The sequence below is a fragment of the Tahibacter sp. genome, from assembly GCF_032229445.1.
Taxonomy (GTDB): domain Bacteria; phylum Pseudomonadota; class Gammaproteobacteria; order Xanthomonadales; family Rhodanobacteraceae; genus Tahibacter.
Genome location: NZ_JAVTWC010000127.1, coordinates 1 through 115,343 on the forward strand (window position 1 = coordinate 1; position 115,343 = coordinate 115,343).

The 115,343-nt window shown below is 66.0% G+C and carries 94 protein-coding genes and 1 tRNA gene (1 of these 95 running past the window's edge); 49 read left to right on the forward strand and 46 right to left on the reverse strand.

From position 1 onward, the window contains the following. Positions 1-1,413: sigma-70 family RNA polymerase sigma factor (locus RUU78_RS24165; RefSeq protein WP_313920332.1), on the reverse strand; the 1,413-nt coding region annotated here is incomplete at its 3' end. Positions 1,414-1,518: 105 nt separating this feature from the next. Further along, positions 1,519-1,959: a D-aminoacyl-tRNA deacylase gene (gene dtd, locus RUU78_RS24170; RefSeq protein ID WP_313920333.1), complete on the reverse strand. Its 441-nt coding sequence runs from the start codon at positions 1,957-1,959 to the stop codon at positions 1,519-1,521. 83 nt (positions 1,960-2,042) lie between these two features. On the opposite strand from dtd, the gene RUU78_RS24175 reads away from it, so the two are divergent. The 3 genes from RUU78_RS24175 (at position 2,043) to RUU78_RS24185 (ending at position 4,402) form a co-directional block, all read left to right on the forward strand. Next, positions 2,043-2,939, forward strand: coding sequence for a lipid A biosynthesis acyltransferase (locus RUU78_RS24175; protein ID WP_313920334.1), 897 nt, complete (start codon positions 2,043-2,045; stop codon positions 2,937-2,939). 114 nt (positions 2,940-3,053) lie between these two features. Continuing rightward, a complete protein-coding gene (locus RUU78_RS24180) occupies positions 3,054-3,509 on the forward strand; it encodes a hypothetical protein (protein WP_313920335.1) in 456 nt (151 codons plus the stop codon). 80 nt (positions 3,510-3,589) lie between these two features. Next, the gene (locus RUU78_RS24185; RefSeq protein ID WP_313920336.1) at positions 3,590-4,402 is read left to right on the forward strand and encodes an IPTL-CTERM sorting domain-containing protein; all 813 of its coding nucleotides are present in this window, start codon (positions 3,590-3,592) and stop codon (positions 4,400-4,402) included. A gap of 4 nt (positions 4,403-4,406) precedes the next feature. On the opposite strand, the gene RUU78_RS24190 is transcribed toward RUU78_RS24185, so the two are convergent. From RUU78_RS24190 to RUU78_RS24210, 5 genes are all read right to left on the reverse strand, one after another. Beyond that, a complete protein-coding gene (locus tag RUU78_RS24190; protein ID WP_313920337.1) occupies positions 4,407-5,051 on the reverse strand; it encodes a response regulator transcription factor in 645 nt (214 codons plus the stop codon). A 4-nt stretch (positions 5,052-5,055) separates the two neighbouring features. Continuing rightward, positions 5,056-5,763 carry an ATP-binding protein gene (locus RUU78_RS24195; protein ID WP_313920338.1) on the reverse strand — a complete coding sequence of 236 codons (708 nt, stop codon included), beginning with the start codon at positions 5,761-5,763 and terminating at the stop codon, positions 5,056-5,058. Then, on the reverse strand, positions 5,760-8,189 hold the full coding sequence (locus RUU78_RS24200; protein ID WP_313920339.1) for a protein kinase: 2,430 nt from the start codon (positions 8,187-8,189) through the stop codon (positions 5,760-5,762). The genes RUU78_RS24195 and RUU78_RS24200 overlap by 4 nt, the downstream gene beginning before the upstream one ends. A gap of 169 nt (positions 8,190-8,358) precedes the next feature. Further along, positions 8,359-9,741 carry a sigma-54 dependent transcriptional regulator gene (locus RUU78_RS24205; protein ID WP_313920340.1) on the reverse strand — a complete coding sequence of 461 codons (1,383 nt, stop codon included), beginning with the start codon at positions 9,739-9,741 and terminating at the stop codon, positions 8,359-8,361. Beyond that, positions 9,738-9,902, reverse strand: a complete 165-nt coding sequence (locus RUU78_RS24210; protein ID WP_313920341.1) for a hypothetical protein — start codon at positions 9,900-9,902, stop codon at positions 9,738-9,740. The genes RUU78_RS24205 and RUU78_RS24210 overlap by 4 nt, the downstream gene beginning before the upstream one ends. A gap of 105 nt (positions 9,903-10,007) precedes the next feature. On the opposite strand from RUU78_RS24210, the gene RUU78_RS24215 reads away from it, so the two are divergent. Beyond that, positions 10,008-11,399: a hypothetical protein gene (locus RUU78_RS24215; RefSeq protein ID WP_313920342.1), complete on the forward strand. Its 1,392-nt coding sequence runs from the start codon at positions 10,008-10,010 to the stop codon at positions 11,397-11,399. 84 nt (positions 11,400-11,483) lie between these two features. Here the strand turns inward: RUU78_RS24215 and RUU78_RS24220 are convergent, their stop codons facing one another. Then, positions 11,484-13,175 carry a glycosyltransferase family 39 protein gene (locus RUU78_RS24220; protein WP_313920343.1) on the reverse strand — a complete coding sequence of 564 codons (1,692 nt, stop codon included), beginning with the start codon at positions 13,173-13,175 and terminating at the stop codon, positions 11,484-11,486. A gap of 117 nt (positions 13,176-13,292) precedes the next feature. On the opposite strand from RUU78_RS24220, the gene RUU78_RS24225 reads away from it, so the two are divergent. Beyond that, a complete protein-coding gene (locus RUU78_RS24225) occupies positions 13,293-14,072 on the forward strand; it encodes a glycosyltransferase family 2 protein (protein ID WP_313920344.1) in 780 nt (259 codons plus the stop codon). A 134-nt stretch (positions 14,073-14,206) separates the two neighbouring features. On the opposite strand, the gene RUU78_RS24230 is transcribed toward RUU78_RS24225, so the two are convergent. From RUU78_RS24230 to def, 7 genes are all read right to left on the reverse strand, one after another. Beyond that, positions 14,207-14,677, reverse strand: a complete 471-nt coding sequence (locus RUU78_RS24230; protein WP_313920345.1) for a hypothetical protein — start codon at positions 14,675-14,677, stop codon at positions 14,207-14,209. 90 nt (positions 14,678-14,767) lie between these two features. Continuing rightward, positions 14,768-16,504, reverse strand: coding sequence for a glycosyltransferase family 39 protein (locus RUU78_RS24235; RefSeq protein WP_313920346.1), 1,737 nt, complete (start codon positions 16,502-16,504; stop codon positions 14,768-14,770). Between the two features lie 94 nt (positions 16,505-16,598). Then, the gene (locus RUU78_RS24240; protein WP_313920347.1) at positions 16,599-18,761 is read right to left on the reverse strand and encodes an ATP-binding protein; all 2,163 of its coding nucleotides are present in this window, start codon (positions 18,759-18,761) and stop codon (positions 16,599-16,601) included. Further along, positions 18,737-19,327 carry a DUF4390 domain-containing protein gene (locus RUU78_RS24245; protein ID WP_313920348.1) on the reverse strand — a complete coding sequence of 197 codons (591 nt, stop codon included), beginning with the start codon at positions 19,325-19,327 and terminating at the stop codon, positions 18,737-18,739. The genes RUU78_RS24240 and RUU78_RS24245 overlap by 25 nt, the downstream gene beginning before the upstream one ends. Continuing rightward, positions 19,302-20,606 carry a 16S rRNA (cytosine(967)-C(5))-methyltransferase RsmB gene (gene rsmB / locus RUU78_RS24250; protein WP_313920349.1) on the reverse strand — a complete coding sequence of 435 codons (1,305 nt, stop codon included), beginning with the start codon at positions 20,604-20,606 and terminating at the stop codon, positions 19,302-19,304. The genes RUU78_RS24245 and rsmB overlap by 26 nt, the downstream gene beginning before the upstream one ends. After that, entirely contained in the window at positions 20,603-21,547 is a 945-nt protein-coding gene (gene fmt / locus RUU78_RS24255; protein ID WP_313920350.1) for a methionyl-tRNA formyltransferase, read from the reverse strand. The genes rsmB and fmt overlap by 4 nt, the downstream gene beginning before the upstream one ends. A gap of 6 nt (positions 21,548-21,553) precedes the next feature. Further along, positions 21,554-22,054: a peptide deformylase gene (def, locus tag RUU78_RS24260; RefSeq protein WP_313920351.1), complete on the reverse strand. Its 501-nt coding sequence runs from the start codon at positions 22,052-22,054 to the stop codon at positions 21,554-21,556. Positions 22,055-22,267: 213 nt separating this feature from the next. Between def and RUU78_RS24265 the strand changes: the two genes are divergently transcribed. The 5 genes from RUU78_RS24265 to RUU78_RS24285 all read left to right on the forward strand — a co-directional run bounded on the left by RUU78_RS24265 (position 22,268) and on the right by RUU78_RS24285 (position 29,403). After that, positions 22,268-23,425: a LysM domain-containing protein gene (locus RUU78_RS24265; RefSeq protein WP_313920352.1), complete on the forward strand. Its 1,158-nt coding sequence runs from the start codon at positions 22,268-22,270 to the stop codon at positions 23,423-23,425. 116 nt (positions 23,426-23,541) lie between these two features. Beyond that, a complete protein-coding gene (gene dprA / locus RUU78_RS24270; protein ID WP_313920480.1) occupies positions 23,542-24,681 on the forward strand; it encodes a DNA-processing protein DprA in 1,140 nt (379 codons plus the stop codon). Positions 24,682-24,860: 179 nt separating this feature from the next. Next, positions 24,861-27,434, forward strand: coding sequence for a DNA topoisomerase I (locus RUU78_RS24275; RefSeq protein ID WP_313920353.1), 2,574 nt, complete (start codon positions 24,861-24,863; stop codon positions 27,432-27,434). Between the two features lie 15 nt (positions 27,435-27,449). Then, complete coding sequence (locus RUU78_RS24280; protein ID WP_313920481.1) at positions 27,450-28,007, forward strand: Sua5/YciO/YrdC/YwlC family protein; 558 nt, start codon at positions 27,450-27,452, stop codon at positions 28,005-28,007. 13 nt (positions 28,008-28,020) lie between these two features. Then, complete coding sequence (locus tag RUU78_RS24285; RefSeq protein WP_313920354.1) at positions 28,021-29,403, forward strand: AMP-binding protein; 1,383 nt, start codon at positions 28,021-28,023, stop codon at positions 29,401-29,403. Positions 29,404-29,538: 135 nt separating this feature from the next. On the opposite strand, the gene RUU78_RS24290 is transcribed toward RUU78_RS24285, so the two are convergent. Further along, positions 29,539-31,323, reverse strand: coding sequence for a glucan ABC transporter ATP-binding protein/ permease (locus RUU78_RS24290; RefSeq protein ID WP_313920355.1), 1,785 nt, complete (start codon positions 31,321-31,323; stop codon positions 29,539-29,541). Between the two features lie 245 nt (positions 31,324-31,568). On the opposite strand from RUU78_RS24290, the gene purD reads away from it, so the two are divergent. Then, positions 31,569-32,849 (forward strand): phosphoribosylamine--glycine ligase, encoded by a 1,281-nt coding sequence (gene purD / locus RUU78_RS24295; protein WP_313920356.1) that lies wholly within the window; start codon positions 31,569-31,571, stop codon positions 32,847-32,849. Positions 32,850-32,929: 80 nt separating this feature from the next. Next, positions 32,930-33,433, forward strand: coding sequence for a DUF4124 domain-containing protein (locus tag RUU78_RS24300; RefSeq protein WP_313920357.1), 504 nt, complete (start codon positions 32,930-32,932; stop codon positions 33,431-33,433). A 145-nt stretch (positions 33,434-33,578) separates the two neighbouring features. Here the strand turns inward: RUU78_RS24300 and RUU78_RS24305 are convergent, their stop codons facing one another. Then, positions 33,579-35,279, reverse strand: a complete 1,701-nt coding sequence (locus tag RUU78_RS24305; protein ID WP_313920358.1) for a tetratricopeptide repeat protein — start codon at positions 35,277-35,279, stop codon at positions 33,579-33,581. Positions 35,280-35,483: 204 nt separating this feature from the next. Here RUU78_RS24305 and RUU78_RS24310 point away from each other — a divergent pair, with 204 nt between their 5' ends. The 3 genes from RUU78_RS24310 (at position 35,484) to RUU78_RS24320 (ending at position 41,036) form a co-directional block, all read left to right on the forward strand. Next, the gene (locus RUU78_RS24310) at positions 35,484-37,373 is read left to right on the forward strand and encodes an MFS transporter (protein ID WP_313920359.1); all 1,890 of its coding nucleotides are present in this window, start codon (positions 35,484-35,486) and stop codon (positions 37,371-37,373) included. Continuing rightward, positions 37,366-38,514 (forward strand): glycosyltransferase, encoded by a 1,149-nt coding sequence (locus RUU78_RS24315; protein ID WP_313920360.1) that lies wholly within the window; start codon positions 37,366-37,368, stop codon positions 38,512-38,514. The genes RUU78_RS24310 and RUU78_RS24315 overlap by 8 nt, the downstream gene beginning before the upstream one ends. A gap of 326 nt (positions 38,515-38,840) precedes the next feature. Next, positions 38,841-41,036 (forward strand): hypothetical protein, encoded by a 2,196-nt coding sequence (locus RUU78_RS24320; RefSeq protein WP_313920361.1) that lies wholly within the window; start codon positions 38,841-38,843, stop codon positions 41,034-41,036. 148 nt (positions 41,037-41,184) lie between these two features. Here RUU78_RS24320 and RUU78_RS24325 read toward each other — a convergent pair whose 3' ends face one another. The 5 genes from RUU78_RS24325 to RUU78_RS24345 all read right to left on the reverse strand — a co-directional run bounded on the left by RUU78_RS24325 (position 41,185) and on the right by RUU78_RS24345 (position 44,690). Then, positions 41,185-42,057: a cobalamin biosynthesis protein gene (locus tag RUU78_RS24325; protein ID WP_313920362.1), complete on the reverse strand. Its 873-nt coding sequence runs from the start codon at positions 42,055-42,057 to the stop codon at positions 41,185-41,187. A 73-nt stretch (positions 42,058-42,130) separates the two neighbouring features. After that, a complete protein-coding gene (gene nudC / locus RUU78_RS24330; protein WP_313920363.1) occupies positions 42,131-43,108 on the reverse strand; it encodes an NAD(+) diphosphatase in 978 nt (325 codons plus the stop codon). A gap of 20 nt (positions 43,109-43,128) precedes the next feature. Then, complete coding sequence (erpA, locus tag RUU78_RS24335; RefSeq protein WP_313920364.1) at positions 43,129-43,491, reverse strand: iron-sulfur cluster insertion protein ErpA; 363 nt, start codon at positions 43,489-43,491, stop codon at positions 43,129-43,131. 52 nt (positions 43,492-43,543) lie between these two features. Next, on the reverse strand, positions 43,544-43,969 hold the full coding sequence (locus RUU78_RS24340; protein WP_313920365.1) for a polymer-forming cytoskeletal protein: 426 nt from the start codon (positions 43,967-43,969) through the stop codon (positions 43,544-43,546). Next, positions 43,956-44,690, reverse strand: coding sequence for a DUF6776 family protein (locus tag RUU78_RS24345; protein ID WP_313920366.1), 735 nt, complete (start codon positions 44,688-44,690; stop codon positions 43,956-43,958). The genes RUU78_RS24340 and RUU78_RS24345 overlap by 14 nt, the downstream gene beginning before the upstream one ends. A gap of 150 nt (positions 44,691-44,840) precedes the next feature. On the opposite strand from RUU78_RS24345, the gene RUU78_RS24350 reads away from it, so the two are divergent. The 4 genes from RUU78_RS24350 (at position 44,841) to RUU78_RS24365 (ending at position 50,617) form a co-directional block, all read left to right on the forward strand. Beyond that, complete coding sequence (locus RUU78_RS24350; protein WP_313920367.1) at positions 44,841-45,284, forward strand: CopD family protein; 444 nt, start codon at positions 44,841-44,843, stop codon at positions 45,282-45,284. Positions 45,285-45,469: 185 nt separating this feature from the next. Further along, positions 45,470-46,201: an Hpt domain-containing protein gene (locus RUU78_RS24355; protein WP_313920368.1), complete on the forward strand. Its 732-nt coding sequence runs from the start codon at positions 45,470-45,472 to the stop codon at positions 46,199-46,201. Beyond that, positions 46,141-48,126: an EAL domain-containing protein gene (locus RUU78_RS24360; protein WP_313920369.1), complete on the forward strand. Its 1,986-nt coding sequence runs from the start codon at positions 46,141-46,143 to the stop codon at positions 48,124-48,126. The genes RUU78_RS24355 and RUU78_RS24360 overlap by 61 nt, the downstream gene beginning before the upstream one ends. Positions 48,127-48,196: 70 nt before the next feature. Then, positions 48,197-50,617 (forward strand): ATP-binding protein, encoded by a 2,421-nt coding sequence (locus RUU78_RS24365; protein WP_313920370.1) that lies wholly within the window; start codon positions 48,197-48,199, stop codon positions 50,615-50,617. Positions 50,618-50,654: 37 nt separating this feature from the next. On the opposite strand, the gene bfr is transcribed toward RUU78_RS24365, so the two are convergent. From bfr to RUU78_RS24380, 3 genes are all read right to left on the reverse strand, one after another. Beyond that, positions 50,655-51,125, reverse strand: coding sequence for a bacterioferritin (gene bfr / locus RUU78_RS24370; protein WP_313920372.1), 471 nt, complete (start codon positions 51,123-51,125; stop codon positions 50,655-50,657). A 266-nt stretch (positions 51,126-51,391) separates the two neighbouring features. Beyond that, positions 51,392-51,598, reverse strand: coding sequence for a (2Fe-2S)-binding protein (locus RUU78_RS24375; protein ID WP_313920373.1), 207 nt, complete (start codon positions 51,596-51,598; stop codon positions 51,392-51,394). Between the two features lie 94 nt (positions 51,599-51,692). Beyond that, positions 51,693-52,238: an RNA pyrophosphohydrolase gene (locus RUU78_RS24380; RefSeq protein WP_313920375.1), complete on the reverse strand. Its 546-nt coding sequence runs from the start codon at positions 52,236-52,238 to the stop codon at positions 51,693-51,695. Positions 52,239-52,381: 143 nt separating this feature from the next. Between RUU78_RS24380 and RUU78_RS24385 the strand changes: the two genes are divergently transcribed. The 4 genes from RUU78_RS24385 (at position 52,382) to RUU78_RS24400 (ending at position 54,065) form a co-directional block, all read left to right on the forward strand. Then, positions 52,382-52,458, forward strand: a tRNA-Met gene (locus tag RUU78_RS24385). Between the two features lie 52 nt (positions 52,459-52,510). Further along, positions 52,511-52,867, forward strand: coding sequence for a 6-carboxytetrahydropterin synthase QueD (queD, locus tag RUU78_RS24390; RefSeq protein WP_313920376.1), 357 nt, complete (start codon positions 52,511-52,513; stop codon positions 52,865-52,867). A gap of 79 nt (positions 52,868-52,946) precedes the next feature. Then, the gene (locus RUU78_RS24395) at positions 52,947-53,495 is read left to right on the forward strand and encodes a chalcone isomerase family protein (protein ID WP_313920377.1); all 549 of its coding nucleotides are present in this window, start codon (positions 52,947-52,949) and stop codon (positions 53,493-53,495) included. Between the two features lie 168 nt (positions 53,496-53,663). Then, complete coding sequence (locus tag RUU78_RS24400) at positions 53,664-54,065, forward strand: phasin family protein (RefSeq protein ID WP_313920378.1); 402 nt, start codon at positions 53,664-53,666, stop codon at positions 54,063-54,065. Positions 54,066-54,178: 113 nt separating this feature from the next. Here the strand turns inward: RUU78_RS24400 and RUU78_RS24405 are convergent, their stop codons facing one another. The 4 genes from RUU78_RS24405 to RUU78_RS24420 all read right to left on the reverse strand — a co-directional run bounded on the left by RUU78_RS24405 (position 54,179) and on the right by RUU78_RS24420 (position 57,498). Beyond that, a complete protein-coding gene (locus RUU78_RS24405) occupies positions 54,179-54,631 on the reverse strand; it encodes an MAPEG family protein (protein ID WP_313920379.1) in 453 nt (150 codons plus the stop codon). Between the two features lie 158 nt (positions 54,632-54,789). Next, positions 54,790-55,365 carry an STAS domain-containing protein gene (locus tag RUU78_RS24410; protein WP_313920380.1) on the reverse strand — a complete coding sequence of 192 codons (576 nt, stop codon included), beginning with the start codon at positions 55,363-55,365 and terminating at the stop codon, positions 54,790-54,792. A gap of 40 nt (positions 55,366-55,405) precedes the next feature. Then, a complete protein-coding gene (locus tag RUU78_RS24415) occupies positions 55,406-56,506 on the reverse strand; it encodes an FHA domain-containing protein (protein ID WP_313920382.1) in 1,101 nt (366 codons plus the stop codon). Positions 56,507-56,526: 20 nt separating this feature from the next. Further along, on the reverse strand, positions 56,527-57,498 hold the full coding sequence (locus RUU78_RS24420; RefSeq protein WP_313920383.1) for a cyclic nucleotide-binding domain-containing protein: 972 nt from the start codon (positions 57,496-57,498) through the stop codon (positions 56,527-56,529). A 186-nt stretch (positions 57,499-57,684) separates the two neighbouring features. Between RUU78_RS24420 and RUU78_RS24425 the strand changes: the two genes are divergently transcribed. The 10 genes from RUU78_RS24425 (at position 57,685) to RUU78_RS24470 (ending at position 66,166) form a co-directional block, all read left to right on the forward strand. Beyond that, entirely contained in the window at positions 57,685-58,608 is a 924-nt protein-coding gene (locus tag RUU78_RS24425) for a hypothetical protein (RefSeq protein WP_313920385.1), read from the forward strand. 137 nt (positions 58,609-58,745) lie between these two features. Then, complete coding sequence (locus RUU78_RS24430) at positions 58,746-59,114, forward strand: ATP synthase subunit I (RefSeq protein WP_313920386.1); 369 nt, start codon at positions 58,746-58,748, stop codon at positions 59,112-59,114. 10 nt (positions 59,115-59,124) lie between these two features. Further along, positions 59,125-59,946 carry a F0F1 ATP synthase subunit A gene (atpB, locus tag RUU78_RS24435; RefSeq protein WP_313920388.1) on the forward strand — a complete coding sequence of 274 codons (822 nt, stop codon included), beginning with the start codon at positions 59,125-59,127 and terminating at the stop codon, positions 59,944-59,946. Between the two features lie 65 nt (positions 59,947-60,011). Further along, positions 60,012-60,281 carry a F0F1 ATP synthase subunit C gene (atpE, locus tag RUU78_RS24440; RefSeq protein WP_313920390.1) on the forward strand — a complete coding sequence of 90 codons (270 nt, stop codon included), beginning with the start codon at positions 60,012-60,014 and terminating at the stop codon, positions 60,279-60,281. Positions 60,282-60,383: 102 nt separating this feature from the next. Next, a complete protein-coding gene (locus tag RUU78_RS24445) occupies positions 60,384-60,854 on the forward strand; it encodes a F0F1 ATP synthase subunit B (protein ID WP_313920392.1) in 471 nt (156 codons plus the stop codon). A 3-nt stretch (positions 60,855-60,857) separates the two neighbouring features. Continuing rightward, positions 60,858-61,391, forward strand: a complete 534-nt coding sequence (locus tag RUU78_RS24450; RefSeq protein WP_313920394.1) for a F0F1 ATP synthase subunit delta — start codon at positions 60,858-60,860, stop codon at positions 61,389-61,391. Positions 61,392-61,605: 214 nt separating this feature from the next. Then, entirely contained in the window at positions 61,606-63,153 is a 1,548-nt protein-coding gene (gene atpA, locus RUU78_RS24455; RefSeq protein WP_313920395.1) for a F0F1 ATP synthase subunit alpha, read from the forward strand. An 82-nt stretch (positions 63,154-63,235) separates the two neighbouring features. Then, the gene (gene atpG / locus RUU78_RS24460) at positions 63,236-64,099 is read left to right on the forward strand and encodes a F0F1 ATP synthase subunit gamma (RefSeq protein WP_313920396.1); all 864 of its coding nucleotides are present in this window, start codon (positions 63,236-63,238) and stop codon (positions 64,097-64,099) included. Positions 64,100-64,247: 148 nt separating this feature from the next. Then, positions 64,248-65,654, forward strand: a complete 1,407-nt coding sequence (gene atpD / locus RUU78_RS24465; protein WP_313920398.1) for a F0F1 ATP synthase subunit beta — start codon at positions 64,248-64,250, stop codon at positions 65,652-65,654. A gap of 86 nt (positions 65,655-65,740) precedes the next feature. Further along, a complete protein-coding gene (locus RUU78_RS24470; protein WP_313920400.1) occupies positions 65,741-66,166 on the forward strand; it encodes a F0F1 ATP synthase subunit epsilon in 426 nt (141 codons plus the stop codon). Positions 66,167-66,482: 316 nt separating this feature from the next. Here the strand turns inward: RUU78_RS24470 and RUU78_RS24475 are convergent, their stop codons facing one another. Then, positions 66,483-66,878: a hypothetical protein gene (locus tag RUU78_RS24475; protein WP_313920402.1), complete on the reverse strand. Its 396-nt coding sequence runs from the start codon at positions 66,876-66,878 to the stop codon at positions 66,483-66,485. A 253-nt stretch (positions 66,879-67,131) separates the two neighbouring features. Between RUU78_RS24475 and RUU78_RS24480 the strand changes: the two genes are divergently transcribed. After that, on the forward strand, positions 67,132-67,935 hold the full coding sequence (locus RUU78_RS24480) for a hypothetical protein (RefSeq protein WP_313920403.1): 804 nt from the start codon (positions 67,132-67,134) through the stop codon (positions 67,933-67,935). Here the strand turns inward: RUU78_RS24480 and RUU78_RS24485 are convergent. Further along, on the reverse strand, positions 67,932-68,621 hold the full coding sequence (locus tag RUU78_RS24485; RefSeq protein ID WP_313920404.1) for an ABC transporter ATP-binding protein: 690 nt from the start codon (positions 68,619-68,621) through the stop codon (positions 67,932-67,934). The two genes, RUU78_RS24480 and RUU78_RS24485, sit on opposite strands and share 4 nt — an antisense overlap. Continuing rightward, a complete protein-coding gene (locus RUU78_RS24490; protein WP_313920405.1) occupies positions 68,621-69,382 on the reverse strand; it encodes an ABC transporter permease in 762 nt (253 codons plus the stop codon). The genes RUU78_RS24485 and RUU78_RS24490 overlap by 1 nt, the downstream gene beginning before the upstream one ends. 88 nt (positions 69,383-69,470) lie before the next feature. On the opposite strand from RUU78_RS24490, the gene RUU78_RS24495 reads away from it, so the two are divergent. From RUU78_RS24495 to RUU78_RS24520, 6 genes are all read left to right on the forward strand, one after another. Continuing rightward, positions 69,471-72,050, forward strand: coding sequence for a glycosyltransferase (locus tag RUU78_RS24495; protein ID WP_313920406.1), 2,580 nt, complete (start codon positions 69,471-69,473; stop codon positions 72,048-72,050). A 40-nt stretch (positions 72,051-72,090) separates the two neighbouring features. Continuing rightward, positions 72,091-73,458, forward strand: coding sequence for a bifunctional UDP-N-acetylglucosamine diphosphorylase/glucosamine-1-phosphate N-acetyltransferase GlmU (glmU, locus tag RUU78_RS24500; RefSeq protein ID WP_313920408.1), 1,368 nt, complete (start codon positions 72,091-72,093; stop codon positions 73,456-73,458). Between the two features lie 31 nt (positions 73,459-73,489). Beyond that, complete coding sequence (locus tag RUU78_RS24505) at positions 73,490-73,867, forward strand: thioredoxin family protein (RefSeq protein ID WP_313920409.1); 378 nt, start codon at positions 73,490-73,492, stop codon at positions 73,865-73,867. Between the two features lie 368 nt (positions 73,868-74,235). Then, on the forward strand, positions 74,236-75,912 hold the full coding sequence (locus RUU78_RS24510) for a choice-of-anchor J domain-containing protein (protein WP_313920411.1): 1,677 nt from the start codon (positions 74,236-74,238) through the stop codon (positions 75,910-75,912). A 21-nt stretch (positions 75,913-75,933) separates the two neighbouring features. Then, positions 75,934-77,505 (forward strand): sulfotransferase, encoded by a 1,572-nt coding sequence (locus RUU78_RS24515; protein WP_313920412.1) that lies wholly within the window; start codon positions 75,934-75,936, stop codon positions 77,503-77,505. A 407-nt stretch (positions 77,506-77,912) separates the two neighbouring features. Next, a complete protein-coding gene (locus RUU78_RS24520) occupies positions 77,913-80,900 on the forward strand; it encodes an ExeM/NucH family extracellular endonuclease (RefSeq protein ID WP_313920413.1) in 2,988 nt (995 codons plus the stop codon). A 234-nt stretch (positions 80,901-81,134) separates the two neighbouring features. On the opposite strand, the gene RUU78_RS24525 is transcribed toward RUU78_RS24520, so the two are convergent. The 3 genes from RUU78_RS24525 to RUU78_RS24535 form a co-directional block, all read right to left on the reverse strand. After that, the gene (locus tag RUU78_RS24525) at positions 81,135-81,449 is read right to left on the reverse strand and encodes a type II toxin-antitoxin system RelE/ParE family toxin (protein WP_313920414.1); all 315 of its coding nucleotides are present in this window, start codon (positions 81,447-81,449) and stop codon (positions 81,135-81,137) included. After that, the gene (locus RUU78_RS24530) at positions 81,446-81,715 is read right to left on the reverse strand and encodes a type II toxin-antitoxin system ParD family antitoxin (RefSeq protein ID WP_313920416.1); all 270 of its coding nucleotides are present in this window, start codon (positions 81,713-81,715) and stop codon (positions 81,446-81,448) included. The genes RUU78_RS24525 and RUU78_RS24530 overlap by 4 nt, the downstream gene beginning before the upstream one ends. Positions 81,716-81,826: 111 nt before the next feature. Continuing rightward, positions 81,827-81,964: a hypothetical protein gene (locus RUU78_RS24535; protein WP_313920418.1), complete on the reverse strand. Its 138-nt coding sequence runs from the start codon at positions 81,962-81,964 to the stop codon at positions 81,827-81,829. On the opposite strand from RUU78_RS24535, the gene RUU78_RS24540 reads away from it, so the two are divergent. Both RUU78_RS24540 and RUU78_RS24545 read left to right on the forward strand, forming a co-directional pair. Beyond that, positions 81,957-82,532, forward strand: a complete 576-nt coding sequence (locus tag RUU78_RS24540) for a hypothetical protein (protein ID WP_313920419.1) — start codon at positions 81,957-81,959, stop codon at positions 82,530-82,532. The two genes, RUU78_RS24535 and RUU78_RS24540, sit on opposite strands and share 8 nt — an antisense overlap. Before the next feature lie 218 nt (positions 82,533-82,750). Further along, on the forward strand, positions 82,751-83,224 hold the full coding sequence (locus RUU78_RS24545) for a DUF488 domain-containing protein (RefSeq protein ID WP_313920421.1): 474 nt from the start codon (positions 82,751-82,753) through the stop codon (positions 83,222-83,224). Here RUU78_RS24545 and RUU78_RS24550 read toward each other — a convergent pair. Both RUU78_RS24550 and RUU78_RS24555 read right to left on the reverse strand, forming a co-directional pair. Continuing rightward, positions 83,181-84,014, reverse strand: coding sequence for a hypothetical protein (locus RUU78_RS24550; RefSeq protein ID WP_313920423.1), 834 nt, complete (start codon positions 84,012-84,014; stop codon positions 83,181-83,183). The genes RUU78_RS24545 and RUU78_RS24550 overlap by 44 nt on opposite strands. A 113-nt stretch (positions 84,015-84,127) precedes the next feature. Next, on the reverse strand, positions 84,128-84,733 hold the full coding sequence (locus RUU78_RS24555) for a JAB domain-containing protein (protein ID WP_313920425.1): 606 nt from the start codon (positions 84,731-84,733) through the stop codon (positions 84,128-84,130). Between the two features lie 755 nt (positions 84,734-85,488). On the opposite strand from RUU78_RS24555, the gene RUU78_RS24560 reads away from it, so the two are divergent. Further along, positions 85,489-86,394, forward strand: a complete 906-nt coding sequence (locus tag RUU78_RS24560; protein ID WP_313920426.1) for a DUF3883 domain-containing protein — start codon at positions 85,489-85,491, stop codon at positions 86,392-86,394. A gap of 109 nt (positions 86,395-86,503) precedes the next feature. Here the strand turns inward: RUU78_RS24560 and RUU78_RS24565 are convergent, their stop codons facing one another. The 4 genes from RUU78_RS24565 to lepB all read right to left on the reverse strand — a co-directional run bounded on the left by RUU78_RS24565 (position 86,504) and on the right by lepB (position 91,734). Continuing rightward, positions 86,504-88,414 carry a hypothetical protein gene (locus tag RUU78_RS24565; protein ID WP_313920428.1) on the reverse strand — a complete coding sequence of 637 codons (1,911 nt, stop codon included), beginning with the start codon at positions 88,412-88,414 and terminating at the stop codon, positions 86,504-86,506. Further along, positions 88,411-88,905, reverse strand: a complete 495-nt coding sequence (locus RUU78_RS24570; RefSeq protein WP_313920430.1) for an ABC-three component system middle component 2 — start codon at positions 88,903-88,905, stop codon at positions 88,411-88,413. Before RUU78_RS24570 ends, RUU78_RS24565 begins: the two co-directional genes overlap by 4 nt. Beyond that, on the reverse strand, positions 88,902-89,990 hold the full coding sequence (locus RUU78_RS24575; protein WP_313920432.1) for an ABC-three component system protein: 1,089 nt from the start codon (positions 89,988-89,990) through the stop codon (positions 88,902-88,904). The genes RUU78_RS24570 and RUU78_RS24575 overlap by 4 nt, the downstream gene beginning before the upstream one ends. A 1,087-nt stretch (positions 89,991-91,077) precedes the next feature. Further along, positions 91,078-91,734 carry a signal peptidase I gene (lepB, locus tag RUU78_RS24580; protein WP_313920433.1) on the reverse strand — a complete coding sequence of 219 codons (657 nt, stop codon included), beginning with the start codon at positions 91,732-91,734 and terminating at the stop codon, positions 91,078-91,080. Between the two features lie 632 nt (positions 91,735-92,366). On the opposite strand from lepB, the gene RUU78_RS24585 reads away from it, so the two are divergent. Both RUU78_RS24585 and RUU78_RS24590 read left to right on the forward strand, forming a co-directional pair. Further along, positions 92,367-94,133: a di-heme oxidoredictase family protein gene (locus RUU78_RS24585; protein ID WP_313920435.1), complete on the forward strand. Its 1,767-nt coding sequence runs from the start codon at positions 92,367-92,369 to the stop codon at positions 94,131-94,133. 120 nt (positions 94,134-94,253) lie between these two features. Further along, positions 94,254-95,915: an FAD-dependent oxidoreductase gene (locus RUU78_RS24590; protein ID WP_313920437.1), complete on the forward strand. Its 1,662-nt coding sequence runs from the start codon at positions 94,254-94,256 to the stop codon at positions 95,913-95,915. A 160-nt stretch (positions 95,916-96,075) separates the two neighbouring features. Here the strand turns inward: RUU78_RS24590 and RUU78_RS24595 are convergent, their stop codons facing one another. The 4 genes from RUU78_RS24595 to RUU78_RS24610 all read right to left on the reverse strand — a co-directional run bounded on the left by RUU78_RS24595 (position 96,076) and on the right by RUU78_RS24610 (position 103,878). Further along, entirely contained in the window at positions 96,076-96,744 is a 669-nt protein-coding gene (locus tag RUU78_RS24595; RefSeq protein ID WP_313920438.1) for a DUF4276 family protein, read from the reverse strand. Beyond that, complete coding sequence (locus RUU78_RS24600) at positions 96,741-97,871, reverse strand: AAA family ATPase (RefSeq protein WP_313920440.1); 1,131 nt, start codon at positions 97,869-97,871, stop codon at positions 96,741-96,743. Before RUU78_RS24600 ends, RUU78_RS24595 begins: the two co-directional genes overlap by 4 nt. Positions 97,872-98,186: 315 nt before the next feature. Beyond that, positions 98,187-101,042, reverse strand: a complete 2,856-nt coding sequence (gene glnE / locus RUU78_RS24605; RefSeq protein ID WP_313920441.1) for a bifunctional [glutamate--ammonia ligase]-adenylyl-L-tyrosine phosphorylase/[glutamate--ammonia-ligase] adenylyltransferase — start codon at positions 101,040-101,042, stop codon at positions 98,187-98,189. Between the two features lie 142 nt (positions 101,043-101,184). Beyond that, positions 101,185-103,878 (reverse strand): immune inhibitor A domain-containing protein, encoded by a 2,694-nt coding sequence (locus tag RUU78_RS24610; RefSeq protein ID WP_313920444.1) that lies wholly within the window; start codon positions 103,876-103,878, stop codon positions 101,185-101,187. Positions 103,879-104,404: 526 nt separating this feature from the next. Here RUU78_RS24610 and RUU78_RS24615 point away from each other — a divergent pair. From RUU78_RS24615 to RUU78_RS24630, 4 genes are all read left to right on the forward strand, one after another. Beyond that, complete coding sequence (locus RUU78_RS24615; RefSeq protein WP_313920445.1) at positions 104,405-106,213, forward strand: assimilatory sulfite reductase (NADPH) flavoprotein subunit; 1,809 nt, start codon at positions 104,405-104,407, stop codon at positions 106,211-106,213. A 1-nt stretch (position 106,214) separates the two neighbouring features. Beyond that, positions 106,215-107,903 carry an assimilatory sulfite reductase (NADPH) hemoprotein subunit gene (cysI, locus tag RUU78_RS24620; protein WP_313920447.1) on the forward strand — a complete coding sequence of 563 codons (1,689 nt, stop codon included), beginning with the start codon at positions 106,215-106,217 and terminating at the stop codon, positions 107,901-107,903. After that, entirely contained in the window at positions 107,900-108,622 is a 723-nt protein-coding gene (locus tag RUU78_RS24625) for a phosphoadenylyl-sulfate reductase (protein WP_313920449.1), read from the forward strand. Before cysI ends, RUU78_RS24625 begins: the two co-directional genes overlap by 4 nt. Before the next feature lie 333 nt (positions 108,623-108,955). After that, complete coding sequence (locus RUU78_RS24630) at positions 108,956-110,707, forward strand: bifunctional sulfate adenylyltransferase/adenylylsulfate kinase (protein ID WP_313920451.1); 1,752 nt, start codon at positions 108,956-108,958, stop codon at positions 110,705-110,707. A gap of 92 nt (positions 110,708-110,799) precedes the next feature. On the opposite strand, the gene RUU78_RS24635 is transcribed toward RUU78_RS24630, so the two are convergent. Continuing rightward, positions 110,800-115,343, reverse strand: partial view of a S8 family serine peptidase gene (locus RUU78_RS24635; RefSeq protein WP_313920452.1) — the 3' portion only. Its footprint extends 835 nt past the window's final position; only the last 4,544 of its 5,379 coding nucleotides appear in the window; the start codon falls outside the window, past its right edge; it ends in the stop codon at positions 110,800-110,802.

Here is a 115,343-nt window from a genome sequence, read left to right on the forward strand (position 1 = left end):
CTTGTTGATCGTCTCGATCATGTGCACCGGGATACGGATGGTGCGTGCCTGGTCGGCGATCGAACGCGTGATGGCCTGGCGGATCCACCACGTCGCATACGTGGAGAACTTGTAGCCGCGGCGGTATTCGAACTTGTCGACCGCCTTCATGAGACCGATGTTGCCTTCCTGGATCAGATCCAGGAACTGCAGGCCGCGATTCGTATACTTTTTCGCAATCGAGATGACCAGGCGCAGGTTGGCCTCGACCATTTCCTTCTTCGCGCGGCGGGCCTTGGCCTCGCCGATCGACATGGCGCGGTTGATTTCCTTGATGTCCGGCAGCGACAGGAACAGGCCCTTCTCGATCGCGACGAGCTTTTCCTGCTCGCCGACGATCTCGTCCTTGTGCGCCCGCACGCCCGAGGACCACTTCTGCTTCTTGCGGATCAGTTCCTCGGTCCAGTCCAGATCGATCTCGTGGCCCGGGAACGCGCGCAGGAAGTCCTTGCGCGGCATCTTTGCGTACTTGACGCACAGATCCATGATGATGCGTTCATGGTTGCGGATGTTGCCGACGACATCGCGCAGCTTCTTGACGAAGCTGTCGATCATGATCGCCGGCAGCTTGAGCTTGAGGAAGCCTTCGGCCATCTGCTCGCGCAGCTTCTGGGCTTTCTTGTCGACGAGGCCGTATTTCTCCGCGGTCTTCTGGAACTTGGCGTAGAACTGGCGCAGTTCGTCGAGGCGGCGGGCCACTTCGACCGGGTCGGGACCGGTTTCGCCGGGACCGGCTTCCTCGCCGTCGCCGGATTCGTCCTCGTCGTCCTTGACCACGGCGGCCGCCGGCGCGGCGGTGTCGTCGGCCTCGAGCATTTCCTCGCTGATGGCCGGCGGCGGCTCTTCCACGTCGGCGAAGCCGGCGATGACTTCGGACAGGCGGCGCTTGCCTTCGATGTGCTGGTCGTATTCCTCGATCAGCAGCTGGATCGACCAGGGGAAGCTGGCCAGCGCGGTCTGCACCGCGTTGAGGCCTTCCTCGATGCGCTTGGCGATCGCGATTTCGCCTTCGCGGGTCAGCAGTTCGACCGTGCCCATCTCGCGCATGTACATGCGCACGGGATCGGTGGTGCGGCCGACCTCGGCATCGACGGCGGCCAGGATGGCGACCGCTTCCTCGGTCGCGGTCTCGTCGTCGGAGACGGCGGAGGGCGCATCCTGCGGCAGCATTTCGCCTTCGGGTGCAGTTTCGTGCACCTCGATGCCCATGCCGTTGATCATGCCGATGATGTCTTCGATCTGTTCCGGATCGACGATATCGTCAGGCAGGTGGTCGTTGACTTCGGCGTAGGTCAGGTAGCCCTGCTCACGCCCCTTCACGATGAGGAGCTTGAGGTCGGACTGCTGGTCCTGGGTGGTGTTCTCGATGGCCATGGGGGCTCGGCTGGAGGGCAAGACTGTGGATTATAGGAAGCCTGTCAAGGTCGCCACGGTGGGACGGACTTCGTCAGGCATAGCGTGGTCTGGTGTATCTGCCTTTCAACGCACTTCGAGACGAAAGGTGACAGGACCGTCGTTGACCAGATGGACCTGCATATGGGCGCCGAAACGCCCGGTTTCCACCCCTGGCCGGGTATTGCGCGCCAGTTCGACCAGGCGGTTGAACCACTGTTCGGCCAGCGCGGGGGCAGCGGCCGTGGTGAAGCTCGGCCGCATTCCCGAATCCGTATCGGCGGCCAGGGTGAACTGGGAGACCAGCAGCAGGCCGCCCGCCGTGTCGGTCAGCGACCGGTTCATGCGTCCGGCCTCGTCGGCGAATACGCGGTAGCCCAGCAGACGCTGCAGCATGCGGGCGACCTGGGCTTCGCCGTCGCCAGGCTGCACCGCGACCAGCGCCAGCAGGCCCGGACCGATGGCACCGACCGTGAGGCCGTCCACTTCGACACGCGCCGCGGTGACGCGCTGGATCAGGGCGATCATCGCCTTCCTCGGATTTCGGGGGGCCGCGATGGTGCGCAAGCATGGCCAGCGGGTCAATCTGGCCGTTACCATCCGCGGTTCGCATGCGCCTTTCTCTCGCCATCCTGTATTTCCTGCTGCGTCTGGCCGGCCTGCTGCCGCTGCGCCTGCTGCATGGGCTAGGCGCGCTGCTCGGGCACGTCATGTGGTGGTCCGGCGGCAAGGTGCGCCACCACACCGAGGTCAACCTTGCCTTGGTACATACGCAATACGATGCACAGGAGCGTCAGCGGACAGCGCGCCGCACCTTGCTCGAAACCGGCAAGTCGATCACCGAGATCGCCCGGATCTGGGGCGCCGGGCCGGAAAAGGCGCTGGCGCTGGTCCGCGAAGTCCACGGTGAAGCACTGTTCCGTGAGGCGCTGGCCTCCCAGCGCGGGCTCATCGTCGCCGCTCCGCACCTGGGCTGCTGGGAGCTGCTGAACTTCTGGCTGTGCAGCCGCACCGACCTGGCCATCGTCTACCGCCCGCCGCGCCATGTGGCGCTGGAACCGCTGCTGCTCAAGGCCCGCGGCGCACTCAAGCCCGAACAGGTGCGTGCCGAGGGCGCGGGCGTGCGCACCCTCTACAAGCGCCTGCAGGCGGGCGGCGTGGTCGGCATCCTGCCCGACCAGCAGCCCAAGCAGGGCGACGGCGAATTCGCGCCGTTCTTCGGCGTGCCGGCGCTGACCATGGTGCTGGTTTCGCGCCTGGCCCAGCGCACCGGCGCGACAGTGCTGTTCGCGTTCGCCGAACGGCTGCCGCAGGGGCGTGGCTTCCGCCTGCATTTTCGCGCCGCGCCCGCGGGCATCGCGTCCGAAGACCTGCACACCGCGGTGACGGCGCTCAACCGCGGTGTCGAGGACTGCGTGAACCTGGCCTTCGAGCAGTACCAGTGGCATTACAAACGTTTCCAGTTCCGGCCCGACCCGGACAGCCCCAACCCGTACTGGCGCGGCTGAGGCAAACGCCATACCCCCTGAACGCGGGGTACGGAATTCCGTCACCGATTTTTACTATCCCCTCCATACGGTCACGTCGCTCTGTCCGACGCGACCCGCTACAGGGGAAATCCGATGGACCTGCAACCTGCTCTGGCGCCGAGGCGGCCGGCGCGCGGCGTTTCGCGCCGGATCTGGCGCGGACTGGCCCTGCTGCTGGTGCTGGCCGCACTGATCGTCGTCGTGCAGGTGATGCGCGTGCCAGATGCGGCGAGCGGCAACGCGATCGGCGCGACGACCCGCTTCGACTACGTCGCCATATTCCCGCCGGGCACGAGCGCCGCGCAGGTCGAGGACTGGCGTAGCCGCGTGCTGCGCGTGCACGAGACGGGCTGCTTCCGCGGCAATCCCTGCATCGCGCGCAGCCTGCGCGGTGCCGAACTCGGCAGCGCGCGGCAGTTCGCTTTCGGTTTCGACCTGATGCGCGATGCGCCGCCGAACGAGCGCGCCGCGGTGCTCGCGTCCGCGCAGCAGGCGCTGCCCGGCATGCGTATCGCCGTCGGCAGCAGCCTGCAGCAAGCGATCGAGTGAATCCCTTCCGTCATCACGCCGCGACAGCGGTGCCATCCCCTCGAGCCGCGATAGCGGCTTTAGCGAAACCTGGAGAAGTCATGCGCCACCGTATCCGCCTGATCGCCGCCGTTTCCCTGCTCGCCTGTGCCGGCGCCAGCCACGCCGTTTTCGTCAACGGCGGCTTCGAGCAGAACAACCTGACCGGCTGGACCGTTGGCGGCGGCAGCAATCCCGGCCTGACCGGCACACCGCCGTTCACCGGCGCCAGCGTGCAGATCACGCCGGGTGCGCCCGGCCCGGCCAGCGTCGTCGGCGCAGGCGCCGATCCGCGCGCGCCCGGCATCACACTGCCGCGCGTCGGCCAGTACACGGCCAAGATCAACGACGAAAACACCGGCGCCCGACTGACCACGCTGGCCCAGACCGACACCGTGACCGCAGCGGACGTGGATCCGGCCGACGGCCTGCCGCACCTGCGCTTCTCGTTCGCGCCGGTGCTGGACGACCCGGCCCATTCGCCGGACGAACAGCCTTACTTCTACGTGGTCGTGCGCAACGTTGCCGACAACAGCGTGCTGTTCGAACAGTTTGCCTATTCCGGCCAGCCCGGCGTGACCTTCCAGCCGGGCACGGGCAGTTGGAAGTACCTGCCGTTCCAGAACGTCGACGCGGTGCTGCCGGCCAGCGCGGTCGGCCAGCAGATCTCGCTGACCGTGATCGGTGCGGACTGCTCGCTGAGCGGGCATGCGGGCTATGTCTATGTCGACGGCTTCGGTTCCGCGCCGGTCGGCGGCGGCGGTGGCACGCCGGTGGCGCGCGTGCCGGTACCGGCGCTGGGCAACATCGGCATGCTGCTGATGGCGTTGCTGCTGGCCGGCAGCGGCATGCTCGCGTGGCGCCGCGGCGCCTGAGGGATCAATAGCGACCGACGAGGCCGCGCCGGGTCGCTTCCAGCGCGGCCTCGGCGCGTGAGTTCACGCTGAGCTTGCGGTAGATGGCCTTGAGATAGCCCGCGACGGTATGTCGCGACAGGTCGAGCATGGTCGCGGCTTCGCCGACGGTCAGGCCTTTCGCGATCAGGCGCAGCACATCGGTTTCGCGCGCGGTCAGCGCTTCCTGCGCCGTCGTCGCTACCGGCTCGGGCTGGAAGTGGCGCAGCAGGCGCCGCGCAATGGACGGCGACAACGGCGGCTGGCCCGCGGCGATGCCGCTGAGGATGTCGGCCAGCGCCTCGGGTGTCTGGTCCTTGAGGACATAGCCGTCGGCACCGGCGCGCAGGGCCGGGAACAGGTGCGCGTCGTCGTCGAAGACCGTGGCGACGATACACAGGGTGTGGCCGGGCTGTGCGCGCAGTGCTTCGATCAGGCGCACACCACTGCCGTCGGGCAGGCCCAGGTCGATCAGGGCCAGCGGCGGTGGCGGATCGATCAGCGCGAACGCCTCGGCCAGTGTCGACGCCGGCTGCACGACCACGCCGGGAAACGCGAGCGCGAGCGCACGGGCCAGCCAGTCCCGGCTGCCGGCGAGGTCATCCACGACCAGGGCGCGCTGTATATCCATGCGCCTATCCTGCCGCGGACGGCAGTGGGAACACCAGCACCACCTTGGTGCCGCCGGCGGTGCCTTCGGTCCAGCGGATATCACCGGCGAGCTCATGCGCGCGCTGGCGCATGCCGCGCGTGCCGCTGCCGTCGCGGATCTCGCGGTGGCCGTCATCGGTGAGTTCGAGCAGCAGTTCGTTGCCGCGACAGGCGACCCGCACGCGCAGCGACGCGGCGTGGGCGTGGCGGATGGTGTTGCTGATCGCCTCGCGCACGATGCGGTGCAGATGCAGCGACTGCTCGCTGCGCAGCGCCGGATCCGGCAGCTCGCCGGCTTCGTTCCAGTTGAGTTCGATCTGTGCCGCGGCGAGGCGCTGCCGTGCTTCGTTGCGGATATCGGCGAGCACGTCGCCGAGCGTGCCCGGTGTGCCGCGCGAACGGCTGACGGTATCGCGCAGATCCTGCAGCGCAGCGCGCGCCTGGTCGGCCTGCTGCGGCGTGGTCGCGCCGTGGATCAGGCTGAGCAGCTTGGCGCCCAGATCGTCGTGCAGGTCGTGGTAGATGCGTTCGCGTTCCTGCGCGGCGGCCTGTTCGCCGATCTCGCGTTCGCGCGAACCACGTTCGCGTTCCAGCGCCGCGAGCGTCGCCGCATGCGCACGCCGCTCGCGGCCCCAGCTGACCGCGAGAAACATCAGCAGCGCGCCGAACAGCGCCAGCAGCGCCGGGATCATGGTTTGCCCGCGCTTTCCAACGACGTCGCCGCAGCGACGTCGCCGAAATGACGATGCACGGTCGCGAGACGGGCGGCCGCAGTGCGCGTGCGCTCATGGCCGGCGCCGAATTTCGCTGTGAGATCACGATGCGCGCCCTGCAGCACGCCGCGCGCCTCGTCCCAGCGCCCGAGCTGGAGCAGGCATTCGCCGCGGTTGCTCGCGAAGATCGCGAAATACGGATGGCCGGCCGGCAGGTTCGCGTGCATCCATTTGTCCAGTGCGTCGAATTCCACCAGCGCATCGGCGGCGCGCTTCTGCTTGAGCAGCAGCATGGCCAGGTTGTTGCGCGGGCCGATCGCCTCGGCATTGGCCGGACCGCCGTCGCGGCTTTGCGCAGCGACGACGCGACGCAGCTCGGCCTCGGCCTCGGCGAGACGGCCCAGGTCTTCCAGACCGTAAGCCAACACGTTGCGCGCGAGCAAGTTGTTGGGTGTGTTGTCCTCGCCGCGCAGGCGGCGCGCCTCGATCACGTCGTGGATCAGCGTGATGCCCTTCTCCGACTCGCCGCGACGCACGAGGAACGAGGCCAGCGCCTGCTGCGCGTTGACGGTCGCGGGATGCCCCGCACCGAGTACGCGGGTGCGCGCGGCGATGACTTCGCGGAATTCGGTTTCGGCGGCGGCGTCGTCGTTCTTCAGTTCGTACAGCGCACCGAGCAGGCTGCGCATGTTCAGCGTCTGCGGATGATCCGGCCCGACCTTGGCCAGATGCACGGCCAGCGAGGCGCGCGACAGTTCGATGGCCTCGTCGTAGCGACCGGCCAGGCGCAGGGTCGAGCCGAGGTTCTGGCTGATGGCCAGGCTCAGCGCATGGCTGTCGCCCAGATCGCGCTGCGCGTCGCGCAGCAGCGGGCGCAGCAGCGCTTCACTGGCTTCGGACTTGCCTTTCGCGAGCACGCCTTCGGCCTGGGCCAGGCGCGCGTCGATGCGGATCGCCGTCTGCACCGAGGGTTCGGTGCGCACCAGCAGCGGTTCCAGCAACGCGTCCGCCGCGGCGTATTTCTGCTGCGCATACAGGGCGCGCGCCTGTCCGACCTGCAGCGCGTCGCGCAGATCGACCGGCGCGCCCGCGTCGAGCGAAGCCCACGCCTGCGCGAACAGGGCCTCGGCGCGCGCGGTCTCGCCGAGCTTGAGCAGGCTGGTCGCCAGCGTCAGGTTCACGCGCGCGGCGGCCAGCGGCGCGAGACCGGCCTGCTGCAGTTCCGCCTGCGCCGCATCGAGCACGCTGCGCACGGTGAGATCGCCGCCCTGGCTGCGCTCGGGATCGGCCGAGACGAGCATGCGTTCGAGAAAGCCGCTGACCGCGCCGGCCTCGGCCGCGCGCGATTCGGCCTCGCGCCGCGCGGCGGCCTCGGACCAGGCCAGGCGCAGCGACACGATGCTGGCCACGATCAGCGCGAGTACGCTGAAGGCCGCCGCGGCACTGGCCAGCCGGTGCCGGCGCACGAAGCGCGCGAGCAGATAGCCCAGCGTCGGGGGCCGCGCATCGACCGGGCGGTGCTCGCGCACGCGCTGCAGGTCGGCGGCAAATTCCGCGGCCGAGCTGTAGCGCCGGTCGGGCTCCTGCGCGAGCGCCTTCATGACCACGGTGTCGAGATCGCCGCGCGCCGCCGCGCTGACGCGGCCCAGCGGATCGGGCGCCTGGTGGCGCACGATGTCGATCGCCTCGAACAAGGTCGAGGTCGACAGCTGCGGATGCGGCAGGCGCCCGCCAATCAACTCATAGGCGATGCAACCCAGCGCGTAGACATCGCTGCGCGCGTCGACCTGAGCGCTGTTGCCGGACAGTTGTTCCGGACTCATGTACGGCACGGTGCCCAGCACCTGGCCGAACTGCGTGACCTCGCGCGGCAGGCCGTCGGCGAGTCGCGCGATGCCGAAATCGAGCACCTTGGGCTGCCCGTTCGCGTCGACGAGGATGTTGCCGGGCTTGAGGTCGCGATGGATCACGCCGCGCCCGTGGGCGTAGTGCACGGCGCGGCAGATCTCGACCAGCAGCTGCAGGCGCGCATCAACGCCGAGTTCGCGTCCGCTGGCGTGCGCCAGCAGGTCGTGGCCGCGGACGTATTCCAGCGCGAGCCACGGCGGCGACTGTCCTTCCAACGCCGCATCGCTGGCTGCATACAGCCGCGCAATGCCGGGATGTTCTAGCTGGGCGAGCAGTTCCACCTCGCGCCGGAAACGGGTCAGCGCGTTGCGGCCGAGCGCATGCATGACCTTGAGCGCGACTTCGCGTGGCGGCTGGCTTTCGCGCGCCCGGTAGACGCGGCCCATCGCGCCTTCGCCCAGCAGGCCCAGCACCTGGTACGGACCGATCTGCGCGGGCAGCACTTCGCCCGGCTCGGCGGCCACGCAATCGGCAATGGTTTCGTCCTCGTCGCGCATGCCTTCCCCCGGCCCCTAGCAGGTTGTTGAGAAAGGGGCGGAAGCCCCTTTCTCAATCGAACGGTGCAAGCGGAGCTTGCCCACGTTCTCCGAGAATCAATCGCTTACGCGATCGACTCTCGCGCGATCCATTCTGGATCGCGCTAGCAGGCTGTTTCTCAACAGCCTGCTAGTCCTCGCGCGAACCGGCCTTCACATCGACTCCCAGATCGCGCAGCTTGCGGTACAGGTGCGTACGCTCCATACCGACGAGCTTGGCGAGCTTGCCGACGCTGCCGCCGGTTTCCTGCAGCTGGCGCAACAGGTACGCCCGCTCGAACTGCTCGCGCGCGTCGCGCAGGGACAGGCCGAAGTCGATGTCAAATCCGTCGCTGCGCGCACTCGTGCGGGCCGGCGTGCTGCCGCTGAGCGCCTGCTCGACCTCGGCCAGTTCCACTTCCGGCGCGGCGCCCAGGATGAGCAGGCGCTGCACGAGATTGCGCAGCTCGCGCTGGTTGCCCGGCCAGGTGTAGTTGCGCAGGCGGTTCTGCACCGCGACCGGGAAGATGCGATAAGGCAACTTGTCGCGATTGGAAAAAAAGTCGGCGTAGTACTGCAGCAACTCCGGCACGTCCTCGACACGCTCGCGCAGCGCGGGCACCGCGAGCGGCACGACCTTGAGCTGGTAGTAGAGCTCCTCGCGGAAGCGCCCGGCTGCAACCAGGCTGTCGAGATCCTGCGCGGTCGCCGCGATCACGCGCAGGTCGAGATTGACCGGCTCGCGTCCGCCGCAGCGGATCAGCGCGCGGCGCTCCAGCGTCGAGGACAGGCGCAGCTGCAGCTCCGGATCGAGCTCGGCGACCTCGTCGAGGTACAAGGTGCCGGCGTTGGCCTGTTCGAGCAGTCCGAGCTGCACGCTGCCGTTCTCCTCGGCACCGAACAGCGTCTGCGCGGCGTGGTCGCGCGCGATCGAGCCGGACGCGACGGTGACGAACGGTCCGTTGCGACGGCTGCTTTTCTCGTGCAGCCAGCGCGCCAGCGATTCCTTGCCGCTGCCGGCCTCGCCGCTGAGCAGCAGCCAGGTATCGTGGCCGGCCATGCGCTCGAGCTGGCCGCGCAAGGCATTCATCACGCGCGAGGAACCAACCGGTTCCAGCGGCACCGGCACCTGCCGCTTGAGGCCTTCGTTCTCGCGCTTGAGGCGGCTGGCCTCGAGCGCACGCTCGACGGTCAGCAGCAGCTTGGCCAGCGACAGCGGCTTCTCGACGAAGTCGTAGGCGCCCAGGCGGGTCGCCTCGACCGCCGTCTCGACCGTGCCATGGCCGGAAATCATGATGACGGGACAGCTCAGGCTGCCACGCTCGGACCATTCGCGGAGCAGACTGATGCCGTCGGTGTCGGGCATCCAGATGTCGAGCAGGATCGCGTCGGGGCGCACCTGGCGGCGCATCTCGCGCGCGGTGGCGGCGTTCTCGGCCACGCTGACCTGGTAGCCCTCGTCCTGCAGGATGTCCTGCACCAGGCTGCGGATATCGGGTTCGTCGTCGACGACGAGAATGTGGCCGGAAGTCATGCCCGCCCCTGTGGCGAAAAAGCGACCGGCAGCATAGCGTCTTTCTCTGGCGGCGCGGGCACGCGCACACGATCGTTCGCCGTGCCGACGGACTCATCCGGCAACGGCCGAAGCCCGGCAAATTGCGGCTTTGCAGCATTGACCGGCTCAATCGCGGCCATCGGATTCGTTGACTGGTATACAAGCGCGCACTGGCCCATGCTCGCCATGCCGCGGTGACGCGGCTTCAGGGGGAAATCCGCCTCAGTCCCAACCCCGGAGGCTCCATGAACAGGTCCACGCAATTCCCCGCGATAGCCAGCCTGACCTTGCTCTGCGCCCTCAGCACCGGCGCGCACGCTGCCGACCCACCCAGACCTACCAGCTATGCCAACGTCATCGAGGAGGACTTCGGCGCCGTGATGGCGCGCATGAAGGGACAGAAGGCACAGATCCAGCAGCGTCATGAGGCCTTGCTGGAGGAACGCTATGACCTGGCCGACCGCGCCGCGAGCGGCGTGACCATGTCGCGCGGCAAACCGGTGCAGGAGGGCGTGCGCGTCAAGCTCAAGCCCGGATCGAGCTGGGAGGCGCTGGGCGGCATGACGCCCGAGCAAATCAGGAACAAGGACGCCTGGCCGGCCGGCTTCTACCCGCTGCCGCATCCCAACCACGGCGAAGGCGGCATGCTGTTCCCGCAGTTCCAGATCGACGAAGTCAACAGGCAGGCGCGCCGGGACCTGACCCGCTTCGATCTCGACTTCGACTTCCCGGATCACCTGCTGCCCGAGTTCCCGGCACCGATCTATCTGACCACGCGGCCCGACCTCGGCGATGTCGCCAAGGGCCAGCTGGTCACCTCGGACAACTACTACGCGCTGTTCAACGGGGTGCTCAATCCCAAGCAGCTCGAAGGACTGCGCCTGCTCGTCGTGCCGTTCCCGCAGCAGCAGTTCAACCTGACTGCCGACCGGCGTTCGGAACGGCCGAGCCTCGGCGTCGCCTGCTTCGACTGCCATGCCAACGGCCACACCAATGCGGCGACGCACCTGGTCGGCGACATCCGGCCGCAGGAACACCGCCATCGCATCGACACGCCGAGCCTGCGCGGCAACAACATCCAGCGCCTGTTCGGTTCGCAGCGCGCGCTCAAGACGGTCGAGGACTTCACCGAATTCGAGCAGCGCGCCGCTTATTTCGACGGCGATCCGGTGATGGCGACGAAGAAGGGCGTGAACATTCTCGAACGCAGCAGCCAGGTGCATTTCATGGCCGAGTTCCAAGCGCTGCTCGACTTCCCGCCCGCGCCGAAACTCGCTTGGGACGGCAGGCTCGATCCGAAGAACGCTAACGAGGCCGAACGGCGCGGCCAGGATGTCTTTTTCGGCAAAGGCAAATGCTCCACCTGTCACACGCCGCCGTACTACACCGACAACCTGATGCACAACCTGCAGGTCGAGCGCTTCTTCAAGCAGAAGAACATCAACGGCCGCCTGGCGAGCGCGGACGGGCCGATCAAGACCTTCCCGCTGCGCGGCATCAAGGACTCGCCGCCCTACCTGCACGACGACCGCCTGCTCACCCTCGACGATACGGTCGAGTTCTTCAATCTCGTGCTGGAGACGAAGCTCGACGCTGGCGAGAAGAAGGATCTGGTCGCGTTCCTGCGCCAGCTCTGAGAAGCGCTCTAGGAGCGAGGGACGTGGGCGACAGTGAACGTAGGCTGGGGCAAGCGCGAGCGCACCCCAGCCTACGGTTTCCGATCATTCGCCTTCGCGCTCGACCGGCTCGCCGTAGCGCCAATAGTCCGGCGGATACAGCGCGGTGCGCTGGGCCGGTTCGGCCGGGGTCTGGCCCGCTTCGATCGCAGCCAGCGTCGGCGCAGACCAGATCTCGAGCCAGCGCGAGCGGAACGGCTGGATCAGCAGCGCATAGCGGCGCGCGCGCGGATCGAGCTTGGCCGGATAGCGCACGATCAGGCCGCGCGGATTCGCCGCCGCCCATTCGCCGATCCCGCCGATGTCGATTTCGGCAATGCTGCCGCGCAGACGCGCGAGATAGTGGAACTGGCCTTCGTACTGGCCAACGTTGGCGATAGGCCGCTGCTCGGCCTGGGCTCGGCCGAGCACGCCCGCCGCCGGTTCGAGATTGAAATTGTGGAACAGCGCGTGCGCGAACAGCGCATGCGCCAGCGCGACGCCGAGCAGCGACGTGCCGGCGATGCGATGCAGTTCGCGCTCGCCTTCGCCGGGCAACAGCAGCAGCAGGCCGAGCGCGGCGAAGCCGACCGCGAACCATGGACTGAAGCGCGCCGCATCGTGCAGCCAGTGCGAGCGCAGCTCGCCCGCCGCCAGCCAGACCGGCAGGATGGCGAGCAGGAACGCGAAACCGAATGCCGCGAGCGCCAGGGGCCAGGCGCCCCAGACACGTCCCGTGCCGCTGCCGCGCACCTCCTGCCGGGACAGGGCGCAGGACAGCGCCATCGCTACGCCGGGCAGCAGCGGCAGCAGGTAGTAGACCTGCTTGCCCGACACCAGGCAGAACCCGGCGAAGACCGGCAGCAACCAGCTGATGAGGAAACGCTCGCCGTCGCCGATAGGTCGCGCGAACGTGGCCACCGCGCGCCACAGCCGCGGCCAGCCGATCCACGGGAACAGCAGCACACCAAGCATCGGCAGGTACCACCACAACGGCCGCGCGTGATCGAAACTGTCGACGACGCGACCCGCCGTCTGCATGAAGAACAGCTCGTTGCGATAGGCCTCGCCGCCGGCGAAGCCGGCCGGCAGCGCCCAGGCCAGCAACATGGCCGAACCGCCGGCCAGGGCGAGGCCACCGCGCAGATACCAGCCCTTGCGATCGGCGCGCGCGTGCTCGCTCCACCAGGGGCCGAGCAGGACCGGGAAGGCCACATGCAGCAGCATCACCGGCCCCTTGGTCATGAGACCGGCGCCGAGCGCCAGCGCGAACCAGATCCAGCGCGGCTTGCCGCTGAGCGCGAGCAGCGCCAGCGCCACGGTCAGCGCCAGCAGCACTTCGTACATGATCTGCAGGCCGAACAGGAACGGATAAGCCAGCGCGATCAGAAACCAGGGCATGAGACGTGCGATCGACGGCCGCAACGAAAACACCCGACGCGCCAGCGCGGCCGCGGCCAGCAGCCAGCCGCCGCCGATGAGTACCTGCATCAGCCGCGGCCAGACGTCGTTGACGCCACTCACGGCCCAACCCGCATGGATCAGCCAGAACAGCAAAGGCACCTTGTGGCTGTAGGGGTGGCCATTGACGTGCGGCACGAGGAACTGGTTCTCGCTCCACATTTCCCACGCCACGGCCAGGGTCCGCGTCGAATACAGCGGCATGGGGCCGTGCTGGAAGATCGCGAACAGCGCGACGGCGAACCAGAGCACCAGCCAGCGGGGTGGAGCCGGAGGAAAACGCAACGATGGCGGCATGGGCTGTTGCAGGCTTGGAACCGGGGCGAAGTGTAGTGCCTTGCCGGTACACAGTGTGCTGTGGCGTCAACCCAGCCAGACGCTTGTGCGCTCACGTCCGGCTGGTACGCTCTGCGCATGTCCGCCCCTGCCCGTCCCGGCCTTTCGGCCTGCATCATCACGTTCAACGAAGCCGATCGCATCGAGGCCTGCCTGGCCTCCCTCGCGTTCTGCGACGACATCGTCGTCGTGGATTCGGGCTCTACCGATGGCACGGCCGAACGCGCGACGGCGCTCGGTGCGCGCGTGCTGACGCGCGCCTTCGACGGCTACCGGCGGCAGAAGGATTTCGCCGTGCGCAGCGCGCGGCATGAGTGGGTGCTGTGCCTGGACGCCGACGAGCGCGTGACGCCGGCACTACGCGCCGCGATCGAGGCCGCGCGCGACGCGGGGTTCACCACCGCGGCCGGCTTCCGTTTCGCGCGGGCGACCGAATACTTCGGTGAGTTCCTGCGCCACGGCAATGCCTATCCGGACCGCGTGCTGCGCCTGTTCGACCGCCGCCGTGGCGGCTGGCGCGGCGACCGCGAGATCCACGAACACGTCAGCGTCGACGGCCCGGTGCAGCGTCTGGCGGGTGACCTGGAGCACCGCGCCTATCGCTCGCTCGCCGACCAGCTGGCGCGGCTGGAGCGCTACGCCCGGCTCATGGCCGAGCACGATCACGCACGCGGCCGGCGCGCCCGCCTGGCCAATCTCGTGTTCAACCCGTTCTGGCGATTCCTGCGCGGCTATGTGCTGCGCGCCGGTTTCCGCGACGGCTGGCGCGGGCTGATCTACGCCTGGGTCGAGGCCAACTATGTGCGGCAGAAATTCATCAAGCTGTGGCTGCTCGAGCGCGGCCAGCGCATCGCCTGAGGGCGTGGATCGCGCGAGCGCTCGACGGCTGGCACGATGATATCGATCGCGCGAGCAATGGGGCCATAGCGCGGGACAGTTCCGCTTGCACCGCCCGAGGGAGAAGGGGCTGCAGCCCCTTCTCCACACGTGTGTCATGCGCCGGCTAGAATCTGCTCGACTCGGCCTACCATGCTCGCGGCGAACTCCTCGCTCTTGGCCTTGGCCAGCACCCGGCGGTATTCGGGCAGCAGCTCGCTGAGTTCAGCCTTGGTGTAGCAGCGCTCGAGTTTCAGCGTGAACAGGAAGGCGCGCAGGCCGAGCGCGGCGACTGCGGTTTCGTTGATGAAGGCGCGGGCCAGCTGCAGCGGCGGCAGTTCGGACTCGGCCGCCGGCGCGACCGCACCGGCCTGGACGTCGGCCGTGATGAGTCCCAGCGAGCTGAGCTCTTCGAGGATGCCGCCGACGTCGCCGAGTGCGGCGAACTGGCGTCGCAGTTCGGCGACCGAATGCTGGCCGTGTACGGCGATCAGCAGCGAACGCGACCGCGCATGCATCTTCTGGCGGCGATCGACCAGCTCGCGCTGACCGAGCTGCGTCTTGCGTGGTATGACGGTATCGAGCATGACGTGTCCCCCTGGCTACGTGGCTCCCAGAATAGTCGCCCGTCGAGTCGAGGTGAACACTCGAACGTGTTCGTGATAGCGAAATCGGCGCTATTCCCCGTTGATGTCAGCTTCACCGGTGGCATTCTGCACGGTCGGGTCGCAGCCCGGACGGAATGCGTCGGCGCCGAGCAGGTACCACTCACGCCGGTTGGCGTGGCCGACGTACTGCGCCTTGTCCGCATCGACGCAAGCACCGAACGCGGTGCGCAGCACGAACAGGCGGCGCTGCTGCGGCACCTCGGACTGCCAGCGCTGCGCCTGCGCGAGTTGCAGGTGCCAAGGCTTGACGAAGCCGAAGTCGCGCACGGGCTGGTCCGCGTGCAACAGATTCTGTTCCTTCCAGGCAACCAGGCCGAGCTCCACGTCCTTGCCCGCGAGTTCGCGCGCGCGCCGCATGACCGCAGCGGCCGAGGTTGAATCGTTGAGCACGGGATAGGCCCAGAAACTCCAGCCCAGCCACAGCGTGGCCAGGGTCAAGGCCAGCGCGAGAAGGCTGCGACGGGCGCGCAGCAGCACGACCGACAGCAGTGCGACGGCACCGACGACGATCACGAACAACCACAGCATCTGGCCGCCGGCTTCCAGGCCGCGCTGCTCGACAAGACGGTTGGCGCGCTCCAGATGGCCGCTCCAGGCCAGCGCGCCGACGAGCAGGAATACCGTCCCCAGCACGGCGACGAAGCCGAGCACGACGCGGCGGAACCACGGCCGCGCCGCTATCGCCTCGAGCTGCGCTCCGGTCAGCAGGGCGAGCAGCGGCAGCGCTGGCATGATGTAGACGTCGCGCTTTCCTTTGGGAAAAGTAAAGAAAATAACAACGAGCACTATCCAGGCGAGCGGCAGCAGCACGCGGGCATCGCGCTGTTTCAGCGCCTGCCACCAGCGCGGCGCCGCCCACGGCAGGGCCAGTGCGAGCGGCAGCCAGGCGAACGCGATCACGCCGAGGTAGTACCAGGGCGGCTGGTGATGGTCCCAGGACTCGGTATAGCGCCCGGCTGTCTGGCGGAACAGGATGTCGTTCATGTAGGCGCTGTATTCCGGCCCCGCTTCGGACGCCACCGCGTACAGCATCGGAGCCAGCCACAGCGCCGTGGCCGCGACAAAGAACACGATGCCGAGCAGCCAGCGTCCGGCGCTGCCCTGGATACGCGCCACGCCGGGCCAGTCCTGCCAGCGCGCGAACAGGTACGGCACGAACATCAGCAGCGCGAGAACGCCGACGCCTTTGGTGATCACGCCCAGCCCCGCGGCGAAGCAGCCCAGCCAGTACGCACGCCAGTCCGGTCCGAGCAGGAAGTGGCGCAGCAACCCGTAGTTCGCGAGGGTCAGGAAGAAACAGACCGTCGGATCGATCTGTGCCCGCTTGGCCTGATAGACGAACTGGAACGTGCACAGCAGCGCCGCGGCCGCATACACGCCGACGCGGTGATCCCACAGCCGCCGGCCGAGGTCGTAGACCAGGGCGATCATGCCCAGCCCGGCCAGCAGCGACGGCAGCAGGAAGGCGACACGCCAGTTGCCGGTCACGGTGTAGAAGAAAGCCTGTGCCGCCATGAACAGCGGCGGCTTGTCCGAATACAGCTCGCTGCCGCGGTGCGGGATCAGCCAGTTGCCGGATTCGACCATCTGCTTGGCGACCAGGGCGAAGCGCGGTTCGTCTGCGGGCCAGGGATCGCGCAGGCCGAGCCCGGCACCGAGCACGACGAGCGCGATGCCTAGCAACAGCCACAGTTCCTGGCGCTGGGTGAAGCGCCAGTCGAAGGCGGTTATGGGATTTTGCGACATGTCTACTCTTCCATTTCCGATCAGGCAACGGACCGGCAGGCCGGCCTCGATAGAACAGGCATTCTCCGCACGACGTCAAGCACTCGCATCGTCTTCAGTCAAGCGGAAGCCGCAGGCGGAAGCTCGCCCCGCCTTCGGGCCGGTTATCCGCGCGGATGCTGCCGCCGTGTTCTTCCATGATCTTCTTCACCACCGCCAGACCCAGGCCGGTGCCGCGCGACTTGCTGCTTGTATACGGTTCGTACCAGCGCTCGCCGAAGCCCTCGGGCAGGCCCGGACCGTTGTCGGCGATGACGAGTTCAGCCCAGTTGCGCGTGCCGTCCTCGATCCGCGCGGTCGCCACCTCGATGCGCGGCTTGGCCTGGTCGCCGATCGCCTCGAGCGCGTTCTTGAGCAGGTTGTGGAGCAGCTGGCGCAGGCGGCCGGTATCGGCGCGCACGAGCAGTTCCTCGTCGGCGAAGCGGCGGCTGATCTGCAGGCGCTGGTCATTCTCGTAGAGATCCAGCACTTCGCCGATCAGCGCATGCAGCGCCAGCGGCCGCGGCGACAGCTGCGGCGGGCGCGCGTAGTCGCCGAACGCGTTGACCAGCGCCTTGAGCGCCTCGACCTGATTGACGATGGTGCGCGTGGCGCGATCGAGCACTTCGGTATCGTCGGCGGCGAGACGTCCGATGAAGCGGCGGCGCAGGCGCTCCGCGGCGAGCTGGATCGGCGTCAGCGGATTCTTCACCTCGTGGGCGAGGCGCCGCGCGACCTCGGCCCAGGCCGCATCGCGCTGGGCCCGGTTGAGCAGGGTCAGGTCGTCGAACACGGCGACATAGCCCGCGTGTTCGGTACCGCCGCCGACGAGTTCGGTGCCGTGCAGCAGCAGCACGCGCCGTTCGCCACCGTCGTCGATGACGACTTCCTCGCGCCATTCGCGCGCGTTCTCGCGCAGGTGACGCAGCAGCGGATCGATCAGCGCGGACAGGCCCGGATTGGCGCGGCGCACGCTCGCGAGGGGCTGGCCGAGCTGGCGCGACACCGCGACGCCGAGAATCGTGTCGGCGGCGCGATTCGCGGTGCGCAGCACGCCGTCGCGATCGACGCCGAGCACGCCGGTCGACAGGTGTTCGAGCACCGCGCGCAGGTAGGCGCGCTGTGCTTCGGACTCTTCGGTGCTGCGTTGCGCGCGCGCGCCGGCGCGTTCGAGTTCGCGCTGCATCTGGTTGAAGGAGTTCAGCAGGAAGCCCAGCTCGTCGCGGCTGGCGACCGGCAGTGGCGTGTCGTAGCGGCCCGCACCGACCGCGCGGGTCGCGGCGGCGAGCCGGCCGATCGGCGCGACCAGGCGCCGCGCCACGCCGAATGCGGTCAGCAGCGCGAACAGCACCGACAGCAGCAGCACGAAGGTCAGCACCAGGCTGAAGGTGAGCTTGAGCGAACTGCGCAGGAACTTGAGGCGGCGGAAATCGAAGCTGGCCGCTTCGACGCGCTGGGTCAGCGGACGCAGTCGCGGCGGCAACGGGAACAGGGTCTGCAGCAGTCGTGGCGATCCGCTGGCGAGATTGCTGCGCACGAGCACACGCAGCATGAGCTGCTCGCCGACCGGCTCGGCCGCCGCATAACTGCCGCCGCCCGACAGGCGCATCAGTGTCGCCGCATCCGGATAGACCGGATCGAGGAAGCGCGGGTCGGAGCTCGCCGTCGCAATCACCGTCGCGTTGTCGCCGAACACCGTGAGCTGGGTCGCGCCGATGTCGTCGATGGCGTCGTCGAGTCCAGCTTGCACGTCGGCGTCATCGCGCGGCTCCAGCGAAGCGGCGAGGCGGCTGCTGGCATCCTGGCTGATGCGCAGGCGCTCGTCGACGTAGAGACGGCCGATTTCCAGCGCGTCGTCCAGCGACTGCTCCAGGCGCACGCTGAACCACGCGTCGATCGTGGCGTTGAGGAAGTTCAGCGCAAAACCGTAGACCACGAGCACCGGCGGCACAGCCAGCAGCATCAGCATGAACAGCAGGCGCCGGGTCAGGCGCGCGCCCGGTACCTCGCGCCGCGCATCGGCGACAAGGCGCAGCAGGCGCAGCACGATCACGACGATGAGCACGAGCAGCGCCGCGCTCGCGAAGATCACCATCCACGGATGCAGGCGGCCGAAACGGTTGCTGCCGCTGGCCGCGTCGCCGGCCAGCAGCAGCGCGCAGCCGAGCAGCGCCAGCACGGCCAGCGCCGGCAGCAGCCGCCGCGTGAACCAGGTCAGGCCGCCGGAATACCGGGCCATGTCCGCTCCACGGCGGCCTGGCGCCAGGCCGCATCGACGAGGGCCGGCAGGCGCACCGCGCCCGCCAGCGCGGCGCGGTCCAGCGCGATCCGCAGGCGCGGCCGGTCGGGGGCGACCGCGCGCAGCGCGGGGGCGGCGATCGGCAGTTCGATGCGGCTCAGCGCAGCGAGTGCCGCGGCGCGCACCCCGAAGCTGCGCACGGTCGCACGATCGAGGTCACGTAGCTGGTAATTGCGCGACAGCGGGAAATAGCGCAACTCCAGGCGATGCTGCTCGCGCTGCTGCGCCTGCCAGCCGAACAGGCCGTGACGCTCGCGCGACAGTTCCAGCTGCAGGGTCAGCGGAATGCCGTGGTCGAGCGCATCAAGCATTTCGCTGCTCGGTTTCCAGTCGCATTCGAGCACCAGCACATGGACGCCGGCATGCTGGTCGATATGCGCGCCGCTCAGCTTGAGACTGGACGCGCCCGGCGCGCAGGCCTGCAGGCTCATCGCGAGCAGCGGCGCCAGCAGCCACCATCGCGGCGCGCGGCCGCGCCGCTCAGTTGGCTTTTTCCACAACGGCATAAAAGAACCCATCCATGCCGTCGACGCCCGGCAAGTTCTGCCGCCCCGTGCCGACGGCGCGGCCGAAGCGCGCCGGCACGGCGTCGTGGTTGAGCTGCGCATCCGGGGTGCGCGCGAGAAACGCAGCGATCTGCCCGGCGTTCTCGCGCGGCAGCACCGAGCAGGTTGCATAGACCAGGCGCCCGCCCGGGCGCAGCAGCGGCCAGAGCGCATCGAGCAGTTGCGACTGCTCCGCCGCGGAACGTTCGATATCGCCGGAGCGCCGGTGCAGTCGGATGTCGGGCTGGCGCCGGATCACGCCGGTCGCGCTGCAGGGCGCGTCGAGCAGGATGCGGTCGAAGGGACGCCGGTCCCACCAGGCCGACGGCTGGGCGGCGTCGCCGGTCTTCATCTCCGCGCGCAATCCCAGACGGGTGAGGTTGTCGCGCGCCTGCGTGAGCCGCTGCGAATCGCGATCCAGCGCGAGCAGGTCCAGCGTATTCCGCTCCAGGCAATGGGCGGTCTTGCCGCCCGGAGCCGCGCAGGCGTCGAGCACGCGCAGACCGTCGCGCAGATCCAGCAGATCCGGCATCAGCTGGGCGGCGCCATCCTGGACCGAGAACTCGCCCTGGGCATAGCCCGGCAGATGGGTCACGTCGGTGCTGTCCTCCAGCACCACGGCATCGGCGAGCCAGCCGTGCACAGTGGCTGCATGTCCGGCGGCGAGCAGGCGCTCGGCCAGAACAGCCGGCGTGGTGCGGCGGCGGTTGGCGCGCAGCACCAGTGCAGCGGGCGCGTTGTTCGCCGCAAGGATCGCCTCCACGTCGTCGGGCCAGTCGCGCGCGAGCTGCTGCACCAGCCAGGCCGGATGCGAACTGAACAGCAGGCGGTCGCTGCCGATGACAGCCTCGAGCGCCACGCGCTCGCGCAGGAAACGGCGCAGCAGCGCGTTGACGAGGCCGGCTAGCTGCGGTCGCTTGAGAGCACGGGTAGCCTCGACGGTTCCGGCCACGGCGGCGTATTCGGGCAGGGCCAGTACGGCCAGCTGCACGAGGCCAAGCACGAGGAGCGCATGGACGACCGGTTCGCGCCGGTGCAGCGGCTTCTGCAGCAGGCGTCCGATCAGCGCGTCGTAGCGCAGCCACCAGCGCGCGCCCTCATGCAGCAGCGCCGACAGGAACGCGCGATCGCGACTGTCGGCCAGCCGCGGCGCGACCTGGGCGAACGCGATGCGCAGCGACACGCCGCCGCGGACGACCTGGTCGAGTGCCTGCGCGGCCAGTGCGCGTACGTCGCTCATGCGGCCGGCCGCTTGAGGTCGGGCCGCGCGTTGAGGTAGTCACGGACCGTCATGCGGCGACCGCCGGCGCGCTGGATTTCGCGAACCCGCACAATGCCGTCGGCGGTGGCGATGTCGATGCCGTCGCGACCGGCGGCCAGCAGCGTCCCGGGCGCGGCCTCGGCCACGCCAGGTAGCGCCAAGGCAGACCAGATGCGCAGGCGCTCGCCGGCGACGTCCGCTTCCGCGACGGGCCACGGATCGAACGCACGCACCTGGCGCTCGATGGCCTGGGCACTGCGGTTCCAGTCGATCGCAGCCTCCGCCTTGTCGAGCTTGTGGGCGTATTCGACGCCGTCCTCGGACTGGGCTTCGCTGTCCGGTTTCCTGCGCGTCTCCGCCAGGACCGAAAGCTGTTGCCTCAGCAGATCGGCCCCCAGCGCCGACAGGCGGTCATGCAGCGATCCGCCGGTCTCCTGCGCCGCGAGCGGCGTTGCGCTGCGCGCGATGACGGGACCGGTATCCAGGCCCTTCTCCATCTGCATGAGGCAGATCCCGCTGTGCGTGTCGCCAGCAAGCACGGCGCGCTGGATCGGCGCAGCACCGCGCCAGCGCGGCAGCAGCGAGGCATGGACGTTCCAGCAGCCGAAGCGCGGCGTGTCGAGCACTTTCTGCGACAGGATCAGGCCATAGGCGACCACGACCATCAGGTCCGGCGCGAGGTCGGCGAGGATCCGGCGCGTGTCGGCGCTGCGGAAATTCTCGGGCTGCTCCACGCGATTGCCGCGCTCCAGCGCCGCCAGCTTGACCGGACCCGGCGTGAGCTTGCGCCCGCGCCCGGCCGGACGGTCCGGCTGAGTGTAGACGGCGACCACCTCGATGCCCGGCTGGACACAGGCGGACAGGCAGGGCACGGCGAATTCAGGCGTTCCGGCGAACACCACGCGAAGAGGTGGGGTCATTGGATATCAGGCGCTGCGGCGCTGCTTTTCGAGCTTCTTGCGCACCATCTCGCGCTTGAGCGGCGAGAGATAGTCGACGAACAGGCGACCGGCCAGGTGGTCCATCTCGTGCTGGATGCAGACCGCGAGCAGGCCGTCGGCCTGCAGGCTGAAGGTCTTGCCGTGGATGTCCTCGGCCTCGACCGTGATCTGGTTGGCGCGCTCCACGTCGGCAAAGATCCCGGGCACCGAGAGGCAGCCTTCCTGATAGGTCTGGATGCCGTCCTTGGCCAGGACGCGCGGGTTGCACAGTACATGCGGCTGGTTCTTGTCTTCCGACACGTCCAGCACCAGCAGCTGGCGGTGCACGTTGACCTGGGTCGCGGCCAGGCCGATGCCCGGCGCCTCATACATGGTTTCAAACATGTCCGCGACCAGCCGGGCCAGGTCGGCGCCGAAATCGGTCACGGGCTGCGCCTTGGTCCGCAGGCGCGGGTCGGGAAACTCGAGAATAGTGAGCTTGGCCATAGGGCACCTCGAAGGAATCTGCGCGGAAGTTGGCGGAAGCGGGTTCCGTTACGCGCGTAACATGCGGAAATTCTACGCGGATTTGTCCGCGTCGGGGGGAGCAGCAAGCGGTCTGCACAGGGGCGCGTACAGCGCGCCGGGGACGACAGCTTGCGTGCATATTTTCTTCGGCTACACTCACGATGCCCTTGGGGAATCAGGTAATTGGCGGCCATGCTTAAAAAACTACCTGCACTTTTTGCCGGATTGCTCGTCGCGCTCACGGCTTTTGCCGTCAACGAGTCCGAGCTGCGCAACGGACACCCCGACACCTATACGGTGAAGCGTGGAGACACCCTCTGGGACATTTCCGCCCGCTTCCTCAAGAAACCCTGGCTGTGGCCGGAAATCTGGCAGGCCAACCCGCAGGTGGAAAATCCACACCTGATCTATCCGGGTGACGTGCTCAACCTGTCCTACCTGAACGGCGGTGGCGGCGCCCGCCTCAGCAGCACGGGGCCGCGTGTGCGGCGCGAGCCGCTTGATGAAGCGATCCTGCCGATCGATCTCAAGGACATCGAGCAGTTCCTCAAGAACATGCGCGTCGTCGACGACAAGACGTTCCGCGGACTCCCGCACGTCGTCGCGATCGAGGAAAACAAGCTGCGCGGCATCAACGGCAGCCTTGTCTACGTGCGTGGCCTCGACGCCAAGCCCGGCGACGCCTTCGTCGTCGTTCGGCCGACCAACCTCTACTACTCGATCGAAGGCCGCAAGAACGAGCCGCCGACTACCCATGTGCGCCAGCTGGACGCGCAGCACGGCCAGAACAAGATGATCTGGCACAACAACCCGGTGAAGAACATGTTCGGCCGCAATTCGAGCGTGCTGGGCTATGAAGTGCAGGTCATCGCCAACGCGCAGGTCACGCGCACCGGCGATCCGAGTTCGCTGCTGATCACCTATTCGGACTTCGAGATACGCGCCGGCGACCTGATCATGCCGATCGAGGCCAAGCCCTACGATTCGCAGTACCTGCCGCATCCGCCGACGTCGGTTCCGGCCAGCTTCGAAGTGCTGGCATTCACCGATGCGCTCAATGCGGTCGGCCCCAAGCAGGTCGTCGCGCTGTCACGTGGCGCGGCCGACGGTATCGAGAACGGCCACGTATTCACCATCTATCACCCAGGTGACCGGATCACGGACAAGTACAAGTATCCCGACGACGGTGCGCGCCAGTTCTTCAATCCGAAGGACTCCAAGGTCACGCTGCCGGAGGAATACGTGGGCCACGTCATGATCTTCCGCACCTTCGATCGCGTCAGCTACGGTCTCGTCATGGACGGCCTGCGGCCGGTACACCTGAACGACGTGCTGCGTGCCCCGGAATAGTCAGGAAAGTTGAAGGCAGGAGCACAGCTGCGCAACGCTGGTGATGCCCTCGTTGACTGCATGAAAGGCGCCGGCATGACCGGCGCCTTTTTTCCGTGGGCGCCTATACTCGGCGCATGAATCCCGAGTTGCGCAGTCCTGAGGAAACGGAAGCCTGGCTGGTCCTGCTGCGCGCGCCGGGCCTCGGCGCGACCCGCCTGCGCAGCCTCGTGACGCGTGCCGGCAGCGCCGCGGCAGTCCTGTCCGGCCTGGAACCGCTGCGCCGCGAGTTCTCGTTTGCCGAGGAAACCCTGGCCTGGCTGCGCACGCCCGACCACGCACGCATCGCTGCCGACTGCGACTGGCTCGCCGCCGACGGCCGGCACCTGCTGACCTGGCTCGACGAGGATTACCCCGCCCTGCTGCGAGAGGCCGGCGCAGCCCCGGCGGCACTGTTCGTGGCCGGCGACGCGAGCAAGCTCTGGCTGCCGCAGATCGCGATCGTCGGCGCGCGCAACGCGACCGCCGGCGGCCTGACCAACGCGCGCAGTTTTGCCCAGCACCTGGCGGCCGCCGGTTTTGCAGTGACCAGCGGCCTGGCCGACGGCGTCGATGCGGCCGCCCACTCGGCGACCCTCGATGCCGGGGCGTCGACCATCGCGGTCATGGGCACCGGACCGGACCGGGTCTATCCGCGCAAGCACGCCTCCCTGGCCGCACGGATCCGCGCAAACGGCGCTCTGGTCAGCGAATTCCCGCCGGGCGTCGAAGCTCGCCCGGCGCACTTCCCCCGCCGCAACCGCATCATCGCGGGACTCTCCCTGGGCGTGCTCGTGGTCGAGGCCAGTACGCAGTCCGGCTCGCTGATCACGGCGCGCCTTGCCGGCGAACAGGGCCGCGAGGTGTTTGCCTTGCCAGGCTCCATCCACAATCCGCTGGCCCGCGGCTGTCACCAGCTGATCCGCCAGGGTGCCCGCCTCGTCGAGACTGCAGCCGAGATCATCGAGGATCTGGCGCCGCTGGCGCAGGCGCTCGGCGAACGCCTGCGTCAGCACCTGCTTCCTCCGGCATCCATCGACGCCGCGACGGCCGCCGCGCCGGCCCGCGACGCCGACTACGGCCGCGTCCTCACGGCCCTCGGCCACGACCCGACCGGGCTGGACGAGTTGTCTGCGCGCACCGGGTTGGGCGTCGCGGCGCTATCCTCGATGCTGCTTCTGCTGGAGCTCGATGGCGAGGTCAGCAGTTGCGGCGGCGGGCGCTATCAGCGCCGCTGAGCGCATCGCCGGACGCCTGATCCGGACCATCCCGTCATTCAGATCGGCTTGACAGCACCGCGCAGCCTGTGTGCACGATGAAAAAAGAGGATGCCGCGGACCGGCGTCCCAATCCCCACGCAATCGACCCAGCAGTTGCCGGTTCGCCGGCAGCCCGCGCAGAGGACGCGCCACCCGCAATGGCCAAGAACCTACTCATCGTCGAATCGCCCGCCAAGGCCAAGACGATCAACAAATACCTGGGCAAGGACTTCACTGTCCTCGCGTCCTACGGCCATGTGCGCGACCTCGTGCCCAAGGAGGGCGCCGTCAACCCCGACCAGCAGTTCGCCATGAACTACGCGGTCATCGACAAGAACGAAAAGCACGTCGACGCAATCGCCAAGGCCGCCGCCAAGGCCGACTCGCTCTATCTCGCGACCGACTTGGATCGCGAAGGCGAGGCGATTAGCTGGCACATCAGCGAGATCCTGCGCGAACGCGGCCTGCTTGAGGGCAAGCAGGTACACCGCGTCGTGTTCTCGGAAATCACCCCCAAGGCGATCCGTGAAGCAGTAGACCATCCGCGCGAATTGTCGCTGGATCTGGTCAACGCCCAGCAGGCGCGCCGCGCGCTGGACTATCTGGTCGGCTTCAACCTGTCGCCGGTGCTCTGGCGCAAGGTGCAGCGCGGCCTGTCCGCCGGACGCGTGCAGTCGCCGGCGCTGCGCATGATCGTCGAGCGCGAGGAAGAGATCGAGGCGTTCAAGGCGCGCGAATACTGGAGCATGGACGCGGAGCTGGCCCATTCCGCCACCCCGTTCCGCGCCCGCCTGCTGCGCCTCGACGGCAAGAAATTCGAACAGTTCGACCTGACCGAGGCCGGTGCCGCCTACGCGGCGCGCGACGCGCTGTATGCCGCCGCCGGCGCCCACCGCATCGCCGGCAGCGACACGCCGTTCGATACCGGCGAGCCTACCTGGAGCGGTGGCCAGCTCAAGGTCGCCGACGTGCAGTCCAAGGAACGCAAGCGCCGCCCGGCCGCGCCGTTCACGACCTCGACGCTGCAGCAGGAAGCCGCGCGCAAGCTCGGCTTCACCACCAGCCGCACGATGCGTCTGGCGCAGCAGCTGTACGAGGGTATCGCGATCGGCGACGAGGGCGTGGTCGGCCTGATCACCTACATGCGTACCGACTCGACCAGCCTGTCCAACGACGCGATCGAAGAGCTGCGCGACGTGATCGGCCGCGACTACGGCAAGAAGGCGCTGCCGGAGACGCCCAACGTCTACAAGACCAAGTCCAAGAACGCGCAGGAAGCGCATGAGGCGATCCGGCCGACCGCGGCGATGCGCCGCCCGGCCAGCGTCGCCAGCGCGCTCAGCGAGGAGCAGCGCAAGCTCTACGACCTTATCTGGAAGCGCACGGTCGCCAGCCAGATGCAGCATGCGACGCTGAACACCGTCTCGGTCGACCTCGCCTGCGGCGCGGATTCGGCATTCCGCGCCAGCGGCACCACGGTTGTCGACGCGGGCTTCCTCGCCGTCTACGAGGAAGGCAAGGACCAGAAGGCCGCTGAAGACGAGGACGAAGGCCGCAAGCTGCCGCGCATGGCCGTCGGCGACGTCGTGCCGTTGTCGGCGATCCTGGCCGAACAGCATTTCACCGAGCCACCGCCGCGCTTCTCCGAAGCCAGCCTGGTAAAGACGCTGGAAGAATTCGGCATCGGCCGGCCGTCGACCTACGCCAGCATCATCCAGACCCTGCTCTCGCGCGAGTACGTCACCCTCGACGCACGCCGCTTTCGCCCGACCGACGTCGGCCGCGCGGTCAGCAAGTTCCTGAGCGGCCACTTCACCCGCTACGTCGACTACGACTTCACCGCCAAGCTCGAGGACGAGCTTGATGCGGTCAGTCGCGGCGAGGAGGACTGGGTGCCGCTGATGCAGCGCTTCTGGTCACCATTCAAGTCGCTGGTCGAGGAAAAGAACGAATCGGTGGACCGTTCCGAAGCCAGCGGTTCGCGCGTGCTCGGCGACGATCCGGCCAGCGGCAAGCCGGTCACGGTGCGGCTGGGCCGCTTCGGTCCATTCGCCCAGATCGGCACCAAGGAAGACGAGGACAAGCCGCGCTTTGCCAGCCTGCGCGCGAACCAGAGCATCCACACCATCTCGCTGCCCGATGCGCTTGAGCTGTTCAAGCTGCCGCGCAACCTCGGCGCGCATCCCGACGGCACCGACATCACCGTCGGCGTCGGCCGCTTCGGTCCGTTCGTGAAGCACGGGTCGGTCTATGCCTCGCTCAAGGCGGAGGACGACCCGTATACGGTCGAACTGCCGCGCGCCGTGCAGTTGCTGCACGAGAAGGCCGAGGCCGCCGCCAACCGGCTGATCAAGAGCTTCCAGGACGGCGCGATCCAGGTGCTGCGCGGCCGCTACGGCCCGTACATCACCGACGGTGCCAAGAACGGCCGCATTCCGAAAGACCGCGAGCCCGAGTCGCTGACCGAAGCCGAGTGTCTGGAATTCCTCGCCGCCGCGCCGGACAAGCCGGCACGCGGCGGCGGACGCTTCGGCAAGGGCAAGGGCAAAGCAGAACCCAAGACCTCGGCGAAGAAGAGCGCTGATGCCGGGTCTGCTGCCAAGAAGGCCACCGCCAGCAAGACGGCCGCCAAGAAAACGACAGCCAAGAAAGCGACAGCCAAGAAGTCCGCCGGCAAGTCCACCGCCAAGAAAGCCGCAGCGAAGAAAGCGCCGGCCAGATCGAAAGCCTGAGGCGGCATCGCCGTGATCGCGCATGATCTGGACGCCGCTGCCGCCGCGCTGCGTCGCGGCGGCGTCGTCGCCTATCCGACGGAATCGGTCTATGGACTCGGCTGCGATCCGCACAACGAAGCGGCCCTGAGCCGCCTGTTCGCGCTCAAGCAACGTCCACCTCAGCAGGGTGTGCTGCTGATTGCGGCCGATTTTGCGCAGATCGAGCGCTATATCGCGCTCGACGAAGTGCCCGTGGACGTGCTGGACCGGGTCCGCGCCACGTGGCCCGGACCGCATACCTGGATCCTGCCGCGTTCGCTACGGGTGCCCGCCTGGATCGCCGGCGGCCATGCCGGCATCGCGTTGCGCGTGACCGCGCACGCGCCCGCCGCAGCGCTGTGTCGGGCCTTCGGCGGCGCACTGGTTTCGACCAGCGCCAACCGCCACGGCGAACCGCCTGCACGAACCGCGGCCGAAATACGTACGGTGTTTGGCGGCGATCTCGATGCGATTGTCGATGCCCCGGTCGGGGGGCTTGAGCGGCCGACCGCGATACGCGACGCTATCAGCGGGAAATTGGTACGACATTGAGGGCCGGGGGGCTATGTCCGCAGTCATTCAGGGAGCGCGCGGCACAGCGGCAGTGCTGCCGCTGGTCGCCGGAAAGGAAGAGCGCATCGTCGCCTGGCTCAGCGGCCGACCCGTGCGTCAGAAGGAATTCCTGCGCCATGTCGCCGCTGTTGCCGCTGTTGCCGCACAGTTGCCCAGGGCCGCGGCCGCGGTCAATCTGTGCGAAGACCGCTATCACTTCCTCGTCACGTTTGCCGCCGTCGCCGTCGCCGGCCAGACCAATCTGCTGCCGCCCTCGCGTGCGCGCCAGGATGTCGACGAAGTCATGGGCGCGCACCCGGGCTGCTATGCGATCAGTGATCGCGTGCTCGATGCTTCGCCGCCGCGCTTGTGGCAGTTGCCCGCGCTGGATGCGTTGAACCTCGCCGCAGACGCGCCGATTCCGCTGATGCCCGGCCGCCAGATCGTCGCGATCGGGTATACCTCGGGTTCCACCGGCACACCGAAACCCAACGCCAAGACCTGGGCCGGCTTTTACGCCAGCAGCGCGTTGAACGCGACGCTGCTGCGCGAGCACTGTGCCGATGCGCCGCTGAACCTCGTAGCGACTGTGCCGCCGCAGCACATGTACGGCATGGAGATGTCGGTGCTGCTGCCGTTGCTGGCGGATGTCGCTGTCGATACCGGTAAGCCGCTGATGCCCGCCGATATCGCCGCGACGCTCGCCGCGCTGCCGGCGCCGCGCGTGCTCGTCACCACACCGGTGCATCTGCGCGCGCTGGTGCAGTCGGACATCGCGCTGCCGCAACTCGCCGGTGTGGTCTGCGCGACCGCGCCACTGTGCCGCGAACTGGCCGCCGCGGCCGAGGCGCGTTTCGCGACGCGAGTCATCGAGGTGTTCGGCTCCACCGAAACCTGCGTGATTGCACACCGACGCAGCGCCGAGCAGGAAAGCTGGCAGCACTATCCCGGAATACACCTGCGGCCGCAGCCGGACGGCACGCTGGTCGCCGCCGACTGGTTCGACGCGCCGGTCGCATTGCAGGACATTGTGGAACTGTTGCCCGGACGCCTGTTTCGCCTGCGCGGTCGCAACTCCGATCTGCTCGAGATCGCCGGCAAACGCGCCTCACTGGCCGACCTCACGCGCCGCCTGCTCGCGATAGACGGCGTTGTCGATGGCGTGATCTTCCAGCGCGACGGCGACCACTGTGGCGTGCAACGCCTGGCCGCGCTCGTCGTCGCACCGGATCTGAGTGAGGCGGCGATACTTTCTGCGCTGCGCGGCGCGATGGACCCAGCCTTCCTGCCGCGACCTTTGCGCAAAGTGGATAAATTACCGCGCAACGAAACCGGCAAGCTGCCGCGCGCCGGACTGCTCGCGGCGCTCAACACGGACAAGAGTGTGGAGGAGTGAGAAACGAGTAGCGGCGCCCGCCGCTTCCCGTTCCACTGAGCAATTCCTCTGACGCACGCAGAGGAGAAGTAAAGTCAAGAAGCGCAAGATCCGCCTTTACTCGTTTCCCGCTCATCTTCCCTCTCTACTGACTCATCAGGCGGCCCGCGCCAGGCTATCTTCCGGCTCCTCCACCGCATCCGGCGCGAATTTTCCCTGGTCGGCCAGCTCGGCGAACAAGCCGCCGCGGGCGATGAGTTCGTCGAAGCGCCCGCTCTCGACGAGCCGCCCCTGATCCAGCACGAGGATCAGGTCCGCCTTGCGCACGGTGGACAGGCGATGTGCGATGACGAACGTCGTGCGGTCCTGCGACAGGCCCGTGAGCGCCTTCTGGATGCGCGCCTCTGTACCGTTGTCGAGCGCGCTGGTGGCTTCGTCGAGAATCAGGATCGGCGCGTCCTTGAGCATGGCGCGCGCAATGGCGAGTCGCTGGCGCTCTCCGCCGGACAGCGAACGGCCACGCTCGGCCACGAGCGTGTCGTAGCCCTCGGGCTTGGCGCTGATGAAGCCGTGCGCTTCCGCCGCGCGCGCTGCCGCCTCGATCTGCGCGGACGTCGCCTGCGGATTGGCCAGCTTGAGGTTCTCCGCGATCGAGCGATAGAACAGGCCCGGCTCCTGGAACACGACGCCGATGTTGCGGCGCAGGGAATCCAGCTCGAGTGTGCGCAGATCCTTGCCGTCGATGCGGATGGCGCCGGACTGCGGGTCGTAGGCGCGATAGAGCAGGCTCAGCGCCGTGGTCTTGCCGGCACCGGTAGGTCCGACCAGCGCGATGGTGCTGCCCGCGGCGGCGCGAAAGCTGAGGTTCCTGACCGCCTGTACCGGCATGCCGTCGGCGGGCGCGTAGCTGAAGCTCACGTCGTCGAACACCACGTCACCCCGCGCGCGGCCGAGGTCGACCGCATCGGCCCGACTCCCGATGGCCGCTGGCGTGTCGAGCACATCGAAGAAGTTGCGCAGCGAATGGGTCTGGAAGAACAGGCCAGAGATGAAGCCGGCGAACTGCTCCAGACGCCCGATCAGCATCATCGAGAAGCCGACGAAGCTGACGATATTGCCGACGCTGACTTCGCCCTTGGCATGCAGGTTCGCACCGAGCGCGAAGATCGCCACGATGGTCAGCGTACTTGCCGCGCGGTTGAGCACCGACAGCACGGCCCAGCCGCGTAGCACCGGATACTGTGCGCTGAGCACGCGCGTCATCATCTGCCTGAGCGCACCGATTTCCTCGCCGAGGCGCGTAAAGCTCTGCACCACGCCGACGTGGCCGAACACGTCGCTCGCGCGCGTGGAGATCTCATGGTGCAGTTCTTCGACTTCCGCCTGCGCCTGGTGCGTGCGCCGGATCGCGATTGCGTTAAACACGGCGAAGCTGGTCATGAGCCCGACCATGAGCAGGGCAAGCTTCCAGTTCATGTACAGCGCCACGGGCACCATCACGAGGATGGCCAGCAAGGTGGCCAGATGCTCGCGGAAGAAACCGAGCCACAGGCCGAACAGATTGCCGACACCACCATGCATGATGCGCGAGAGGCGGCCGGTGTGGTTCTCGCCATGGAACGACAACGGCAACGACGCGCCGTGGGCAAAGAACTGCTCGATCGCGGCGAGCCGGCGCCGGTGGGCGAGACGGTCGGCGTGCAGCGAGATCCACACGCTCGCCGCTACGCCGCCGAAACCGGCCAGCGCCCACAGCGCGATCAGGCGTGGCGCATCGGCGGCGCCGCTCACGCCGAGCGCATCGACCACCTGGCCGAACAGCAAGGGTTCGACGAAATAGATGCCAGCCAGCGCAAGGTTGGCCAGGGTCAGGGTGATAGCGAGCTTGCGTTCGGGCGCAAGCAATCCGATGACGCGCAGATAGAGGCGCAGGACGTTCACCGACGTTGATATTCCCCGGATGCGCGGGAGTGCGCGGCGCGCATTGATGCATCGCTTCGCCGTCGCGCGGCTGAACAAATGCCTCCGCGGGAGCGCCCGGGCGCCGGGTATACAAAACGTAACGATTTCGTGGCTTCTTCTCGCGCCCTTTCTTCGTGTAGCCGGCGATGCGCATCGGGAATTTCCGGCCGGCCATGGCCGCACGTTACAATCGCGACCCGTTTTGCCTTTTCCTCAGGGTTGCCATGAAAGTCCTCGTCATCGGGTCGGGCGGGCGCGAGCACGCGCTGGCCTGGAAGATCAAGCAGTCGCCGCGCGTGGTCGAGGTGATTGTTGCGCCTGGCAACGCCGGCACGGCGCTCGAACCCGGCGTGCGCAATGCCGCGGTGGCCATGACCGATATCGAGGGACTGCTCGCCCTGGCCAGGCGCGAGGGGGTCGAGCTGACCATCGTCGGTCCCGAGGCGCCACTGGTCGCCGGCGTCGTCGACAAGTTTCGTACCGCCGGGCTGCGCTGCTTCGGTCCGCGCCGCGTCGCCGCCCAGTTGGAGGGATCCAAGGCCTTCGCCAAGGATTTTCTCGCCCGCCGCAACATCCCCACGGCCCGCTATGCGGTGTTCACCGAACTTGCCGCGTCCCTCGCCTATGTACGCCGTCACGGCGCGCCGATCGTGATCAAGGCCGACGGCCTTGCCGCAGGCAAGGGCGTGGTCGTCGCACTGACCCTGGCCGATGCGGAGCTGGCGCTGCACGACATGCTCGGCGCGCATTCGCTCGGCGACGCGTCCGCCCGCGTCGTGATCGAAGAATTCCTCGATGGCGAGGAAGCCAGCTACATCGTCATCAGCGACGGCCAGCGCGCCCTGCCGATGGCCACGAGCCAGGACCACAAGCGTCGCGACGAAGGCGACCTCGGCCCCAACACCGGCGGGATGGGCGCTTACTCGCCAGCACCCGTGGTCACGCCCGAGGTCGAGCAGCGCATCCTGCGCGAAGTCATCGAACCGACCCTCGCGGGCATGGCGGCCGAAGGCGCGCCCTTCATCGGTTTTCTCTACGCCGGCCTCATGATCGACAAGAGCGGCGCGCCCAAGGTCATCGAGTTCAATGTGCGCTTCGGCGATCCGGAAACCCAGCCGATCCTGATGCGCCTCAAGTCCGATCTCGTCGAACTCGTCGAAGCGGCGCTGGACGGCCGGCTCGACCGCATGACGGCCGAGTGGGATCCGCGGCCGGCGCTCGGCGTGGTGCTGGCCGCGCAGGGCTATCCGGGCACGGTACGCCTGAACGATACGATCGAGGGGCTCGGCGCGAACCTCGATCCCGATGCCAAGGTGTTCCAGGCCGGCACGAAGCTCGACGAGCAGGGCCGCGCGGTCAGCGCCGGCGGACGCGTGCTCACGGCCTGCGCGCTGGGCAAGGACATCGCCCAGGCGCGCGAGCGCGCCTATGCAGCCGCGCGCAGCGTGCGCTTCGACGGCATGTTCTATCGCCGCGACATCGGCTACCGCGCGCTCAACCGTTGAGCGCTGCGCCGGACAAAACGTCAGGGACGTCGCTTCCCGGACGACGCATCATCGCGCCATTCCCTCGTCGAGCACCCGCCATGCGCCTTCTCGTTGCCATCGCCGCCACGCTGCTTTCGTTCAACGCGACGGCTGCCGTATACAAGTGCAAGAACGCCAGCGGCGCGATCGAATTCAAGGACAAGCCCTGCGCGCCCGGCACCGGTGGCGAGATCGCGGTCAAGGGCGTCGCACCCTCCGAAACGGTCAGCCCTGGTTCTGCCCGCGGCAAGGGCGGCAGCAGCGCCACGCTCAGCGGCGCATGGTGCGAATACGCCGTATCGATGGATGCGCAGGGTGAGAAGGACGACTCCATGCCGGCGGACTGGGTCTTCGACGGCGACACAGTCGAATACCGCATGAAGCGCGGCGGCGGCACGATCAGGAGCCGCATCGTGCGCAAGGAATCGGGCTTCGCGATCGAGAACGACATGCTCGGCGGCGGCGATAGGGACTGGGAGATCGTGTCGCAGCGCGACGGCGAACTGGTCGTGCACGGCCCGATCGGCGGCTATTTCCACTTCCGGCGCGGTGCCTGCCGCTGAGGCGCCGACGCGTCCACTGCGCAGGAGCCGCGCGCAGGCTTCCGGCCTGCGCGCGGCCAGGTGGGAAGCGAGCGCGCCGGCCGAGACCTGGCGTCACTCGCTTCTCACTCTTCTGCCCTATTTTCCGGCCCGGGCAGCGTCCGGGTCAGTTCTGCCGGGGCGCAGGAGCGGTCGCCGTCGGTGCGGGACGCGAGGGCTGCGGCTGCAGCCTTGCCGGCTTGAAGAAGCTGTTGTCAGCCGGCCAAGGGCGGTCGGGCATCTGGCCCGTTTCGAACTTCTTGAAAAACTCGCGAAACGGTTCCGCCGCTTCGGTGCCGCCATCGCGCACTGCGGCGAAGATCGCCGAGCCCTGCATTTCCTTGGCCACCGTGAAGTTGCCACGCGCCGCATGCGCGAGCGCGATGGCTTCGACCACCGGTGGCGCAGGCCGCCGGCGATAGAGTTCGTCCGCATAGCCCGAGGCGACCTTGTGCTGCGCGTCGGCGGCGCCGCGGCAGGTGCTGACCACGCGCACGTAGATCTGCTTGACGTAGGGTCGCGGTTCGGTGGCATCGGGTTTCGGCAGAGCCGGCTCCAGGTCTCGCAGGGCCTCGGTACAGCGGCCGTCAGCGACCTGCGCTGCGGCCAGACGGCCGAGGTGCTCGGCAACCTTCGGCTCCAGCTTGATGAGCTGGCGGTACTGCTCGGCGGCGGCGGCATAGCGGTTAAGGCGCATGTAGCGGTTGCCCAGCAGCAGGCGCGCTTCGGTCAGGCTCGGACTCAGGCCGATCGCCTTTTCGTAGTCGGCCTGGGCCGCGGCTTCGTCGCCGCCCGTCTCGGCCACCACGCCACGCGTGACCAGCGCGGCCGCATCGTTGGGCGACAGCCGCACCGCTTCGTTCGCTCGCGTCGTGGCCAGGCTGCGATTGCCGAGCAACGCCTCGATGCGGGCCGAGAGACCGAGCAGGCCCGAATCGTTGGGCTTGCTCCTGAGGGCCTGGTCCAACGGAACGCGCGCGTCTTCGAACTGCTGCACGCCAATCAGGAAGCGCGCTTTCGACAGCGCATCATCGCTGCCCGAACCGCCGGCAGCCGGCGCAGCCTGGCCGGCAACCGGCATGGTGATCGCGCGTGCGCCGAGAAACCCGGCGAGCAGCGTGTCGAGTTGCCGGACGGCGGTGGTGCCCGCCTTGGCGCGTGCGGTGTTCGCGTTGGCGGTGTTGCCCTGCGCCGCAAAGATGTCGGCCTGCACCGCGTAGAGCTGGTCTGCGGCCGGGTCCAGCCGCAGCGCTTCGTTGATCGCGCTCAGCGCGTCGGCATGGCGACGCTGGCGCAGCGCGATGCGACCGCGCAGTGCAGCGAGCGACGCATTGTTCTTGCCCTCGGCACCCGCCTGTTCGGCGATCTGGCGCGCGCCTTCGACGTCGCCGGCCGTCAGTCGGCCTTCGATCACGGCGATGCGAATGGGCAGGTACTTGCGGTCGAGGCGTAGCGCCTGCTCCAGCAGTTCATTTGCCTGCGCCGTCTGGTTGCGCATGCGGGCGAGCATGCCGCGCAGGTAGATCCAGCGCGCGTCCTCCGGCGTCACGACAATGGCGTTGGCCAGCGCCACGTCGGCGGCGTCGTACAACCCGGCCTGCGCATAGCTCGAGGCGAGCAGCGAATACGCCTTGGCGAGCGGTTCGCCCACCATCGTCATCTTGCTACGGTCAAATTCGGCGCGCATTTCGACGAGTTGCGCGGCTTCTGCCTTGCTGAGGTTGCTGAGATCGGGAGACGGCACGGGCCGGATGACGTTCTGGGCGAAGGCCGCGGCGGATAGCAGCAGCGCGATGGCGCCGGCGAGGGCTAGGCGGGTCAGTTTCATGGAACTCCGGGCGCCCGAGGGGCGTTCGTTGCGGGGAAAGGCGGAAGTTTACGGGACCGTGTCGGGGAAGCGGGATCGTGGGACCGGGATTCCTTAACGTCCGGTCAGGTCGGCCGCCGGACGGGGCATGCCGCGCGCCGCGCGGCGCAGGCCGTCGCAACGTCGGGTCTGCTAGATTGCGAAGGACTTTCCAAGGTTCCCGCCATGTCGAGCAGCAACCAGTTCGCCCTGCTGAAATCACGCCGCTTCGCGCCGTTCTTCTGGACCCAGGCCCTGGGTGCGTTCAACGACAACGTGTTCAAGAACGCGCTCGTGATCATGGCCGTGTACCAGATCGCCGCCCACGATCCCGTGCGCGCGGCCACTTACACCAATCTCGCCGCCGCGCTGTTCATAGCGCCATTCCTGCTGTTCTCGGCCACGAGCGGGCAGCTGTCGGACAAATACGACAAGGCCCGGCTCGCGCAGCTGGTCAAGCTGCTGGAGGTCGCGATCATGGTCATCGCGCTGTTCGGCTTCCTCGCCAAGAGCCTGCCGCTGCTGATGACCATGCTGTTCATGATGGGCCTGCACTCGACACTGTTCGGGCCGCTCAAGTACGGCCTGCTGCCGCAGGTACTCGATTCGAGCGAACTGGTCGGCGGCAACGGCCTGATCGAGATGGCGACCTTCCTCGCGATCCTGCTCGGCCAGAACCTCGGCGCGACCCTGATCAACATTCCCGACCACGGCGCCTGGCTGGTCGGTGCCGCGACCATCACGACGGCGTTGATCGGCCTTGCCTGTTCAATGCGCATGCCGACCGTCCCGGCACCCGATCCGAACCTCACGATCAACTGGAACCCGTTCAGCGAAACCTGGCGCAACGTTGGCTACATCCGCGGCAACCGCGCCGTACTGTTGTCCTGCCTCGGCATTTCCTGGTTCTGGTTCTTCGGCTCGGTGTTCATCACCCAGCTACCGACCTATGCCCAGCTCGTGATCGGCGGCAACGCGAATGTCTATACCTTCCTGCTGACCGTGTTCTCGCTCGGCATCGGCATCGGCTCGCTGCTGTGCGAACGGCTGTCCGGTCACAAGGTCGAGATCGGCCTGGTGCCGTTTGGTTCCATCGGCATGACCCTGTTCGGCGCCGACCTGTATTTTGCCAAGCCCGACCTCGCCGTGGTGCACGATCTGGGCGTCGCCGCGCTGCTCGCGCAGCCGTGGATCTGGCGCGTGCTGTTCGATCTGCTGCTCATGGCGGTGTTTTCGGGCTTTTTCATCGTGCCGCTGTTCGCGCTGATCCAGACGCGTTCGGATCCGTCACGGCGTTCGCGCGTAATCGCGGCCAACAACATCCTCAACGCGCTGTTCATGGTGGTCGCGGCCGGCCTGTCGACGGTGCTGCTCAATATCGCCGGGCTGTCGATCCCGCAGCTGCTGCTGGCCACGGCCGTGCTCAATGCCGTGGTGGCGATCTACATCTACACGCTCGTGCCCGAGTTCCTGATGCGGTTCCTGAGCTGGATCCTCGTCAACACGCTCTATCGCATCAGGCTCGACGGGCTGGATCACATTCCCGAGGAGGGTCCGGCGCTGCTGGTCAGCAACCATGTGAGCTTCATGGACGCGCTGATCATCGGCGGCAGCGTGCGCCGACCGGTACGCTTTGTGATGTATTACAAGATTTTCAATATTCCCGTGCTGAGCTTCATCTTCCGCACCGCCAAGGCAATCCCGATCGCGGGCTACAAGGAAAACCCGGAACTGCTGGCGAAAGCCTTCGAAGAGGTCGACAAGGAACTGGCCGAGGGAAATGTCGTGTGCATTTTCCCCGAAGGCGGCCTGACCAAGGACGGAGAGATCGCCGAGTTCAAGTCCGGCGTGGAGAAGATCCTCGAACGACGTCCGGTACCAGTGGTGCCGCTGGCGCTGCGCGGCCTGTGGGGCTCGATATTCAGTCGCCGCGACAGCGCGCTGGGCCGCTCGCGCCTGCCACGCCGCTTCTGGTCGCGCATCGGCCTGGCCGCGGGCGTGCCGGTGGCGGCGGAAAACGCCAGCGCGGAAACCCTCGAAGCTCAGGTACGCGCGTTGCGCGGCGCCGATGCCTGAGTCAACCGCATCCTCGGCGCGGCCGCGGCGCCTCCTGCTGCTCAGTGTTTCCGCCGGCGCCGGCCACGGCCGTGCCGCGGATGCGCTGTGCGCCGCGGCACAGGCCGATTTCGGCGCGCAGACACTGCATCTGGACGTGATGGACTACGTCCCCGGTGCTTTCCGAAAACTGTATACGGATTTCTATTTGCGCCTGGTGGACAAATTCCCGGCACTGTGGGCGCAGCTCTACCGCATCACCGACAAAACCCCTCCGGACGCCATGCCGGCGCGCCTGCGCCGCGCAATCGAGCGGCTCAACGCGCGCAGCCTGCTTGGCGCCATCGCCGATTTCGCGCCGGACGTGATCATCTGCACGCACTTCCTGCCCGCCGAACTGCTGGCGCGCGAACAGACGCTGGCACGGCTGACGTGCCCGGTGCATGTGCAGGTCACCGACTTCGACCTGCACGCGCTGTGGGTGATACCGCGGCTGGCCGGCTATTTCGCCGCCAGCGACGAAGTCGCCGCGCGCATGCGCGCTCGCGGCCTGCCGGCGGAACGCATCCACGTCAGCGGCATTCCGATCATGCCGGCGTTTGCGCAGGTGCCGGACCGGCAGACCTGCGCGGCCGCGGCAGGCCTCGATGCGAGCCGGCCGATCGTGTTGCTGATGGGCGGCGGCGCCGGTGTAGGCGCGCTGGACGAGGCCGCCGAAGGGCTGCTGCGGCTGGATCTCGATTTCCAGCTCGTCGCCCTGGCCGGTCGCAACGAGGCCATGCTCGAGCGCCTGCAGCGCATCGCCGCACAGCACCCGCAGCGACTGTTCCCGCAGGGCTTCACCCGTACCATCGAGCGACTCATGGGTTGTGCCGACTTCGCGATCGGCAAGCCGGGCGGACTGACCACCTCCGAGTGCCTGGCCCTGGGCCTGCCATTGATCGTGTTCGCACCGATCCCCGGCCAGGAGGAGCGCAACTGCGACTACTTGCTCGAACACGGCGCCGGACTCAAGGCGGTCGATGCGGTCGCGCTGGAATACCGCGTGCGTGCCCTGCTCGCCGAGCCGCAGCGGCTCGCACGCATGCGCGACAACGCGCGCCGCCTGGGCCGGCCACACGCGGCGCATCAGGTGTTGCAGCAGGTCTTTGCGCCGACCTGAAAGTCGGCCGCACGCGCCGCGTTCGGTTTCCCCGGCTTTGGGCGTTGTCCCCTGGTCGGATGTTCCTACGTGTTTGGCGGAAACACGTCAACGCACGTGCGCTGCGCCAAGCACGTCACAACAGGCCTCACCGGCTTGAGCGAGGCTCCGCGCCGTCCGGCAGGCTATTGCAAATAGTCTGCTGGGGCGATCCGGGGATGGATCGCCCGATTGTTGATCGCGCCGGCGGTCGACGGTCGGAGAACGTGGGCGAACCCCGCTTGCACCGTTCGATTGAGAAAGCGGCATGAGCCGCTTTTTCGACAAATTGACTGGGGAGGACATTCATGCGTTTGCATCACGTTCGTTGCGCAGCCACTGCGGCCGCGTTGTTCCTGGCCACGGCCGCGGCCGCTCAACAGCTGCCCAATCCCATCCTGTTCGTCACCCAGTACCCGGTTCCGGAGGACTTCGCGACCATCGGTGCGGTGTTCGCCAACCATCGCGGCGGCGTGGACGTGGCCGGCCGCGGCGGCGATCTGTACATCCGCTACCCCAACGGCAGCCTGCGCAACCTGACCCTGGAGGCTGGCCGCGGCAACAGCGGCCCGCAGCGCGAGAACTCGATCGCAGTGCGCGACCCGGCAGTGTCCTGGGACGGCACCAAGGCCATCTTCAGCATGGTCACGGGCGCGCCGCCGCAGCAGTACCAGTATGTGGATTCGTATTGGCAGCTCTACGAAGTCACCGGCCTCGCCCAGGGCCAGACAGCGACCATCACCAAGGTTGCCAACCAGCCGGCGAACCGCAACAACATCAGCCCGATCTACCTCAGCGACAGCAGCATCGTCTTCGTCAGCGACCGCACGCGTAATGGCGCAAACCATCTGTATCCGCAGCTCGACGAGTACGAATCGACACCGACGCCAACCGGGCTGTGGCGCCTGCGGCCGGCAACCGGACAGCTGGACCTGCTGCAGTATTCGGTCTCCGGCGCGTTCAATCCGCTCGTCGACAGTTTCGGCCGCGTGCTGTTCACGCGCTGGGACCATCTGCAGCGCGATCAGCAGAACGATTCGGCGAACAACGACTACGGCACCTTCAACTGGAGCAGCGAGGCGCCGAATGCGCCGGCGACGGCCGACCGCAGCGAGGTGTTCCCGGAACCGCGTGTGAGCGTGAACGGCTCGGGCGTGAACGGCCACACCATCAACCATTTCTTTCCGTGGATGGTGAACCAGGACGGGACCGAAGAAGAGACGCTGAACCATGTGGGCCGGCACGAGCTGCACAGCTACTTCAACCGCAGCTCGAATGATCCGGCGCTCAGTGAATTCATTGCTCCGGGCAACAGCAACCGCATTCTCAATGTCTTGCAGATGCGCGAGGACCCGACCACGCCGGGCCGCTACTACGGCATCGACGCGCCGGAGTTCTATACGCATGCCTCGGGCCAGCTGCTGCGCATCGACGCCGGTCCGAACGTGAATCCGGCCCTGGTCAGCGCGACCTGGCTCAACCCGCGCGTCAACATCAATTTCAGCCCGGACTACGCGCCGGTCCCTCAGCCGCAGGATTTCACCGGCCGCTTCCGCAACCCGCTGCCGCTCAGCGACGGCCAGCTCGTTGCCGCACACGCGACGCAATGGCGCGAGGCCGGCAACGACGGTACGCGCACGGCGCCGCAACCTCGGTACCAGTTCCGCCTCAAGCGTCTGGTCGCGGGTCCCGGCGGCTACTACGTCGCAGCCGAAAACCTCACGGCCGGCATCAGCAAGAACGTGAGCTTCTGGGATCCGGACTACGAGGTCAGCTACAACGGACCGATGTGGGAACTCTCGCCAGTCGAGGTGCGCGCACGCACGGTACCGCCAAGCACGGCCCTGCAGCTGCGTGCGCCGGAGCAGGCCGCCTTCAGCGCCGAGAACGTCGACGTAAGCGCCTTCCGCAACTACCTGCGTTCGAACGGGCTCGCCCTGCTCGTGGTGCGCAACACGACGACGCGCGACCGCGTGGACAAGCAGCAGCCGTACAACCTGCGTGTCCCCGGTGGCGTGCAGACCACCGCCAGCGGCGGCGGCCAGCTCTACGACATCGCCCACATGCAGTTCTTCCAGGGCGACCAGATCCGCGGCCTCGGCGGCATGGCGACGCCGAATGCCGGTCGGCGCGTGCTGGCGCAGACGCTGCACGACAAGCCGGCGATGCATGCGAATCCCGCCAACCCGGGCGGGCCGGCGGGCAGCACGCTGATCGCGAGTGACGGGTCGGTCGCGGCCTTCGTGCCGGCCCAGCGCGCACTGGCCTGGCACGCGACCGCGCCAGACGGCACGCCCGTCGTGCGCGAGCGCTACTGGATCAGCTTCCAGCCCGGCGAAATCCGGGCCTGCGATGGTTGCCACGGCGTAAACCAGCAGAATCAGGCAACGCCCTCGGCGCCGGCCGCAACCAACACGCCACTGGCCCTTCGCCAGTTGCTGGCGCGCTGGCGCGACAAGCAGGTCGATCTGATCTTCACGAACGGCGTCGAAGAGCGGCGCTGAAGGGGAAAGAGCACGCGCGCCGGTTCGTTCCCGCGCGCTCCGCCGTTTCGCACCGCGCGCAGGGACGCGCGCAACACACACGGACGCCACGAGCGACGACCGCGGCGGCACGGGCCACGGTCACGCGGTACGCAGACCTCGTCCGACGCTAGGCAAATCCGCCAAGCACGAGCAGTCCGGTCACGGCCAGCCAGACGATAAGCACGCGCACCAGAAGCTGGCGCGCATCGGCCAGCTCGATCAGCGGATCGTTGACATCTTCCGCATAACCATCGCCGGCGATCACGTCGGCATCGACGCTGGCGCGCGCGATAGCGGAAAGAAAGCCGAGGTCGAGGCTGAAATAACCCTTGCCCATGCGCTCGTGCCAGTTCTTCCAGGTATGGAAAACCGCGTCGAAATCCGAGGCTATGGCAAGCGCGAACGCCATCAGGTGGGCCGGTGCCCAGTCCAGCAGCAGACTCAGGCGCCGCGCCAGCTGGCGGCCTTCGCCGGTCTGCAACTCGGCCAGTCCCGGCGACCAGGCCAGCAGCTGTGCCAGGCGGTACAGCAGCGCGCCGCAGGGTCCCAGCAGCAGGAACCAGAACAGCACGCCGAACCAGCGCTTGAGCGCGGACTGGAAGGTCGCATCGACCAGCGCCGGCGCCTCGAATGCGAGGGCGCCCTCGTCACCGTCCGGCCGCAGCCACTGCGCCGCGGCCACGCGGCGCTCGCTGTCGGGCGCCTTGACCACCGCATCGATGTCCTCGGACAGATCGCGCGGCCCCCAGCTGTACCACAGAACGCAGACCGCGAACGCGAAGGACAGCAGACCGAACATCCAGCCGCCGAGCAGGCGCTGGAAAAGTAAACAAAGCAAGACCGGGACAACTATTGCCAGCACACTGCGTGCGCCGCCACCGATTCTGGCCAGCACCCCGAGCCAGACGCGCAGGCGGCTGAAGTCGCGCCAACGGGACAGGTCCGGCAGCCCCTGGGCCAGAGCGAAGACGACGAGGACGGCAAGCAGATGAATGGCCATGGCTCAGGCGCTTGGAAGGTTGCGCCGATTGTAGCGGGCTGGCGTCACCCGCAGGCCGCTGGGAAACAACTTGCTACGGGCCTTTCGGCTTGATCCAGGGCTCGTCGTTCATGAGCGCGGACAGCTCGAGGCCGCCGGTTTCGCGCAGCCAGTGCTCGATCAGTCGATTCGATACCGACAGCGGCGGCGGCAGCACGAGACTACGGTCAGCCAGACCACGCACGATGTCGTCGACCTCGAACCAGCGCGCCTCGGCCAGCTCGGCACCGACGTTGATGGCCGGATCGCTGGCGCGCGCGCTGAAACCCAGCATCAGCGAGGCCGGGAACGGCCACGGCTGCGAGGAGTGGTAGTCGCTCTCGTCGACGCGCACGCCGGCCTCCTCGAACACCTCGCGGCGCACTGCGTCTTCCAGCGATTCTCCGGGCTCGACGAAACCCGCAAGGGTGGACCAGCGCCCGTCGGGCCATCCCGGCTGGCGGCCGAGCAGACAGGCATCGCGCCATCCTACGATGACGATGATGGCCGGATCGGTGCGCGGAAAATGCTCCAGCCCGCAGGCCGGATTGGTGCACAGCGCCTTGTGACCGGCCGAAACCAGAGTGGTCGCATGACCACAGGCGCCGCAGAAGCGCACACGCGTCTGCCAGAACAGCAGCGCGCGCGCATAGGCGAACAGACCGGCGTCGAAGGCCGGCAGGCTCAGGCCCGCGGCGCGCAGATCCATCCAGCGCCCTTGCAATGCGCTCGCCGATTCGGCACCGCCGGCTTGCGACGCCGCAGCGACGAAGTAGCTGGCCTCGTCGGTCGCGCCGAGGAACGCAATGGCCGCGTCGGGCCAGTGCGCAGAACGCTCCGATTCGCCGAGGAATCTCAGGCCGCCGCGATCGGCACGGGCCAGGCCGCGGCCATCCGGGTCGACCACGACGTAACGCGCGCGCCCGTCGCCACGCCGCGCCGAAATCCACTCCACATCGTCGCGGCGCTCGGCGGCGCGTTCCAGCGCGAGCGCCGCGAACACGTTGCCGCGGCTGCGTAGACTGGCACTCACGCCGGACCCGACACGTCGACTCAGACCGTAAACGACGACCCGCAGCCGCAGGTCGTCTTCGCGTTCGGATTGCGGATGACGAACTGCGCGCCGGTCAGTGATTCGGTGTAGTCGATCTCCGCACCCATGAGGTATTGCAGCGACAGCGGGTCGACGACCAGGGTGACGCCGCCGTTCTCGATCGCGAGGTCGTCCTCGGAGCGCTCCTCGTCGAAACTGAAGCCGTACTGGAAGCCCGAGCAGCCGCCGCCACTGATCGCGACGCGCAGCTTGAGCTGCGGGTTGCCTTCCTCGGAAATGAGTTCGCGCACCTTGTGTGCCGCCGCGTTGCTGAAGATCAGCGGCTGGTCGAGCGCGGTCTGATAACTCGGTGTTTCACTCATGGGAACGGCCAGCAGGAAATCGGGTGGCTACATCGGGGCGCCGCGCGCGCTATCAAGCCGGCTTCGCACCAGCGGCGGCCGGTCCTTCTGGCGCCGGCAGGCGCTTGGGCGCCTCGGCCTGGTGAATCATCTTGCCATTGATCTGGGCGCCGGCGGCCATCTCCAGCACCTTGTAGAAGATATTGCCTTCGATGCGCGCCGCTTCGGCCAGTTCCAGGCGCTCGGCCGCATGCACGTCGCCCTTAACTTCACCGTTGAGCACGACACGCGGCGCATGGATCTCGCCGATCACGGTTCCCTGGTCGCTGAGCGTGAGGCAGGCGTCGTCGCCTTCCGCGCGCAGCGTGCCTTCGATGCGGCCCTCGAGATAGATCGCGCCGCTGAAGGTCAGGTCGCCACGGATGGTCGTGCCTCTGGCGATCAACGTCGTGGCGCCATAGGACGACGACTTGCCGTTGCTTTTCTTACTGCTGAACATTGCTGCTCTCCTCGGCGGCCTGAGCTTCGCTCCAGGCAAATCCTTGTTCGACCCGGCCACCGCCCCCCGTAGCCTCGGCAACCACCTTGATGCGATTCGGGGAAAAACCCGCGGGCAGCATCACCGTGCCCGACACGCGCTGGAAATATTTGAACGCAAACGGCAGCCCGGCACTGTCGCCAGCCGCAAGATCGATCCAGGTCAGATTCCTGAGCTGGCCGTTGGCAACGCCTTCGATCGAAATCTGCACGCGGCCTTCGCTGTTCTGCGAGCGCTTCATGTTCTGGGTGAGCGTGACCACGACATTCCAGGCGCTGGAATCCCTGACCGACTCGACATGCACCGAATGCACCGACAAGCCTTCACGGCGCGCGCCACCGCCGACGAGACGGCTGTAGAAGCCCAGGTCGGTGCGCAGGCCGGCGATTTCTTCCTCGCGCTCACGCAGAGTCTGCTGCAGATCGGAACTGGCGACGCGATCGACCTGATCGGCGCGCTCGAGCACAGCCACGCGCAGCTTCAGTGCCTCGTTCTCGGTGCGAGCCTGTTCGAACTCGACCGGGTCGGGGCCGGTGTCGGGCCTCTGCGCCAGCAACCAGGTCGCCAGCGCGGCAAGGGCGAGGCTGCCCAGCCACAGCACGACCACCAGCAGCAGACGACGCCGCGCCGCGCGGGGATCATGCTGCTGGACGATGAATCGCGGAGAGGCACTGCGTGACATGGGAAAGGGCCGGAACGCTTGCCTGCAGCGGAAAGCGGACTCATCGAGAGGAAAGCAGGGTGCCGGGCCTTATAGCCCCCCACCCCAGCGCGGTCAAGCCGGTCATCGGGGCCGCTATACTGCCCGCCCCGCCGATAAGACGCATCCGCCATGCTCTGGCTCAAGGCCTTTCACATCGTCGCCGTGGTGACCTGGTTCGCCGGCCTTCTCTACCTGCCGCGCCTGTTCGTGTATCACGCCGAGGCGACCGAGCCGGTCGTGCGCGAACGCTTCAAGGTCATGGAACGGCGCCTGCTGGTGATGACGAATATCGGCGCGACGCTGACCTTCATCTTCGGCGTGGCGACACTGACATGGTGGCTCATGCATGTGCCAGGCTACATGAAACTCAACTACTGGCTGCACGCCAAGCTCGTGCTGGTGTTTTTCCTCTACGGCTATCACGGCCATCTCGCCCGGCTCACGCGGGAGTTCGCCGAGGACCGCTGCACACGCTCCTCGCGCTGGCTGCGCATCTACAACGAGGTGCCGGCACTGTTGCTGATCGGCATCGTGATCCTCGTGGTGGTGCAGCCGTTCAAGGGCGTGGGCTGAGCCTTCGCAAGCGGACGCCACCGGCCGCGCGGGCACACGCCCACCGGTAATCCGGACTTCTTCGGCGCAGCGGTGTCGTATACATTGCAGCACCGCCGCGCGTCATCGGCTCGCGCAGCAGTGATCCGGCCATCACGGCACGCATGCTATATTGCCGCGAACTGGATGGAGTGCGGGTCTCGCGAATGCATAAGCAGGACGACTCCCAGCAGAGCGCGGAACTGCGACAGGCCTTCCTGCGGCATCTGCCCAAGCGGCTGGACACGCTGACCCGCCGCGGCCTTCGTCAGGCACGCGACGGCTGGGACATCAATAGCCTGAGCTTGATCTTCCGCGAAGTGCAGACCCTGGCCGGCGCCTGCGGACGCTATGGACTGCTCGACTTGGCGGAAAAGCTCTTTGCGATCGAATCGGCGCTCGCCGACGACCTCGAGCAAGTACGCATCCCGGACGCGCAGATATCGGCGGCGGTTGCTGCTCTGTTTGACGACGTACGCGAGATTGCCAGCGCGCGAGCTGCGGCTCCCGTAGCGGACGGACGGCTCAGCGTTTCACCCGCCGAGCTCGACCGAAGCGAGAACGGCTATCCGTTACAACTTGTGCCTCCGGCCGACTATTGGATGCGCTTCCCGGACGTGCCGGCTGCGACCAGCAACGTGGTGCCACTGCCGACTCCCGTCGCCGTCGAGCCCGCGATACAGCAACCGGCGGCGCCAGTTGCTCCGCCCGCCGTTGAAAGACCCGCCGAACCGCCACCCGCCGATGCTGCGCCGCGCAGCCCCGCCAGTACGAGCCACGCCCGCAAGGTCTACCACCTGACCGACGGCAGCCCTCTGGCCTGCGAGATCGATCAGAAGTGGAGCTGTCGGGGTACGAACTGTCGCTGCTCGACCACGTCGACGAAGTCGTCGAGATGATAGGAACGTTTCCACCGCACCTCCTCGTCGTCGACGCGCACTTTCTGGGCGAACTCGACCGGCTCGGCGAAGCGCTCAAATCGGCACGCGCACGCACCAGCCATCGCGTCGCGATGCTGGCCATGTCCGATCAGGCCGATCTCGATGTCCGCCTACGTGCCATGCGCGCGGGAGCCGACGCATTCATACCGTTGCCGACGCAAACCGGCGACGTGATGGCACGGATTGCCGAGCTGACCGAATCCGACCAGACCGATCCCTACCGGATCATGATCGTCGAGGACGATCGGTCGCAGGCCATGTTCGCCGAGTCCATCCTGCGCAAGGCCGGCATGCAGACGATGATGGTCACCGATCCGCTTGCCGTGCTCAATGACATCGATGCATTCAACCCGGACCTCATCCTCATGGACCTGTACATGCCCGGCTGCTCGGGCATGGAACTGACTGCCATCATCCGCGAACGCGAGGCGTTCGTTTCCACACCCATCGTGTTCCTGTCGGGCGAAAGCGATGCCGACAAGCACTTCGAGGCGCTCAATGCCGGCGGCGACGATTTCCTGTCCAAGCCGATCCGTCCCAAGCACCTGATCTCGGCGGTGACCAACCGCCTTCGGCGCGCGCGTCATATCCGCCGACGCGCGCAGAACCAGAACCCGCGCGATCCAATCACTGGCATGTATGAGCGCGCGCACGTGCTCGACCGCATCAACGCAAAGCTCGCCGCCGAAGAAGCGGTCGCCCAGCGCGGCGGCCTGCTGTTCGTCGATCTCGACGACGCGACCAACCTGCGCGAGCAGGTAGGCCTTATCGGTTTCGACAGACTGCTTGGCCAGATCGGCGCGTTTCTCGCCACGCACCTGGACGCGAGCGAGCTCGTCACGCGCTTCGGCGACACCAGCTTCATCGTGTTGAGCCCGGAACGCGGCGCGGCCGATCTGGCGACAGGCAGCCGCGACCTCGTCGATCGTGTCGCGCGCGAGCGTTTCGATGTCGACGGCCAGAACTACCGCGTCGCGTTGCGTGTCGGCATCTGTCCGTTCTCCGCCAACCTCGGGGATGCCGGCGCCATGCTGACGTCGGCCGAACGCGCGATGAGTGACACGCGCCGAGTGGAGGACAACAGCGTCGGGGTCTTCATGGTCAAGCCCAGCGGCGACGCCGCGCTGGTCGAGAATCTTCGCGCGGCCCTGCGCAGCGATTCGTTCCATCTCGTGTTCCAGCCCATCGCCGCGCTCGCCAGCGACGACGAGGGCGAGACCGACGAGCAGTTCCAGGCCCTGCTGCGCCTGCACGGCGACGACGGCAAGGTGCTTACGGCGAGCCATATCGTGCCGATTGCGGAGCAGGCCGGCCTCATCGACGAGATCGATCGCTGGGTGCTGGGCCGTTGCCTCATGGTGCTGTCCGAACGCGCACGCCAGGGCAGGCCGGTGCGGCTATTCGCGAGCCAGTCACTGGCGGCGGCGCGCGATCCCTCCCGCGTGGGCTGGCTACGCCAGCAGCTCGAGACACGTCGCATTGCCGGCAGTCGGCTCGTACTGGAGCTGCGCCTGCCGCAGGACCGCGCCGACCGCGAGGTGGTCGCCAGCTTCGCCGCGGCGGTCCACCAGATCGGTGTCGGCCTGTGCCTCGCCGGCGCAGTGCCCAACGAAGCGGCAGAGGCGGCTATCCAGCATCTGACGGTGGACTTCATCAAGATCGCACCGGAGTGCGTTGCCGATCGTAGCCTGCACATGCGCGACGAGCTGCGCAGGCTCGTGCATATGGCGCACGACCACGGCCGCCGCGTTATCGCGCCACGCATCGAGGATGCGCAAAGCGCGGCTACGCTATGGACCATCGGCGTCGATTTCATCCAAGGCAATTTCGTGCAGCACGAGGCGCAGAGTCTCGACTACGATTTTAGTGCCGCTACGGGATAGGACTGCAGTATCACGGGGACCAGGCGGATCGGCGCGCAGGCGTTCCGGCCGCCGCTGACGAGGGATGAGCATGGGGGATTGGAAACGACTCGCCGGAGCCATGCGCTGGAGCGGCCTCGCGGTCGTGATCAGCGTCAGCCTTGTCGGCCTGATCCTGATACCGCCGCCGCACAATTACTGGCTCGCGCCCCTTTTGCTGGTCGGCGGCCTGCTGCTGTTTTTCGCTGCGCAGAGTGGTGGCGAATTGCAGCCGGCGGAAACGTATCTGCCGCCGCGCCAGCCGGCGGCGGCGCCGCTCGGAACTTCGCCGGTGGATTCGCCGGCGCTGCAGGCGGAAGTCGACGAGCTGCGTCAGGTGCAACAGGACCTCATGAAGGCCAAGCACGACGCGGAAGCGGCGATGATGGCCAAGAGCGAGTTCCTGGCGACCATGAGCCACGAGATCCGTACACCGCTCAACGGCGTGATCCCGCTGCTCGATATCGTGCTTTCGACCAAGCTCGCTCCAGACCAACGTGATTACCTGCTGACCGCGTATCGCTCGGCGCGCGAACTGCTGCGCATCGTCGACGACATCCTCGACTACTCCAAGATCGAAGCGAACAAGCTCGAACTCGAAGCAGTCGGCATCAACCTGCGCGAAGTGCTGGATGCGGTCAAGCGCCTGATGGAGAAAGCCGCGGAAGGCAAAGGTTTGACCTTCTCCGTCACGATAGAACCAGCCGTCCGCCTGGCAGTACGCGGCGACCCGGTGCGCCTGCGCCAGGTGCTGACCAACCTCGTCAGCAACGCCATCAAGTTCACCGAGCGCGGCAGTGTGTCAATCCGTGTTTCGCGGCGCGGCGAAACGCGTACCCACAACGAGGTGATGTTCCAGGTGCAGGACACGGGCATCGGCATAGCGCCCGAGGCGGCAGACAAGCTGTTCCAGGCATTTTCCCAGGCAGACGCGTCGACCACACGCATACACGGCGGCACCGGTCTGGGGCTGGTCATCTGCAAACGCATCATTGATCTGATGGGCGGCAAGATCGGGGTCAAATCGGAGCTCGGACGCGGTTCCACGTTCTGGTTCAGCGTGCCGTTTCTCAAAGCCGTGGGTGACGGCCCGAGCGCGCGTACGGATCTGGGCGGTGCGCGCGCACTGGTTGTGGTCGACGATGCCACCGCGCAGCGGCGCATAAGCAGCTATCTTTCGGCGTGGGGCATACAGTTCACGACGACCAATGTCGCCGCCGAGGCATTGGCGAAGCTGCGCAGCGCCGCGCAGATGGGGGATAGCTGGGCCGTGGATTTGCTCGTGGTCGATCTGGCAAGCATGCGCGGCAATCCGGTGGCACTGCTGCGCAACGTGGTGCGCGAGCCCACGCTGGAGCGCGTGCGCTTCGCTTTCCTTGCCGGTGCGGATGAGATACCCGTCGAATTGCGCCAGGACAGCCGCTCGGCCGTCGTCGCGGCGGGCTATGCCGACGCGGAACTGCGTGCGGCGTTGAACGGACTGCTCGCCGTGCAGCAGGGCGGCGCGCGTGAAGAGGCGGTGCTGGACCAGCTTGGCGAACTGCTGGAGCCGGGCGTTCATCTGGCCACGCCCGAGCCGGTCGCGACACCGCTGAGCGGCCATGTTTTGCTGGTCGAGGACAATCCGGTCAATCGCCAGGTCGCGCAACGCATTCTGACGTTGCTGGGCCTGAGCCTGGAGCTGGCCGAGAACGGAAAGGAGGCGTTGGAAAAAATCGACGTCAGCCGATTCGATCTCGTTTTGATGGACTGCCAGATGCCGGTCATGGACGGCTACACGGCGACCCGCATCCGGCGCACGCGTGAGGCGGAAAATCGCCTGCCGCGCATTCCCATCATCGCAATGACCGCCAACGCCATGGCCGGCGATCGGGAAAAGTGCCTGGGTGCCGGCATGGACGAATACCTGTCCAAACCGATGAATCGCGGCCTGCTCGAAACCACGCTGCGCAAATGGCTGCCCAAGCAGGCGCAGAGCCGTACCGCGGTGTCCGAGTCTGTGGTGCCGGCAACTCGCGCGCCGCCGCCGACGGCCAAGGTGACGGCAGCCGCCCCCCTGGCTGCAGGTCCGGCGGTTGCTCTCGGTGAAGCGAGCGCACCGGTCAATCCGTTAGGCGCTCGCGACGGCGCGGCACTGGACCAGGAAATCGTGCGCGATCTGCTGGACGTGATGGGCGAAGAATTCACCGAGCTGGTCGGCGTGTATCTCGAAGACACGCCGAAGAATCTGGCGTTGCTCGAAACCGCCGCGGGACGCAACGACTCCAACGGTCTGATCGCACCCTCTCACTCGTTGAAGTCGACCAGTGCCAACCTCGGTGCAATGACCCTTGCGGAAATCGCCAAGCGCATCGAACACGAGGCGCGCAGCGGCACGCTCGCCAACCCGGCAGGACTGGTGCGTGACCTGACGCGCGAATACGGCCGGGTCTCGGCCGAACTGCGTAACCTGCTCGCACGCAGCGGCGGCTGAAACGACGGAGCGGATGAAGCCCGCTCCGTCATGCGCATCAGCTACCGATCTTTTTCTGCAGGTAACTTGCTTCACCCAGCTGTTTCATCAGGTTGAGCTGGGTCTCCAGCCAATCGATGTGCTCTTCCTCGGACTCGAGGATGTGTTCGAACAGCTCGCGACTGATGTAGTCGCCGACCTTCTCCGCCTCGGCGATTGCCACCCGCAGGTCAGGCACAGCCGCGTACTCGAGCTTGAGATCGCATTCGAGGCATTCACGCGGCGTTTCGCCGATTAGGATCTTGCCGAGGTTCTGCAGGTTGGGCAGTCCTTCGAGAAAAAGGATGCGCTCGATCAGCTTGTCCGCATGCTTCATCTCGTCGATCGATTCCTTGTATTCGTGATCGGCGAGATCCTTGAAGCCCCAGTTCTTGAACATGCGTGCATGCAGGAAATACTGGTTGATCGCAGTCAATTCGTTGTAGAGCGCCTTGTTGAGGTGCTCGATGATCTTGGGGTCGCCCTTCATGGCCGGTGCTCCGTGGGAATCGGCGGCGACTATAGCGCCCACCGCATGGCCGCGAAGAAATGCGAATTGGATGCAATGCCTCTACCGTGACCCGCGTCGGCGCAACCTCGACCGCTGCTCCGTGCCGTCGAGCACGCCACGGAACGGACCCGAACCGCCGTTACGGTCCAGACGATTCCTGGAGGACCGGCGAGATGGAGGCTGCGCCGGACAAGCTTTGAAATGCCAGCCTGCCATCGCGCCGCCGGCTAACGAAAAGCAACGGCTCAGGCTGCGGCGAGTATCGGCAGTTCGAAAGCGCGCGCGTTGCGCGGCATCGCCTCATGCAGCACCTGCGCGGCAAAGTCGGCGCAGGCTCCGCAGCTGCCCGCGCAACCTGTACGCATGGTCAGTTCCGCCAGCGACCGAACGCCGTCGGAGGCGGCCTGGCGGATAGTCGTGTCGGTGATGCCGTTACAGATACAGACATACATGGCTGCAGCCCTCCAATGACGAGCATTGGACTGCAAATGCGAATGAGTGTCAACAACCTTCCGATCTGGCCTACGGGAGGAATGAACGAACGGATCAGCCCACCTCAGCCAGCACCGTCAATGTGGTGCGAAGCGCAACCGACGGGCCTTCAAGGCGCACCCGGCAGGCATTTTCGACGGTGGGGGCGAACTGGCGCAGCGCGCGTTCGTAGACCTGCCGTTTGAAGGTGACGACGTTCTGAGCCGGATACCAGAAATCCACCCAGCGCCAGATATCGAACTCCGGCTTTTCGTTTGCGTCCAGGCGCAAATGGCGCTCTTCACCCAGGAAGCGCAGAAGGAACCAGACCTGTTTCTGACCGATACAGACAGGCCGCTCATTGCGGCGCAGATAGCGGCGCGGCAATCGATACCGCAGCCACCCCGGCGTCGCGGCGAGCACCTCGACGTGTTCAGGGAACAACCCTGTCTCTTCCTGCAACTCCCGGTACATGGCCTCGAGCGGCGTTTCGTCGCTGCGCATGCCACCTTGCGGAAACTGCCAACCATCTCGGTTGATACGACGAGCCCAGAACAGTCGACCATCGTCCCGCAACAGGACTATGCCCACATTGGGCCTGTAGCCATCGGGATCGATCACCGGCCGACTCCAGAAAATACGTGCTGGATCGATTCTTCCACAGCGCACGCGGAGCCAGCAAGGCAGCGCGGCCATATCCGGCTTGACACGCGCCGGGCCAAAGCTACAATCCCCGCCCTTCTTTCGGGCACAATTGCCCCAGTGGCTAGGTAGCTCAGCCGGTCAGAGCGCGGCACTCATAATGCTGAGGTCGGCGGTTCGATCCCGCCTCTAGCCACCACTTTATTCCTTGCAACCTTGCCGATTCGCGGCAAGGCCCGGCCGCGGTGCTGATGGATCTGTTCAAGACATTCCAGATCGAAGCCGCGCACCGTCTGCCGGCGGTGCCCGCCGACCATAAATGTTCGCGCATGCACGGTCATTCGTTCCGTATCGAAGTGCATGTCTCCGGACCGGTAGACCCGCAACTCGGCTGGGTCATGGACTTTGCCGATATCAAGCAAGCGTTCGCGCCGATCTTCGATACCCTGGACCACCACTGCCTCAACGATATCGCCGGCCTGGAAAACCCGACCAGCGAAAATCTGGCCATCTGGATCTGGGCGCGGCTCAAACCCGGCCTGCCGCTGCTGAGCCGGATCCTGGTCCACGAAACGTGCACCTCGGGCTGCAGCTATGCGGGTCCGTAGCGATCTGTAAAAGCAGATAAGATTTACGCACTCATCTTGCAGGCGGTGCCATATGTGCCTATCGCGCTGGCTTGCGTTCTTGCTGCTGCTTACCGCTCCGGGGATACGGGCCGCCACGGTCGGTGGCCACGATTTCGCCGATCGCATCAACGTTCCGGGCGTGGGCACCAATCTGCGCCTTTCCGGCGCCGCCGTACTGGATCGTAACTTCGTTCCGTTTTACGCAGCCGCACTCTATTTACCAGCCTCGGTGCACAGCCTGGACCAGCTTCAGTCTGGCCTCAGCGCCTACCGCGTCACCGTGGTCTGGCAGATTCCGGCGCTTGATGAGACGCGCGTAGACGATTACTGGCGCAAAGCGTTCGCCACCGCAGCAGGGCCGGAACAGCTGAAGCGCATCCAATCTGGCGTCGAACGATTTGTCGATGTCTTTGCCGGCGCTCGTCATGGGCAGGTCATCTTGTTCGACTACATACCAGATGCCGGCATGCGCATCTTCGTGGACGACAAGCCCGCCGGACAGCTCGCTGGTGTCGAATTCAACTCCGTGCTTCTGTCGATCTGGATTGGCGAGAAGTCGCCGCGCGAGTTCCGAACCGCATTGCTGGCCGGCATCGACCGGAATTGACGCGCCGCGCAAATCAAGCCAATCGAAATTAATTGACTGTTAATCAATAGGTTAATCTGATTAACTGCCACCTGAGCCTAAATTCTTCAAATTTTCTGTTGCACCGCAACAAAACCCTCGTTATAGTGCGCCCCGTCACCCCACACACCGCCTAACGAGGGCAAGCCAATGATCGAGCAGTACAACAACCAGGTGCTGGCTTTCAGCAAGAGCTTTGCCGAAGCCGCGTTCAAGGTGCAGGGCCTGGCTCTGCAGAACTTCGAAAAGATCGCCGGCCTCCAGCTGAAGACGATTGAAAACAGCGCGACCGCCACTGCGGCGTTCATGGCCGAAGCTCTGGAAGTCCGCGATTTCGACGGCCTCAAGGCTATCTGGCCGAAGGGCGTCACGCTGGCCAAGGAATCGGCCGAGAAGGCCTACGCGACCAGCCAGGAAGTTTTCGGCATCAGCGTCAAGACCAGCGAAGCGATGGGCGAACTGGCCAAGACCAACTTCGCCGCGACCAACGAAACCATCAAGACCAATGTGGATTCGTTCAAGAAAGCCGCTACCGCCGCTGTGACCAAGTAAGCAGTAGCTGAAACGAGCATCAAGCCGCGCTGCGACGACCCTCCCCCTCCCCGTAGTCGTAGCGCCGCTTTGGACCGGATGACGCAAGTCATCCGGTCTTTTTCTTTGTGCACTCAGGCCAGTGCGGCGACTACGAAAAGCCCGACCATGCAGGCCAGCCCAAGAGCCCAGGTCAGGCTACGCAGCAGCGGGCGGTCGCTCAGGTAGAACGCACCGTAGATCAGCCTGGACACGATAAACAGCACAGCAAGCAAATCGATGCGCCCCTGCGGCGCGTGCACCCACTGCGCGACCAGCACCGCTGCCGCAAACGGAGGGAATGCCTCGATTGAATTCAGATGCGCCCAATGCGCCCGCGCGCGAAATCCCGTGAGTTCCGCCTGAAACACGCGCGGTTGACGGTTGAGCCTGTGCATGCCGGCTTCGTGCCCGTATTTCGCGACGGCCGTGAACACGAGCGGCAGCAACGCCGCAATCAAGATACACCAGAGGGCAATCGTCACGCGGGGCTCCTTGAGGTCAATCGGACGGACAGAAAAACATATGTTGGCCATCGACCGGCACATAAGCCCATGTATGCACCTCGAAAAACACCGAGGTGTCCGCGCACCGGGATGTGCCGCTGGCAATCGAACGCGTAAATCCCAGATCGGCGGCGGCGAGTATGGACCTGCGCCGGACTCGCCGACCAAAATTCATCCTCCGACGGTTCGTCGAAGTTCCGTTATTTGGGTCCGAGCAGGCGGCGAAGTTTGCCGCCAAGCCCCTCGTCGGCATCCGGGTCGGCTTCCGCGTCTCGTTGCGGTTCGCGGGAGGGCGGCAACGGCGTCGGTGCGCGCGGCGGACGCGGCACCGCGGGCTGGCCCGGCGTTGCCTTGGCGTCCAGCAATCGCGCGGCGGCCTCGGCCAGATCGGAAGACGCTCCGCCCGCAGGCATGATGGAACCGGCCCCGACCAATCGCGACACTGCCTGCACCAATCCCGGATCGATCCCGATCGCCGGATGCCCTGCCAACGCGGCGACTCGCGAGGGATAGGTTGGAATCTGCTGCGCCAGACCTTGCTTGAACACAGCCTGTAATGCGGAGGGAACGCCGGCCAGGCGTACCGATCCCGCGTTCTGTGCGACGCGGGCAGTGAACACCGACAGCGACTTCAATCCGCTGCTGGACGCATAAATCAGTCCGGCCGCATCGATCACGAAATGGCGCGCGCCCTGAGCCTCGAGTTCCTGCAGGCCGAGCTCAACATCCACCGCGCCATCCGCGTCCAGGCGTCCGCCCAGCGCAACGATGTGCACCTGTCCTTCCTGCCCACAAGCAAGCTCGACAGCCACGGTATCAGCCCTCTCGGAAGACCCAGCGTGCCGCGCCGATCTGGATCACGTCCTGGTCACGCAACAGCCGCTCACGGATCTTCTCTGCATTCACTCGTGTTCCGTGCGGAGATCCCAGGTCGACGACCGTGTAGCCGGCCATACTGACGGTGAGCTGCGCATGCTTAGGATCGACGCCCGGACCGCCGACGCGTACGTCGCTGCCGGAGTCGGCACCAATGCTGATGGCGTTGAGGCTAAGCACGACGCTGTTCTTGCCGGCTTCCGGATTCTGCGGGACCAGGCGCGCGGCACGCACGACCACCGTAGCGCCGGATGCGGCGGCAGGCGCAGCGCTGTTGCGCGTGGGCAGAGGAATATCCAGCACAGGCATCATCTGCGTTTCGCTTGGCGGCCGAACGGGTTTCGCCGCGGCGACGGTTGCGGCAGGAACGGCAGCCTGTGGCGGCGGCGCTGCCGGGGGCATCGGCGGCATCGGCGGCATCGTCGCGAAAACCTGCGTCTGGTCACTGACCAAATCGGTTTCCATCGTGCGAAAGCCGCCGGGAACGGTGGGCGCGCTCGGCCCGGGTGTCGCCGGCGCAGGAGTCGCCGGCGCAGGACTCGCAGTCGGCTTCGCAGCAGGCGGCGATGCGGCCACATGCAGCTCAGCCTCGGAATGGAACGCGTCAAGGAACCTGCCCTTCAGTTCCTGCGCGCGCTTGAGCGCCTCCGCACGGGCGGCGAGCTCGGCCTCCAGGTCGTCGATGCGGCGCTTGAACTCTCCCTCATCGAACTCGCCCAGCTGATGGCGCAGCTCGATCTCCTGACGGTCCAGCGTGATCGCCTCGTGATCGCTGGTATAGCGATCGAGCAGACCACTGAGCTCGAGGAACTGCACGCGCGCTTCCTGCTTCAGGGGGGCCGCTTTCAGCTCGATCTCACGATTGCGTGTTTCGTAGTCGCCGCGCACGCGCAGGTAGACCGCCTCGGCGACGGCGCTGCGCTTTTCCTCCAACTGCTCAAGACGCTCAGTGAGCACGTCTTGCTCGGACTTGAGCGTCTTGAGCGATTCGACGGCGCTGACGTCGATGGCTTCCAGTGCGGCGATACGATCATTGCTCATGGTGCTCTCCGTGCCGCGCGTCAAGGCGCGACCAATTCTACGTCGATAGTTCCGAAACGCAGCCGATCGCCAGGCTTGACGGGCGTAGCCGTGCCGGTTGCCAGACGCTGGCCATTGATGAAGGTGCCGTTGGCGGTACCGACCTCCTCGCGCAGAAACAGCAGCGCGCCCTGGCGCAGCAGCTTGGCGTGGCGGCGGCTGAGGCTGCGTGCGGTATCGAGCGGGCCCAGGTTGACTTCAGGCGTGATGCCGGTGACCGGATCGATGCGACCGACCAGAAACTCGTCGCGTCCGGATTCCAGCGGAAAACGTTGGCCGCTGGCCGCATGCACCAGCGCCATGCTGCCGACTGGGCGAGCCGACACCGCTTCGGGTGCAGCCGCGCGAGGAAGCGCCACGACCGGCGCCGGCGCTACCGGCGGTGTCGGCGACTGAATGGCGGCCGATGCCGAAACTTCCGAGGCGGGCACCGCACGCGGCGACGACATTCCGGCCACGCCTGCAGGCACGACAGGCGCTGCGGCCGGAGCGGCTGGTGCTGGTGCTGGTGCTGGTGCCGCTGCCGGTGCCGGTGCCGGTGCCGGTGCCGGTGCTGAAACTACTGGCGCCGCTCGGAGACACTGCAACTCCTGCTGCAACTCGCTGATGCGTTGCTCTGCGCGACGCTGGCGCAGGGCAAGCTTGCGCATGATGCGCACAGCAATTTCCACATTTTGACGCAGCAATTCGGCGAATGCGGCACGCTCGATGCGCAGAAGGCGACAGTTGCTCTGGGCCAGCGCCGATGCAAAACGCGGCTGGTCTTCGAGCACGGACATCTCGCCCAGAAAGTCGCCGGGCTCCAGTACGGCCAGCGGCTCGCTGCCACGCGCAGTACGCAGGATGGCGATGCTACCGGATTCGACGATGTACATCTCCGCACCGGCATCGCCCTCGCGAAACAGATACTGCCCTGCAGGAACGTCGATGTAGAGGTCGTTTGCCTTGGCCATGCTGCCTTTCCTGCCTGTCGCGGCGGTATCGGCCGATTATGCCGAGCGCTTCAATTGAGCGGCAACCGCGCCGCGAAGTTCGTTCCGGGGTGTGCCCGCGATCACGCCGCTAACGCGCACTGCGCCGCGTTCCCGCACACTGCGGCACACAGATACTTGCACGCAACGACGGTGAGGGCGGCAGCAATGACGATCCGCGGCAAACTCCTGCTACTCGCGCTGGTCGGCTGCAATGCGGCGGGTGCAGCCACAACCGTGCGCCTGCCGACCTGGGCCTGCAACGGCAACAACGACCGCATCTTCCGCAACGGACTGCAGGCCGGTGATTACGTCCGACCCCGCCCCAGCCATGGCAATGGCGGAGCAGTACCGGGGCCGCAGCTGCGCACGCTGTCGATCGCCGGACTCGGCAACGGTACGCAGAAGATCCATCTGTATATACCGCCGAACTACGACCCAGCCTATGCAACACCCCTGGTCGTCACCCTGCATGGCACCGCCGGCAGCCTCGCCAATGCCGACCTCTACGCCCAGGACGTGCGCAACACGTGGCAAAGTGTCGCAGCCACGCGCGGTTTCATCGTCGCTGCGCCGGTTGCGAACGGCGTTTCGGGTTCCTGGAAGGACGGTTTCTCGGCGCCTCCGAACGACTACACCTTCCTCGCCGCCGTCATGGCCGATCTGCGCGCCGCGTACAACATCGACGATAGCCGCACCCAGCTGTGGGGATTCTCGGCGGGTGGCCATGTCGCCCACGACCTGCTCGTCAATGGCGCCGTGCCGGCGCTGGACGATAACCATATCTCAGCGTATTCGGTCAGCGCCGGCCGCTTGTTTGCCCTGGCCTGCCTGGGCGACACCGAGGAGCAGTGCCAGGGGCGCCTGGACACGCAGGGGCGCAAATTGCCGTTCGACCTGCACCTGGGCACAGCCGATCCGATGTACGGCCCGCCCTACAACGCCGTCCAGGACCCGCCGCGCTTCGAAACCGCCGGCTGGGTCATGGACGACACGCTGAACTACTACGTGTTCGGCGGGGGCCACACCTACGAAGCCGGCCACTTCGTCGACATCTGGAACTTCTTCTGCCGCTTCGCCGTGAGTCCCTGATGGCCGCCAGGCACAAGGCCTAATTGGCCCCCTTTTTGGTTGCGACGCATCAAAAGCGGCTGATATAATCCCGCTGCTTAGTGACCGGTGCGCGTACCGTGCGGTGCGTAGACCGGGCAACCGTCAGGGCAATCCCAGTGAGAAATTCCATCGCCGCCGGCCGGCGACTGGCCACTCGGATCGTGTTCGCCCAGACGGGAGTTTCCCTTTTGATGGCATTGCTGTTTCTGGCGCAGGGAACGCGTCCGGCGGCGGGCGCCCTGGCGGGCGGAATGCTCGTGGTGCTGGGAACCATACTGCTCGCCGCACGCATGTTTCGCAGTGATGCGCTCAGCGGCCCGACGGCATTCTGGGGATTGCTGCTGGGAACGCTGTTGAAATGGATCTTGCTGGTAGGCGGATTGATCAGCCTTCTCAGCGTATGGCGATTGCCGCCTCTCGCGGTGATCACGGGTTTCACGGCAGCCCTGCTGGTGCATCTGGCAGGACTGCGGTTCAAGGAATAGCGGAGTTCTTGTGAGCACCGAGGCAGCGACAGGCGGTCTGAACGAATACATCACCCATCACCTGACCCACAACGTGGTCAAGCTGGGTACCGGTTTCCATATGGATACCTGGCTGGTTTCGCTGGTGCTGGGCCTGCTTTTCGTACTGTGGTTCGGCCTGAAGGCGCGCAACGCGACCGCCGGCGTGCCAAGCAAGGGCCAGGCGTTCGTCGAGATCATCGTCGAATTCGTCGATGGCCAGGTCAAGGACACCTTCCACGGCGACCGCCGCTCGGTCACCCCGCTCGCCCTGACCATCTTCATGTGGATCGTGTTCATGAACACCATGGACCTGATTCCGCTCGACCTGCCGGGTTGGCTGATCCACAGCACCGCCGGGGCCGAAGTCGCGCATCACACCTATTTCCGTATGGTTCCGACCGCGGACCTCAACACGACGTTGGCCTTGTCGGTCTCCGTGTTCTTCATCCTGATCGGTCATGCCCTCTCCGCCAAGGGCGGCTTCGGCTTCGGCAAGGAACTCCTGACCGCGCCGTTCCACGCGCATGGTCCGCTGGCCTTCGTGCTGGCGCCGGTCAATCTCTTCATGAACATCATCGAGTGGCTGGTCAAGCCGGTTTCGCTGGCCATGCGACTGTTCGGCAACATGTACGGCGGCGAACTCGTTTTCATGCTGATCGCTGGCCTGCTGGCGGGTTGGGTCACCTTCGTGCCGGGCATCATCGCCAACACGGCCTGGGCGATCTTCCACATCCTGATCATCCTGCTGCAGGCCTTCATCTTCATGATCCTCACGGTCGTCTACATCGCTGGCGCCCGCGAAAGCCATTGATCGGTTTTGTTGCTGCACCCATTTTTTTCCTGACTTTCCGTTTCTGACTTCTGAGGAGATTCACCATGGAATTCATCGCCAACGTTCAGGGCCTGACCGCCATCGCCATCGGCATCATCATCGGCCTGGGCGCCCTGGGCGCCTGCTTGGGCATCGCGATCATGGGTTCCAAGTTCCTGGAATCGGCCGCCCGCCAGCCGGAACTCGTGCCGATGCTGCAGGGCCGCATGTTCCTGCTGGCCGGCCTGATCGACGCCGCGTTCATTATCGGTCTGGCCGTCGCCCTGTACTTCGCGACCGGCAACCCGCTGCTCAGCGCGCTGACCGTCAAGTAATAGCGCGGATCGCCTGCATGACCGCGCGGTCGATTGACTGCGCGGCGTGCGTCAGTCACGCCCTCGCGGCGTGCCCGTAGCGATTGCCTGAGGAGTCATACGATGAATATCAACTTGACCTTCTTCGGCCAGATGATCTCCTTCGGGATCCTCGTCTGGTTCACGATGAAGTTCATCTGGCCGCCCCTCAACGCGGCCATCGAATCGCGACAGAAGACCATCGCCGACGGCCTCGCCGCTGCCGAGCGCGCGCGCCAGGAGCTCAAGGACGCCGATTCGCGCGTCGCCGACGAGATCCGCAAGGCACGTGAGGAAGCGACGCATATCGTCGATCGCGCGAACCAGCAGTACAACCAGATCGTCGACAAGGCCAAGACCGATGCCGTCGCCGAAGGCGCGCGCCAGAAGGCCGTGGCCCAGGCCGAGATCGAATCGCTGTCGCACCAGGCTCGCGAGATCCTGCGCCAGCAGGTCGCCTCGCTCGCCGTTTCCGGTGCCGAGAAGATCTTGAAGCGCGAGATCGACCCGGCCCGCCACCGCGACCTGCTCGACGCCCTGGCCAAAGAGATCTGATCCATGAGCAGCGCCGAAAGCCTCGCCCGTCCGTATGCCCGCGCCGCGTTCGATCAGGCGCGCCAGTCCAACGCGCTGGCCGAATGGTCGTCCAAGCTCGAATTCGCCGCCGCGGTCGCCCGCGACCCGCAGGTGCAGATCCTGATCGGCAATCCCGCCTTCGGCGGCGACAAGCTCGTCAGCCTGTTCCTGCCGCAGGGCGAGAAAGCCGACTCGGAATTCGCCAACTTCGTCGCCACGCTCGCCGCGAACCGCCGTCTGCCGATTCTGGCCGACGTCGCCGACGGCTTCGCCGCGCTCAGGCGCGCCGACGAAGGCGTGCTGAAGGTCAACGTGCGCGCTGCCGTGGCGCTGGAAGCGAACCAGGCCGAGGCGCTCAAGGCCGCGCTGGCCAAGCGCTTCGGCCGGCAGATCGAACTGACCAGCAGCATCGACGAGTCGGTCATCGGCGGCGCGATCATCGATGCCGGCGATACCGTCATCGACGGATCGGTACGCGGCCGTCTCGAGCGCTTGGCGCAGACCTTGGCTCACTGAAACAGGACGCTCCGAAAAAGCATTGGCACCACGGCTTCTATGCTGAGCACCAGATCTCCACAACCCCGCCTGACGCCGGCTGCGCCGGCATCAGGCGCCCCCTTGACTCAAGGGGGCTCCAAAAGCAAAGCCCGGTACGTGCTTTTTTGAAGAATCGATAGAAAAATTGTCGTCATGTCGGCGGATCTGTGATTCGCCTCAAGCGAGAAACCCCATGCAAACCACGCTCAACCCGTCCGAAGTCAGCGAGCTCATCAAGAGCCGCATCCAGCAGTTCCAGGCCACGGCCGAAGCGCGCAACGAAGGCACCATCACCTCGGTGGCCGACGGCATCGTTCGCATCCACGGTCTCGCCGACGTGATGTCGGGCGAAATGATCGAGCTGCCGGGCAATTCCTTCGCCCTCGCGCTGAATCTCGAGCGCGATTCGGTCGGCGCGGTCGTGTTGGGCGAATACCAGCACCTGCGTGAAGGCGACACCGTCAAGACCACCGGCCGCATTCTCGAAGTGCCGACCGGTCCGGAACTGCTCGGCCGCGTAGTCGATTCGCTCGGCAACCCGATCGACGGCAAGGGTCCTCTCAACGCGAAAGTCCTCTCGCCGATCGAGAAGGTCGCGCCTGGCGTGATCTGGCGCAAGTCGGTCGACGAGCCCGTGCAGACCGGCTACAAGTCGGTCGACTCGATGATTCCGATCGGCCGTGGCCAGCGCGAGCTGATCATTGGCGACCGCCAGACCGGCAAGACCGCGCTGGCGATCGACGCGATCATCAACCAGAAAAACACCGGCATTAAGTGCATCTACGTCGCGATCGGCCAGAAGCAGAGCTCGATCGCCAACGTCGTGCGCAAGCTCGAAGAGAACGGCGCGCTGGACCACACCATCATCGTCGCCGCCTCGGCTTCCGAATCCGCCGCACTGCAGTACATCGCGCCGTATTCCGGCTGCGCCATGGGCGAGTACTTCCGCGACCGCGGCCAGGACGCGCTGATCATCTATGACGACCTGTCCAAGCAGGCCGTAGCCTATCGCCAGATCTCGCTGCTGCTGCGCCGTCCGCCGGGCCGCGAAGCGTATCCGGGCGACGTGTTCTATCTCCACTCGCGCCTGCTGGAACGCGCTTCCCGCGTCTCCGAGGAATATGTCGAGAAGTTCACGAATGGCGAAGTGAAGGGCAAGACCGGTTCGCTGACCGCGCTGCCGATCATCGAGACCCAGGCCGGCGACGTGTCCGCATTCGTGCCGACCAACGTGATCTCGATCACCGACGGCCAGATCTTCCTCGAGACCGACCTGTTCAACGCCGGCATCCGCCCGGCCGTGAACGCCGGTATCTCGGTGTCCCGCGTCGGCGGCGCCGCACAGACCAAGATCATCAAGAAGCTGTCCGGCGGCGTGAAGCTCGCACTGGCGCAGTTCCGCGAACTCGCCGCGTTCGCGCAGTTCGCCTCCGACCTCGACGCCGCCACGCGCGCACAGCTCGAGCGCGGCCAGCGCGTCACCGAACTCATGAAGCAGAACCAGTACTCGCCGCTGTCGATCGCGGAACTGGCGCTGTCGGTGTACTCGGCCGAGAAGGGCTATCTCGACGACCTGCCGGTCAACAAGATCCTCGCGTTTGAAAAGGGGCTGCACGCGTTCTTCCACCAGAACCATGCGGACCTGATGAGCAAGATCGTCGACACCGGCGACTGGAACAACGACATCGAAGGCGTGTTCAAGTCCGGCATCGCCGAGTTCAAGAAGACGGGCAGCTGGTGATCTTTCGCGGGACGCGCCGAACCGCGCGTCCCGTTTCACCCGGCGGCATCGGACTTACTGAATCAGCATAGCGAGCGAGACAATGGCAGGCGGCAGAGAAATCAAAACCAAGATCAAGAGCGTGCAGAACACCCGCAAGGTGACGCGCGCGCTCGAAATGGTCTCGGCCTCGAAGATCCGCAAGGCGCAGGACCTCATGAAGTCCTCGCGTCCGTACGCGCGCCTGATGCGTCAGGTGATCGGTCACATCGCCAAGGCGAACACCGAGTACCAGCACCCGTTCATGGTCGCGCGCCAGGAAATCAAGCGCGTCGGCTACATCGTGGTGTCGACCGACCGCGGCCTCTGCGGCGGCCTGAACTCGAACCTGTTCCGCCGCGTGCTCAACGAGATCCGCGAACTCAGCGACCGCGGTGTGGAGATCGACATCATCGCGATCGGCACGAAGGCCAACACCTTCTTCCGCCGGCTCAAGGTCAACCTCGTCGGCTCTGCCACGCACCTGGGCGAAAAGCCGCAGGTCGCCGCGCTGATCGGCGTGATCAAGGTCATGCTCGACGCGTATACCGAAGGCCGCGTCGACCAGCTCAAGCTGGTCTACAACGACTTCGTCAACACCATGACGCAGAAGCCGACCATCGACACGCTGCTGCCGCTGCCGCCGTCGAACGGCCTGACCACGTCGCACGAGTGGGACTACATCTACGAACCGGGTCCGGAAATCGTCCTCGATCACGTGCTGACGCGCTACATCGAGTCGCTGGTCTATCAGGCGACCCTGGAAAACCTTGCCAGCGAACATGCTGCGCGCATGGTCGCGATGAAGTCCGCCAGCGACAACGCGACCAAGGCGATCGAATCGCTGTCGCTGATCTACAACAAGGCACGCCAGGCCGCGATCACGCAGGAAATCTCGGAAATCGTCGGCGGCGCGGCAGCGGTCTGAAAACAGGAAAGAGGGAAACGAAGTGAGAAAAGAGTAAGCGTGCGCGGAATCGCGACCACTCACTTCTCACTTCTCTTCACTCTCAACTCAACCAAACGGCAGACCAACGGGTTCGCCGTAAAACAGTTCAAAGCATCGGAGTTCCCCTATGAGCCAGGGCAAAGTTGTTCAGATCATCGGCGCCGTGGTCGACGTCGAATACCCGCGCGACCAGGTACCGAAGGTGTACGACGCACTCAAGGTCGAAGGCACCGAAATCACGCTGGAAGTGCAGCAGCAGCTCGGCGACGGCATCGTGCGCACGATTGCCCTGGGCTCCACCGACGGACTCAAGCGCAACCTGATCGCGGTCAACACCGGCGAAGGCATCAAGGTGCCGGTCGGCGTGAAGACGCTCGGCCGCATCATGGACGTCCTGGGTAATCCCATCGACGAATGCGGCCCGATCGGCGAGCAGGAACGCTGGGTCATCCACCGCGCCGCGCCGAGCTACGCCGAGCAGTCCTCGAGCAACGAGCTGCTGGAAACCGGCATCAAGGTCATCGACCTGGTCTGCCCGTTCGCCAAGGGCGGCAAGGTCGGCCTGTTCGGCGGCGCCGGCGTCGGCAAGACCGTCAACATGATGGAACTCATCAACAACATCGCCAAGGCGCACTCGGGTCTGTCCGTGTTCGCCGGCGTGGGCGAGCGTACCCGCGAGGGCAACGACTTCTACCACGAGATGAAGGACTCCAACGTCCTCGACAAGGTCGCGATGGTGTACGGCCAGATGAACGAGCCGCCGGGCAACCGCCTGCGCGTCGCGCTGACCGGCCTGACCATGGCCGAGTACTTCCGCGACGAGAAGGACGCGTCGGGCAAGGGCCGTGACGTGCTGCTGTTCGTCGACAACATCTACCGCTATACGCTGGCCGGTACCGAAGTCTCCGCGCTGCTCGGCCGCATGCCGTCCGCCGTGGGCTACCAGCCGACGCTGGCCGCGGAAATGGGCGTGCTGCAGGAACGCATCACCTCGACCAAGACGGGCTCGATCACCTCGATCCAGGCCGTCTACGTGCCCGCGGACGACCTGACCGACCCGTCGCCGGCGACCACGTTCGCCCATCTCGACGCCACCGTCGTGCTGTCGCGCAACATCGCCTCGCTCGGCATCTATCCGGCGGTCGATCCGCTGGACTCGACCAGCCGTCAGCTCGACCCGAACGTGATCGGCAGCGACCACTACGAAGTCGCGCGCAAGGTGCAGGGCACGCTGCAACGCTACAAGGAACTCAAGGACATCATCGCCATCCTCGGCATGGACGAACTGAGCGAAGAGGACAAGCAGGCCGTGTCGCGCGCGCGCAAGTGCGAGCGCTTCTTCTCGCAGCCGTTCCACGTCGCGGAAGTCTTCACCGGTTCGCCGGGCAAGTACGTTTCGCTCAAGGAAACGATCCGCGGCTTCAAGATGATCGTCGACGGCGAATGCGACCACCTGCCGGAGCAGGCGTTCTACATGGTCGGCGGCATCGATGAAGTGATCGAGAAAGCCAGGAAGATGGCCGAGAAGGCCTGATCCCGGCCTTGACGGCATCGGGCAGCGACATTGACCGGACTCGCGCCGCGCGTTGAAAAACCGCGGCGCATTCCAGCGAGGCACATATGACCAGCACCATCCGTTGCGACATCGTCAGCGCCGAGGAAGAGATCTTCCACGGCGCGGCGCAGATGGTCGTGGCCACCGGCGAAATCGGCGAACTCGGCATCGCGCCGCGCCATGCGCCGCTGATCACGCGCCTCAAGCCGGGCCAGGTCCGCGTGATCCTGGAAAACGGCGAGGAACAGTTCTTCTACGTCTCCGGCGGCATTCTCGAAGTGCAGCCGCAGGTCGTCACCGTGCTGGCCGACACCGCGATCCGCGCCAAGGATCTCGACGAGGCCGCGGCGAACAAGGCCAAGGAAGCAGCCGAGCGCGCGCTCGCCAACCGCACCGACGCACTGGAAATCGCCCAGGCTCAGGCGGAACTCGCCCAGGCCATGGCGCAACTGCAGGCGCTGGAGCGTCTGCGCAAGGCGCTCAAGCACTGATCCATCGACGGTAGCGCGGACCTGCACACGAGCGCCGCGCACCGATTCAGCACCGCTTTTGCATCACTCCACGCCGGCCTCGTGCCGGCGTTTTTTCGTCTGATTTATCGCTGCGTTGATCATCTTCTGCGCCGTAGCAACGGGTTGGCCTGCGGCTTCCCGACCACCCACCCGCCGCTGTAACCGCAGCCGCCGGCTTGCTCGGCGGTCTGACCATCGCCATTCCGCAACCGACGGGATCTTTCGCGGCCGCTTCAATCCCTGACCCGCGTCAAGCACGCGCATTGGCTCATCCAGGGATATTGACTCAAGGCCCTCAGCCAAACGTGAAGCTGCTGGCCCTGACAACTGCCCCGCGCTGGAGGTCGACGCATACGTATCCACAGGACTCAAACACTGCCAACAGCTTCTTGAAGAGATCGAGTGTCTCCGGATCGTTCGGATCGGGCTTCGACGAGAGAAACGCCCCCTTCGCTCCAATGTCTATCTCGGGAAGCTCATCGCTTTCAACCCATGCTCCTTTTGCGATGCCGCCAGACATTTCGCCCCAGCTCGCGCCTTCGAACGACTCGACCAGAGTCTCGGCAAGCCGACGAATCCTGGACTGCTCTTCTTCCGTTGCCCGGCCTTCGTAGTTCATTCCAGCTTCCAGGAGTTCATCGTCGAACTTGAGCCCGGGACCGCAATATACGAACTGTAGATCGAAACTCATCGTCGCTTTCTCCTGACCTTGCCCCTAGGTCCTCCCTTCAAGCGGCGCGTGCGCGCTCGAATTGCTCTGCGCCGAGGCAGTCCAGCGCCGAGAGGATCCGGCTTCGATTGTAGGCAACTCAATTGCTCGAACACGAGGTCTTCAGCCTGCTGGCACGTGGCCAAACGCTACCCGGAGATCACCTGCACTTCGAGGCTATGGTTCCAGCTCCTGGAGCTGCAACGTCGCCGCATGCCAGGCGTTGCGGCGTTCAATGCTGGAAAGCAGTCATGTCGCGGAACAGCGCGAACTAACGCGGCATGAGGACGGACTTCTCGACAGAGGCCAGATCGCCACGCGGCATACGTCATTTCTCGATGCCTCGTTCGCGTTCGGCCTGCCGATTGCCGGCGCGCGCGTCAGCGCCGGCCAGCTGCAATCGCCGATTTTCGGCCAGTGGGGATTTGCGCCCGACAAGACCACATCGAGCGGTGTCGACGGCCGGTATACGCTCCAAGGATTTGCCGGCGACGATGTCGTCATCGCAACGCGCCAGGCCGACGCAGGCTGGATCGACCGCACCTGGCAGGACGTCGAATGCGGCGGAGCGAATCGCATCTGCAACGCGGAAACGATTGCCTACACGGCGCCCGCCTTCGCCCTGCAGCCGCATCCGCGCGACCTCGACCGCGCGCCAGAACGCGGCGCGCCGCTCAGCGGTCGCGTCGTCTACGCCGCGAGCGGCTTGCTGGCGGCGAACTACTCGGTCGCCGTCGCGCCGGCACCAGACCGGCTGCCCGGAAAATCAGTGCAGACCGATGCCGAGGGCCGGGTCACCCTCGGCGGACTGCCTGCAGAGAGCTGCTGCCTGTACGCGTCGCCGCAGCCGGCGTTCGCGAACACGGCAGGCACGCCATGGCCCGACCTTCCCTGCTCGCTGAGCTTCATCGACTCGCCCGTCGACTGCACGCCCACGCCATCGCAGCAACCGACGCCGTTACCGGGCGGCACGATCGCCAACCTGGTCCTTGTCGTTCCCGACACGGAGACGGTGTTCACCGACGGCTTCGAACCCTAACCCAACGCCGCAGCGCGATACGCCGCCAGCACCGTGTCGCAATCCCCATACATCACGCTGCGGCCCTGCTCTATCCACAGCACGCAGTCGCAGAGATCTGCGATCTTGTCTTCATCGTGACTGACCAGCACGACCGTCGTGCCGGCATGGATCCGTTCGTGGATCGCCTGCGCCGACTTGCGCTGGAAATCCGCGTCGCCGACGGCGAGCAGTTCGTCGAGCAGCAGCACGTCGGGCTGCGCCTGCAGCGCGACCGAAAATCCGAGGCGCAACAGCATGCCGTTGGAATAGCTCGCCACCGGCTGGTCGAAGAAGTCGCCGAGTTCGGCATAGTCGTGGATCGCGGCAAGCCGCGTATCGATGTCGCGCCGACGCAGGCCCAGGCGCAGGCCGCAGAGGATCGCGTTGTCGCGCCCCGACAGGTGCGGCACGAACCCCAGCGACAGCGACAGCAACTGGCAGCTGGCATCCGCGCGCTCGATGCGGCCGCGGTCGGGCTGCAGGATCCCTGCGAGCACGCGCAGCAACGTGCTCTTGCCCGCGCCGTTGCGCCCTACCACGCCGAGGCGCCGGCCGCGCTCGAGTTCCAGGCTTACATCCTGCAACGCCCAGTGGCGTGCACCGCCCAGGCGCCGCTGCATGCCGAAGGCGACGCCGACGTTCTGGAGACTGATCACGCTGTCCATCAGACCGCGATCTTCGGATAGCGCGGCGCCAGCCGCTGCACACAGACGACGCCCACTGCGGCGAGCGCCAGCGCGCTCGCGGCCACGCGCAACAGCGCCATCCAGTCGGGCCAGCGGCCGTGCAGCAGCACGCCGCGCAGCGCATCGAGCAGCATCAATACCGGATTCCATGCCAGCCACTCCGCGTACGGCGCCGGCACACGTTCCAGCGCGAACACCACCCCGGAAAGAAACATCAGCACCGTGAGCAGCTGTTCCACGACGAAGCGCAGATCCGGCAGCAGCGGCATCAGCGCGGCCAACAGCAGGCCGCCGCCTACCGCGCACAGCGCCATGCACAGCAGCAGCAGCGGCAGGCTCAGATACGCGGCGTTCGGCGGATAGCCCGCAAGCCACAGCACCGCCAGCAGCAGCACGAAGACCACGCCGAACTTAATCACGTCGGCCAAAAAGTGCACGAAGGGAAAAACCAGCACCGGCATGCGCACCTGGTGGATCAGTGCAAGGTTCTGCCAGATCGCCTGGCCCGCATGCACAACACTGGACTTGAGCCACTGCCAGACGACGAGGCCGATCAGCAGGAACGGCAGGTAGCCCGGCCCTCCGGTACCGAGGATGCGGTCGAACACGAGCCAGAACGCCGCCATCATCAATGCGGGCTCGACCAGCCACCAGGCCAGTCCCAGATAGCTGCGTGAGCGTTCGGCGCGAAGCTCCGCGTAGGTGCTGAACCACACCAGTTCCAGGAAATGCAGGCGCATGCGCGGTCCGGCGCGGGAGGCGGCGCGAGCATAACGGATCCGCTATTCTTTCGCGCCGCAACAGTGCTGCCGCGGAATCGGACCCTTCGTGATCTTCTTCACCATCGTCTCGCGCAACTACCTGGCGTATGCGCTGACCCTGATGCAGTCGCTCGCCACGCAGCACCCGCAGAGCCGCCGCTACGTCGCGCTCGCCGACCGTGGCCACGATGACGCCGACCTGGCCGGCGCGCCGTTCGACCTGATCCGTATCGACGAACTCGGCCTGCCCGATTTCGACGCCTTCGTGTTCCGCTACGACATCCTCGAACTGAATACCGCGATCAAGCCCTACGTGTTCCGCTGGCTGCGCCGGCGCCATGCGCAGGAGGGACTGGTCTACCTGGATCCGGACATCGACGTGCTCGCGCCGCTGCAGGCGGTCGCCGAGGCGCTGGAAAGAAACGGCGCGCTCGCGGTGCTGACCCCGCACCTCAATGCACCGATGACCGACGGCCGCCATCCCGGCGAACTCGCCATCCTCACGAGCGGCACCTACAACCTGGGCTTCGTCGCGATCGGCGCACACGCGTCCGCGGACCGGCTCATCACCTGGTGGGCCGACAAGCTCGAATTCGGCTGCGTCGCCGACCCCGCCGCGGGCCTGTTCACCGACCAGAAGTGGATGGATCTCGCGCCGGGCCTGTTCCCGGACGTGTGCATCCTGCGCGACGACGGCTACAACCTCGCCTACTGGAACCTCGCGCAACGCGAAGTCCATCGCGATGGCGAACACTGGCGCGCCAACGCAAACCCGCTGGTGTTCGTGCATTTCAGCGGTGTCGACGTGGATCGCCCGGAGCTGTTCTCGCGCCACCAGGACCGCTATCGCCGCAGCAACCTCGGCGCACTGCGGACGCTCTACGACGACTATCTCGAGCGCCTGCGTGCCAATGGCCACGCGCGGTATCGGCTCATTCCCTACGCGTTCGGCGCGTTCGCCGACGGCGAAGCGGTGACGCGACCGCTACGCGCGGTCTACCGCCACCACTTCGACAAGGGCTGCGCCCAGGCCGTCGCCGATCCCTGGCACATGTCACGCGAGCGCTACGACGAACCCTGCGACGAGATCGCCGCGCGTGCCGACGCGCCGATCACGCGCCTGATGTACGCCGCCTGGCGCCTGCGGCCCGACCTGCACGCCGCATTCGATCTGGGCGAACGCGAAGGCCGCGAAGGCTTCATCCGCTGGTACTTGCGCTGCGCCACGCGCGAATTCGGCATTCCCGCGCGCCACATCGAACCGGTGCGCGTCGCCTTCAGCCAGGGGATACACGCCTCGGCGCCGCACTGGGACGCGGCCGGCCGCATGCGCGCCGCGGGTGCCTGGCCACGCCTGAGCGCGCTGAGCCTCGCCCTGATCGACTGGAGCTGCCGCCACCGCTGGGCGCTCGCGCTGTACCGCACGGTGCCGGCGGCCTGGCGACACCGCCTGCGCCGCGGACTCGAACGCGAGGCCTTCGTACCGGCCGTGCCGGAAACCACGGCGCCTGCGCCCGTCGCGCCACCCAGCGCGTGCGACGGCGTCAACCTGATCGGCTATGCGCGCGGCGAATTCGGCGTGGCCGAGATCCTGCGCAACTACGCCAGCGTGCTGCAGCATGCGCAGCTGCCCTTCAGCGTGCGCAATTTCGAGATCGGCATCGCGAGCCGGCAGCAGGACCGGCGCCTCGATGCCTTTCTCGACGAACGCATGCCGCAGGACATCAACCTGTTCTGCATCAATGCCGACCAGATGCCGGTGGTGCACGCACACCTGGGCGCATCGGCATTCGCCGGCCGCTACAACATCGGTTGCTGGTTCTGGGAGCTCGAGCGATTTCCGCAGCGCTGGCTGGGCTCGTTCGATCTCGTCGACGAGATCTGGGTGCTGTCGGAATTCGTGCGCGACGCCATCGCGGCGTGCACCGACAAGCCGGTGCAGGTCATGCCGGTCGCACTGCGACAACCCGCGCAGCCGCCGTTGCCGCGGCGCGCGCTGGATCTGCCCGATGACGCCTTCGTCGTGCTCGCGAGCTTCGACTTCAATTCCTGGATCACGCGCAAGAACCCGCAGGCGGCAATCGCCGCGTTCCGCGCCGCGTTTCCGCCGGAACGCCGTGATGTGCGCCTGCTGCTCAAGACCATCAACGGCCAGCGCCTGCCCGCCGCGCTGCGCGTGCTCGTCGACGCCGCCGCCGGCGACGATCGCATCGAAGTGCGCGACGGCTTTCTCGATCGCGAAGGCATGTGGGCGCTGCAGGCGTGCTGCGACGCCTACGTCTCGCTGCATCGCTCCGAAGGTTTCGGCCTGGGCCTGGCCGAGTGCATGGCGCAGGGCAAGCCCGTCGTGGCGACCGCGTACTCGGGCAACCTGCAGTTCATGCACGCATCGAACAGCTGCCTCGTGCCGTACCGGCTCGTGCCCGTGGCCGAAGGCGAATATCCCGACTGGCACGCCCAGCACTGGGCCGAGCCCGACATCGCGGCCGCCGCCGCGCATCTGCGCCGGCTCGCCGCCGATCCGGCCGAGGCGCGCCGCGTCGGCGACGCCGCGCGGCACACGCTGCAGCGCGATTTCGGCCCGGCCGCGAGCGCCGCGGCGATCCGCGAGCGCTTGACGCAACTGCGCGCCGCCGGCCTGCAATAATCCTCGCCACCCGGCTGCCGCCATGACTTCGAGGCCGACCATGTCCGCACCATTGCACGTCATTGTCCTCGCCGCCGGCGAAGGCAAACGCATGAAATCCGCCCGCTCCAAGGTGCTGCTGCCGCTGGCCGGGCGGCCCATGCTCGCGCAGGTGATCGACAGCGCACGCGCGCTCGCGCCGGCCGCGATCCATGTGGTCTACGGCCATCGCGGTGACCAGGTGCAGGCCGCGTTCGCCGACGCGACCGACCTGACCTGGGTGTTGCAGGCCGAACAGCACGGCACCGGCCACGCCGTGAGGCTCGCCCTGCCGCCGATTCCCGACGACGCGCGCGTGCTCGTGCTCTACGGCGACGTGCCGCTGATCACGCCCACCACCTTGCGTCCGCTCGCGCAGTCCGCGGCGAACCTCGCCGTACTCGCCGCCGACCTGATCGACCCCAGCGGCTACGGCCGCATCGTGCGCGACGGGCTCGGCCAGGTCCGCGCCATCGTCGAGGAAAAGGATGCCAGCCACGAACAGCGCGCCATCGGCCTCGTCAACACCGGCATCGTCGCGGCCTCCGCGCGACATCTGCGCGACTGGCTCGCACGCATCAGCAACGACAACGCGCAGCGCGAGTACTACCTCACCGACGTCTTCGCGCTCGCCGCTGCCGACGGCGACCCCACCGCCTGCGCCATCTGCACCGATCCGCACGAAGCGTTCGGCGCGAACGATCCGTGGCAGCTCGCCGAGCTCGAACGCCACTACCAGCGACGCCAGGCACGCCTGCTCTGCGGTGCCGGCGTGCGCCTCGCGGATCCGTCGCGCTTCGACCTGCGCGGCAGCGTCACCGTCGGCCGCGACATCGAGATCGACGTCGACGTGATCCTGGAAGGCAGCGTGCAGCTGGGCGACGACGTCAGCATCGGCCCGTTCTGCCGCATCAAGGATTCCTCGCTGGCCACGGGAACCCGCGTCCACGCGCACTGCGACCTCGACGGCGTGGTGACGCACGGCCCCTGCCTGATCGGACCGTACGCACGCCTGCGCCCCGGCACCGATCTCGCCGCCGGCGTGCACATCGGCAACTTCGTCGAGACCAAGAAAGCCGTGCTCGGCAGCGGCAGCAAGGCCAACCACCTGAGCTATCTCGGTGACGCAGTCATCGGCGTCGGCGTCAACGTCGGCGCAGGCACCATCACCTGCAACTACGACGGCGTGAACAAATCCACGACGACGATCGGCGACGGCGCCTTCATCGGCTCCAACAGTGCACTCGTCGCGCCGGTCACGATCGGCACGAACGCGACCATCGGCGCCGGCTCGGTCATCACCAAGGACGCACCCGACAACGAGCTCACGGTGGGGCGCGCGCGTCAGCAAAGCCGGCCCAGCTGGAAGCGGCCGACGAAGCAAAAGTGAACAAAAGCTGGGGCGCGACGCGAGGAACCGCATGACCGACACCACCGTCCCCGATTTCTTCGACCGCTTCGCGATGCGGCGCGTGCACAGCGGCGAACTCGATGCCGTGCTCGCCGACGGCAGCGCGGCGCTCGACGTGCTGTTTCTCTGGGGGCGCGACTGCCCCAACTGCGATATCGCCAAGCGCGCGATGCTGGCCCGGCCCGAACGCCTGAACTGGCCTCAGGTGCGCTGGCTGCACTGCAATGTCTACGACGACGAAGCGATGGCCACGCGCTTTGGTCTGCACGGCATACCGACCTTCTTCGTCTTCGCCCACGGCAAGCGCCTCGGCCGCATCACGAGCTGGCCCGGCACCGAGGTATTCCGCACCGCGATCGACGGCATCCTGGCGCGCGACGCGGCGTGAGCCCGACGCGCCGTGCGGCACAGATGAACGTGACCACGGTGTGACCCGCAGCAGCGGCGTGGTGTGCGTCCGCCAACCGGCTGCGATCGTGCCCGCGCAAGTACGGCGCCTGGGCCGTTCTGCAACGCGCCGCCGCAAAAGCACGCCGCGTGTCGGGACGTGCACCATCGGCGACTGTCGAAAGCAGAGCCGCAAATCCCTACCCGCCTTTGGTCCCATACGCGTACGGCTGTTTTCCTGCTAGCTTCCGGGCGGAACGCGCCGGAGCGTCCATTCGAGCCTTCAGCCCGCGAGCGTGGACATCCATCGGAACCGGCCGCCAGAGACGGGCCGCTGCGCGTTCGACCGTCCACATCCAGGGGTTATCCATGTCCAACTCGTTGCGTCGCCATGCCTTGGCGACCGCCGTCGCTCTCGCGTTCTCGTCATCGTCGATGGCAGCCACGCTGTATCTCGAAGACTTCCAGACCCGTATCGATCCCGATACCCAGCAGCCCGTACTGCGCTGCAGCGGTCCCGGCGGCGCGGGCACCTATCCCTTCCCGAGCGGATGGCTGCTGCGCAACGTCGACAACCGCACGCCCGCGGCCAATGTCTCCTACATCAACGAAGCCTGGGAAGTCCGCGAGGACTTCCAGACCGACGTCACCAATTGCGTCGCCTTCGCCACGTCGTGGTACACCCCCGCCGGTGCAGCGAACGACTGGATGTGGACGCCCGCCATCGGCCCGATCCCCGCCATCGGCACCTCCCTGACCTGGCGTGCCAAGAACTACGACCCGGTCTATCCCGACGGCTACGAAGTACGCGTCATGACCGCACCGACTGTCCCCACGGGCGGCACCGGCGTGATCGGCAACCAGATCACGAACAGCACCGTCGTGTACTCCAATGCCGCCGAGGCGGCCGCCTGGACCAACCGTTCCGTAGATCTGACGCCGTACGCGAACCAGACCATCTATGTCGGCTTCCGCCTCACGTCGACCGACAAGTTCGTTCTGGTCGTGGACGATGTCATGGTCGCCAGCAACAGTGTCGATCTCGCGGCCCTGGCGGCCACGCCACCGTTCGCGGTGGAATATCCCCGCGTGCCCGAAGGCATCAGCGTCGATGCGAACTACAAGGTCCTGGTCCGGAATGTCGGCGGCACGACGCTGACGAATGTCGCGGCAACCGCGCAGCCCTCGCTCGACGGCGCGCCGTCGGGTGCGCCGCTGACCGCCGCGAGCATCCCTACCCTGACCGGTGGCACCACGCAGACCATCGCCTTCACGCCGCCGGCGGTGCTGTCCACACCAGGCATCTGGGGCGTGACGTATACCGCCACGTCGGACCAGAACGCGCAGGAGACCGACCCGCTGAACAACGTGCTGGCCGCGTCCGTGACCACGATCGGCGGCAATGAATGGAGCCGCCACGAAGGCGCCGTGTCCGGCACGCTGGGCATCGGTGCGGGCAACGGCGGCGAGCTGGGCACCTCGTACACCCTGACCCAGACCGCCACGTTCGAGGGCATCCGCTTTGCGATGGGTCCCGTGAGCGATCCGCCGCCGCCCGATCCGCCGAGCACCTGGCCGGGCCAGAACGTGGTCGCCAACCTGCGCGCCACCGGCGTCAACGGCAAGCCGGCCGCGGTGATCGCCACGACACAGGCCATCGTCAGCACCTACATCGGCGGCGTCTACGACGTGAAGTTCGCCGGTGGGCCGCAGACGCTCGCGCCGGGCACGTATTTCGTCAGCGTGGTCGAACCGACCGGCGGCAGCGCGATGCCCTTGCAGCTCAGCCTGGGCCGCTACGTCGATACCGCGAACTGGGTGAACTGGCCGACCAGCCCGAGTGGCGACTGGGCCAACCTGTCGACCTTCGGCCCCACGTTCCAGCGCGTGCCGCGCGTGTCGCTGCTGACCGAAGTGGCGCTGTTCAAGGACGACTTCGAGCAGCATGCCGATGTGCCTGTGTCCCGGCCGGCCAGCGCATCGCCATCGCCGACGACGCGCAACCCGGGCGAAAGCGCCGCGCTTGCGGCGCCGCCGCGCCGTTGAGCACGTAGCACTAGCCGCACCATGCGCGACGAACGTCGCCGCCGTCGCCTCGACGGACATGTCAGCCAGGGCCGCCTCGATGCGGCCCTGGTCATTCTCGACAGCTGGCAGGCCGAGTCGCCGCACGACATCGAACCGGAACTGCTGCGCGCGCGCGTCGAACTGCTCGGCGGTCGCTACGTCAACGCGCGCAACCGATTCCTCGCTGCCGTGCGCGAACGCGCCGTGCCACCGTTGCTTGCTCCCGAAGTCGTCGAAGGCTTGCGCCTGTTCGTCGCACACGACGCACTCGCGCACTGGGCGCAGACCTATCCGCAGCGCGCCGTACTCGCGCCCGCCGACCAGGCACGCACGGCCGCTGCGCTCAGCGCGATCGGCGCGCACGCCCTCGCCCGCGACTGGGCCGTTGCCGCCGTTGCCGCAGCGCCCGACGACGGCGTGTGCCGCGTCAATCGCGCGCTGATCCACCAGTACGCCGGTGCCTTCGACGACGCCCGCGCCGACCTCGACCAGGTGCTCGGCACCCCGCAGGAATCGGCGATGGGCTACTGGCTGCAATCGCGCCTGCGCCGTCAGACCGCCGACGCCAACCACGTCGCCGTGCTGCGCGAGCGCCTGCAGCGCCCGCTCGATCCGCGCGACCGCGAACTGCTGCTGTACGCGCTGTTCAAGGAGCTCGACGACCTCGGCGACTCCGACGCCGCGTGGGAAGCACTGTCCGCCGCGTGCGCATCGGTCCGCGCGCGCGCGCCGTACGATCGCGCACGGCACGAGCGCCTGTTCGCACTGCTCAAGCAACCCATCGACGCGCCCGCCGCAGCGCCGCAGACGCAGACCACGACCGCGTCCGGCACCCCGCGCACCGATCACATCCCGATCTTCATCGTCGGCCTGCACCGCTCCGGCACCACCCTGCTCGAAAGCATGATCGGTGCGCACGCCAGCGTGCACAGCTACGGCGAATCGCCGCGCCTCACCGCCGCGCTGCGCCATGCCGCGGACTACTACTGCCCTACCCTCATCGACGAACCGCTCGCGCGACGCCTGCCGCAGCTCGACTACGACCGCGTCCGCGAACAGTTCATGGCCGAAGGGCACCACGCCATCGGCAGCGCCACCCACGTCACCGAGAAACGGCCCGACCACTTCCAGCTCATCGGCGCGATCCGCCACGCGTTCCCCGACGCCAAGGTGCTGCACCTGCGCCGCGATCCCCTGGACGTCTGCTTCGCCAACCTGCGCGAACACTTTCCCGAAGCCGTCGCCCACGCCAATGGCATGGATGACCTCGCCCACTACCACGGCCTGTATCGCGACCTCATGGCCCACTGGCATGCCGCGTTTCCGGGCTTCGTGCTCGATGTCGCCTACGAGGATCTCGTCACCGATCCGCACGAAACCTCGCGCCGCGTGTTCGGCTTCTGCGGACTGGCCTGGGACGACGGCGTCATCGATCCCGCGCGCTGGCGCGCACGGTCGATCACGACGCTGAGTTCCGTGCAGGCGCGCAGCAGCGTGAATCGCGCGAGTGTGGGCCGGTGGCAGGCGTATGCACACTGGCTGGAGCCGTTGCGGCAAGGGCTCGGCGTATAGCGATTCTCCGGAGTCGCCAGCGTCTCGAACGGCGACCCGAATGGCGTACGGTGGCAGCCGCTGACAGGGCGACCAGCGAGCCGTTGAACGGGCTCGCGGAGAAGCATTCCGGAAACGCTGCCCGTTCATCGACCGCATCGATGGCGATATGCCGGGGCTCAGCCGTGCACGACGGGCATTGGCGCGCCGCACGTGACACGGGCGGGTCGTTTCTCCTGACGCGCCTCTCCCTCGTGCGCGACCCCGCGTAAGCCTGCCGTCAATCCATTGACGGATTCCGATCATCCCGGTGTCACCCGCATGTCGCCGCGGCCTCCCATGCTGCCATCGAGCGGCCATTGCTATCCGCGCCATGACGGCGCGCATGCGACGCCGCCTCGTCGACACTCTTCAGGGGATAGTGCGCCATGAAATCCGGACGACACCCGCACACGCGGGCCTTCGCCATCTGCAGCCTGCTGGCCTTCACCGCGCTGCCCGCATCGGCCCAGGTCGCGCTGACCACGCTCGGCACCGCGTATACGCAGAACTTCGACACCTTGCCCGCCAGCGGCACCGCCGTATGGGCCAACAACACCACGCTGCCCGGCTGGTATCACGCACGCACCGGCAGCGGCAGCAACCTCGTCGCCGACACCGGCGCCAACAATGCGGGCAATCTCTACAGCTACGGCGCATCCGGCAACGCCGATCGCGCGCTCGGTTCGGTCGGCTCCGGCAACGCCGCCGTCGGCAGCCTGTTCTGGGGCCTGCGGCTGAAGAACACGACCGGCTCCACCATCACCGCGCTCGCCATCACCTACACCGGCGAGCAATGGCGCAACAGCGCCGCGACCGCGCAGTCGATCGCGTTTTCCTATGCGATCGCGCCGAGCTTCAGCGGCACGCTCGCCGAATTCCAGAGCACCGGCACCGCGGTCGCGGCCCTCGATGTCACGAGTCCCGTCACCGGCGGCAGCGCCGCTGCACTGAACGGCAATCTCGCCGCAAACCAGCAGACGCGCAGCGCGACGCTGAGCGGCATCAGCCTGCCCAATGGCAGCGAAATCCTGCTGCGCTGGTCCGATCCCGATCACGGCGGCGCCGACCACGGCCTGGCGATCGACAGCCTCTCGGTCACGCCGCAGGGCAGCGGACCGCAACAGACCACGCTGAGCATCGCCGACGCGAGCCGCGACGAAGGCAACAGCGGCACGTCGACCCTCACCTTCACCATCAGCCTGTCGCAGCCCGCGCCGACCGGTGGCGTGACGTTCGACATCGCGACCAGCGACGGCAGCGCGACCGCGCCATCGGACTACGTCGCCAACGCGCTGACCGCGCAGACCATCGCCGCAGGCGCGACCAGCAAGACCTTCGATGTCGTCATCAACGGCGACACCAGCGGCGAGCCCGACGAGAATTTCCGCGTGACGCTGAGCAATCCGCTCAACGCCGTCATCGCCGACGGCGAGGCCACCGGCACCATCGTCAACGACGACGCACTGCCGCTCGCCAAGATCCACGATGTGCAGGGCAACGGCGCGACCACGCCGATCGGCGCCGGCACCAGCGTCACCGTCGAAGGCATCGTCACCGGCAGCTACCAGGGCAGCAGCAAGCTGTCGGGCTTCTTCGTGCAGGAGGAAGACGCCGATGCCGACGCCGATCCGCTCACCTCCGAAGGCCTCTTCGTCTACTGCGCCGCGTGCCCCACCGCCGTGAGCGAAGGCCAGCGCGTGCGCGTGACCGGCCTGGTCAGCGAATTCTTCGGCCTGACCGAGATCACCGCGAGCACCGCCGGTGCCGTCGCAATCACCGATGCCGGCAACCGCCTCGGCGACATCACGCCGGCGGCCATCGCCCTGCCCGTCGCCGGCGACGTCGATGCGTTCTACGAAGCGCGCGAAGGCATGCTGGTGCGCTTCAGCGACGCGCTGTTTGTATCGGAATACTTCGAGCTTGCGCGCTACGGACAGATCGAGCTGTACCAGGGCGGCCGTCCGCGCCAGTTCACCGAGGACAACGCGCCCGGCGTCGCCGGCTACACCGCGCACCTCGCCGCGCTCGCACGCCGCCGCGTGACGCTCGACGACGAGAACAATGTGGAAAACTGGCCACTGACCCTGGCCGACGGCGCGCAGTACCTGTTTCATCCGCAAGCCAACGGCGGCTTTTCCGCAGGCACTCACGGCAGCGATTTCTTCCGCGGCGGCGACCGCATCGACAACCTGACCGGCGTGCTGCACTGGTCCTTCGCCGGCTTCACCGGCACCGATGCCTGGCGCATCCGCCCGACCCAGGCCACACCGGCGGTGTTCACGCCGGTCAATCCGCGCAGCGCCACGGCACCCGATGTCGGCGGCGCGATCACGGCCGCCAGCGTCAACGTGCTGAACTACTTCACCACGCTGGATACGACGTCGAGTAACTCCTCGGGCCCCTGCGGTCCCAGCAGCAGCCAGGACTGCCGCGGCGCCGACAACAGCAACGAACTCGACCGCCAGCGCGAACGCACGTCCATCGTGCTGTGCGGACTCGACGCCGATGTCGTCGGCCTCGTCGAACTGGAAAACGCCACGACGTCCGCGACCATCGACAACCTGCTCGGCGCCGTCAACGCGCGCTGCGGGGGCGCCCATCCGTACGTCGTCGCCGGCACCGGCGCAGCACTCGGCACCGACGCCATCCGCAACCAGCTGATCTACCGCAGCGGCGTGCTGTCGCCAGTCGGCGGCACGCTCGTCGACAACGACACGATCCACAACCGCCCACCACTCGCGCAGACCTTCGACGTCGTCGAAACCGGCAACCCGGCCTTCGGCCAACGCTTCACCGCGATCGTCAACCACTTCAAGTCCAAGAGCTGTTCCAGTGCGAGCGGCGCGAACGCCGACAGCGGCGACGGCCAGGGCTGCTACGCGTCGCGCCGCACCCAGCAGGCCAGCCGCCTGCTCACGTGGATCGACACTACCGTCGTACCGGCCGCCAACGATCCCGACATCCTGCTGCTCGGCGACTACAACGCCTATGCGAAAGAAACGCCGATCACCACCCTCGCGAGTGCCGGGTACGTCGACCTGCTCAGCGCCCTCGGCGGCCCCGACGCGTATTCCTACCTGTTCGACGGCCAGCTCGGCCACCTCGACTACGCCCTGGCCAGCGCCAGCCTCGCGCCGCAAGTCGTCGGCATCGCCCCCTGGCACATCAACGCCGACGAACTGCCGCAGCTCGACTACAACGACGACGTCCGCGACACCGGCGAAGCGGCCTATGAAGAAGAGCCCAATGGTTCAACGCTGAACCCGCCGCGCACATTGGTGATGGCGGCAAGCCCGTACCGCGCGTCGGACCATGATCCGGTGCTGGTGGGGTTGTTCGATGATGGGGTGATTTTTCGGGATGGGTTTGAGTGAGTTGAGTAGCCGCGCGATATAGAAAACCGTGGCGGCCGGTTTGTTCTGGTCCATCGATCTTCACCAGATCCACGGAAGTGAGCCCCCCGGCAAAAGCCGGGGGCTCAGTTATGTAAGCCGCTCACAATGGCTTGGGACGCGTCGCTTGCGGCACACGTTCCTCGCTCTTGGCGTGATGCTGTATCGCTACGACCCCGTTCGAAATGCGTAGGACTCGGAGAAAGCGCCGTCCGCCTACGGTTCTCCCTCGTCTGGCAGCATCGTTTCGTAGTCCTGGCCGCCGTAGTAGACGCCGAGGATGGACACCACACCCGCGTCCACCATGAAGGCGATAACAACGCGCTTGCGATAATGAGTGACCCTCAGGCCTGGACGGACGTCGTCACGTTTGTTGCCGCGTCGCGGAAAGGTTGAGAGGCTCTCGCAGAACTGAATGATGCCGTCGGTGAAGCGATCGGCGACTTCGGCGTGTGACGCAGACGCTATGTACCGGTACAAGGCCGCGAGCTGTTCCTCGGCCTCAGGCGCGAAGACAATCCGGTAATTCACCGTGACTTGCGGCGCTCAGTGGCAAGACGTGCTCTTACCGCATCAGGAGTGACGGCCCGTGCGGGATCCACCTTCAGCGCGTCGAACGCTGGCCCGACTTGGTTGTGCAGCCAAGCGTCGACCGCCCGATCGCGCGCAAGCAGTACGCGCAGCCCATCGCGAATGACCTCGCTCTCGCTGGCATATTCACCGGCCCGAACCTTTGCCTTGACGACATCGGCCATTTCGTTCGGCAGCGTGATGCTGAGTTGTTGGGTGGTCCGCATCGTACTTCGCTCTGGCGGCAGTAGGATTAAATCCTACCCCGGTGTTCGGTAGGCGGCAACGGCTGAGAACACGCGCACTTGTGTTTCCAACCCAAAGCGGCCGCTGAATTCTCAGAATGCCCGCAGTCGTTTTGCATCGCGCGGCGGCGGCTCGCCGAAAACGCGGCTGTATTCCCGGCTGAACTGCGACGGGCTCTCGTAGCCGACGAGTCCGCTGGCGTTGCTGGCGTCGATGTTCTGGTTGAGCATCAGCCTGTCACATCGAATTCGGTGTCCGCTGCTGGCCGTACCCGGCTGTTGCCGAGCCGAGCGGGTCGCCGACAACATCGGACCCCGATTTCCAAGCACCGCCGCAAATCCTCACTTCCACAGAGCCGACGGACACCGGACTCTTCTGGCCCGAGCCCGACTGCTCGGCGACTACAACGCCTATGCGAAAGAAACGCCGATCACGACCCTCGCGAGCGCCGGCTACGTCGACCTGCTCAGCGCCCTCGGCGGCCCCGACGCCTATTCCTACCTGTTCGACGGCCAGCTCGGCCACCTCGACTACGCACTGGCCAGCGCCAGCCTCGCACCCCAGGTCGTCGGCATCGCCCCCTGGCACATCAACGCCGACGAACTGCCGCAACTCGACTACAACGACGACGTCCGCGACACCGGCGAAGCCGCCTATGAAGAAGAGCCCAACGGTTCAACGCTGACCCCGCCGCGCACGCTGGTGATGGCGGCGAGCCCGTACCGCGCTTCGGACCATGATCCGGTGCTGGTGGGGTTGTTTGATGATGGGGCTATTTTCAGGGATGGGTTTGAGTGAGTTGAGCGGCCGCGCAATGTAGAAAACCGTGGCGACTGGATTGTTCTGGTCCATCGATCTTCATCAGATCGATGGACCAGAACCGAATAGAGAGCCTGCAACGCCAGCACGCGGCCGTAGACCGACAGTCCGAGTTGCCCATGCGGCCAACTTCAGGAAGAGGTGCCTCTCCAGGTCGACGTCCGGTAAAATCGCCCCCTCAGCGGGAGCGGCGAAGAATGACTGTTTTTACAATCGGTTACGAAGGGCTGGACATTGATGCCTTCGTGTCGTTGCTCGCTCGGCATGGTGTCGGCACCGTCGTGGACATCCGCGAGCTGCCGCTGTCTCGTAAACCTGGCTTTTCGAAGAAGGCGCTGGCCAGCATGCTCAGCCTTTCCGGCCTCGATTACGTTCATATGGTCGATCTGGGCTGCCCGAAGCCTGTGCGCGACGGCTACCGGGAAGATGGGGACTGGAAGCGGTATACCTCGAGCTTCCTCAAACACCTGAAAGCGCAGAGCGTTGCCATCGGCGAGCTGGCTGAACTTGTGCAGTCATCGACATGCGCACTGCTGTGCTACGAAGCCGACTTCAACTACTGCCACCGCTCCATGGTGGCGGACGCAGTGAGCAAGCACTGCGGAGCGAACATCGAGCACATAGCGGCTAGAGCAAAGGCATCTGCAAGTCGTCAGCTGGGTTTCGCCTAGGCGGGTAGAACAGGCTGATGATCAGCCACTGGTCTGGAAACCGGTGCTGGTTGCCCATCAGGAACATCAGATCCTTGCTGATAAGGTCGTCTTCCAGCTTCGCGCGGAATTTCTCCTTCCAGCCATCGGCACCATGCTGACGGTGCATTTTCCAGAACAGTACCCCGGCCTCCCAATCAACGATCTTGTGCTTGAAGGGCTTCTCGCCTTCCGGCGTGTCGCAGACACAGGAATAGTAGAAGTCAAAAGGCAACTTGCGCAGCTCTCTTACCTGCTGCTTGGCCTGCAACTCGGAAAACAGATCGCCCTGCATCTGGGCACGCGTCAATTTTTCCCTTTCTTCATCCGTCCACTCTCTGTGACGGGCGTCTTTGATCTCAAGGCCCAGCACCCTTTTCGGCTGTAGCAGTGCGATCGAAGCCCCGCAATCCTGACGAGCCTGCTCGATCTCGTCGTAACTGCCGAACGTGGGCATCTTGTCCATCCACTCGCGGCGTTCGGCCCAGTTCTGTCGGGGTGTAACCTCATCCTTGGTCACCAGTGTCCCGATGTCGACCTTGTGGCTCTCGGGGCGATGATCGGCAGCCGCCTTCTCTAACCCCGCCTCAATCCACTGCCATTTCTTGAACTGCTGATCCTGTTCGATCATGCGAAACGGCACGGGATAGAGGCGACGCATCGCCCCGTCCTGGTTGATGCCAGCAACGCAGGACGTCTCGACATGCTTGGCGCTGGGCGAAGGATACGTTTTCGCCAGGACCAGGATACGTTCGCGTCGAACCAGTGCCATCGCTTACCCCAGTAACCTGAAGGGCGTGTGCCGCTACCGTGACTGACCTCTCACGGCATGTCGCCGTTGCTCCAACAATGTTCGACCAGTCTCATCCGGTACGGCGCAGCTTCTCAGCCTGTGGATTGCGGTAACGGGCTCTTCGCCGCCAGCGTCTCCCGGCGCTTACTCTTCGGCTTTCCCGGCGCGACTCGCTTTTCGGGTGCCCGAATCAGGTGGTCGATGCTGAAGCATTGCAGAGCGTCGGGTGCGACGGCGCTGACAGACGCGGGCGGATCGGTAGCAGTCACGACGAAATGATCAAGGGTCACGACATCTATCAAGCTAAGCGCCTTGCTTATTTCGCGAGTGATCGCGACGTCAGCCGACGACGGCCAGTTCCCACCTGAAGGATGATTGTGCGCAAACAGCGCAGCCGCGGCATTGTGGCGCAGCGCGGACTTGACGACTTCGCGTACCGGAACGGGAGCGCCGTTGATCGTGCCGCGGAAGAGCTCTTCGAACGCGATCAGCCGGTGGTGCTGGTCGAGCCATGCGGCAGCGAACACTTCGTGTTCGCGCTCGGCGAGGCGCAGGCGGAACCAGTCGGCGACTACCGAAGGTTTGTTGAGCAGTACGCCGGGGCGGCGTGCGCGGCGCTCCAATGAGCGAAGGGCGCGTCGAACCAGATCGTCGTGAGCGGTTCGCTTGGCAAGCCTGCATTGGTTCGTCGCGGCCATAGTTGCGCCCTCCCCTCGTTGTCATGGTGCTTGGGAGGTGCCATCCGTGGCATGCAGCTCCTGCAAGTCACCATACATTCCTCGGCAGGCTTTGCCAAATCTGTTTCGTTGATAGCAAATCCAACAAAATGTTGTGCATCGAGTTAAATGAACAGCATCTTTTTGTTGGCGCCACCGTAGTCGTCCCTTCGCCAGCGGCGATGACAACGATATGCAGCGGTACGGAAACTATCGGCTCTTGAAGTTGTGGCGGCCGCCGCACTTGCTAGCGTGCCAACGCCTGTTCCTCTGCACCGTAAAAACTGCAGACCGCGCGAACGCCCAGACGAGAAGAATGGCTGTGAGTTATCGCTAAGCGCGAAACTTCGTCCCTGCGAAAATCACCGCATCGATATCGGCGAAGTGCGTTAGCCACGGTACGACACGGGAGCAGCGGTGTAGTTGAATGCACACGACCAACCGGTATCATTTGGAAGACCAAGGAAAAAGAAAGACAATTTTTAGCAGTACGGGCGGCGGCGGTCCGCCTACGGCAAGCAGGCAAAGCGATCGATAGAAAACTGAAGTGACCCGGCATGCCCCAAACGCGCTCTCGAGACATCAATCCGCCCGATCAGAGAAATCAAAGTAAGCGCAGGCTGAGGCGTGAGAACGGCATACTGTATGGTGAACCATCGAGTGCTCAGCCATACTGCTCCGCAATCGCCTTCGTACAACAAGACTCGATTACCTCAAAACACTCTCGGGAGTGAGACATGAGCATAGCGGCGCAGTACGGCAAAGTAGTGCTCCTGAAGACTGCTTGGAGTGAGTTCTACGACGGTGACCCCATATCGGGAAACTTCGGTTACCTAAAAAAGCATGGCCCGAAAAGCGGCCATGAAAAGTATAACTTCGCGTCGAGACGTGGCGTCTATCACGGCTACTGCCCACCGCCTGGCCCGAAGCCAACCCAACCAAGTGGCTGGACCGTCATCTGGGTGGCGAAGAAGCCAGGCACCAAGGGTGTTCGCGTGGTCGGGGTCTACTACGACGCCACGTTCAGCGGAGAATACGTCGGGTTCGACGTGGGCGACGAAGATATCTCGTATTGTGTCTCCGCCAAATCGGCGCTGTTTATTCCGCCAGAACTTCGGTCAGAGGCTTTCGCATCACCCGTAAGGTCCGGCTCCTGCTGCTACCTGCAGATCCCAGGCACGCCGAGCAAGTATCGCCGGCTGCTCACAAAGCTGCTCAAGTTCATCGAAGCCACGCAAAGCGACGCGGAATCGCTGAAACGGGAAAGCTCCGGCACCGGATTTCCCGATAGTGAGACACGGCGCAAGGCCGAAAAAGCAGCGGTAGACTTCGTCACGAACCACTATAAGAAAAATGGCTATGCCGTAAAGAGCCGCGAATCCGAACATGTTGGCTTCGATCTCGAAGCGCGTCGCGGGAAAACGATCCTGAGGATTGAAGTCAAGGGAACTGGGAGCGCTGTCCCTTACGCATACGTCACCGCGAACGAACGAAAGGCTGCGCTGGGCGACCGCGATTCAACTTGGCTGATGTGCATGGTCACGGATGTGCATAGCACGCCTCAACTGCACACGTATACCAGCAAGGAATTCCTGTCGACCTTTTCGCTCGACCCGATTTGCTATCGAGCAGTATTGAAGTGACAAACGTCTTCAATCTAGCCATTTTGCCGGCTCGCCATCAGCCACGAGCACCTGAGAACGGCACTGTTTGAACGATAACGCTCGCGGACGACGGCCAGCGTAGATGCGGCTATTGGTCTGACTCTAGTAGCAATGGTTGGTCGTCGGCAGTGAGATCCCCGCTGAAAGGAAATAGGCCATAGCGACCATGATGGGGGTTTCTGCTGAACATCAACGACTGCTCAAGGCTCATGATCGCCTCGGGTGGATCGATATTTTCGACCACGATGACCTGAGTGTTGCTGGGCAACGCTTCCAAGTAAGCATAGAACTGCTCCTGGAGATCAGTGCCTCTCAGATCATCCTCTGTCCCATCCGGCTTTCGATAGGCGAGCAGAGGGGAGTCGAGAACGATGAAGCCAGTATGGGGTGTGCGATGTTTCCGGCAGAAAGCAAGAAGCCCTACGGTGAAGGCCGCATGGGTGATGGCTCGGAACCCCTTGCCGAAAGCGCTACGTGACTTTCCGCCAATGACCAGATCACGGGCTTTGGTATCGAAGTGCACGTCCCCCGAGCCGGGAAAGTGCCAATCCGCCAGGATCTTCTCAACAGTCTTGGCGAAAGCGTGGGTCACCGTGGTTGAGATCTCCGTGCTGCCGGACGTGTCGCTCTTCGCATCGTCAGAATCCTTCTCCAGATCCGCGTATCGACGCTCCATGTCCTGCACCGTGGCATAGAGAGCAAGCGCCTCGCGCACCTCGGCCCGCTTATCAGCGAACTCAGAGTAGGACCTCCGGAGGGTCGAGAGCTTTGGCGAAATCAACTCCTCAACAGACTCGGAAATCGACGTTAGCTCCTCGATAGCAGCTGGCATCCTTCGATCAAAGCTAGCCCCTTCGCGCTCAAGGTCACGAACCGTCTTTGCCAGTTCTGCACGTAGCACTGCAATCTTGGCGATTTCGGATCGGGCCGCCTGAACGACTGCGACTGTGTCTCCATTGCAGTCAGCGTCAGGACGGTGATGGGTCGGTGTGGCACCGCAAAGCGGACAATCACCAGCGCCGAGCACATTGAACAATGTTCCGCCTTCTTCGATGCCGCGTAGCCGTTCGATATCGGACACATAGTGCCTGTCCAGAAGGGCAAATCGCTCCAGCATGGCCCCTACTTCCGCACGTCGCTCACGACTCTCCTCCAGCTTCTTTCTCAACTCACGCCGCTTGCCGGCAGCCTCCTGAAACTCTGCCTCTGTGGTGCTTACCTGGATAGCTTGCTGTCGCAGTGAAGTGTCGAGCTTCTCGAGCTGTTCCTCCAGCTCCTTCGGACTCTTGGTGAGCTCCTTCAGTCGCGCCCGATAGTCATCAAGAAGCTGATCGAGAAGCTGGAGCTTGCCGTCGCGAGTCAGCTCTTCAGGCTGGCCTCTATTGCTGGCGACCAGTGTGGAATCGTCCGTCCCCGTCAGAAGTAGCTTGAACGTCGCGACATTAGGCGTGTTGGCTGTGGGGTTACCGTCAAACAGGGGCGAAGTTTTATCAATGATTTCCGTCTCGTCGACGATCATCAGACGCGCGATATTTCGAAAGCTCAGGCTCTGAGTTTCGTTTCGCGAGTTCTTCCGCACGCGCTTTCCGCCCAGGCCACAGAAGTTCAGGAGGAATGACGACAGGTTCGTGTCGTTCTTCTCACTGTGCTTGTCGTCCAGCAGCTTATATGGCGTTTCGGCTTCGGGCGGTGCTTCGTGCAACCCGTCGTATAGCCGGAATGCCCCGCCCTCCATGCTACGCCACAGTGTGTACGACTCGCCGGCTAGTGTTTCCATGCCTAGAAGAATGAGGTCGTAGCCGACACGCTCGGGTATATCGCGCAGCGGTGGCTTGCCGCCCAGCATGAAATCGACAGCTTCGACAACGAACGATTTTCCGGTGTCCGACGAACCATAGAGGACGTTCAAGCCTGGCCCGAACGTAATACTCGCCGGCGGCTTGTCCGGCCCGAAAAAGCCGAGAAAGCGCAGGCGAAAACCCAGATGCGGCTCACTCATGGATCGCCTCCTACGCTCCGCTCAACGTGCTGGAACTCCTCGACCCACTTGTCAAAGAAGCGCCGCATTATCTTTTTGAACTGCTCTTCGGTGAGACTTCCGACCGTGTCTACAAGCCAGATCGCACGCTCCTTGAGAGCCACCAGGTAGCCAGAAGACACGGAGGACAGAAAGGTCGTGGCGTTCTCACCCGCCCCGTACCTGATGCCATCTGCAGTGACTTCACGCGCCACGAGGTCGCGGGTCATCATCAGAAGCAGCGATTGCTCGACCAGCTTGCGGCGGACGAGCAGCTCAGCCGAGGGGGTTGGCGTGGGTGGATGCAAGTTGTCCGGGCCATCGATATCACCGGTATGCACCAGCAAATAATCGAGGGCCACGAGGCGCTGAAGATCGTAGGTCTGCGGGTAGGCCGCGCCCAGAATCGAGACCGCCCGAATGCCTGCCTCCAATGGCCCATTGAACGTGGCCGGCTTGCTTTCCCGGCTCATGACTTGGTCCACCGCAGGCGCTCCTCGTTCACAAGCTGATGGCAGATCCCATCCCGATCCTTGGGATTCGTGCAAGTGATGAGGGCATTGGCCGTAATCTGCATGTCCCGTGCCGCCTTCGTCACGGCACAGACCTTCTCGAAACCATCGGTGTGAGTCGCGTCGTGCGTATCGATCACACCACCATGAATGTCGTCCAGCAGAGACTCAAAAGTGCCCGGAGGAACACTGTCGCGCGCGAACACGCGCAGCGATTCAGCTTCATAGAACGCCTCTCTCTGCCTTCGGAAGTGATCCTTGAGTTTTGCCACCGGCAAAGCGGCGGGGTTGGTCACGGTCTTGCCGGTGTGTTCGCTGTATGCACCGAGCAACTGCTTCACATAGCGGCTTTCGGTGGCGGTGACCTGCTGCGGCGGCTTCTTTGACGCTGGGCGATTGGGCAGTCCACCACCGAAACGCGCGGAATGGACCGGGGTCTTACTGTGATCGGCGACGAGCTGGAGGGATGTCTTGGCATCGAATATGGAGAAGTCAAACGCGTCTACATAGGCCTTGAGCTTCGCATCGAGTGGTACAGCCTGGGTATTCGTGATGGCGCCTTTGACGTGCTTTTCCCAGTTGGCAATCAGCTCTTCGCGTAGCTTTTCAGCATTCGCAAACAGCCGACTGAGGGATGTGCCCGCACCCCGTGGGGAAACGAAGTAGTAACGGCGCGGCGGCTTATATTCACCGTTATACGAATACCAGATGACCTTGCCAAACTCAGCCCAGACATCGCTGGGCATGATGGCGTGGTCATAGTGCTTGCACTGATAGTTGTCCCAGACGCCTTGCAAACGCGCGTCGTCCACGAAGCCGGCAACGTCGATTCCCATGTCTCCGGCGCCCGAGAATCGCCGCACGCCTTTATACGTCGCCGGAAGACAGTAGTAAGCCCACTCCTCGACAAATCCCTCCCACTCATTGGGGGAGTAGATCATCAACCGTTGCTGCGGTGGCATAACAGGACCGGTGGCCACCTGGGAGGCAGTGACGGCGGTCGGAGGGTCTGGTGGTTTCTTGATGGCATCCCACTTCCCCGTCATGCCTTACCTCCGTTCAGACCGCACTCTTGGGCCGATTTGAGTTCCGCATCCGAGGCGCGGCGCCCTTCCCTTTGCCCCACTGGGCGGCCCCAGCAGGCGAGCTAAGCGCAGTTCGAGGATGAATGCTGTCAGCTGATTTTGCGTCTACGAGCGCATTTGTCGCTTACCTTACCCCACCTACTCGGCGCCTGATCGCCCAATCTCCGTGGCAGGAAACATGCCCCCATCCGCACTGGCTTCCCATGGACCGGAATCCGCCCCCTCCAGTTGGCTTCACATGGTCCGAAATGCTGGCTTCCCATGACCCGAGACCGTGGCCTCACATGGCCCGGAATGCTGGCTTCCCGTGGGCCGGAACCTTGGCTTCTCATGAACCGGAATATTCAAGCGGCGATGACAACGGTGTGCAGCGGTACGGAAATAATCGGCCTTGAAGTCGTGGCGGCGACGAGGACAGTCTCATTGTCGTGTTGGCGCCGCCCGGCGATCAAGGATCCGCATGGGTCGCTCATGATGCACTCTGAGTGCTCCACCGATTTCCTGTCGCACGAGCAAGACTGACGCGGCATCTCGGCCGCCGCCCCGACCTCGATAACTTCGCACCGCGCTTCGTCTCCTGAAAATCACTCAGCGTTGATTGATTGCCAGAGACCGATGACTGCGCGGCACGCGTCGATCGCCAATTTCCATTCACCGACGACTGGAAACCAGTCACCGATGCCTGAAATTCAGAGGACGACGGGTAGTGAACCACTCGCTGGCCTCTGATTTTCAGAGGACGGTGATTGACGATCAATCATTGATGAGTAGCGATCACTCAGCGGTGCCTGAAAAGCAGACACCGATGACTGATAGTCAGTCTCGCGTGAGTGATTTTCAGGCATCGTGCACGAAAGCTGGGTTTCGATCGGCCTGTCAGTCTACGGGCGCGTGGTAAGCGGCGCATCAATGGCCAGGTACACAGCTCCAGGCTGTGCCTCTACCGGAGCGGCTGCCGATCTACCCTGAAATGACGAAAGCCCCCGAAGTGGGGGCTTTCGGCGCCGGCCAGAACACCAGCCGCCACATCGGCTTCCAGTATTCCCAATCAATCGAGCCGCTTCCAAAACCGATCCGACCGCGGCACGTAGTTGTTCTCGTAGTTCAGCGACATCACGATGCGCTGCGTACGTCCGCCAATCTCGTCGCGCGGGACGAAGCCGATGACGCGGCTATCGGCGCTGTTGTCGCGGTTGTCGCCCATGGCGAAGTAGTGGCCTTCGGGGACGGTGACCGGGCCGAAGTTGGCGCGCGCGGTGAGGTGGGGGCTCAGGCGTACGCGGTGGGTGATGCCGAGCAGGTGTTCGTTCGCGAATACGGCGTTCTGCGTCTCTTCGATGCCGTCGTACTGCGCGGCGATGCCGTTGACGATGAGGCGGTTGTCGATGAGTTGTACGCGGTCGCCGGGGATGCCGACGACGCGCTTGACGAGGCGGGTGTTGGCGGCGGCGGAATCGAAGATGATGACGTCGCCGCGCTGGGGATCGGCGAAACGCGCGAGGCTGTGGTGAGTGAGTGGGACGTTGAGGTCGTAGGCGAGCTTGTCGACGAGGATGCGGTCGCCTTCGACGATGCTCGGCAGCATCGAACCGGTCGGCACGGTGTTCCAGTCGGCGAAGGAACTGCGGAACACGACCATCAGGACAACGAACACGAGGAAGCCGCGATTGCGGCGGATCAGGCTGGACAGGTTCTTCGCATTCATGGCGGGATCTCGGGTAGCGGTGCGCGGGTGCGGCAAGGCCGAAACGGTTTGGATGGAACGGCGGCGCCGAAGTTCCGGGGCGGCGCCGCCCTGATTCTATAGCGCACTGCACTCGCGTCGGCTCGCGTTGCGAGGCCAGCGAGTGCGACCGCGCTGCCCATGTGCGTGCGCCCCGCAGCGGACGGCCTCCGCGCGCGTCGGAAGACGCGATCCGATCGAACGACCTGCCCTGTGACGTCAATGGTGCTGCCCTGTGCCAAGCGCCACGACGCACTCCGCGCGCGCGGCGGATGCGCCGGCATTCGGCCGCGCGCTCGCCGAGGGGCGCCACGACGCCGTAGGCGCAAGCGGATGCCTCACAACGCTTCGCAGGGGCGCTTCGCTCGTCCGGAAACCACCGATCCCGACTTGCCTGTCCATCGGACGCTTCGCCTTCCTGTGGCAGGAGTCGAAGCGCCCCGACAGCAGCGCATTCCCCGCGCATTTTCTCTGATAGTTTTAGCCGAAAATTTGCGCTTATCAGCGCCTCATGCGCCGAAAATTCGCCGCTAGTGTATGTATTGTTTTCTGCTTTATTGCAGACCTATACTCGTCGCGCCCAGCCAAGCTCAGCACCCAGCCAGGGGAAAGCCATGCGTCGCATCGTTCGATCGAAGGCGCGTTTCGCGCCAGTGTTCGGGGTCGTTGTCGTTCTGGGTGCGGCCGCCACGGCCGTGGCGCAGCAGCCGGCCATCACGCCGCAGGTCAGCATCGACCAGGCCCGGATCCACGACTATCCGCTGCGCAAGATCCTGGAGTCCGGCGGCGATTTCCACACCACGCCGTTCACGCCGGAGGACGGCCACGGCGAGGGCCAGGAAGGCCCGCGTGCACGCCAGCGCCAGGCTTTGTATCCCGAGGCTTTCCCTAACTTTCCGTTCCTGCGTGTCAACGGGCTCGACTCGCAGAGCTGCTACGAATGCCACAACACCATCGGCAGCTACGTGCCGCCGGACTATTCGACCCAGGCGCTGCTGCGCAAGCCCAGTCCCGTCGGCGGCTCGGCGGGCCTCGCGAGCAATGCCTTCATCAATCCGAATTTCCCGTGGCAGCTGACGTATCTGATCCGTAATCCGCCGCATGTATTCGGCACGGGCTATGCGCAGTCGGTCGGCGGGGAAATGTCGACGGAGCTGGGGCTGCGGCGCGAGATCATCACGCGCGCGGCGATCCGCCTCGCGAAGATCGAAGGCCGCCCGGTGTCGCTCAGCATTCCGCTGCGCGCCAAAGGCCTGCCGTTCGGCACCTATGCCACGCAGTGCGATCCCACTGGCCAATGCACGCCGGACACCAGCAAGGTCACCGGCGTGGCGTCGGACCTGATCGTGCGTCCGTTCCAGTGGAAGGGCATCGCGTCCAGCGTGCGCCACTTCGTACGCGATGCGCTGGATTTCCACTTCAGCATGCAGGCGGTCGAGAAGGTCGGCCATATCGACTGCGACCGCGACGGCAAGATCGATGAGATGACGCTGGGCAATGTCACGGCGCTGACGTCGTTCGTGGCGATGACGCGCCCGCCCTATGTGGTGATACCGACGGACAAGCCGGGCAAAGATCGCTTCGAGCGCGGCAAGGCGATTTTCGAAGGCACGGCAAGGGATCTCGACGGCCGCCTCACCGGCACCATGTGCGCGAGCTGCCATCTGCCGAGCCTCACGCTGGAACTGCCGGAACTGGTGGTGGAGGATCCCGGCGTGGCCAACGTCACGTCCATGGACGGCTGCCCCAGCGAAACGCTGCTGATCAATCCCGAGCCGCCGGAGCGCCACGCAACCACGCAGCAGGTGAAGCTGCGCGTCGCGGCGATCCTCGCGCACGGCAATGCGGCTGCACTCAACCTCGAAGCCACCGATGCCAAGTCGCTGAATGCCGAGGCGATCGACGCGTCGGTGAACTCGCTGCTGGCCAGCGTGCCGGTGCCGGCGCTCAGTGCCGGTGATCTGCGCATCAACCTGACCAAGCCCGGCGACGCGCCGGCCTATGTCTATCCGCGCCTGCCAGCACGGACGAACACCGCACCGGTCACCGTGCCGCTGCTCAGCGATCTGCGCACGCACAACATGGGCAGCGGCCTGCAGGATGTCGGCGTGCAGGGCGCGGACGTCACCGGCATCGAGATCGCGCCGCCGCTGTTCCTGACCCGTCCTCTGTGGGGCGTGGCCGACACCGGTCCGTGGCTGCACGACGGCCGCGCGCGCACGCTGAAGGAAGCCATCCTGTTCCATTCCAGCCCAGGCAGCGAAGCCAATCCGGTCGTCGATGCGTTCAAGCAGCTGAGCGAGGCGGACCAGCAGGCCGTGGTCGCGTTCCTGCTCGCGCAGCGCCTGCCGATCGCCATCGACATCCACCAGGGCAAGTAGCACGCCCGCCCCTGCCCGCTCGCGGACGCTGGCCGTTCGCGCAGCGGGCGACGCGGCGTCGGCGCGCGTCGATGCCGCGGTCCGATCACTGCACGACGAACCCCATCGGAAACCGCTGCCATGAGCCTCGCCGCGTTTGTCCGTCCGCCCGAACACGTCGATGTGCTGATCGTCGGCGGCGGTGTGTCCGGCCTGTATTGCGCCTATCGTCTGCTCGATGAAACGCCGGGCCTGAAGATCGCCATCGTCGAGAAGGACGGCCGCGTCGGCGGTCGCCTGGACACCGATCGCGTCGTGATCCTCGACGACAGCGGCAAGCCGGTCGAGGCCAAGGATGAAGAAGGCGGCATGCGCTTCAACTTCCAGATGCAGGAACTGATGGAACTCGCGCACCGGCTGAATCTGGATTCGCACATCGTTCCGTTCGGCATGGGCGATGCGAACAACCGCTACTACGTGCGCGGCCACAGCTTCACCGTCGGCGAGGCCGCGGCGAACGGCAATGCGATCTGGAGCGCGCTGTATACGCTCGATGTGCGCGAGCAGGGCCTGAGCCCGGGCCAGCTGATCGACAGCGTCTATCGCGCCATCCTCGCGCAGAACCGCTGCGATCCGCCGGCCAATCCGACGCCGCAGTTCTGGCAGCGCTTCCGCAACGCGTTTCACTACGACGGCACGCCGCTCAATGCCTGGGGCCTGTGGTCGCTGCTGCGCCGCTACGGCTATTCGCAGGAATGCATCGCGATGCTCAGCGATGTGCTCGGCTTCGCCGGGCCGTTCCATTCGAGTTCCAACGCCGGCGACGCACTGCAGATCCTGCTGGATTTTCCGAGCGATCCGAAATTCCACGCCTTCGACCAGGGCTTCAGCACGCTGATCGATGCGCTGGTGGCGCAGATTGCTGGCAAGGCCTCGATCACGATCGGCGCCACGGTCGTCGCGCTCGAGGCCGCGGCCGACGAGCGCATCGGCGCGCGCTGGCTGTCGACGCCGGGCGTCTATCCGGATGCGCCGCAGCACGGCCACATCAGCGCCAACCGCGTGATCCTCGCGCTGCCGAAGAACGCGTTGCAGACATTGACCACGGCCTCGCCGCTGCTCGCCGGTGACGGCGACGCGTACGCGCGGCTGCAGCACAATCTCGATGCGGCCGTGGGCATGGTGCTGACCAAGGTGAATCTGTATTTCGACAACGCGTGGTGGCGCGACGGCAGCACGAACCGCGCGCCGATCGCCGACGGCCCCTCGTTCACCGACCTGCCGGCCGATTCGTTCTACGTCTTCGATCCGATCGCCGGCACCTCGGCGACCGGACCGGCCGCGCTGACCCTGTATTGCGATTTCAACAACGCGGATTTCTGGCAGGAGCTGCAGGAGATCGGCCCGGCATTCACGTCCCCGCTGCAGCAGCACTACGACGGCGAAGTACCGCAGGTGCTGTTCGCCGCGTCGCAGGCGGTGGTCGACGAAATGCGCCGCCAGTTGCAGGACGTGTTCGCAACCTTCACCGTGCCGCAGCCCGTACTGACCAGCTACCGCCGCTGGGGCAACAGCGAATTCTTCGGCTACGCCTACCACCAGTGGGCCCGCGGCGCCGACGACCGCGACGTGATTCCGCAGCTGGCGCGGCCTTATGCAAACCTGGCCTTGTATACCTGTGGCGAGGCGTATTCGGACCAGCAAGGCTGGGTCAACGGCGCGCTGCGGTCGGCGGATATCGTGCTGACGACTTACTTCGGGTTGACGGCGTGGGTGGCGGATGGGGATGGCGGGACGACCTGATTGGGTGGTAGCCGACGAAGTCAGGCCTGTGTGCAGTATGCGCTGCGCACTTCCTTCCTTCGCCTCGTTTATACGCCGCCGAGCTGATCCACGAATAGCGTTTTCGGACTATCAAGGAACGAGATCGGTACGTTCATCAAGGCGGAATCCGCGGGCAACGTCAAGGCTCATGCGATAGTTTCTGGGGCTGGCCCCAGGCCTCCAGCGCTGCCATCCACGCATCGAACTGACGGCAGTGCGCACGTATCGCAGGCAAACCGATCTCCTGCGCAATGATCGGGCCGTGCTCCGTTTTGTTGTAGGAACGGTGTTCGAATATCTCGAGTATGCGTTTGGACGGTGCCGTTTCTCGACTATTGTTGATGTGTTCCGGTGTTTCGAAATTCCGTTTCACAACGGCTAGCGAAGTCCTAACTTTCTCGTTCCAGCCATCCAGCACGAACTGGAACTGCTCAATGTCCGAGAACAGCAGAGCCTCGAATTCGTGCATCTGCACATACGGCATGACATAGCGCGGATCGGCTTTTAGCTTGCCGCCTACCAGGCCGTCAAAGATCGCTTGCTCAAGCTGCTGCCTGGTGCGACCTGCGGCGTCTTGGAACCCGTAGAAATCCACCAATGAGGTAACGCGATCGGCGTTGTGGTACTCATGCATCATGAAGTTAACGAGGCGCTCGACCGTTACCCTGCCGCCGCGATGCTGCCCGGAAGGTGCGCGAAGTAGGCTTGGATAGGCGGTTATCTGATAACCCATCAGATGCGGCGTGACACACCGCAGGATGAACTCGACTTCCGTCTGGCCTTCGCAGACGATGCAGATCCGGGTCATGGAACAGCACCGACTGGCTCCTTGAGCCAAATGTCCGATAGCAGGTAATCGTCATCCAGCCATTCCTGATACTTGACCCTGGGCAAATTTCGCAATGTTGTCGCCCCATTGATGCTATTCGCCACGATCAAGTTTTCAAGATTGAAGCAGTCGACCATATACGGTGACTGTGTTGCGATGAAAACCTGCTTGACCTGCGCCACACGCTTCATCATTTCCGAGACTAGGGTGATTGCATGAGGGTGCAAGCCAAGTTCAGGCTCGTCGAAGAACAGCACGTCGGGTAAGCGTTCGTCGGGGAGGCCTAGCAACGTGAGCAGGCAGAACAGCCTCAGAGAGCCGTCGGATGTGAGATGTGCGCCGAATACCTTGTCACTATGACTGCCCTTCCAGCGTAGTAGCACCTTGCCAGCAGCAGGCTCGAGCACAAAGTCAGAAAACGTAGGGAAAACACGTTGAATCTGGCGAACGATCTGCGAGTAGCGTGTGAGCGCGTTGGTTCGCAATTCGAGCAGTATGGCCGCGAGATTCCCACCGTCAGAACGCAGACGCACGCAGTCGGAAGTGTCCCAGCTCTTGTGGAGATTGGCATTGGCCGACGTATCGTGAAACTGATACGTAGTGCATTCCCGCAGCAGGCGAAAGATGGTTTTAGCGGTCTTGTTCACCTGCTGCGGCAAGAGCGATTCGGCACTGGGGCCGCTCAGCGCGGTCCAACGGGCCTCGCCAGGTTTGTCGCTCGCGGAGAACCGATATCCCTCGTCAATGATCATCACGCGGTCGCCGGCAGACAGGTGTGCCAAGCCGAACCGGTAGTCGTTCAAACCTACGTCAGTCTCAATACGGATACTCGCGTTGATCTGCGTGGTGCGGCGCGATCCCATGAAGAACTGATCGTCGCCTCCGCCCTGCCGTAGCACGAACTCCTGCAGCTTTTGCGCACGCATCATCCAGCCAAGCATTTCGAAGAATCGTATGAAGCTGGATTTGCCGACACCGTTAGCGCCAATGAGTACTGTCAGTGGCAGCAACTTGAGCTTTTCGACTCGTTCAAGGCTGCGAAAACCTTCCACGCTGAGTTCGGCGATACGGCCTTTCAGGCGCGGAGGATGGTCGTGTATCTGCATTTCAAGAGCACTCCGCGAAAAACATACTTTCTACGTCCTACTCGCTGCGATTCGCGCGAAGTGGGGTGTATTGCCCGGGCGACGTTCACCACCAGCCGTTAAGCGCCAAACAATGGCAGGGTAGTGCACAAGCCATCGTGGCAGCAATCCGCAGGCCACTGGATTCACGCGCCTTTCCCGAACTTCGAAAATTCAGATGGGCTAGCTACCTGAAAGCCGCTCATCGAGCATGATGCATAGAGTCAACAGCGTGATCCGGATAGCAGCGTATTCGTATTCTAGTGTCGCCCGCGCAGTACCGGCACGCGGGCCCGTTCACCCAAACGCCAACCCCAGCGCACGCGCCACTTGCAGCACGTCGGCCACCGCGACATCCAGCACCTCGCTCCGGCGCGCAATGCGCGGCCGGGCGTCCAGCGTGCAGGTCAGTGCAGCATCGAGCAGCGTCGCGTGCGCGCGGGCCAGCAGACCGGCCTGTTCTTCGGATAGCAGTGCATGCGCAGCAGCGATGCGGATCAGGTTCGCGCTGTTGCTCGATTCGAGCAGCGCGGGAATCCGCGCCGCGTGGGCCAGCACCAGGGCCTGCAGCAGGAATTCGATATCGAGCAGCGCGCCGGCACCTTGCTTGATGTCGAGCTGGTCCGGGTTGGAGCGATCACGTTCGGCACGCCAGCGCGCGCGCATCGTGGCGACGTGTTCGAACACCGCGTCGGTTTCGCGCGGCAGGCCGAGCACGGCGGCGCGGGCGCTCGCGAAGCGGCGCGCGAGGGTGCTGTCGCCGGCGAGCAATCGTGAGCGCACGAGTGCCTGATGCTCCCAGGTCCAGGCGCGCTCGCGCTGGTAGTCGGCGAAGCCCTGCACGCTGGTGACGAGCAATCCCTTGCCGCCGTCGGGACGCAGGCGCACGTCAACTTCGTAGAGCCGGCCGGCGCGCGTCATCGTGGTCAGCAGGTGCACCACGCGCTGGGCGATGCGTGCGTAGTAGCGCTGCCCGTCCAGCGGCTTCGCGCCGTCGCTGTCGACCTGACCCAGCGCTTCGTCGTAGAGAAACACCAGGTCGAGATCGGACGCGAAGCCCAGCTCCGCGGCGCCGAGCGAGCCGTAGCCCACGATGGCCAGTCCGCTGCCGCTGCCGAGGTGACCGGGCAGCTTGCCGTGTGCTCGGATCGCGTCGCGCTCGGCGTGCGCGAGCACGGTCGCGACGAGGGTTTCGGCGAGCACGGCGAGCCGGCGCGAGGTGTCGACCGCGTCGGCGCGCCTGCCGAGGAACGCGAGGCCCAGGCGAAAACCGAGGCTGTGCTTGATCTCCTGCAGCAGTTCGATTTCCGCTTCGGCATCACCGCCGTCGAGCGTTGCGACGCGGCGTGCGATTTCCGATTCGATAGCGCCGCGGTCGACCGGCACGGCGTCGAGGCGCGGGTCGAACAGGTCGTCGATCAGCAGCGGATGCGCGATGACGCGCTCGGCCAACCATGCGCTGTCGGCGAACAGCGCGATCAGGCGCTTGCGCGCTCCGATCTGTTCGTCGAGCAGCACGAGATAGGCCGCGCGCCGCACGATCGCGTGCAGCAGGCGCACGAGACGTTCGAGGCAGGCCGCCGGCGCGCGGCTCGCCGCGGCGGCCTGCAGCAGTTGCGGCATCAGGCGGTCGAAGCGTTCACGCGAGCCGCTGGCCATGCTGCGCACGGCGGGCGAGCGCACGAGGCCGAGCAGCGCCTCGCGCACGGGCTCTGCGGGTACGAAGCCGGCCTCGGCCAGTTCGCTCGCGTTGCCGTCGTCGCGGTCGAGGTTGCGCCACAGCTGCAGCCAGCTGTCGGGCGTCAGCGGCGTGGCGCCCTTGTCGAGCGGCGCGAGCAGGGCGCGGAATTCTTCGGCGACGCCGTCGCGTTCGTTCGCCAGCGCGATTCGGAAGGCAGCAGTATCCGCATGGCCCAGCGCCTGGGCGATGCGCTCGACGAGCTGCGCGTCGGCGGGCAAGGCGTGGGTCTGTTCGTCGCGCAGCATCTGCAGGCGGTTTTCGGCACGGCGCAGGAACAGATAGCTGCGGCGCAACTGCTGCGCGCGCGCTTTTTCCATGACGCCCAATTGTTCACACGCGGCCAGCGCCGGCAGCAGGCCGCGCACGCGCAGGCTAGGCTCGCGGCCGCCGCGGATCATTTGCAGCAGTTGCACGATGAACTCGATCTCGCGAATCCCGCCGGGGCCGAGTTTCAGGTTGTCGGTGAGATCCTTGCGCACGACTTCGGCGTCGATCAGCGCCTTCATCTCGCGCAGGCCGCCGAAGGCGGTGTAGTCGAGATAGCGCCGGTAGACGAAGGGCCGCAGCGTTTCGCACAGGCGCTTGCCGGCGGCGAGGTCGCCGGCGACGGGCCGCGCCTTGATCCAGGCATAGCGTTCCCAGTTGCGGCCTTCGCGCTGGTAGTACTGCTCCATCGCGGCGAACGACAGCGCGACGCGGCCGGCGTTGCCGAACGGGCGCAGGCGCAGATCGACGCGATAGACGTAACCGTCGACGCTGACTTCGGCGAGCAGCTTGACCATCTGCTGGCCCAGGCGCGCGAAGAACGCTTCGTTGTCGAGCGGACGCGCGCCGTCGGTCTGGCCGTTCTCGGCGTAGGCCAGGATCAGGTCGACATCGGAGGAAAAATTCAGTTCGCCGCCGCCGAGCTTGCCGAGACCCAGCACGACGAGGCGCTGCGCCTGGCCCTTGGCGTCGCGCGGCAGGCCGTGACGCGCGCCGAGATTGGCTTCGGCATAGCGCAACGCAGACTCGAGGCAGGTTTCGGCCAGCGCAGTGGAACCGTCGAGGGTGTCGGTCACGCTGTCGAGCCCGTTGACGTCGCGCCAGATCAGCCGCAGTGCCTCGCGCTTGCGGAAGCGGCGCAGCAGCGTCATCTGGCGCGCTTCGGCGCGCTCGGCCGGATCGATCTGCCACACGCGCGCGTCGGCCGGACGCGGATCGCTCATGAGCATCAGCGCCTCGGGCGCGAGCAGGGCCGGATCGCGCGAGAAGCAGTCGTAGGCGAAGTCGCTCGCGAGCAGCACGCGCTGCAATTGCTCGGCCACGCCGGCGTCGTCGTAGAACGGCACACCGGCCTCGCGGCAGCGCGCAAGCAGATGCGCGTAGCGGTTCTCGAGGAAGTCGGCGAAGGAAGTCGCGGCAGAGGTCATGGGCCGCCGATTCAAGCAGATTCGCGCGGGGATTGCGCGCCTGTCGGCAGGGCCCGACAAAAAGCGGGACCGGCGCCGCCGCAAGGCGAGGCCGGTCCCGCGAATGACGCTCCCGGCCGCTCACGCGGCCGGGACTGGGGACTTACAGCTCGAAGTCGTCCTTGAAGATCGGATCCACGCCGTTGGCGCAGGCGCTGCCGTAGTAGAGACGGACGTCATCGAGCCAGAAGCCCGCGCGTGCGACCGACGTATCGCTCTTGAAGTGGAAGCGGAACTTCGCGTTGGTGCCGGCGAACGCGCTGAGGTTGACGCTGGAGCGGATCCACGCCGTGCTGAAGTCGCCATGCCAGGCGGTGCGCGCCCCCCAGGCGCCGGAGGCATTCATGACGGCGTTGTAGCCACCGGTGATGAAGCGGTTCGCATCAGCCGGGACCGCGCCCTGGGCGCCGAGGATGTCGGTCCACGTGGTGCCGCCGTCGAGCGAGTATTCCAGCAGCGTGCCGTCGTAGTTCGCCTCGTTGAAGTAGCGGATCCAGAATTCCAGCGTGGTGCCGGCCGCCGCAGGTACGGCGACATTACCGTTCATGGTCAGGGTGCGGTCGCTGACCACGTCCGGATCGGGCACGAAGAACGAGTTCGTCGGCGAATGCGCCTGGGTCGTCACGAGCGCCCAATCGGCGCCGCCGCCGCTACCAGCCGCGGTCCATTGGGTCAGGCCGGATTCGGCGTCGTCGCTGAATGCGACGGTGTCCGGGCCGGACGGCTGGACCGACTTCTGCACGGTATTGGTGTCTTCCAGGCCCGCCGCGCAGACGCCGCCGCCGGCGCCGCTGGAATCCTCGGCGCGCACCACGTAGTGGTAAGTGTTGTTGCCGCCGACGTTGGTGTCGCTGAAGGTCGTGCCGGTTACGCAGGTCTGCACCGCGTTGGCAGCCGACGGGGTGAAGCCCGGGGTCAGCGAGCGGTAGACGTTGTAGCGCATCTGGCCGCCGCCACCGCAGTTCGGTGTCGCCGCCGCCCACGCCAGGTTCACGGCGCAGCTGACCGTACCGGCCGTGCTGGCGGTGGTGAGACCGGCGAACGACGGGGCGAGCGAGCAGACGCCGGTCGCGGTCGCGCTGGAGCAGCCGCTCTGTGCCGAATCGCAGGGCTGCACGGTGTCGCGCGAGCTGACCTTGTAGCTGTAGATCGAGCCGCCCGATACGGTCGTATCGGCGTAGGACGTGCCCGAAGTGACTTCCGCGATCTGCGTGTAGTTGCTGCCGGGACAGGCGCCGGTGGAGCGGAAGACGCGATACGTCGTGATGCCGGCGGCCGCGGTCCAGTTGACCGTGATCTGGTTCGGTGCGGTGGCGGTCGCGACGACGCTGGTCGGTTGGTCCGGCGCGGTGCACTCGCCGCGGCCGTCGATGAAGTCCGGATTGGTACCGCCCGGATCGAGATAGCTCTTGACCGCCGTGGTCGTCGTACCCAGGCCGTCCCAGGCGTGCGCGAGCTTGCCGTAGAAGTCCGACAGGTTGGCGCCGGTGGAGCCGCAAGCCGACGGGCCGCCCGAGAGCACGCCGATCAGGCGCTGGTTCGCGTTGTACAGCGGCGAGCCGGACGAGCCGGGCTCGGTGACGCTGGGTGTCAGCGTGCCGCCGGCCGGGAAGTTCGGCAGGTTCGGCGGCGTCGGATCCCAGAACGGATGCCAGTGCACGCCGGTGGCGCCGGAGATGTTGCCGGTCTGCATGGTGGCTTCGACGAAGGTGATGCGCTTCTCGTCGACGCCGGGGTGGTGGATCGATGCGCACAGGCCGTCGGTCGAGGCCGGATCGACCGGAGCCGCACAGACTGGATCGAGATTGCGGCGATCCCAGCCGGCCCAATACAGGTTGTAGGCCGGATTGGCCGGCTGCAGGAATTCCAGCAGCGTGAAGTCCGAACGGTCGCCGGCCGGCGCCGAGCCCGAGAACGGATTGGCCGTCTGGGCGAGGAAGCGCACGCCGCTGCTGGTGGTGGTCGGGCGCGGCACGATCTGGCCGCTGGCCGAGGAACCCGGACGGCGGCAAGTGGCCGATTCGTAGTTCCAGTAGGCCACCACGGTGGCGCCGACAGTGTCGTTGCTGATGCCGCAGTGCGTCGCGGTGGCGAACAGCATGCGCTTGTCGCTGAGGGTGTTGTTGACCAGCGAGCCGGTACACGTATCGCTGCCGCCGGTGGTGAAAGCCGCCACCGAGCGGCGCGGGTTGTTCCAGGGATCGCCGGCGGAAAGGCAGGCGACGTCGGTGTTGCAGGCGCCGGCCTTGCAGTGCTTGGCGGTCGCGCCGAAGCCGCGGTAGCCGTGGCCGATGCGCACGATGCCGAACTTCAGTTCGGCCATGCGATTGGCCGGCACTTCGAGTTCGATGATCGCCGCTTCACCCTTGAGCACGGGGGTCCAGAACTGGCCGCTGGGCAGGTTCTGCTCCGCCGTGTACGGGCCGAGCTTGTCGAGGCCTTGCCTGGACTGGATCACCAGGCGCGCACCGTCGGGCAGGAAAAACGGACTGAAGCCGAAATTCAGGTGGGCGGCGTCGGGCGTCTCGACCTCGAAGGTCCAGACATTCATGCCGTCCGGCCGGATTTCCCAGCGGCCGTAGCCCGCGGTATTGATTTGCACATCATGAGGTACTGCAAAACGGTACTTGCCATAGCCCTTGATGTCGCCGATCGCGTCTTCTTGCGCGACCCGATCCATATCCAGAGCTTCCAGGGTGAGCTTGCTCTTGTCGGCGTCGAGTCCCGCGGCGGCGGCACCCTCTGCCAATCCGAAGGCCAGCATCAGTACGAGGCCGATTTTGTTCAGTTTTTGCACGTTGATCTCCCAATCTAGCCGTGAACTGCACGCGGCCCCATACACCCCAGAACATACGGAGCCGTCCTGGATTCTGTTCCTGGGCAAAGGTGGCCACAACCGCCTCAGGGCGGTGTTCGCGGCTGGAAAAACAGAACAAGTGGCCGATTGTGACGAGGGTCACACGAACCGTCGGTATCCGTGGGCGGGTGGCGCTTCGTGCCATCCCGGCAGTCGACATGCTGACGCCGGCGCCAGACGAAAAAACCCGCCACAGCCCTGGAGCCGTGGCGGGTTCCCTCCCGGCAGACTCTAGGGCCTGCACGGAGCCGATTGTGGCCATTGCAGCGCCGGCGTCACGCCGCGCTGCAGCAGCAGTTGACGAGCATGGCGCAAACCCGCGCCGCTGCACGTTTTCTGCGGCCGGCCGCGGACATACCAGCGCGGCATAACCGAATAACCCCCCATCCTTTCCTGGTGTGTTCGCGCAGGCCTAGCATCGTCGATCACTGGGCGTTTGGACGTCCATTTCGATTCGGTGATGCCCATGTCCGCCCATCCTGCGCTGCCCCTGATCCCGCTGCCCGAGGCCAAGGCCGGCGAACTCGCGCGGCTCGTCGACGGACTGGACAGTTCCTCGCTGTGGTGGCTGTCGGGCTATGCGGCCGGGCTGGCCAGCCAGCCCGGCAGTGGCGTGGCACGCGCGGTGTCTGCGGCGCTGGCCAAGGAGCCCGTCAGTGCGCCGCGCCTCAGCGTCGTCTACGGCAGCCAGACCGGCAACGCCAAGCGCCTGGCCGAGCAGTTCGCGCAGAAGGCGGAAGCGAGCGGCCTGCAGGTGCGGCTGCTGCGCGCCGACGCCTACCCGACGCGTGAACTCAAGGCCGAACGCCTGCTGGTGGTCGTCGTCAGCACGCAGGGCGACGGCGAGCCGTCGGACGACGCGCGCGGCTTTGTGGACTTCGTACTCGGCAAGCGCGCGCCGGAACTCAAGGAGCTCAGGTTCGGCGTGCTCGGACTCGGCGACAGCAGCTATCCGCAGTTCTGCGAGATCGGCCGCGCGCTCGACGCGCGCCTGGCCGAACTCGGTGCCACGCGCCTGCTCGATCGCGCCGACGCGGACCTGGACATCGAACGCGTCGCCAAACCCTGGGCCGAGCGCGCGCTGCAATTGGCGCGCGAGCAGCTCAAGACCACGGCACCGCTCGCGACGGTCACCCCGCTGCGGCCCGCCGCGGCGGTGACGTGGTCGCGCGAAAAACCCTTCAGCGCCGAAGTCATCGCGAACCAGCGCCTGACCGGCCGCGGCAGCGACAAGGACATCCGCCATATCGAGCTGTCGCTGGAAGGTTCGGGTCTGAGCTACGAACCCGGCGACGCACTCGGCCTGTGGCCACGCAATCCGCCGGCACTCGTCGACGCCGTCATCGACCTGCTGCGACTCGATGCGAACACGCCGGTGAGCGTGGACGAGACGACCCAGCCGCTGCGCCTGTGGCTGAGCGAACAGCGCGAACTCACGCGCCTGACGCGGCCGCTGATCGCGCAGCATGCGGCCTTGGCCGGTTCGGCCGAACTCAATCGCCTGCTGTCGCCGGACCACGCCGCGCAGCTGAAGACACTGCTCGCCGACTACCAGGTTATCGACCTGCTGCGCGCGTATCCGGCGGCGTGGTCGGCCGAGGAACTCGTCGCCGCGCTGCGCCCGTTGACGCCGCGCCTGTATTCGATCGCGTCGAGCCAGAAAGCGGTCGGCGAGGAAGCGCACCTGACCGTGGCCCACGTCGCCTACGAGGCGTTCGGCAGCACGCACTGGGGCGCGGCCTCGCACCATCTCGCGCGCCAGGAAGAGTCCGGCCGCGTACCGGTCTTCATCGAACACAACGAACGCTTCCGCCTGCCGCGCGATCCGTCGCGCGACGTGATCATGATCGGACCCGGCACCGGCGTCGCGCCGTTCCGCGGCTTCGTGCAGGAACGCGCCGCGATCGGAGCGACCGGTCGCAACTGGCTGCTGTTCGGCAACCCGCATTTCCGCAGTGACTTCCTCTACCAGCTGGAATGGCAGGACGCGCTGAAGCGTGGCCACCTCGCGCAGCTGGATCTGGCGTTCTCGCGCGACCAGGAACGCAAGGTCTACGTGCAGCACCACCTCAGCGCACACGGCGCGCAGCTGTATCGCTGGCTCGAGGACGGCGCACACCTGTATGTCTGCGGCGATGCCACGCGCATGGCCAAGGATGTGCACGCGGCATTGATCGACGTGGCCGTCACCCATGGCGGCAAGACGCCCGAAGACGCGCTCGCCTACGTGAACCAGTTGCAGCAGCAGGGCCGCTACGCCCGGGACGTGTACTGACATGAGTGCGACCGCTTCACCCGTCGAGAAGATCAAGGCCGACAGCAACCTGCTGCGCGGCACGCTCAAACAGAGCCTCGCCGACGGCATCACGGGCAGCCTGCGCGACGACGACCAGACCGTGATCAAGTACCACGGCAGCTACCAGCAGGATGATCGCGACATCCGCGAGGAGCGCCGCCAGCAGAAGCTCGAACCCGACTACAGCTTCATGATCCGCACGCGTACGCCGGGCGGCGTGGCCACGCCGCAGCAGTGGCTGGCGCTGGATGCCATCGCGACGCGCTACGCCAACCACAGCCTGCGCGTCACGACGCGCCAGGCGTTCCAGTTCCACGGCGTGATCAAGCGCGAGCTGAAGACCACGCTGGCCGCGATCAATGCGAGCCTGATCGATACGCTCGCCGCCTGCGGCGACGTCAACCGCAATGTGCTGTCGGCAGCCAATCCGCTGCTGTCGTCGGTGCACGCGACCGTGTACGAACACGCCAAGGCCCTGTCCGAATACTTCCTGCCGAAGACGCGCGCGTACTACGAGATCTGGCTCGACGAGGAGCAGGTCGCCGGCTCGCCTGAGCACGAGCCGATCTACGGCACGACCTACCTGCCGCGCAAGTTCAAGACCGCGTTCGCCGTGCCGCCGGTCAATGACGTCGACATCTTCGCCAACGACCTGGGCTATATCGCGATCGTCGAGGACGGCGTCGTCGTCGGCTACAACGTCACCATCGGCGGCGGCTTCGGCGCGACCCACGGCGATCCGACGACGTATCCGCGCCTGGCCGACGTGATCGGCTTCGTCACGCCGGCGCAGGTGATCGCCGTGGCCGAAGCGGTGATCACGACGCAGCGCGACTGGGGCAACCGCGTCGAGCGCAAGCGCTCGCGCCTGAAGTACACGATCGACGATCGCGGCCTGGAGAATTTCAAAGCAGAAGTCGAACGCCGCGCCGGCTTCGCGCTCGCCACCGCGCGCGCCTTCGTGTTCGAGCACAACGGCGACCGCTTCGGCTGGGTCGAAGGTGAGGACGGACGCTGGCACCTGACCCTGCGCATCGAGGCCGGCCGCATCGTCGATCGCGACGAACGCCGCCTGCTGTCGGGGCTGCGCGCGGTCGCGCAGATCCATGCCGGTGATTTCCGCCTGACGCCGAACCAGAACCTCATCATCGCCAACGTGCCGGCGACGGCGCGCGACACGATCGACGCACTCGTCGCCGAATACGGCATGGACCTGTTCCGCCGCGCTTCGCCGCTGCGGCTCAACGCACTGGCCTGCGTCGCGCTGCCGACCTGCTCGCTCGCAATGGCCGAAGCGGAACGCTACCTGCCGGATCTCCTCGGCAAGCTCGAAAGCCGCATGGCTGCGCATGACCTCGGCGACGCACCGATACACCTGCGCATATCCGGCTGCCCGAACGGCTGCTCGCGGCCGTATCTCGGCGAGATCGCGCTCGTCGGCAAGGCACCCGGCCGCTACAGCCTGATGCTCGGCGCCGACCATCGCGGCCAGCGCCTGAATCGTCTGCACAAAGAGAATATTGCCGAAGCCGAAATACTGGACACGGTGGATGCGCTGCTCGCGCGCTACGCGGGCGAACGCGGCGAGGGCGAACGCTTCGGCGATTTCCTCGTCCGCAGCGGCATCGTCGCCGCGAAACCCGGCATCCCGCTGGAGATACGAACATGAGCTTTCCCGATCTGGTCAGCGCCGCCGAGGACGGCCGCGCGCTGGCCGAGCTGAACCGCAGTCTCGAAGCGCTGCCCGCCGAGGAACGCGTCGCCTGGGCGCTGGTCAGCCTGCCGCAGAGCCGCGCGCTGTCGTCGTCCTTCGGCGCGCAGTCGGCCGCGGCGCTGCACCTGATCACGCGGCAGACGCCGGACATCCCGGTCATCCTCGTCGACACGGGGTATCTGTTTCCCGAGACCTATCGCTTTGCCGACGAACTCGCGCAGCGCCTGCAGCTGAACCTCAAGGTCTATCGCCCGTCAATCAGCCGCGCCTGGATGGAAGCGCGCCACGGCCGCCTGTGGGAGAACGGCGTCGACGGCATCGACCAATACAACGCGCTGCGCAAGGTCGAACCGATGCGCCGCGCGCTCGACGATCTGGCCGTGCGCACCTGGTTCGCCGGCCTGCGCCGCAGCCAGGCACGTACGCGCCACGATGCGCAGGTGCTCGAACTGCGCAACGGCCGCTGGAAGTTCCAGCCGCTCGTCGACTGGACCGACCGCGACATCTACGTCTACCTGCAGCGCTTCGACCTGCCCTATCACCCGCTCTGGGACGAAGGCTATGTGTCGATCGGCGACACCCACACCACGTCGCGCTGGGAGCCCGGCATGCACGAGGACGAGACGCGGTTCTTCGGCCTCAAGCGCGAGTGCGGCATCCATGTCGATCTTTGAATGGTCGCGCGGGATGGCGAGGGAGCGATGTTGTCGCTGACAGAAGTCCGTACGCAACGGCGGTGCAAGTCCGCGAGCACCACCATCCCCACCCAACCCTCCCCTTGAAGGGGAGGGCTCTTCCCGCGAGCCTCTTGCGGCATCACGATGCCGAGAAAGCGTTCAAGCGGAGCGTCTTAGCCCTCCCCTTCAAGGGGAGGGTTGGGTGGGGATGGTGTTCGCTTCCCGCTGTCAGGTGAAGAAGCGCCGAAAATTTCAATCCACGCCTCCCAAGGCATCGCTGCCTGCCCCGGCCGCGACCGAGCGCATCGCGCTCACACCAGGACCCCGCTCATGTCGAACACCGCTACCGCCCTCAACACTGAATTCCACGACACCTTGAATCCGCCGCACGGCGGCGAGCTCAAGGATCTCTACCTCGCCGCCGATGCGGCTGAAGCGCTCAAGCAGCACAGCGCGACGCTGCCGGGCTGGGACCTGAGCCAGCGCCAGCTCTGCGACCTCGAACTGCTGCTCAATGGCGCGTTCTCGCCATTGACCGGATTCCTGACACGGCGCGACTACGACCGCGTCGTACGCGAACTGCGCCTGGCCGACGGCACGGTGTGGCCGATCCCGATCACGCTCGACGTCAGCGAAGCCTTTGCCGCGTCGATCCAGGCCGGCGCCGACATCGCGTTGCGCGACTCGCAGGGCGTGCCGCTTGCGGTGCTGACAGTCGATGACATCTATTTCCCCGACAAGCTCATCGAAGCGCGCGAGGTCTACGGCACGACCGATCCGACGCATCCCGGCGTCGCCGATCTGCTCCAGCGCAGCAACCCGGTGTATCTGGGCGGCACGCTGCGCGGCATCCAGCCGCCGCAGCACTACGATTTCGCCGAACTGCGCGAATCGCCGCGCGAACTGCGCGAGCGCTTCGCGCGCCAGGGCTGGAACACCGTCGTCGCGTTCCAGACGCGCAACCCGATGCACCGCGCGCATCGCGAGCTGACCGTGCGCGCGGCCGAACAGGCCGGCGCGAAGCTTCTGATCCAGCCCGTGGTCGGCCGCACCAAGCCCGGTGACGTCGACCACTACACGCGCGTGCGCTGTTATCGCGCGCTGCTCAGGCACTATCCGAAGAACGACGCAACGCTGTCGCTGCTGCCGCTCGCGATGCGCATGGCCGGCCCGCGCGAGGCGGTGTGGCACGCCATCATCCGCAAGAACTACGGCGCCTCGCATTTCATCATCGGCCGCGACCACGCCGGCCCCGGCAACGACGCGAACGGCAAGCCGTTCTACGAGCCGTTCGCGGCGCAGGAACTGCTCGCGCGCCACCAGCAGGAAATCGGCATCCGCGCCGTGCCGTTCCCGGCCATGGTCTATGCCGCGAACCGCGATACCTACGTACCGTCGACCGAGGTGCGCCAGGACGACACGGTGCAGGACATCTCCGGCACCGAGCTGCGCCGCCGCCTCGTCACCGGCGAAGACATCCCGGCGTGGTTCACCTTCCCCGACGTCGTCGACATCCTGCGCGAGCGTTATCCGGCCGGCGCGAACAAGGGCGTCGCACTGCTGTTCACCGGCCTGTCGGGATCGGGAAAATCCACGCTGGCCGAAGCCGTCATCGCGAAGCTGCTGGAACGGTCGAGCCGCCCGATCACGCTGCTCGACGGCGACGAGGTGCGCAAGAATCTGTCCAAGGGCCTCGGCTTTTCGCGCGAAGACCGCATCGCCAACGTGACGCGCATCGGCTGGGTCGCGAGCGAGATCGTGCGCCATGGCGGCATCGCGATCTGCGCGCCGATCGCGCCGTACGCCGAGACCCGCGCGGAGATCCGCCGCCTCGTCGAACAGCACGGCGCGTTCGTGGAGATCCACGTCTCGACGCCGATCGACGTCTGCGAAAGCCGCGACCGCAAAGGTCTCTACGCCCAGGCCCGCGCCGGCAAGATTCCGCAGTTCACCGGCGTCAGCGATCCGTACGAAGTCCCGCAGAATCCGGAACTGGCCTTCGACACGACCGCGGCCGACGCCGGCGTGCTGGCCAACCAAGTGCTGGCGTTCCTGCGCAATCGGGGGCTGCTGGAAGGCTAAGGCGGCTTCGATCGGCGCGAAAGCAACGAAACATTCTGTCCGATGGGTTGGCCACGGCCGGTTTCTACGAACAGGCCGTGGCCGGGTAATCGCTAAGGCGTGCAACCACCGTCGGTATTGACGTTGTCGAGCGTCACGTCATCGACGTCGAACGTGCTGCCGTTGGAGCCCCCTTCCATCACTCCGCCGAATTCCAGCAGGCGCATGTGCGCGTTGCCTGCGACGCCGGTATAGATCGTCGCGCCGTTCAGGCACACGCGCAGCGCCTTGGTCGCGCGCTCGACGATGATCTTCACTTCGAAATACGCAGCGTCAGGCCATAGCGAACCGGTATCGACGAAGCCGCCCACCGCGGCATCGTAGACGGCAATCGCACGCGTGCCGCGGTCGAACTTCACGTACGTGATCGGCGGCGTCAACTCTTCATTCACCGGCTTGAAGAACCAGCTCGACCCGGTGCCGATGTTGCCGATCGCCATCTTCGCAGTCGCGATCGAGTACTGCGTCGCGCCTTGCGCAAAGGTTGGCGAGATCAGCGCCGACGCGTTCTGGATCGGGTAGTTGCCGCCGTTCGACAGCACGCGCGCATGCTGCACGCCGGTCGCGGGATTCGCGTTGAAGATGCCGTTGGCCCCGAGCCAGGCGAGCTGCGGCAAGCCGCCGATCGCGAACTGCGGCGGTTCGAAGCCGGTCGTCATCGTCGGCACGCCCGGCGTCACCGCCTGGTAGATCGCGCTCGTCGGCTGGAGGTTGTTGCCGCCGCTGGTCTTGAGCGCGCTCGCCGCGATCGTGTGCCGGTACATGCCCATGCTCGTCGTGACGACGTCGTAGCGAACGGTGCAGGTACCGAACGCCGGAATGATCGCGCCGGCCGCAAACGTCAGCGCACGCGTACCGGCCACCGCCGTGATCGCGCCGTTCGCGCACGTCGTGCTCGCGTTCGGTGGATCGGCGAAGGCGAGACCAGTCGGCAGGTTTGTCGTCAGCGCAGCCGTCAGCGTCACCGGATCGGCGCGCGTGCTGCCGAGCGTGATCACCTCGCTCGCGATCGTGCCGGTGATCGAGTTCGTCGGTTCGAACGCGGTTTCGAGCGTGATGCCGTTGCCGGTATCGAGATTGATCGAGTCGATCCACCAGCCGCCGCCGTCCTCCATCACGCTGCAATCCGAGCCATGGCGCCAGCGGAACGCCACGTCGCGACCGGCCATGGCATTGGGCAGCACGATATTGACCGCCGACGTTCCGCTGCTGCCGCTGCCGGTATTCGTCACCCAGCCGTACGGCGCAAGCGGCTCGGCGTCGCAATCGGTCACGCGCGCGATCGAACCGCCGAACGCGCCGCTGACGAACAGCACACCCAGATCCTCGGCGTTCGTGAATGCACCGCCGTCGACCGAGAGTTCCAGCGTGCCGCCGTCGAGGTATTCCTCGGTCCGCACGCGATGGCGGAACGTCAGGCGCGCGCCGGCGGCAACCGTGACGGTCGGGCTGGTCAGGAACGACTGGCCCTGCGTTTCCTGTTCGGGTACGAACAACGCGTTCGGCGCGGTGTGAGACAGGCTGGCCTGCGTGACGAACGGAACGCCGCTGCCGACTGCCGACGTCGTCCAGCCGGGCGGCAATGCCGGCGGCACGACGCTGTCGAAGGTTTCGGCCGGCGGGAAGCTGCCCATGCCGATCGAGGCAACCGCGAGCGCCGCGCTCGCCGAGGCCGCGTTGTCGCCGGCGTTCGTGCGCAGCGCGCCGGGCGCGATCGTCTGCGTATACGTCTGCGGGTAGCGCGAGCGCACGTCGACCGTCACGGTGCAACTGCCGTTCGCCGGAATCCGCGCGTCGCTGACCAGTGTCACGGCCGTGCCTTCGGCATTCGCCGTCACGCTGCCGTCGACGCAGGTCGTGGCCGCATTCGCGACCGGCGCGACGAAGACACCGGGCGGCAGGCGATCGACGAAAGCGTGCGTCAACACCGCGTCGACCGGGTTCGGGTTGGCGAGCGTCACGGTCAGCGTGCTCGTCGTCGTCGTCGTGATCGCCGCCGGCGCGAACGCGTTGGACAGCGTCGGCGGTTGACGGGTCACGGTAAATTCCAACGGCACCGGCAGCGTCGCCGCATTGGTGGCGTTGCTCGTGAGGCACAGCGTGGCGCGATACGTGCCGGCGGCAAGGCCGGCGGCGTTGAACATGGCGTCGGTCGTCGTCTGTCCGGCGAAGCCGAGCGCGCCGCCGGTGTTGCTGTAGCTGATCCACGCCGGCTGGGTGCAGTCGACGGTGCCCTGCACGAACGCGGACATCGTCCTGGTGTCGGCGTCGAACTGCCAGTTCGCCGGATCGTCCCACGGTGCGTACCGCTGCGGCGGCGCGCCGATCTGGGGGTTGGAACTCACACGCCACGCCCACAGCGGATTGCCGGCGGTGTTATTGCCCTGGCCGGTGATCGTCGGCCACACCATCAGCCAGTAGCGGCCCGGCGGCAGATCGAGCGGATTGGCCGCGACGTTTGCCGCGGTGAGGTTCAACTGCAGATTGCCGTCGCTCGTGCTGATGCCGTTGGCCGTGGCTATCGTGTTGGAGTAGCTCCACAGCGGCGCAGCGCCGAAGCCTTGCGGCGCGCCGGCCGGTACGCCCGCGGCGTCGGCGTAGATGCTGAACGTCACCGCCGGCGTGTTGGACGTGGTCAGCAAGGTATTGGGCAAGGTGAAGCCGTTCGCGCGCAGCGTGGTCACGCGCGTCGTGGCCGCGACATCGAAGTTCTGCGCCCAGTAGTCGCCGCGCGCCGAGCCGGTGTAGACACCGGCCTGCTGGCCGTTGCCGGTGGTCGCGGTGTCGAGCAGCGTCACCTGCGCGGGGCCGCTGGTCGCGATCGTCCAGTTCAGCGTCGGGTTGCCGGTGTTCCTGATCGTCAGCGTCTTGACGTCGGTGAGGCCGCTGGACGCCGACAGCGCCGACAGCGCCGTCGGCGTGGTTGCGATGACCGGACCGCCCGGACGGACCGCCACCGGCATATGCAGCGTGGATTCGGCCGGATTGCTCGGCGTCAGCACGATCTCGCCAAGCGCCCAGGCCGCTTCCGGCAGCAGCTGGCTCTGCACCGTGATGGTCAGCGTGTGCGTGCCGGAACTGCCGATCGTGAAGCCCGACGGCGTTACCGCGACGGCCGTGCCGGGGAAGCCGGTCGTCGATACGGTATAGGTCTGCGCGCCGGTCAGCGCGCGGCGCACCGTGCGCGTGTACGTGCAGGTGCCGATGCAATTGGCAGTGGCCAGGCTCGGCAGGTTGAGGTTCGCCACGTTGCCGCCGGTCGCCGGGTTCGCCGCGAGGAAGTTCGCGCCGGTTTCGTCGAGCACGAGGCCGGCCTTGGCGGCTGCGACGAGATCGACGCGGCCCGCGCCGCGGTCCCACGCATCGCTGGGCTGACCGCTCTGCTTGACCAGACCCGAGGTCCTGGACGTAAGCATCAGCGCCGACTTGATCTGCATCGGCGTCCACGTCGGATGCAGCGCGCGCATCAGCACGGCAGCGCCGGCCATGTGCGGACTGGCCATCGACGTGCCGTTCTCCAGCGCCGTCTCGTTCGGATTCGACGTGGCGGTGACGTTGGCCTGGTACGCGGCCAGGATGTCCACGCCAGGCGCGGCGATGTCGGGCTTGACCAGCCACTGGTTGTTGGCCAGCGCGCGTGGACCGCGCGAGCTGAAGTCGGCGACGACGTCGCCGGTACCCGGATACGTGCGCGCCGGCCGCGTGATCGACATGGTGGCGGTGGCGGGATCCAGCAGCGCGAGGTTGTCCCAGTTGGAGCGCAACATCGACCATGCGTTGCCGGCTGCGCCGAGGTTGATATAGAACGGATCGACGAAGATCACGCCGATCGCGCCGGCATTGACCGCAGCCATCTGACGCACGCCGCTGCCGCAGCCGGAATCGTTCTGGTCGAGATTGAGCACGGCGATCGCGCCGACCGGCGGTGGCGTGGTCGGCGGATCGAAACCGTCGGCGAACACGCGGTCAGCCGGCGGCGCGTACGGCCGCGTGAACGTGTCGGCCGGGAATGCGGCACAGCCGTCGGCAGTACCGCTGGCGAATCCGGGACTTTTTACAAACGGTACATTGTAGAAATCGACCACCTGGATCGGTGGCGCGCCGGGACGCAGCGGGATGCCTTGCGTGTTCGCCGGCGGCGTGCCCGGGCCGGTCGCGTCGAGATTGAAGCCGAGCACGCGGTCGTGCGTGGATGCGGCAACGGTCTGCACCCACGGTTCCTGGTGGTCGGACGTGCCGGCCGCCGGACCGCTGTTGCCGGCTGAGGCGGCGACGAAGATACCGGCGTTGTTCGCGCCGAGGAAGGCCACGGAGTTCGCCTCGGTCCACGGCGAACCGCCGCCGGAGATCGAGAAGTTCATGACGTCGACGATGCCGTCGGCGACGGCCTGGTTGGCCGCCTGCGTGATCGCCGAACTCGGGCAGGTGCCGACGCAGACCTTGTACGCGACGACGTTCGCGTGGGGCGCGACGCCGGAGAGGCGGAAGGTGCCGCCGCCGAACGGCGCGTCCCAGCCGTTGCCGGCGACGGTGCTCGCGGTATGCGAGCCGTGGCCGTCGTCGTCGGTCGCACTGCGCGTGGGCGCAGTCGAGGTGA

What these genes read in the sequence shown, in the direction of transcription:
- dtd (WP_313920333.1), bottom strand. Translation starts at nt 1,959, where the DNA reads ATGATCGCCCTGATCCAGCGCGTCACCGCGGCGCGTGTCGAAGTGGAC.
- RUU78_RS24175 (WP_313920334.1), top strand. Translation starts at nt 2,043, where the DNA reads ATGCGCCTTTCTCTCGCCATCCTGTATTTCCTGCTGCGTCTGGCCGGC.
- RUU78_RS24180 (WP_313920335.1), top strand. Translation starts at nt 3,054, where the DNA reads ATGGACCTGCAACCTGCTCTGGCGCCGAGGCGGCCGGCGCGCGGCGTT.
- RUU78_RS24185 (WP_313920336.1), top strand. Translation starts at nt 3,590, where the DNA reads ATGCGCCACCGTATCCGCCTGATCGCCGCCGTTTCCCTGCTCGCCTGT.
- RUU78_RS24190 (WP_313920337.1), bottom strand. Translation starts at nt 5,051, where the DNA reads ATGGATATACAGCGCGCCCTGGTCGTGGATGACCTCGCCGGCAGCCGG.
- RUU78_RS24195 (WP_313920338.1), bottom strand. Translation starts at nt 5,763, where the DNA reads ATGATCCCGGCGCTGCTGGCGCTGTTCGGCGCGCTGCTGATGTTTCTC.
- RUU78_RS24200 (WP_313920339.1), bottom strand. Translation starts at nt 8,189, where the DNA reads ATGCGCGACGAGGACGAAACCATTGCCGATTGCGTGGCCGCCGAGCCG.
- RUU78_RS24205 (WP_313920340.1), bottom strand. Translation starts at nt 9,741, where the DNA reads ATGACTTCCGGCCACATTCTCGTCGTCGACGACGAACCCGATATCCGC.
- RUU78_RS24210 (WP_313920341.1), bottom strand. Translation starts at nt 9,902, where the DNA reads ATGGCCGCGATTGAGCCGGTCAATGCTGCAAAGCCGCAATTTGCCGGG.
- RUU78_RS24215 (WP_313920342.1), top strand. Translation starts at nt 10,008, where the DNA reads ATGAACAGGTCCACGCAATTCCCCGCGATAGCCAGCCTGACCTTGCTC.
- RUU78_RS24220 (WP_313920343.1), bottom strand. Translation starts at nt 13,175, where the DNA reads ATGCCGCCATCGTTGCGTTTTCCTCCGGCTCCACCCCGCTGGCTGGTG.
- RUU78_RS24225 (WP_313920344.1), top strand. Translation starts at nt 13,293, where the DNA reads ATGTCCGCCCCTGCCCGTCCCGGCCTTTCGGCCTGCATCATCACGTTC.
- RUU78_RS24230 (WP_313920345.1), bottom strand. Translation starts at nt 14,677, where the DNA reads ATGCTCGATACCGTCATACCACGCAAGACGCAGCTCGGTCAGCGCGAG.
- RUU78_RS24235 (WP_313920346.1), bottom strand. Translation starts at nt 16,504, where the DNA reads ATGTCGCAAAATCCCATAACCGCCTTCGACTGGCGCTTCACCCAGCGC.
- RUU78_RS24240 (WP_313920347.1), bottom strand. Translation starts at nt 18,761, where the DNA reads ATGGCCCGGTATTCCGGCGGCCTGACCTGGTTCACGCGGCGGCTGCTG.
- RUU78_RS24245 (WP_313920348.1), bottom strand. Translation starts at nt 19,327, where the DNA reads ATGCCGTTGTGGAAAAAGCCAACTGAGCGGCGCGGCCGCGCGCCGCGA.
- rsmB (WP_313920349.1), bottom strand. Translation starts at nt 20,606, where the DNA reads ATGAGCGACGTACGCGCACTGGCCGCGCAGGCACTCGACCAGGTCGTC.
- fmt (WP_313920350.1), bottom strand. Translation starts at nt 21,547, where the DNA reads ATGACCCCACCTCTTCGCGTGGTGTTCGCCGGAACGCCTGAATTCGCC.
- def (WP_313920351.1), bottom strand. Translation starts at nt 22,054, where the DNA reads ATGGCCAAGCTCACTATTCTCGAGTTTCCCGACCCGCGCCTGCGGACC.
- RUU78_RS24265 (WP_313920352.1), top strand. Translation starts at nt 22,268, where the DNA reads ATGCTTAAAAAACTACCTGCACTTTTTGCCGGATTGCTCGTCGCGCTC.
- dprA (WP_313920480.1), top strand. Translation starts at nt 23,542, where the DNA reads ATGAATCCCGAGTTGCGCAGTCCTGAGGAAACGGAAGCCTGGCTGGTC.
- RUU78_RS24275 (WP_313920353.1), top strand. Translation starts at nt 24,861, where the DNA reads ATGGCCAAGAACCTACTCATCGTCGAATCGCCCGCCAAGGCCAAGACG.
- RUU78_RS24285 (WP_313920354.1), top strand. Translation starts at nt 28,021, where the DNA reads ATGTCCGCAGTCATTCAGGGAGCGCGCGGCACAGCGGCAGTGCTGCCG.
- purD (WP_313920356.1), top strand. Translation starts at nt 31,569, where the DNA reads ATGAAAGTCCTCGTCATCGGGTCGGGCGGGCGCGAGCACGCGCTGGCC.
- RUU78_RS24300 (WP_313920357.1), top strand. Translation starts at nt 32,930, where the DNA reads ATGCGCCTTCTCGTTGCCATCGCCGCCACGCTGCTTTCGTTCAACGCG.
- RUU78_RS24305 (WP_313920358.1), bottom strand. Translation starts at nt 35,279, where the DNA reads ATGAAACTGACCCGCCTAGCCCTCGCCGGCGCCATCGCGCTGCTGCTA.
- RUU78_RS24310 (WP_313920359.1), top strand. Translation starts at nt 35,484, where the DNA reads ATGTCGAGCAGCAACCAGTTCGCCCTGCTGAAATCACGCCGCTTCGCG.
- RUU78_RS24315 (WP_313920360.1), top strand. Translation starts at nt 37,366, where the DNA reads ATGCCTGAGTCAACCGCATCCTCGGCGCGGCCGCGGCGCCTCCTGCTG.
- RUU78_RS24320 (WP_313920361.1), top strand. Translation starts at nt 38,841, where the DNA reads ATGCGTTTGCATCACGTTCGTTGCGCAGCCACTGCGGCCGCGTTGTTC.
- RUU78_RS24325 (WP_313920362.1), bottom strand. Translation starts at nt 42,057, where the DNA reads ATGGCCATTCATCTGCTTGCCGTCCTCGTCGTCTTCGCTCTGGCCCAG.
- erpA (WP_313920364.1), bottom strand. Translation starts at nt 43,491, where the DNA reads ATGAGTGAAACACCGAGTTATCAGACCGCGCTCGACCAGCCGCTGATC.
- RUU78_RS24340 (WP_313920365.1), bottom strand. Translation starts at nt 43,969, where the DNA reads ATGTTCAGCAGTAAGAAAAGCAACGGCAAGTCGTCGTCCTATGGCGCC.
- RUU78_RS24345 (WP_313920366.1), bottom strand. Translation starts at nt 44,690, where the DNA reads ATGTCACGCAGTGCCTCTCCGCGATTCATCGTCCAGCAGCATGATCCC.
- RUU78_RS24350 (WP_313920367.1), top strand. Translation starts at nt 44,841, where the DNA reads ATGCTCTGGCTCAAGGCCTTTCACATCGTCGCCGTGGTGACCTGGTTC.
- RUU78_RS24355 (WP_313920368.1), top strand. Translation starts at nt 45,470, where the DNA reads ATGCATAAGCAGGACGACTCCCAGCAGAGCGCGGAACTGCGACAGGCC.
- RUU78_RS24365 (WP_313920370.1), top strand. Translation starts at nt 48,197, where the DNA reads ATGGGGGATTGGAAACGACTCGCCGGAGCCATGCGCTGGAGCGGCCTC.
- bfr (WP_313920372.1), bottom strand. Translation starts at nt 51,125, where the DNA reads ATGAAGGGCGACCCCAAGATCATCGAGCACCTCAACAAGGCGCTCTAC.
- RUU78_RS24375 (WP_313920373.1), bottom strand. Translation starts at nt 51,598, where the DNA reads ATGTATGTCTGTATCTGTAACGGCATCACCGACACGACTATCCGCCAG.
- queD (WP_313920376.1), top strand. Translation starts at nt 52,511, where the DNA reads ATGGATCTGTTCAAGACATTCCAGATCGAAGCCGCGCACCGTCTGCCG.
- RUU78_RS24400 (WP_313920378.1), top strand. Translation starts at nt 53,664, where the DNA reads ATGATCGAGCAGTACAACAACCAGGTGCTGGCTTTCAGCAAGAGCTTT.
- RUU78_RS24405 (WP_313920379.1), bottom strand. Translation starts at nt 54,631, where the DNA reads ATGTGCCGGTCGATGGCCAACATATGTTTTTCTGTCCGTCCGATTGAC.
- RUU78_RS24415 (WP_313920382.1), bottom strand. Translation starts at nt 56,506, where the DNA reads ATGAGCAATGATCGTATCGCCGCACTGGAAGCCATCGACGTCAGCGCC.
- RUU78_RS24420 (WP_313920383.1), bottom strand. Translation starts at nt 57,498, where the DNA reads ATGGCCAAGGCAAACGACCTCTACATCGACGTTCCTGCAGGGCAGTAT.
- RUU78_RS24425 (WP_313920385.1), top strand. Translation starts at nt 57,685, where the DNA reads ATGACGATCCGCGGCAAACTCCTGCTACTCGCGCTGGTCGGCTGCAAT.
- atpE (WP_313920390.1), top strand. Translation starts at nt 60,012, where the DNA reads ATGGAATTCATCGCCAACGTTCAGGGCCTGACCGCCATCGCCATCGGC.
- RUU78_RS24445 (WP_313920392.1), top strand. Translation starts at nt 60,384, where the DNA reads ATGAATATCAACTTGACCTTCTTCGGCCAGATGATCTCCTTCGGGATC.
- RUU78_RS24450 (WP_313920394.1), top strand. Translation starts at nt 60,858, where the DNA reads ATGAGCAGCGCCGAAAGCCTCGCCCGTCCGTATGCCCGCGCCGCGTTC.
- atpA (WP_313920395.1), top strand. Translation starts at nt 61,606, where the DNA reads ATGCAAACCACGCTCAACCCGTCCGAAGTCAGCGAGCTCATCAAGAGC.
- atpG (WP_313920396.1), top strand. Translation starts at nt 63,236, where the DNA reads ATGGCAGGCGGCAGAGAAATCAAAACCAAGATCAAGAGCGTGCAGAAC.
- atpD (WP_313920398.1), top strand. Translation starts at nt 64,248, where the DNA reads ATGAGCCAGGGCAAAGTTGTTCAGATCATCGGCGCCGTGGTCGACGTC.
- RUU78_RS24470 (WP_313920400.1), top strand. Translation starts at nt 65,741, where the DNA reads ATGACCAGCACCATCCGTTGCGACATCGTCAGCGCCGAGGAAGAGATC.
- RUU78_RS24475 (WP_313920402.1), bottom strand. Translation starts at nt 66,878, where the DNA reads ATGAGTTTCGATCTACAGTTCGTATATTGCGGTCCCGGGCTCAAGTTC.
- RUU78_RS24480 (WP_313920403.1), top strand. Translation starts at nt 67,132, where the DNA reads ATGCTGGAAAGCAGTCATGTCGCGGAACAGCGCGAACTAACGCGGCAT.
- RUU78_RS24485 (WP_313920404.1), bottom strand. Translation starts at nt 68,621, where the DNA reads ATGGACAGCGTGATCAGTCTCCAGAACGTCGGCGTCGCCTTCGGCATG.
- RUU78_RS24490 (WP_313920405.1), bottom strand. Translation starts at nt 69,382, where the DNA reads ATGCGCCTGCATTTCCTGGAACTGGTGTGGTTCAGCACCTACGCGGAG.
- glmU (WP_313920408.1), top strand. Translation starts at nt 72,091, where the DNA reads ATGTCCGCACCATTGCACGTCATTGTCCTCGCCGCCGGCGAAGGCAAA.
- RUU78_RS24505 (WP_313920409.1), top strand. Translation starts at nt 73,490, where the DNA reads ATGACCGACACCACCGTCCCCGATTTCTTCGACCGCTTCGCGATGCGG.
- RUU78_RS24510 (WP_313920411.1), top strand. Translation starts at nt 74,236, where the DNA reads ATGTCCAACTCGTTGCGTCGCCATGCCTTGGCGACCGCCGTCGCTCTC.
- RUU78_RS24515 (WP_313920412.1), top strand. Translation starts at nt 75,934, where the DNA reads ATGCGCGACGAACGTCGCCGCCGTCGCCTCGACGGACATGTCAGCCAG.
- RUU78_RS24520 (WP_313920413.1), top strand. Translation starts at nt 77,913, where the DNA reads ATGAAATCCGGACGACACCCGCACACGCGGGCCTTCGCCATCTGCAGC.
- RUU78_RS24530 (WP_313920416.1), bottom strand. Translation starts at nt 81,715, where the DNA reads ATGCGGACCACCCAACAACTCAGCATCACGCTGCCGAACGAAATGGCC.
- RUU78_RS24535 (WP_313920418.1), bottom strand. Translation starts at nt 81,964, where the DNA reads ATGCTCAACCAGAACATCGACGCCAGCAACGCCAGCGGACTCGTCGGC.
- RUU78_RS24545 (WP_313920421.1), top strand. Translation starts at nt 82,751, where the DNA reads ATGACTGTTTTTACAATCGGTTACGAAGGGCTGGACATTGATGCCTTC.
- RUU78_RS24550 (WP_313920423.1), bottom strand. Translation starts at nt 84,014, where the DNA reads ATGGCACTGGTTCGACGCGAACGTATCCTGGTCCTGGCGAAAACGTAT.
- RUU78_RS24555 (WP_313920425.1), bottom strand. Translation starts at nt 84,733, where the DNA reads ATGGCCGCGACGAACCAATGCAGGCTTGCCAAGCGAACCGCTCACGAC.
- RUU78_RS24560 (WP_313920426.1), top strand. Translation starts at nt 85,489, where the DNA reads ATGAGCATAGCGGCGCAGTACGGCAAAGTAGTGCTCCTGAAGACTGCT.
- RUU78_RS24565 (WP_313920428.1), bottom strand. Translation starts at nt 88,414, where the DNA reads ATGAGTGAGCCGCATCTGGGTTTTCGCCTGCGCTTTCTCGGCTTTTTC.
- RUU78_RS24570 (WP_313920430.1), bottom strand. Translation starts at nt 88,905, where the DNA reads ATGAGCCGGGAAAGCAAGCCGGCCACGTTCAATGGGCCATTGGAGGCA.
- RUU78_RS24575 (WP_313920432.1), bottom strand. Translation starts at nt 89,990, where the DNA reads ATGACGGGGAAGTGGGATGCCATCAAGAAACCACCAGACCCTCCGACC.
- lepB (WP_313920433.1), bottom strand. Translation starts at nt 91,734, where the DNA reads ATGAATGCGAAGAACCTGTCCAGCCTGATCCGCCGCAATCGCGGCTTC.
- RUU78_RS24585 (WP_313920435.1), top strand. Translation starts at nt 92,367, where the DNA reads ATGCGTCGCATCGTTCGATCGAAGGCGCGTTTCGCGCCAGTGTTCGGG.
- RUU78_RS24590 (WP_313920437.1), top strand. Translation starts at nt 94,254, where the DNA reads ATGAGCCTCGCCGCGTTTGTCCGTCCGCCCGAACACGTCGATGTGCTG.
- RUU78_RS24595 (WP_313920438.1), bottom strand. Translation starts at nt 96,744, where the DNA reads ATGACCCGGATCTGCATCGTCTGCGAAGGCCAGACGGAAGTCGAGTTC.
- RUU78_RS24600 (WP_313920440.1), bottom strand. Translation starts at nt 97,871, where the DNA reads ATGCAGATACACGACCATCCTCCGCGCCTGAAAGGCCGTATCGCCGAA.
- glnE (WP_313920441.1), bottom strand. Translation starts at nt 101,042, where the DNA reads ATGACCTCTGCCGCGACTTCCTTCGCCGACTTCCTCGAGAACCGCTAC.
- RUU78_RS24615 (WP_313920445.1), top strand. Translation starts at nt 104,405, where the DNA reads ATGTCCGCCCATCCTGCGCTGCCCCTGATCCCGCTGCCCGAGGCCAAG.
- cysI (WP_313920447.1), top strand. Translation starts at nt 106,215, where the DNA reads ATGAGTGCGACCGCTTCACCCGTCGAGAAGATCAAGGCCGACAGCAAC.
- RUU78_RS24625 (WP_313920449.1), top strand. Translation starts at nt 107,900, where the DNA reads ATGAGCTTTCCCGATCTGGTCAGCGCCGCCGAGGACGGCCGCGCGCTG.
- RUU78_RS24630 (WP_313920451.1), top strand. Translation starts at nt 108,956, where the DNA reads ATGTCGAACACCGCTACCGCCCTCAACACTGAATTCCACGACACCTTG.